Annotated in this window: 104 protein-coding genes, 6 tRNA genes and 1 pseudogene (1 of these 111 only partly in view); 73 read left to right on the top strand and 38 right to left on the bottom strand. The window is 70.6% G+C overall.

All coding sequences use genetic code 11. The annotated features are described in order from the left end of the window. The 4 genes in view from QSK32_RS24895 to QSK32_RS24880 are tightly spaced (at most 59 nt apart) and all read left to right on the top strand, a layout consistent with a single transcriptional unit that may run on beyond the window. On the top strand, window positions 1-159 hold the end of the coding sequence (locus QSK32_RS24895; protein WP_285473327.1) for a thymidylate synthase. It extends 639 nt beyond the left edge of the window; 159 of the gene's 798 nt are visible here — the last part of the coding sequence; its start codon lies beyond the left edge, outside the window; it ends in the stop codon at window positions 157-159. 8 nt (window positions 160-167) lie between these two features. After that, window positions 168-650: a dihydrofolate reductase gene (locus tag QSK32_RS24890; protein WP_245673990.1), complete on the top strand. Its 483-nt coding sequence runs from the start codon at window positions 168-170 to the stop codon at window positions 648-650. A 59-nt stretch (window positions 651-709) separates the two neighbouring features. Continuing rightward, window positions 710-1,729 carry a glycosyltransferase family 2 protein gene (locus QSK32_RS24885; protein ID WP_285473326.1) on the top strand — a complete coding sequence of 340 codons (1,020 nt, stop codon included), beginning with the start codon at window positions 710-712 and terminating at the stop codon, window positions 1,727-1,729. Continuing rightward, window positions 1,726-3,951 (top strand): hypothetical protein, encoded by a 2,226-nt coding sequence (locus QSK32_RS24880; RefSeq protein ID WP_285473325.1) that lies wholly within the window; start codon window positions 1,726-1,728, stop codon window positions 3,949-3,951. Before QSK32_RS24885 ends, QSK32_RS24880 begins: the two co-directional genes overlap by 4 nt. On the opposite strand, the gene msrB is transcribed toward QSK32_RS24880, so the two are convergent. Continuing rightward, window positions 3,932-4,336: a peptide-methionine (R)-S-oxide reductase MsrB gene (msrB, locus tag QSK32_RS24875; RefSeq protein WP_045743065.1), complete on the bottom strand. Its 405-nt coding sequence runs from the start codon at window positions 4,334-4,336 to the stop codon at window positions 3,932-3,934. The two genes, QSK32_RS24880 and msrB, sit on opposite strands and share 20 nt — an antisense overlap. 75 nt (window positions 4,337-4,411) lie before the next feature. Here msrB and QSK32_RS24870 point away from each other — a divergent pair, with 75 nt between their 5' ends. The 3 genes from QSK32_RS24870 to ligD (QSK32_RS24860) all read left to right on the top strand — a co-directional run bounded on the left by QSK32_RS24870 (window position 4,412) and on the right by ligD (QSK32_RS24860) (window position 6,632). Beyond that, window positions 4,412-4,888 (top strand): hypothetical protein, encoded by a 477-nt coding sequence (locus QSK32_RS24870; RefSeq protein ID WP_045743118.1) that lies wholly within the window; start codon window positions 4,412-4,414, stop codon window positions 4,886-4,888. 89 nt (window positions 4,889-4,977) lie between these two features. After that, window positions 4,978-5,535: a hypothetical protein gene (locus tag QSK32_RS24865; protein WP_052720523.1), complete on the top strand. Its 558-nt coding sequence runs from the start codon at window positions 4,978-4,980 to the stop codon at window positions 5,533-5,535. A gap of 68 nt (window positions 5,536-5,603) precedes the next feature. Continuing rightward, on the top strand, window positions 5,604-6,632 hold the full coding sequence (gene ligD / locus QSK32_RS24860) for a non-homologous end-joining DNA ligase (protein ID WP_045743064.1): 1,029 nt from the start codon (window positions 5,604-5,606) through the stop codon (window positions 6,630-6,632). On the opposite strand, the gene QSK32_RS24855 is transcribed toward ligD (QSK32_RS24860), so the two are convergent. The 3 genes from QSK32_RS24855 to QSK32_RS24845 form a co-directional block, all read right to left on the bottom strand. Next, window positions 6,613-7,086 (bottom strand): GNAT family N-acetyltransferase, encoded by a 474-nt coding sequence (locus QSK32_RS24855; protein WP_045743063.1) that lies wholly within the window; start codon window positions 7,084-7,086, stop codon window positions 6,613-6,615. The two genes, ligD (QSK32_RS24860) and QSK32_RS24855, sit on opposite strands and share 20 nt — an antisense overlap. Beyond that, window positions 7,083-8,648, bottom strand: a complete 1,566-nt coding sequence (locus tag QSK32_RS24850) for an alpha/beta hydrolase (RefSeq protein ID WP_045743116.1) — start codon at window positions 8,646-8,648, stop codon at window positions 7,083-7,085. The genes QSK32_RS24855 and QSK32_RS24850 overlap by 4 nt, the downstream gene beginning before the upstream one ends. Before the next feature lie 205 nt (window positions 8,649-8,853). After that, window positions 8,854-9,921, bottom strand: coding sequence for an ATP-dependent DNA ligase (locus QSK32_RS24845; protein ID WP_045743062.1), 1,068 nt, complete (start codon window positions 9,919-9,921; stop codon window positions 8,854-8,856). A gap of 110 nt (window positions 9,922-10,031) precedes the next feature. Between QSK32_RS24845 and QSK32_RS24840 the strand changes: the two genes are divergently transcribed. Further along, window positions 10,032-10,841, top strand: coding sequence for a MerR family transcriptional regulator (locus QSK32_RS24840; RefSeq protein ID WP_245673989.1), 810 nt, complete (start codon window positions 10,032-10,034; stop codon window positions 10,839-10,841). 5 nt (window positions 10,842-10,846) lie between these two features. Then, window positions 10,847-11,776, top strand: coding sequence for a transglutaminase-like domain-containing protein (locus tag QSK32_RS24835; RefSeq protein ID WP_045743060.1), 930 nt, complete (start codon window positions 10,847-10,849; stop codon window positions 11,774-11,776). A 316-nt stretch (window positions 11,777-12,092) separates the two neighbouring features. On the opposite strand, the gene QSK32_RS24830 is transcribed toward QSK32_RS24835, so the two are convergent. The 3 genes from QSK32_RS24830 to abmR all read right to left on the bottom strand — a co-directional run bounded on the left by QSK32_RS24830 (window position 12,093) and on the right by abmR (window position 13,964). Further along, window positions 12,093-12,470, bottom strand: coding sequence for a DUF3037 domain-containing protein (locus QSK32_RS24830; RefSeq protein ID WP_045743115.1), 378 nt, complete (start codon window positions 12,468-12,470; stop codon window positions 12,093-12,095). After that, window positions 12,467-13,189 carry a HipA family kinase gene (locus QSK32_RS24825; protein WP_045743059.1) on the bottom strand — a complete coding sequence of 241 codons (723 nt, stop codon included), beginning with the start codon at window positions 13,187-13,189 and terminating at the stop codon, window positions 12,467-12,469. The genes QSK32_RS24830 and QSK32_RS24825 overlap by 4 nt, the downstream gene beginning before the upstream one ends. 223 nt (window positions 13,190-13,412) lie before the next feature. Beyond that, window positions 13,413-13,964 carry an ATP-binding transcription factor AbmR gene (gene abmR / locus QSK32_RS24820; protein WP_045743058.1) on the bottom strand — a complete coding sequence of 184 codons (552 nt, stop codon included), beginning with the start codon at window positions 13,962-13,964 and terminating at the stop codon, window positions 13,413-13,415. Window positions 13,965-14,612: 648 nt separating this feature from the next. Between abmR and QSK32_RS24815 the strand changes: the two genes are divergently transcribed. Then, window positions 14,613-14,960 (top strand): histone-like nucleoid-structuring protein Lsr2, encoded by a 348-nt coding sequence (locus QSK32_RS24815; RefSeq protein ID WP_045743057.1) that lies wholly within the window; start codon window positions 14,613-14,615, stop codon window positions 14,958-14,960. Between the two features lie 595 nt (window positions 14,961-15,555). Here QSK32_RS24815 and QSK32_RS24810 read toward each other — a convergent pair. After that, window positions 15,556-18,573 carry a putative bifunctional diguanylate cyclase/phosphodiesterase gene (locus tag QSK32_RS24810; protein ID WP_045743056.1) on the bottom strand — a complete coding sequence of 1,006 codons (3,018 nt, stop codon included), beginning with the start codon at window positions 18,571-18,573 and terminating at the stop codon, window positions 15,556-15,558. 83 nt (window positions 18,574-18,656) lie between these two features. Here QSK32_RS24810 and QSK32_RS24805 point away from each other — a divergent pair, with 83 nt between their 5' ends. Beyond that, window positions 18,657-19,292: a class I SAM-dependent methyltransferase gene (locus QSK32_RS24805; RefSeq protein WP_045743114.1), complete on the top strand. Its 636-nt coding sequence runs from the start codon at window positions 18,657-18,659 to the stop codon at window positions 19,290-19,292. A gap of 115 nt (window positions 19,293-19,407) precedes the next feature. Here the strand turns inward: QSK32_RS24805 and QSK32_RS24800 are convergent, their stop codons facing one another. The 4 genes from QSK32_RS24800 to QSK32_RS24785 all read right to left on the bottom strand — a co-directional run bounded on the left by QSK32_RS24800 (window position 19,408) and on the right by QSK32_RS24785 (window position 22,976). Beyond that, window positions 19,408-20,145 (bottom strand): HAD family hydrolase, encoded by a 738-nt coding sequence (locus QSK32_RS24800; protein ID WP_285473324.1) that lies wholly within the window; start codon window positions 20,143-20,145, stop codon window positions 19,408-19,410. Next, window positions 20,145-20,897 (bottom strand): ROK family protein, encoded by a 753-nt coding sequence (locus QSK32_RS24795; protein WP_157411070.1) that lies wholly within the window; start codon window positions 20,895-20,897, stop codon window positions 20,145-20,147. The genes QSK32_RS24800 and QSK32_RS24795 overlap by 1 nt, the downstream gene beginning before the upstream one ends. 19 nt (window positions 20,898-20,916) lie before the next feature. Beyond that, window positions 20,917-21,624: a dethiobiotin synthase gene (gene bioD / locus QSK32_RS24790; protein ID WP_045743113.1), complete on the bottom strand. Its 708-nt coding sequence runs from the start codon at window positions 21,622-21,624 to the stop codon at window positions 20,917-20,919. 218 nt (window positions 21,625-21,842) lie between these two features. Beyond that, window positions 21,843-22,976, bottom strand: coding sequence for an 8-amino-7-oxononanoate synthase (locus tag QSK32_RS24785; RefSeq protein ID WP_045743053.1), 1,134 nt, complete (start codon window positions 22,974-22,976; stop codon window positions 21,843-21,845). An 84-nt stretch (window positions 22,977-23,060) separates the two neighbouring features. On the opposite strand from QSK32_RS24785, the gene bioB reads away from it, so the two are divergent. Together bioB and bsaP are read left to right on the top strand one after the other, a co-directional pair. Next, a complete protein-coding gene (gene bioB, locus QSK32_RS24780; RefSeq protein ID WP_285473323.1) occupies window positions 23,061-24,056 on the top strand; it encodes a biotin synthase BioB in 996 nt (331 codons plus the stop codon). Next, window positions 24,053-24,232 (top strand): biotin synthase auxiliary protein BsaP, encoded by a 180-nt coding sequence (bsaP, locus tag QSK32_RS24775; protein WP_502872557.1) that lies wholly within the window; start codon window positions 24,053-24,055, stop codon window positions 24,230-24,232. The genes bioB and bsaP overlap by 4 nt, the downstream gene beginning before the upstream one ends. A 21-nt stretch (window positions 24,233-24,253) precedes the next feature. Here the strand turns inward: bsaP and QSK32_RS24770 are convergent, their stop codons facing one another. Beyond that, window positions 24,254-25,291 carry a GNAT family N-acetyltransferase gene (locus QSK32_RS24770; protein WP_045743051.1) on the bottom strand — a complete coding sequence of 346 codons (1,038 nt, stop codon included), beginning with the start codon at window positions 25,289-25,291 and terminating at the stop codon, window positions 24,254-24,256. A 70-nt stretch (window positions 25,292-25,361) separates the two neighbouring features. After that, window positions 25,362-26,072 carry an ACT domain-containing protein gene (locus tag QSK32_RS24765; protein ID WP_045743050.1) on the bottom strand — a complete coding sequence of 237 codons (711 nt, stop codon included), beginning with the start codon at window positions 26,070-26,072 and terminating at the stop codon, window positions 25,362-25,364. 239 nt (window positions 26,073-26,311) lie between these two features. Between QSK32_RS24765 and QSK32_RS24760 the strand changes: the two genes are divergently transcribed. From QSK32_RS24760 to QSK32_RS24685, 16 genes are all read left to right on the top strand, one after another. Next, complete coding sequence (locus QSK32_RS24760; RefSeq protein ID WP_285473321.1) at window positions 26,312-27,115, top strand: pyrimidine reductase family protein; 804 nt, start codon at window positions 26,312-26,314, stop codon at window positions 27,113-27,115. 88 nt (window positions 27,116-27,203) lie between these two features. Further along, window positions 27,204-28,949 carry an ATP-binding protein gene (locus QSK32_RS24755; protein WP_045743049.1) on the top strand — a complete coding sequence of 582 codons (1,746 nt, stop codon included), beginning with the start codon at window positions 27,204-27,206 and terminating at the stop codon, window positions 28,947-28,949. A 21-nt stretch (window positions 28,950-28,970) separates the two neighbouring features. After that, window positions 28,971-30,122, top strand: coding sequence for an exonuclease SbcCD subunit D (locus QSK32_RS24750; RefSeq protein ID WP_045743048.1), 1,152 nt, complete (start codon window positions 28,971-28,973; stop codon window positions 30,120-30,122). Continuing rightward, on the top strand, window positions 30,119-32,620 hold the full coding sequence (locus QSK32_RS24745) for an AAA family ATPase (RefSeq protein WP_285473320.1): 2,502 nt from the start codon (window positions 30,119-30,121) through the stop codon (window positions 32,618-32,620). Before QSK32_RS24750 ends, QSK32_RS24745 begins: the two co-directional genes overlap by 4 nt. Next, window positions 32,617-33,588, top strand: a complete 972-nt coding sequence (locus QSK32_RS24740; protein ID WP_285473319.1) for a hypothetical protein — start codon at window positions 32,617-32,619, stop codon at window positions 33,586-33,588. Before QSK32_RS24745 ends, QSK32_RS24740 begins: the two co-directional genes overlap by 4 nt. A gap of 607 nt (window positions 33,589-34,195) precedes the next feature. Then, a complete protein-coding gene (locus QSK32_RS24735; RefSeq protein WP_045743045.1) occupies window positions 34,196-34,885 on the top strand; it encodes a sigma-70 family RNA polymerase sigma factor in 690 nt (229 codons plus the stop codon). Beyond that, window positions 34,882-35,670 carry a zf-HC2 domain-containing protein gene (locus QSK32_RS24730; RefSeq protein ID WP_045743044.1) on the top strand — a complete coding sequence of 263 codons (789 nt, stop codon included), beginning with the start codon at window positions 34,882-34,884 and terminating at the stop codon, window positions 35,668-35,670. Before QSK32_RS24735 ends, QSK32_RS24730 begins: the two co-directional genes overlap by 4 nt. Window positions 35,671-35,892: 222 nt before the next feature. Beyond that, a complete protein-coding gene (locus tag QSK32_RS24725) occupies window positions 35,893-36,576 on the top strand; it encodes a hypothetical protein (RefSeq protein WP_245673988.1) in 684 nt (227 codons plus the stop codon). 120 nt (window positions 36,577-36,696) lie between these two features. Further along, window positions 36,697-37,413 (top strand): DUF4142 domain-containing protein, encoded by a 717-nt coding sequence (locus QSK32_RS24720; RefSeq protein WP_285473318.1) that lies wholly within the window; start codon window positions 36,697-36,699, stop codon window positions 37,411-37,413. A 48-nt stretch (window positions 37,414-37,461) separates the two neighbouring features. Beyond that, window positions 37,462-38,700 carry a Pecanex-like protein 1 gene (locus QSK32_RS24715; RefSeq protein WP_285473317.1) on the top strand — a complete coding sequence of 413 codons (1,239 nt, stop codon included), beginning with the start codon at window positions 37,462-37,464 and terminating at the stop codon, window positions 38,698-38,700. Window positions 38,701-39,014: 314 nt separating this feature from the next. Further along, window positions 39,015-39,911 (top strand): DNA-3-methyladenine glycosylase family protein, encoded by an 897-nt coding sequence (locus QSK32_RS24710; RefSeq protein ID WP_502872556.1) that lies wholly within the window; start codon window positions 39,015-39,017, stop codon window positions 39,909-39,911. Between the two features lie 67 nt (window positions 39,912-39,978). Continuing rightward, complete coding sequence (locus tag QSK32_RS24705) at window positions 39,979-41,241, top strand: hemolysin family protein (RefSeq protein ID WP_045743039.1); 1,263 nt, start codon at window positions 39,979-39,981, stop codon at window positions 41,239-41,241. A gap of 96 nt (window positions 41,242-41,337) precedes the next feature. Further along, a complete protein-coding gene (locus QSK32_RS24700; RefSeq protein WP_045743038.1) occupies window positions 41,338-41,904 on the top strand; it encodes a GAF domain-containing protein in 567 nt (188 codons plus the stop codon). A gap of 50 nt (window positions 41,905-41,954) precedes the next feature. Then, on the top strand, window positions 41,955-42,131 hold the full coding sequence (locus QSK32_RS24695; protein ID WP_245673987.1) for a hypothetical protein: 177 nt from the start codon (window positions 41,955-41,957) through the stop codon (window positions 42,129-42,131). A 19-nt stretch (window positions 42,132-42,150) separates the two neighbouring features. Then, window positions 42,151-43,071, top strand: a complete 921-nt coding sequence (locus QSK32_RS24690; protein ID WP_045743036.1) for a diacylglycerol/lipid kinase family protein — start codon at window positions 42,151-42,153, stop codon at window positions 43,069-43,071. 107 nt (window positions 43,072-43,178) lie between these two features. Continuing rightward, window positions 43,179-43,409 carry a hypothetical protein gene (locus QSK32_RS24685; RefSeq protein WP_045743035.1) on the top strand — a complete coding sequence of 77 codons (231 nt, stop codon included), beginning with the start codon at window positions 43,179-43,181 and terminating at the stop codon, window positions 43,407-43,409. Between the two features lie 106 nt (window positions 43,410-43,515). On the opposite strand, the gene QSK32_RS24680 is transcribed toward QSK32_RS24685, so the two are convergent. After that, on the bottom strand, window positions 43,516-44,619 hold the full coding sequence (locus QSK32_RS24680; protein WP_045743034.1) for an MBL fold metallo-hydrolase: 1,104 nt from the start codon (window positions 44,617-44,619) through the stop codon (window positions 43,516-43,518). Between the two features lie 148 nt (window positions 44,620-44,767). Here QSK32_RS24680 and QSK32_RS24675 point away from each other — a divergent pair, with 148 nt between their 5' ends. Further along, the gene (locus tag QSK32_RS24675; protein WP_425394649.1) at window positions 44,768-45,286 is read left to right on the top strand and encodes an LURP-one-related family protein; all 519 of its coding nucleotides are present in this window, start codon (window positions 44,768-44,770) and stop codon (window positions 45,284-45,286) included. A gap of 10 nt (window positions 45,287-45,296) precedes the next feature. Continuing rightward, entirely contained in the window at window positions 45,297-46,763 is a 1,467-nt protein-coding gene (locus tag QSK32_RS24670; protein WP_045743032.1) for a deoxyguanosinetriphosphate triphosphohydrolase family protein, read from the top strand. Window positions 46,764-46,924: 161 nt separating this feature from the next. On the opposite strand, the gene QSK32_RS24665 is transcribed toward QSK32_RS24670, so the two are convergent. The 6 genes from QSK32_RS24665 to QSK32_RS24640 form a co-directional block, all read right to left on the bottom strand. Further along, window positions 46,925-47,665: an SDR family NAD(P)-dependent oxidoreductase gene (locus QSK32_RS24665; protein WP_285473315.1), complete on the bottom strand. Its 741-nt coding sequence runs from the start codon at window positions 47,663-47,665 to the stop codon at window positions 46,925-46,927. Window positions 47,666-47,723: 58 nt separating this feature from the next. Further along, window positions 47,724-49,361 (bottom strand): FAD-dependent oxidoreductase, encoded by a 1,638-nt coding sequence (locus tag QSK32_RS24660; protein WP_285473314.1) that lies wholly within the window; start codon window positions 49,359-49,361, stop codon window positions 47,724-47,726. Window positions 49,362-49,373: 12 nt separating this feature from the next. After that, the gene (locus QSK32_RS24655) at window positions 49,374-51,131 is read right to left on the bottom strand and encodes a phospholipid carrier-dependent glycosyltransferase (RefSeq protein WP_285473313.1); all 1,758 of its coding nucleotides are present in this window, start codon (window positions 51,129-51,131) and stop codon (window positions 49,374-49,376) included. A 34-nt stretch (window positions 51,132-51,165) separates the two neighbouring features. Further along, window positions 51,166-51,714 carry a peptidase associated/transthyretin-like domain-containing protein gene (locus QSK32_RS24650; RefSeq protein ID WP_052720522.1) on the bottom strand — a complete coding sequence of 183 codons (549 nt, stop codon included), beginning with the start codon at window positions 51,712-51,714 and terminating at the stop codon, window positions 51,166-51,168. Window positions 51,715-51,845: 131 nt separating this feature from the next. Beyond that, window positions 51,846-52,772 carry a CDP-alcohol phosphatidyltransferase family protein gene (locus QSK32_RS24645; RefSeq protein WP_063775523.1) on the bottom strand — a complete coding sequence of 309 codons (927 nt, stop codon included), beginning with the start codon at window positions 52,770-52,772 and terminating at the stop codon, window positions 51,846-51,848. Window positions 52,773-53,062: 290 nt separating this feature from the next. Next, a complete protein-coding gene (locus QSK32_RS24640; protein ID WP_157411069.1) occupies window positions 53,063-54,076 on the bottom strand; it encodes a fatty acid desaturase family protein in 1,014 nt (337 codons plus the stop codon). Between the two features lie 132 nt (window positions 54,077-54,208). Here QSK32_RS24640 and QSK32_RS24635 point away from each other — a divergent pair, with 132 nt between their 5' ends. Next, the gene (locus QSK32_RS24635; protein ID WP_285473312.1) at window positions 54,209-55,495 is read left to right on the top strand and encodes a sensor histidine kinase; all 1,287 of its coding nucleotides are present in this window, start codon (window positions 54,209-54,211) and stop codon (window positions 55,493-55,495) included. Further along, the gene (locus QSK32_RS24630) at window positions 55,447-56,085 is read left to right on the top strand and encodes a response regulator transcription factor (protein ID WP_045743027.1); all 639 of its coding nucleotides are present in this window, start codon (window positions 55,447-55,449) and stop codon (window positions 56,083-56,085) included. The genes QSK32_RS24635 and QSK32_RS24630 overlap by 49 nt, the downstream gene beginning before the upstream one ends. Before the next feature lie 262 nt (window positions 56,086-56,347). Here the strand turns inward: QSK32_RS24630 and QSK32_RS24625 are convergent, their stop codons facing one another. Beyond that, on the bottom strand, window positions 56,348-57,391 hold the full coding sequence (locus QSK32_RS24625; protein WP_285473311.1) for a WD40/YVTN/BNR-like repeat-containing protein: 1,044 nt from the start codon (window positions 57,389-57,391) through the stop codon (window positions 56,348-56,350). Window positions 57,392-57,486: 95 nt separating this feature from the next. Here QSK32_RS24625 and QSK32_RS24620 point away from each other — a divergent pair, with 95 nt between their 5' ends. Further along, window positions 57,487-58,056, top strand: a complete 570-nt coding sequence (locus QSK32_RS24620; protein WP_285473310.1) for an antibiotic biosynthesis monooxygenase — start codon at window positions 57,487-57,489, stop codon at window positions 58,054-58,056. Between the two features lie 177 nt (window positions 58,057-58,233). Here the strand turns inward: QSK32_RS24620 and QSK32_RS24615 are convergent, their stop codons facing one another. Beyond that, window positions 58,234-59,838: an alpha/beta hydrolase gene (locus QSK32_RS24615; RefSeq protein WP_045743025.1), complete on the bottom strand. Its 1,605-nt coding sequence runs from the start codon at window positions 59,836-59,838 to the stop codon at window positions 58,234-58,236. Between the two features lie 282 nt (window positions 59,839-60,120). Between QSK32_RS24615 and QSK32_RS24610 the strand changes: the two genes are divergently transcribed. Both QSK32_RS24610 and ligD (QSK32_RS24605) read left to right on the top strand, forming a co-directional pair. After that, window positions 60,121-61,842, top strand: a complete 1,722-nt coding sequence (locus QSK32_RS24610; RefSeq protein ID WP_502872555.1) for an acyl-CoA dehydrogenase — start codon at window positions 60,121-60,123, stop codon at window positions 61,840-61,842. A 10-nt stretch (window positions 61,843-61,852) separates the two neighbouring features. Further along, on the top strand, window positions 61,853-62,806 hold the full coding sequence (ligD, locus tag QSK32_RS24605) for a non-homologous end-joining DNA ligase (RefSeq protein ID WP_285473308.1): 954 nt from the start codon (window positions 61,853-61,855) through the stop codon (window positions 62,804-62,806). On the opposite strand, the gene QSK32_RS24600 is transcribed toward ligD (QSK32_RS24605), so the two are convergent. Next, on the bottom strand, window positions 62,781-63,770 hold the full coding sequence (locus QSK32_RS24600) for a LacI family DNA-binding transcriptional regulator (RefSeq protein ID WP_245673985.1): 990 nt from the start codon (window positions 63,768-63,770) through the stop codon (window positions 62,781-62,783). The genes ligD (QSK32_RS24605) and QSK32_RS24600 overlap by 26 nt on opposite strands. 303 nt (window positions 63,771-64,073) lie before the next feature. Here QSK32_RS24600 and QSK32_RS24595 point away from each other — a divergent pair, with 303 nt between their 5' ends. The 14 genes and pseudogenes from QSK32_RS24595 to QSK32_RS24535 all read left to right on the top strand — a co-directional run bounded on the left by QSK32_RS24595 (window position 64,074) and on the right by QSK32_RS24535 (window position 81,446). Continuing rightward, window positions 64,074-65,363, top strand: coding sequence for an ABC transporter substrate-binding protein (locus QSK32_RS24595; protein WP_052720520.1), 1,290 nt, complete (start codon window positions 64,074-64,076; stop codon window positions 65,361-65,363). Next, window positions 65,363-66,304 (top strand): carbohydrate ABC transporter permease, encoded by a 942-nt coding sequence (locus tag QSK32_RS24590; RefSeq protein ID WP_045743021.1) that lies wholly within the window; start codon window positions 65,363-65,365, stop codon window positions 66,302-66,304. The genes QSK32_RS24595 and QSK32_RS24590 overlap by 1 nt, the downstream gene beginning before the upstream one ends. Further along, complete coding sequence (locus QSK32_RS24585; RefSeq protein ID WP_045743020.1) at window positions 66,301-67,146, top strand: carbohydrate ABC transporter permease; 846 nt, start codon at window positions 66,301-66,303, stop codon at window positions 67,144-67,146. The genes QSK32_RS24590 and QSK32_RS24585 overlap by 4 nt, the downstream gene beginning before the upstream one ends. 17 nt (window positions 67,147-67,163) lie before the next feature. Beyond that, on the top strand, window positions 67,164-68,675 hold the full coding sequence (gene arfA, locus QSK32_RS24580) for an arabinosylfuranosidase ArfA (protein WP_045743019.1): 1,512 nt from the start codon (window positions 67,164-67,166) through the stop codon (window positions 68,673-68,675). A gap of 174 nt (window positions 68,676-68,849) precedes the next feature. Then, window positions 68,850-70,499 carry a beta-1,3-glucanase family protein gene (locus QSK32_RS24575; RefSeq protein ID WP_285473307.1) on the top strand — a complete coding sequence of 550 codons (1,650 nt, stop codon included), beginning with the start codon at window positions 68,850-68,852 and terminating at the stop codon, window positions 70,497-70,499. Window positions 70,500-70,765: 266 nt separating this feature from the next. Continuing rightward, the gene (locus QSK32_RS24570) at window positions 70,766-72,235 is read left to right on the top strand and encodes a pyridoxal phosphate-dependent decarboxylase family protein (protein WP_285473306.1); all 1,470 of its coding nucleotides are present in this window, start codon (window positions 70,766-70,768) and stop codon (window positions 72,233-72,235) included. Next, the gene (locus QSK32_RS24565) at window positions 72,235-73,521 is read left to right on the top strand and encodes a lysine N(6)-hydroxylase/L-ornithine N(5)-oxygenase family protein (protein ID WP_045743018.1); all 1,287 of its coding nucleotides are present in this window, start codon (window positions 72,235-72,237) and stop codon (window positions 73,519-73,521) included. Before QSK32_RS24570 ends, QSK32_RS24565 begins: the two co-directional genes overlap by 1 nt. Then, window positions 73,518-75,719, top strand: a complete 2,202-nt coding sequence (locus QSK32_RS24560) for a GNAT family N-acetyltransferase (RefSeq protein WP_285473305.1) — start codon at window positions 73,518-73,520, stop codon at window positions 75,717-75,719. Before QSK32_RS24565 ends, QSK32_RS24560 begins: the two co-directional genes overlap by 4 nt. Continuing rightward, a pseudogene (locus tag QSK32_RS24555) lies at window positions 75,716-77,473 on the top strand (penicillin acylase family protein); the annotation flags it as partial. The gene QSK32_RS24560 and the pseudogene QSK32_RS24555, both read left to right, overlap by 4 nt. 54 nt (window positions 77,474-77,527) lie before the next feature. Further along, window positions 77,528-78,064, top strand: a complete 537-nt coding sequence (locus tag QSK32_RS45755) for a GNAT family N-acetyltransferase (protein WP_502872554.1) — start codon at window positions 77,528-77,530, stop codon at window positions 78,062-78,064. 296 nt (window positions 78,065-78,360) lie between these two features. After that, window positions 78,361-78,918 (top strand): helix-turn-helix domain-containing protein, encoded by a 558-nt coding sequence (locus tag QSK32_RS24550; protein WP_045743015.1) that lies wholly within the window; start codon window positions 78,361-78,363, stop codon window positions 78,916-78,918. After that, complete coding sequence (locus QSK32_RS24545) at window positions 78,915-79,343, top strand: hypothetical protein (protein WP_045743014.1); 429 nt, start codon at window positions 78,915-78,917, stop codon at window positions 79,341-79,343. Before QSK32_RS24550 ends, QSK32_RS24545 begins: the two co-directional genes overlap by 4 nt. Window positions 79,344-79,486: 143 nt before the next feature. Next, window positions 79,487-80,269 carry a hypothetical protein gene (locus tag QSK32_RS24540; protein ID WP_157411068.1) on the top strand — a complete coding sequence of 261 codons (783 nt, stop codon included), beginning with the start codon at window positions 79,487-79,489 and terminating at the stop codon, window positions 80,267-80,269. A 727-nt stretch (window positions 80,270-80,996) separates the two neighbouring features. Then, window positions 80,997-81,446, top strand: a complete 450-nt coding sequence (locus QSK32_RS24535; protein WP_285473303.1) for a YdeI/OmpD-associated family protein — start codon at window positions 80,997-80,999, stop codon at window positions 81,444-81,446. A gap of 437 nt (window positions 81,447-81,883) precedes the next feature. Here QSK32_RS24535 and QSK32_RS24530 read toward each other — a convergent pair whose 3' ends face one another. Then, window positions 81,884-83,104, bottom strand: coding sequence for a hypothetical protein (locus QSK32_RS24530; protein ID WP_285473302.1), 1,221 nt, complete (start codon window positions 83,102-83,104; stop codon window positions 81,884-81,886). 201 nt (window positions 83,105-83,305) lie between these two features. Here QSK32_RS24530 and QSK32_RS24525 point away from each other — a divergent pair, with 201 nt between their 5' ends. Continuing rightward, window positions 83,306-85,069: an alpha/beta hydrolase gene (locus QSK32_RS24525; protein ID WP_045743010.1), complete on the top strand. Its 1,764-nt coding sequence runs from the start codon at window positions 83,306-83,308 to the stop codon at window positions 85,067-85,069. A gap of 141 nt (window positions 85,070-85,210) precedes the next feature. On the opposite strand, the gene QSK32_RS24520 is transcribed toward QSK32_RS24525, so the two are convergent. The 5 genes from QSK32_RS24520 to cbiE all read right to left on the bottom strand — a co-directional run bounded on the left by QSK32_RS24520 (window position 85,211) and on the right by cbiE (window position 89,145). Next, window positions 85,211-85,741 carry a hypothetical protein gene (locus QSK32_RS24520; protein WP_285473301.1) on the bottom strand — a complete coding sequence of 177 codons (531 nt, stop codon included), beginning with the start codon at window positions 85,739-85,741 and terminating at the stop codon, window positions 85,211-85,213. A 47-nt stretch (window positions 85,742-85,788) separates the two neighbouring features. Further along, entirely contained in the window at window positions 85,789-86,406 is a 618-nt protein-coding gene (locus tag QSK32_RS24515) for a hypothetical protein (protein WP_285473300.1), read from the bottom strand. A gap of 62 nt (window positions 86,407-86,468) precedes the next feature. After that, entirely contained in the window at window positions 86,469-87,200 is a 732-nt protein-coding gene (locus tag QSK32_RS24510; protein ID WP_045743007.1) for a cobalt-precorrin-6A reductase, read from the bottom strand. Continuing rightward, entirely contained in the window at window positions 87,197-87,940 is a 744-nt protein-coding gene (gene cobM / locus QSK32_RS24505; RefSeq protein ID WP_045743006.1) for a precorrin-4 C(11)-methyltransferase, read from the bottom strand. Before cobM ends, QSK32_RS24510 begins: the two co-directional genes overlap by 4 nt. Then, complete coding sequence (gene cbiE, locus QSK32_RS24500) at window positions 87,937-89,145, bottom strand: precorrin-6y C5,15-methyltransferase (decarboxylating) subunit CbiE (protein WP_285473299.1); 1,209 nt, start codon at window positions 89,143-89,145, stop codon at window positions 87,937-87,939. The genes cobM and cbiE overlap by 4 nt, the downstream gene beginning before the upstream one ends. A gap of 167 nt (window positions 89,146-89,312) precedes the next feature. Between cbiE and QSK32_RS24495 the strand changes: the two genes are divergently transcribed. From QSK32_RS24495 to QSK32_RS24485, 3 genes are read left to right on the top strand one after another with little or no spacing between them, the layout of a single operon-like run. Next, window positions 89,313-90,956, top strand: a complete 1,644-nt coding sequence (locus QSK32_RS24495; protein WP_052720518.1) for a ferredoxin reductase family protein — start codon at window positions 89,313-89,315, stop codon at window positions 90,954-90,956. Between the two features lie 39 nt (window positions 90,957-90,995). Further along, a complete protein-coding gene (locus QSK32_RS24490; RefSeq protein ID WP_045743004.1) occupies window positions 90,996-91,529 on the top strand; it encodes an FMN-binding protein in 534 nt (177 codons plus the stop codon). A 32-nt stretch (window positions 91,530-91,561) separates the two neighbouring features. Beyond that, entirely contained in the window at window positions 91,562-92,290 is a 729-nt protein-coding gene (locus tag QSK32_RS24485; protein ID WP_045743103.1) for an FAD:protein FMN transferase, read from the top strand. Between the two features lie 2 nt (window positions 92,291-92,292). Here QSK32_RS24485 and QSK32_RS24480 read toward each other — a convergent pair whose 3' ends face one another. Beyond that, complete coding sequence (locus QSK32_RS24480; RefSeq protein ID WP_045743003.1) at window positions 92,293-93,468, bottom strand: GNAT family N-acetyltransferase; 1,176 nt, start codon at window positions 93,466-93,468, stop codon at window positions 92,293-92,295. Between the two features lie 106 nt (window positions 93,469-93,574). Here QSK32_RS24480 and QSK32_RS24475 point away from each other — a divergent pair. From QSK32_RS24475 to QSK32_RS24455, 5 genes are all read left to right on the top strand, one after another. Continuing rightward, window positions 93,575-93,646, top strand: a tRNA-Gly gene (locus QSK32_RS24475). Window positions 93,647-93,684: 38 nt separating this feature from the next. Beyond that, window positions 93,685-93,755, top strand: a tRNA-Cys gene (locus QSK32_RS24470). Between the two features lie 10 nt (window positions 93,756-93,765). Further along, window positions 93,766-93,837: transfer RNA gene (locus tag QSK32_RS24465), tRNA-Val, on the top strand. Window positions 93,838-94,150: 313 nt separating this feature from the next. Further along, window positions 94,151-94,420, top strand: a complete 270-nt coding sequence (locus QSK32_RS24460; protein WP_285473298.1) for a type II toxin-antitoxin system Phd/YefM family antitoxin — start codon at window positions 94,151-94,153, stop codon at window positions 94,418-94,420. Further along, the gene (locus QSK32_RS24455; protein WP_285473297.1) at window positions 94,417-94,728 is read left to right on the top strand and encodes a Txe/YoeB family addiction module toxin; all 312 of its coding nucleotides are present in this window, start codon (window positions 94,417-94,419) and stop codon (window positions 94,726-94,728) included. Before QSK32_RS24460 ends, QSK32_RS24455 begins: the two co-directional genes overlap by 4 nt. A gap of 101 nt (window positions 94,729-94,829) precedes the next feature. On the opposite strand, the gene QSK32_RS24450 is transcribed toward QSK32_RS24455, so the two are convergent. Then, window positions 94,830-95,660, bottom strand: a complete 831-nt coding sequence (locus QSK32_RS24450; RefSeq protein WP_285473296.1) for an enoyl-CoA hydratase/isomerase family protein — start codon at window positions 95,658-95,660, stop codon at window positions 94,830-94,832. Between the two features lie 73 nt (window positions 95,661-95,733). On the opposite strand from QSK32_RS24450, the gene QSK32_RS24445 reads away from it, so the two are divergent. Together QSK32_RS24445 and QSK32_RS24440 are read left to right on the top strand one after the other, a co-directional pair. Continuing rightward, entirely contained in the window at window positions 95,734-96,093 is a 360-nt protein-coding gene (locus QSK32_RS24445) for a MerR family transcriptional regulator (protein WP_045746457.1), read from the top strand. Between the two features lie 118 nt (window positions 96,094-96,211). After that, a complete protein-coding gene (locus tag QSK32_RS24440; protein ID WP_045746456.1) occupies window positions 96,212-96,970 on the top strand; it encodes a group II truncated hemoglobin in 759 nt (252 codons plus the stop codon). On the opposite strand, the gene QSK32_RS24435 is transcribed toward QSK32_RS24440, so the two are convergent. Further along, window positions 96,958-97,635, bottom strand: coding sequence for a response regulator transcription factor (locus tag QSK32_RS24435; protein WP_045746455.1), 678 nt, complete (start codon window positions 97,633-97,635; stop codon window positions 96,958-96,960). The genes QSK32_RS24440 and QSK32_RS24435 overlap by 13 nt on opposite strands. After that, entirely contained in the window at window positions 97,632-98,747 is a 1,116-nt protein-coding gene (locus QSK32_RS24430) for a sensor histidine kinase (RefSeq protein ID WP_285473295.1), read from the bottom strand. Before QSK32_RS24430 ends, QSK32_RS24435 begins: the two co-directional genes overlap by 4 nt. A gap of 126 nt (window positions 98,748-98,873) precedes the next feature. Between QSK32_RS24430 and QSK32_RS24425 the strand changes: the two genes are divergently transcribed. Continuing rightward, the gene (locus QSK32_RS24425; protein WP_285473294.1) at window positions 98,874-99,431 is read left to right on the top strand and encodes a hypothetical protein; all 558 of its coding nucleotides are present in this window, start codon (window positions 98,874-98,876) and stop codon (window positions 99,429-99,431) included. Here QSK32_RS24425 and QSK32_RS24420 read toward each other — a convergent pair. Then, window positions 99,398-99,802, bottom strand: a complete 405-nt coding sequence (locus tag QSK32_RS24420) for a winged helix-turn-helix transcriptional regulator (RefSeq protein WP_045746453.1) — start codon at window positions 99,800-99,802, stop codon at window positions 99,398-99,400. The genes QSK32_RS24425 and QSK32_RS24420 overlap by 34 nt on opposite strands. A gap of 107 nt (window positions 99,803-99,909) precedes the next feature. On the opposite strand from QSK32_RS24420, the gene QSK32_RS24415 reads away from it, so the two are divergent. Together QSK32_RS24415 and QSK32_RS24410 are read left to right on the top strand one after the other, a co-directional pair. Then, window positions 99,910-100,749 (top strand): NAD(P)H-binding protein, encoded by an 840-nt coding sequence (locus QSK32_RS24415; protein WP_285473293.1) that lies wholly within the window; start codon window positions 99,910-99,912, stop codon window positions 100,747-100,749. Between the two features lie 225 nt (window positions 100,750-100,974). After that, window positions 100,975-101,985 carry an aminoglycoside phosphotransferase family protein gene (locus tag QSK32_RS24410; RefSeq protein WP_285473292.1) on the top strand — a complete coding sequence of 337 codons (1,011 nt, stop codon included), beginning with the start codon at window positions 100,975-100,977 and terminating at the stop codon, window positions 101,983-101,985. Between the two features lie 1,274 nt (window positions 101,986-103,259). Here QSK32_RS24410 and QSK32_RS24405 read toward each other — a convergent pair. After that, window positions 103,260-103,751 (bottom strand): MarR family winged helix-turn-helix transcriptional regulator, encoded by a 492-nt coding sequence (locus QSK32_RS24405; RefSeq protein ID WP_045746450.1) that lies wholly within the window; start codon window positions 103,749-103,751, stop codon window positions 103,260-103,262. Between the two features lie 80 nt (window positions 103,752-103,831). On the opposite strand from QSK32_RS24405, the gene QSK32_RS24400 reads away from it, so the two are divergent. Further along, window positions 103,832-104,473 carry an NAD(P)-dependent oxidoreductase gene (locus tag QSK32_RS24400; RefSeq protein ID WP_285473291.1) on the top strand — a complete coding sequence of 214 codons (642 nt, stop codon included), beginning with the start codon at window positions 103,832-103,834 and terminating at the stop codon, window positions 104,471-104,473. A gap of 146 nt (window positions 104,474-104,619) precedes the next feature. On the opposite strand, the gene QSK32_RS24395 is transcribed toward QSK32_RS24400, so the two are convergent. Then, on the bottom strand, window positions 104,620-105,876 hold the full coding sequence (locus QSK32_RS24395; RefSeq protein WP_285473290.1) for a hypothetical protein: 1,257 nt from the start codon (window positions 105,874-105,876) through the stop codon (window positions 104,620-104,622). A 205-nt stretch (window positions 105,877-106,081) separates the two neighbouring features. Between QSK32_RS24395 and QSK32_RS24390 the strand changes: the two genes are divergently transcribed. The 7 genes from QSK32_RS24390 (at window position 106,082) to QSK32_RS24360 (ending at window position 111,829) form a co-directional block, all read left to right on the top strand. After that, the gene (locus QSK32_RS24390; RefSeq protein ID WP_045746481.1) at window positions 106,082-106,267 is read left to right on the top strand and encodes a hypothetical protein; all 186 of its coding nucleotides are present in this window, start codon (window positions 106,082-106,084) and stop codon (window positions 106,265-106,267) included. A 135-nt stretch (window positions 106,268-106,402) separates the two neighbouring features. Beyond that, window positions 106,403-106,756: a hypothetical protein gene (locus tag QSK32_RS24385; protein ID WP_157411410.1), complete on the top strand. Its 354-nt coding sequence runs from the start codon at window positions 106,403-106,405 to the stop codon at window positions 106,754-106,756. A gap of 17 nt (window positions 106,757-106,773) precedes the next feature. Further along, window positions 106,774-107,559, top strand: coding sequence for a M12 family metallopeptidase (locus QSK32_RS24380; RefSeq protein ID WP_285473289.1), 786 nt, complete (start codon window positions 106,774-106,776; stop codon window positions 107,557-107,559). Between the two features lie 71 nt (window positions 107,560-107,630). After that, a tRNA-Gly gene (locus QSK32_RS24375) sits at window positions 107,631-107,702 on the top strand. Window positions 107,703-107,740: 38 nt separating this feature from the next. Next, window positions 107,741-107,811: transfer RNA gene (locus tag QSK32_RS24370), tRNA-Cys, on the top strand. Window positions 107,812-107,821: 10 nt separating this feature from the next. After that, window positions 107,822-107,896: transfer RNA gene (locus tag QSK32_RS24365), tRNA-Val, on the top strand. Window positions 107,897-108,253: 357 nt separating this feature from the next. Further along, entirely contained in the window at window positions 108,254-111,829 is a 3,576-nt protein-coding gene (locus QSK32_RS24360) for a DUF4011 domain-containing protein (protein WP_285473288.1), read from the top strand. Here the strand turns inward: QSK32_RS24360 and QSK32_RS24355 are convergent. After that, window positions 111,811-112,755, bottom strand: a complete 945-nt coding sequence (locus QSK32_RS24355) for an SDR family oxidoreductase (protein WP_285473287.1) — start codon at window positions 112,753-112,755, stop codon at window positions 111,811-111,813. The two genes, QSK32_RS24360 and QSK32_RS24355, sit on opposite strands and share 19 nt — an antisense overlap. Window positions 112,756-112,856: 101 nt before the next feature. Between QSK32_RS24355 and QSK32_RS24350 the strand changes: the two genes are divergently transcribed. After that, the gene (locus QSK32_RS24350; RefSeq protein WP_285473408.1) at window positions 112,857-113,684 is read left to right on the top strand and encodes a helix-turn-helix transcriptional regulator; all 828 of its coding nucleotides are present in this window, start codon (window positions 112,857-112,859) and stop codon (window positions 113,682-113,684) included. The last annotated feature ends 130 nt before the right edge of the window (window positions 113,685-113,814 follow it).

Below are 113,814 nucleotides of genomic sequence, written 5' to 3'. Positions count from 1 at the left end.
CACCTGGACCAGGTGAACGAGCAGCTGACTCGGGAGGCGTACCCGTTTCCGGAGCTGACGATCGCGCCCCGGGCGAGCCTGTTCGAGCACGAGTTCGCCGATTTCACCGTGGTGAATTACCAGCACCACCCGCTGCTGCGGGCACCGGTCGCGGTATGACGATTCACATGATCTGGGCACAGGCCCGGAACGGGGTGATCGGCGCGAACGGTTACATTCCGTGGCGCGTCCCCGGCGAGCAGCAGATCTTCAAGGACCGGACGATGGGCGCGGCCGTGGTGATGGGCCGCGCCACCTGGGACTCGTTGCCCGAGCGTGTGCGCCCGTTGCCGGGCCGGCGCAACATCGTGCTCACCCGAGACCCGGCGTGGACCGCGGCCGGCGCCGAGGTCGTGCACTCGCCGGACGACGTCACGCTCGACGAGTTCTGGGTGATGGGCGGTGCCGAGGTCTACCGGGCATTCCTCGGACGGGCCGACCACATCGTGCGGACCACCATAGACTTCGATTCTGAGGGCGACGCGTACGCGCCGGACCTCGGACCCGGCTGGATCGTCGCGGCGAGCACCGGTCCGGTCGTCGCTCCCGACGGCCAGAAGTACTCGGTGGACGATCTGGTGCGTTCCGCTGGACAGCCGGGAGACACCTGACGGTCGTCTTCCGCGGGGTACTTCTGCGGCCGGCTGCGGAGTCTCTGGGGGACGGAATCATGCTGATCCTGTCGGTTGTCACCCCGATGTACAACGAGCGGGAGGCGGTCGACCACTTCGTCGCCCGCCTCCGCCCGGTCCTGGACGGCCTGGACGTGACCTACGAGGTGGTGGCCGTCGACGACGGCAGCCGGGACGCCACCGTGGCGCGGCTGATGGAATTGCGTGACGGCTGGCCCGCGCTGCGGGTGGTCAAGCTGCGCCGCAACGTCGGCCACCAGCCGGCCCTCGCCGCCGGCCTGCGCGCCGCCCACGGCGAGTACGTGGTCAGCATCGACGCCGACCTGCAGGACCCGCCGGAGATGATCGGCGAGATGCTGGCCAAGGCGCGGGCCGAGGACCTCGACGTGGTGTACGGCGTCCGTGACGACCGCAGCGCCGACACCGCGTTCAAACGGGGTACCGCGGGGGCGTACTACTGGTTGATGCGCCGGCTGCTCGGTCCCTGGGTCAGTGGCCAGGCCGGTGACTTCCGCCTGATGAGCCGGGCGGTCGTGGACACCCTCAACGACCTGCCCGAGCAGCAGCCGGTGTACCGGCTGGTGGTGCCGTCGCTCGGCTTCCCGGCCGGTGAGGTCGGATACACCCGGGCGCAGCGGGTGGCCGGCACCACGAAATACCCCCTGACCAGGATGGTCAAGCTGAGCGTGGACAGTGTCACCGGCTTCTCCGCCGCGCCGCTGCGGGTCGCCACCTGGCTCGGCCTGGTCACCTTCCTGCTCTGTCTGGGCCTGATGGTCAGCGGGATGGTCGCCTGGGCGTCCGGCGTGGTGGTGCCCGGCTGGACCTCGCTCTACATCGTGATGCTGCTGCTCGGCGCGGTGCAGCTGATCTGTCTCGGTCTGCTCGGCGAGTACGTCGGCCGGATCTACGCGGCCACCCAGCGGCGTCCGCGGTTCCTGGTCGCGTTCGACACCGACACCGACACCGACACCGACACGGGCACCGGCGACCGGACGGTGCTGCCGGTGGAGCCGCACGAGAACGTCAGGCCGTCGCCGGCGTCCACCCTGCGGTGAGCGTCGCCGTCCTCGCCGCCTTCACGGCGTACTCGATTCTCTGTATCACCCTGCCCGGCACCCTGATCCGGCGTGCCCTGCGGGGCGGCGCCGGTCTTCTGCCGGTCGACGCGGCTCTCGGCACCGCTGTCGGACTCGCCGTCGAACTGCCGGTCTATCTGCTCTGCCGGGCGCTGGGCGTCCCGCTCGCCGTCCTGGCCTGGCCGGTGGCCACCGTCCTGGCGTTCGCCGCGGTGCCGCGACTGCGCCGGTTCTGGCGCGGCAGCGGCCGGCGGCTCCCGCGCGGTGTCCTCGCCACGGCCGGCGGGGCGCTGACCTTCACGATGCTCACCGCGTCGATGGGGGTGTTCCGGTGGAACGCGCTCGACGAACCGGCCGCGTCCGGGATGCACGTCGACCTCCCGTTCCAGATCGCCCTGGTCGGACTGCTCAAGCACGACGTGCCGCTGGACACCCCGTGGGTGGCCGGCACCGGGCTGGACTACCACTGGTTCGTCCACGCGCACGGCGCCGCGGCGAGCTGGATCACCGGCGCCGAGCCGCAGGTGCTGGTGATGCGGCTGCTGCCGGTGCCGCTGATCGCCGCGTTCCTGCTCGCGGTCCCGGCCCTCGTGCACCGGATCACCGGTCGGTGGTGGCCGGGGAACGTGGCGGTGACGATGACGCTGATCGGCGCGGTGACCGTGCCGACGGCGTGGACCGGTAGACCCCTGGACGCCGGGGTGATCACCGACAACCTGTGGGTGAGCCCGACGCAGACGTACGCCGCGCTGCTCTTCGTGGTCCTGATGACCGTGCTGCTGGACCTGTTCCGGGGTGCGGGCGGCCGTGGGTCCTGGGTGTTGTTCGTCGCGCTGACCGGTGCGCTGGCCGGTGCCAAGGCCACCTTCCTGCCGATGCTGCTGTGCGGCCTGGTGGTCGCGCTGCTCGTGCGCCTGGTCCGCCGGGAGCCGCCGGGGCCGGAACTGCCGGCCCTGCTGGTCACCGGAGGCTGGCTGGGGTTCGCCCAGATCGTCCTCTTCGGTACGGGCTCGCAGGGCACCGAGATCCACCCGCTGCAGACGGTCAAGTTCGCCCCGCTGGGCTGGGCGGTGCTGGGGCGGCAGGGCCCGCCGGACGACTGGCCGGCGCTGCTGGTGCTGACCGGGGTCGCGCTGCTCGCGGTGATGTTCGGCTGGGCGGGCATGGTCGGTCTGCTGCGCTGGGAGTTCCGTGCCGACCCGATCGTGCACGTGATGCTGGGGTTCGCGGCGGCGGGCGTGGGCGGAATGCATCTGCTGGCACACCCAGGGCTGAGCCAGACCTACTTCGGGCGGTCCGCTACGCCGTACCTGGCGATGCTGTCCGCGATCGGGTTGTCCGCGCTGCTTCCGGCCGGCCGCCGGCCGCCGCGCCTGTTCACCGGGCTGGTGGTGGCCGGGGTGGTGGCGGTCACGGCGGCCCTGATCGGGGTACGGGCGACGGCCGGGCACGATCCGCCGGCGAGCCGGTACTTCGCCTGGACGCTGGGGGAGGCGGTCCGGCCGTACCTGGTCCTGGCCGCCGCGGTCGGCGGGATCGCGCTGCTGGTGGTCCTGGCGGCCCGGGCCGGTGGTCTGGACCGGGACCGGATCCTGGCGGCCGGGGCGATCGTGGTGGCTGCCACCGCGCTCGCCAGTGGGGTGATCGGCACCCGGCCGGTGGTGACCGGTCTGCTGAGCGCCGACCCGATGCGGGAGCGGGTTCTGCCCGGTGGCCCGCGGGCCATGCCGCCCGGGGCGATCACGGCCGCGCGCTGGCTGCGGGACCACTCCGATCCGCACGACCGGGTCGCGACCAACAGTCACTGCCGGCTCGGCGCGGGACCGTGCGACAGCCGGGACTTCTGGCTGGCGGCGTTCGCCGAGCGGCAGGTCGTGCTGGAGGGCTGGAGTTACACCGAGCCCGCCTTCGCCAGTGGCGGGCTCTACGGTCGTACCCTCTATCGCAGTGTGTTCTGGGAACCGGAACTGCTGGCGGCCAACGACGAGGTCTTCCACGCTCCCACGGCCGAGCGGGTGGACGCCTTCACCCGGGAGCACGACGTCCGGTGGCTGGTCGCGGTCGGGAACACCACGATCCCCGATCCCGGCCGCCGGGGTCTCCGCGCCGCTGACCCCGGCCTCGGCAGGTTCGCCGATCAGCGTTTCCGGGCCGGGGACGTCACGGTCTACCAGGTGCGCCCTACTTCGGGTCCAACCTGATCGACAGGCTGTTCACGCAGTGCCGGGTGTTCTTGGCGGTGAAGCCCTCGCCCCGGAAGACGTGGCCCAGGTGCGAGTCGCAGCGCGCGCAGCGGATCTCGACGCGGACCATGCCGTGGCCGCGGTCCTCGATCTCCTTGATCGCGCCCGGGATGGCGTCGTCGAACGACGGCCAGCCGCAGTGGCTGTCGAACTTGGTGTCACTCGGGTAGAGCGGTGCGCCGCAGGCCCGGCAGTCGTAGACGCCCTCGGTCTTGGTGTTCACGTACTCCCCGCTGAACGCCGCCTCGGTGCCGGCTTGCCGGAGCACCCGGAACTCGTCGGGGTTGAGGCGGATCCGCCACTCGTCCTCGGTGGTCGGCAGGGTGGTCTCATCGGTTGCCATGCCATCAACGGTACGTCGTGACCCGTGTCGCACCCGGCGTGCGGCCACGGCGCCGGCCGGTCCGTTGAGCCGTCTATGGAAGCTGCATCCCCGGCTACGTTCCGGCCGACCTGGCAGCAGGTTCTCGGCCATGCTCTGTACCTCGGCGCGCTGAGCGCGTCGGCGAGCCTCGCTACGGGGGTGATCCTCAGCATCGTCTGGCTGGAACCGGACGAGCCGCCGGGATGGGTGTGGCCGCTGCTGCTGGTGCTTCCGGGACTCCTCGGCGCGGCGCTCGGTGCGGTGTCCGGTCGCCGGGTCGGCGTCGAGGTGGGGGTGCGCGGCATCCGGACCGCCTCCGAGGAGGCACCGTGGAGCCAGGTGGTCGATCTGCGGGCCGAGCGGCGGGGGCGGCGCAATGTCGTCTCGGTCTATCTGGACTCCGGGGAGAGTGTGCAGTTGGCGGCCCCGTACAGCGGGGGTCTGTTCGCCGCTGATCCGCTTTTCGAACTTAAAGTGTTCCGTTTGTCGCATTTGTGGCGAAGTCACCGTTTTGGTGGTGTTCCTAGTTGATGACGCGCCGAGGGATGATTTCGGATAAAACGGGCAATCATCGCTAAGCTGCCGTGCGGAACCATTCAGCCACAGAACGGATACTCCTCATGAGCATTTCGCGTCGGCTGGCCGCCGGACTTCCGGCGGTCGGCGCCACCGTCTTCGCCGCCCTGGCCCTGACCGGGGCGCCGGCCCTCGCCGCCGAGACCGCTGCTCAAGGTGCCCCGGCCGCCATGACCAGCCCCGAACCGGCGAACACCCGGGGCAACGCCGGATACGGCACGGAACAGCCGGCCGCACCCACCGGAGACGTCCGGGGCAACTCCGGATACAGCAGTGTGAGCCCGGAGACCCCGGCGCCGACCACCTCCGCGCCCGCCCCGGCGACCAGCGCGCCCGCCGTCGCGCCGGCCACCAGCTCCCCGGCGCCGAACGACCTCGGCCCCACCGGCGGCGTCGCCTCGGCCCCGGGCAGCGGCGTCGACGCGGCGACCTTCACGCCCAGCCCGGACCAGAGCGTCGGCGGCGCGGGCGTCGACTCCGGCAGCTCCGGCGGCACCCTGCCGCTCACCGGCGCCCCGCTCGGCGGGACCCTCGCCCTCGGCGGCCTGCTGGTCGCGGCCGGCGGCGCGGCGGTCTACTACACCCGGCGTCGCCGGGCCTGATCCGATCAGGAGGGAGGGGAGGCCGTCGACGGCCTCCCCTCCGGCCTTCCGGCGTCTAGGGTCGGGGCATGCCGAAAGCCGTCGCGGAAGAGATCGAGGTCGCCGGGCACACCGTGCGGCTGAGCAGCCCTGACAAGATCATGTTCCCGGAGCGCGGCTACACCAAGCGCGACGTGTTCGACTACTACCTGGCCGTCGGCGACGGCATCCTGCGCGCGCTGCGCGACCGCCCCACCACCCTGCAACGCTTCCCCGACGGACTGGCCGGCGAGACCTTCTTCCAGAAGCGGATCCCCACCCGCGGAGTCCCCGACTGGATCACCACCGCCACGATCAGCTTCCCCAGCATGCGCACGGCCGACGAACTGTGCCCGGCCGACCTGGCCCACGTGGCCTGGGCCGCGCAGATGGGCACCGTGGTGTTCCACCCCTGGCCGGTCCGCGCCGCCGCCCCCGACCACCCCGACGAACTGCGCATCGACCTAGACCCGCAACCCGGCCTCGGCTTCACCGACGTGGTGTCGACCGCCGGCGTCGTCCGCGAGGTGCTCGCCGAACTGGGCTGGACCGGCTTCCCGAAGACCTCCGGCGGCCGGGGCGTGCACGTCTACGTGCGGATCCGGCCGGACTGGTCCTTCGTCCAGGTGCGCCGGGCGGCCATCGCCCTGGCCCGCGAAGTGGAGCGGCGCAACCCGGCCGGCATCACCACCTCCTGGTGGAAGGAGGAACGCGGCGACCGGGTGTTCCTCGACTACAACCAGATGGCGCGGGACCGGACGATCGCCTGCGCGTACTCGCTGCGCGCCAACGCCCGGGCCACCGTGTCCATGCCGGTGACCTGGGACGAGCTGGACTCGGTCGCACCGGACGACTTCGACCTGCGGACCGCGCCGGCCCGGTTCGCCGCGTCGGGCGACGCCCACGCGGCGATCGACGACGTCGCGTACGACCTGACGCCGCTACTGGACTGGGTCGACCGGGACGAGAAGGCGGGCCTGGGCGACCTGCCCTACCCGCCGGACCACCCGAAGATGCCCGGCGAGCCGAAACGGGTCCAGCCGTCGAAGAACCGCGATCTCAAAGCCCTCGAAGAGTGAGCTTCATGCCCTCGTGGGACGCCTCGAACCCCAGCTTCTCGTAGAACCGGTGGGCGTCGGTGCGGCGCTTGTCCGTGGTGAGCTGCACGATCCGGCAGCCCCGCTCCCGGGCCCGGTCCACCGCCCAGCGGATCAGCTCGCCGCCCAGCCCCCGCCCGCGCAGCCGCGCATGGATCCGGACCGCCTCGATCTGCATCCGCTCGGCGCCGTCACGGCTCAGCCCGGGGATGAAGGTGAGCTGGCAGGTGCCGACCACCTCGCCGTCCTCGACCGCCACCACCAACTCGTTGCGGTCGTCCGCGTCGATCGCCTCGAACGCCGCCCACACCCCGGCGTCCACGTCCTCCCCGACGACCCCGAACCCGCGCTGCCGCGAGATGTCGTCGTCGGCGAGCAGGCCGAGGACCGCCGGGACGTCGGCGCGGGTGGCCGTGCGGAACTCCACCGACGTCACTTCGCCGGGCAGCGCAGGCCCACCTGGGGCGCACGCAGATCGATGAGGTAATCGTCCACCGCGTCGACGATGCAGGACGTCGACGGGTACGCGGTGTGCCCCTCGCCCTCCCAGGTCACCACCTGCCCCACGCCCAGCATGTCGGCCAGGTCGGCGGTGTTCTCGTACGGCGTCGCCGGGTCGCCGGTGGTGCCGACCACCAGGATCGTCGGCGCGCCCTTCGCCTCACCGGACGGGTAGGCGTCCCGCTTGCCGGGCCAGGAGACGCACGGCAGCATGCCGACCGCCAGCGGCGCACCGAACAGCGGGTACTTCGTCCGCCACTCGCTCTGCAGCCTGCGGATCTCGTCGAGACCCGGCACGTCGTCGGCGTCCGTGCAGTTCACCGCCAGGTTCGCGTCGAACATGTTGGTGTAGCTGCCGTCCCGGCCCCGCTCGGCGTAGCCGTCGGCCAACTCGATGATCCCGGCCGGGTCGTCGTCCTGCAGATCGGCGATGGCCTGAGCCAGTTCGGTCCAGCCCGACTCGGAGTACAACGAGGAGATCAGCCCGGTGAAGATCCAGCCGGCGCTGACCTCACGGCCGTCGGCCGACCGCAACGGAGACGTCTTCGCCGCGGCCAGCGCGTCGGTCACCGCACCCCGGGCGTCCGGCGCGATCGGGCAGCGGGCCGCCGCCGTCGCACACCACGCCGTGAAGTTGGTGAAAGCCCGCTCGAAGCCCTTCGCCTGCGCTTCCGACCTCTGGATGTACGTCTCCGTAGGATCGACCGCACCGTCCAGCACCAGCGCGCGGATGTTCTGCGGGAACAGTTGCGCATAGGTGGCGCCGAGCAGCGTGCCGTACGAATAGCCGAGATAGGTGGTCTTGGGGTCGCCGGTCGCCTGACGCAACGCGTCCATGTCCCGGGCGGTCTGCTCGGTGGAGAAGTACTTCAGCTGATCGCCGTACTTGGCGCCGCACGCGGCACCGATCTTCTTGTTCAGCGTGACCAGCTGATCGAACTCGGCCTGACTCGCCGGATCCGGGTTCGCCGCGAAACTCGCGTCCTGGTCGTCGTCGGGGATGCACTTGACCGGGCTGGAGCGGCTGATGCCCCGCGGGTCGAAACCGATGATGTCGAACCGGTCGGTGACCTCGGTGGGCAGACCACCGAGCGACTGGCCGAAGGAGAGGTAGACCGCGTAGTCGACACCGGAGGCGCCCGGCCCGCCCGGATTGAGCATCAGCGAACCGATCCGGTTCTTCTGCCGGTCCGAACGGATCCGGATCATCGAGATGTCGTACGTCTCGCCGCTCGCGGTGTTCTCCCAGTCGCGGGGGACGGCGACCGTGGCGCACTCGTAGGTCATCCCGGAGGCGGCACGGCCGACCAGATCGCGGGGTACGTCCGGGCAGGGCGTCCACTGGGCGAGCGCGCCCGGGGTGGAGGCGCCGCCGGAACCGGACGGGCGCACCGGGTCGTCGGCGCCGGTGGGCGCGAACGTGGGCAGGGTGCAACCCGCGGTGGCGACGATCACGGCGGTTAGGAGCCCGGTGACCAGGCGGGAGCGACGATCCACGTTCACGACCCTATCCGGTGCTTTCGTCCTTGCTCGGTGCCCGGCCTCTTCCTCGTCTCGTCTTCTCCTCGTCGACGGCTGGTCGGAACCGCCGTTGTCAACGGCTCGTTCAGGGCCGTCTCCGTGAACGGCTTGCTCAGGGCCGTATCCGTCAACGGCTCGTTCAGGGCCGTCTCCGTGAACGGCTTGCTCAGAGCCTTCTCCGTCAACGGCTTGTCAGGACCTCGGCCAGGTCGAAGCGCACCGGGCGCTCCAACTGCTCGTAGGTGCAGGTGCGGGGATCACGGTCCGGTCGCCACCGTTCGAACTGGGCGGTGTGCCGGAACCGGACACCCTCCATGTAGTCGTAGCGCACCTCGACGACCCGCTCCGGGCGCAACGGCGTGAACGACAGGTCCTTGCCGGCGTTCCAGCGGCTCACCTCGTTCTTGCGCGGGGTGCGCTCGCCCTGCTCGTGGGCGGCCCAGTTCCACGGGTGCCCCTCGAACTCGGTGACCAGCGGCTGGAGTTCCGCGAACAGCTCCTCACGGACCTTCATCGGGAACGCGCCGATCACGCCGACACTGACCAGGACACCCCGCTCGTCGTGCAGACCGAGCAGCAGCGAGCCGATCCGGTCGTCCGCGGACTTGTGAACGCGGTAACCGGCCACCACACAGTCGGCGGTCCGCTTGTGCTTGATCTTCGACATCACCCGCTTGTCGGGCTGGTAGGTCAGGTCACGGGCCTTGGCGATCAGGCCGTCCAGGCCGGCGCCCTCGAACTCGTCGAACCAGCGCCGGGCGGTGTCGAGATCATCGGTTGCCGGCGTCACGTACACCGGCGGGGGTGAATCCTGAAAAATGCTCACCAGGCGCTCACGCCGCTCACTGAACGGCCGGTCGGTGAGATTCTCGTCGCCGATCGCCAGGAGATCGAAGGCGACGAAACTCGCCGGGGTCTGCTCGGCGAGCAGCCGGACGCGGCTGGCCGCCGGGTGGATGCGCTGCTGCAGGGCCTCGAAGTCGAGAGTGTTGCGCCCGGTGTCGGCCACGATCACCTCGCCGTCGACCACCGCCCGCTCCGGGAACGCCGCCAGCACGGCGGTGACCAGCTCGGGGAAGTACCGGGTCATCGGTTTCTCGTTGCGGCTGCCGATCTCCACCTCGTCGCCGTCGCGGAAGACGATCGACCGGAACCCGTCCCATTTGGGCTCGTAGAGCTGACCCGGCGGGATGTCGGCGACCGGCTTGGCGAGCATCGGCTTGACCGGGGGGTTCAGCGGCAGCTGCATCCGCCCAGTCTGCCGGGAAATCTTTCCGCCGGTTGTCCCTTTACTCGTCCCCTGGGGCAGGGTTCACCATCGTTCGCATGGGACAGCAACGGCCTCGTCACCTCTCCTCCATGACGATCGGGGATTTCAGCAGGCGCACCGGACTCTCGGTCAAGGCGCTGCGGATCTACGAGACCACGGGGCTGCTCGTGCCGGCTTCGGTGAGCCCGGCCAGCAACTACCGGTGGTATCACCCCGACCAACTCGTGCTGGCCCACCGGATCGGCCACCTGCGGAGGCTCGGCATGCCGCTGACCGTCATCGCCGAGATCGTCAACCGGCCGGAGCCGGAGTTCGTGGGCCGGCTGGACCGCTGGTGGGCCGGCGAGCAGGAGGCGATGGCGGCCCGGCAGCACAGCTACACCTGGTTGCGGAGCCTGCTGGCACACGGGTCCGAGCCGGAGTTCCAGCACGAGGTGCACACCCGCCTTCAGCCCCAGCGCAAGGTCGCCACCATGCGGGCCGAGACGGATCAGGACGGCCTGGTGCCCGCGATCAACACGCTGGAGTGGGCGATCCGCGACACCCTCGACGAGCAGCACGCCGTCACCACCGGCGAGCACTGGGTGATCTACCACGGGATCGTCACGCCGGAGAGCACCGGATCGATCGAGGTGTGCGTGCCGTTCACCGGACCGGTCGAGCCCACCGGCCGGGTCACCATCCGGATCGAGCCGGAGCGCCTCGTGGCATACACCGAGGTGAGCCGGGACGACACCTTCCACCCGCGCATCATGCGGGCCTACCAGGCGGTCGAGGAGCACGTTGTGGGCGCCGGGATGTTCCGGTCAGCGCCGGTCCGCGAGATCTACCTCGACTTCTGGGAGCGGCTCTCCGGCACCGACCCGTTCGTGCACGTCGCACAACCTTTCGAAGGGTGATACCGATGGACTACACGCGACAGACCGCCTACTCCGACCCCGGCCGTCACCTGGGCCGCCTGTCCGCCCTGCCGGAGGACGTCGCCGGCATCGCGGCCGCGGTGCGCAACCTGGTGGTCCACTACCGCGCCTCCGGGATCGACTTCCCACCCGATCGACTGGCCGAGATCAACAACCGCTGGGTCGAGCGGATGCTCGACTCCTGCCACCTCACCGGACCACTCGACGAACCGCTGGCGGCCACCGACCGGATCGTCGGGTGCTGCCGTGACTTCACCCTGCTCGCCGTGTCGATCCTGCGAGCCAGGGGCATCCCGGCACGCAGCCGGATCGGCTTCGCCGACTACTTGGAGGCCGGGTTCCACGGCGACCACGTCATCGCCGAATACCACGACGGCAGCCGCTGGATCGCCACGGACGCGCAGCTCGACCCCGCCGCGGGGTTCCCGGTCGACGTCGCCGACGTGCCGCTCGCCCCGGGCGGATTCCGCACCGCCGCGCAGGCCTGGCGGTCGATCCGGCGCGGCGAGGAGGACCCGGCACTGTTCGGGGTCGGCCGTGGCAGTCCGATCGGCGGTGCCCGCCTGGTCCGGCAATATGTGTTGAACGAGGTGGCGCACCGGTTCGGCGACGAGCTGCTGCTCTGGGACATCTGGGGTGATCTGGCGACGGCCGCCGACGAGCTGGGCGACCGCCCGTTCGATGCGGCGTGGGAGGACCTGCCGGCCGCGGATGCCGGGGACGTCGCCGTCATCGACGAGATCGCCGGCTTGCTGCTGGCGGCCGATGGCGGTGATCAGTCCGCGGAGGGCAAGCTCGCTTCGCTGTACGCCTCGGACGCCCGGATCCGGCCCGGTGACACGGTCAGTTGCCACTCGCCCAGTGGCTCGCGGGCCCGGGTCGATCTGCGTCGTCGCGCGGTCGACGTGTTCTGAGCGGATTCGACGTGCGTCGTCGGTCCCGAGCCGGGGCCGATCTGTTCAGGGCGTGGCTGACCTGTTCCGGGCCGATCGGTTCAAGGTAGGGCTGACCTGTCCCGGGCAGGGCTCTGCCCTGTTCCGGGCAGGGCCGAGGTGTTCCAAGCGGGGTCGACTTTGCGGGGCTGATGTTTGCGAGGAGCATCCACTGGTTTCGTGACCGATTCAGCCGTGCCGCGTTTTGTGGCTCCGGCGGGGTCGGCCACACCGCAGTCCTCACGGCTATCTATCAGACCAGCAGTTCGACTATCTATCAGGCCAGCAGTTCGACTATCTATCGGACCAGCAGTTCGACGAGCCTCTCCAACTCGGCGGCAGGGTCAGCGGCCAGACCCATGTGGACCGGACCGGCCCGCAGGATGGTGCTGCGCGGAGCGACCAGCCAGCGGAAACGCTCGCCGAGGCGCATCTCGGCGGACGCTCCACCGCCGAGGCAGGTCTTCTCCCACGAGGCCAGCGCGGTGGCGACCGCCGTGACGTCGGCGGCCGGGTCCAGGGCGCGCAGGCGGGTCTCGTCCAGGTGGGTGCCGGCCGACAGGAAATCGTGCCGCTGGGAATACAGCAGCACGCCGACGTTGATGGTCTCGCCGCGTTCGATCCGGGGGACGGCCTGGATGATCGCGTACTCGTAGGGGGTCTTCGTGGAGGTCACGGCAGCCACGCCTCCGGCTGGGCGGCGCGTTCCGAGAGATGCTTCAGATAGGCATCGCCGTCGCCGTCGTCCAGCCACTCCTCGGGCACGAGAGCGACCACCTCGGCCAGCAGCTCCGGGGTGATCCGGGCGGCCAGGCGCGGCCCCTCGGTCGCGAGCGCGGTGGCATACGGCTTGAGGACGTGATCGTCCCAGCGGTACGCGCGGTGCACCACGTTCGCCGCCCGCGGCCAGTTGTGGTGGAAGTAGAGCGTGGCGCCGTGGTCGATCAGCCACAGCTCGCCGTGCCAGATCAGCAGGTTCGGGTTGCGCCAGCTGCGGTCCACGTTCTCCACGAAGGCGTCGAACGCGAGAACCCGGCTGGCCAGCCCGGCCTCCACCGGGTGGGCGTTCGGGTCATAACCGAGGGAGCCCGGGAGGAAGTCCATGCCGAGGTTGTTTCCGGCACTGGCCTTGATCAGCTCCTGGACCTCTTCGTCCGGCTCGGCCCGCGCCACCACCGGATCCAGCTCCACCCGGGTCAGCTCCGGCACCGGCAGCTCCAGCCGCCGCGCCAGCTCCCCCGAGATCACCTCGGCGACGAGGGCTTTCGGGCCCTGACCGGCGCCGCGGAACTTCACCACATATGTCCCGAGGTCGTCGGCTTCGACGACGCCGGGCAGCGAGCCGCCTTCACGGAGAGGAGTGACGTAACGGGTGGCGGTGACCTGACGAAGCACGCTGCCCAGCCTACGGTCCCCGGCAACCACTTTCCGCCGCCGACCCTGCCGCCGGGTCCGCCGCTGACCCCGTCGGCGGGCCGCCGCTGACCCCCGCTGCCGGGCCCGCTGTCTGCCGGTCAGGGACCGAAAGCCCTCGTCGCCGAGCTGAGTGGGCCGGGCAGGCCTCAGGCTGGTGCTCCGCGGCCTGCCCGGGTGGGGTCTTGTCGGGTGGCGGGCTTTGTCAGGTGGTGGGGCCCTGGCGGCGTAGTTCGTCCACCTGGGTCATGGCGTTGCGCAGGTCGGTCAGCCAGTCCTCGGTGTGGCGGCCCACCAACTTGACGCACCAGGCGAGGGCTTCGGAGCGGGACCGGGCGACACCGGCGTCGACCAAGGTGTCGAGGACCTGTCGCTCCGGCTGGCGTAGGCGGGTCATCACGGGGGCGGCCAGGTGGGTGAAGAGTTCGGCGGTGTCACCGCAGCGCAGGCCCCAGGCGACCTTGCGCTGGTAGCGGTGCTCGACCTGGCGGGCCACCCGGATCCGGGCGTCCCGGGTGTCCTCGCGGAACTGGGCGATCCGGCCGCCCTGCCCGGCGGCCCGGTCCGCCTCGGTGGCGTCGGCTCCCAGCTCCGGCGGTGCCAGCCGGCCCCAGATGATGATCTCGTCGCGGTCGATGACGACTTCGGGCGGCTCGGTGAACCACCCGTCCGGAACGGCACCGGTGATCCAGGCCGCGGCGTCGTCGGCTTCGGGTGGTTCGGTCCGCCCGCCGGGCGGAGCTACACGGATGCGCATGTCCAACCTCCCCAGAAGTTACTTGATTACATGCTTACACCGTTGCGGGCGCCTCCGTCCCGCCCGTTCACGCTGAGCGAACGCCGAGCCGGACTGAGCCGGACTGGGCTGGGCCGAGCCGGACTGGGTCGGGCCGAGCCGGACTGAGAGCCGGACTGAGTCAGGCCTTGGCTGCCGGGTCAGACCGGCTCTCAGTCGGCCCACGTCGGTCCGGAGATTGCTTCTACCTGCCGTATTCGGTGCCGGCCGGTTCGTTCCCGGTGGCGTTCTTCCGCCGAACGGCCTCGCATTCTCGGTGCGCGGCGTAGCAGGGCAGCGAAGGGCGTCCACCGAGGATTGCAGCTGGAGGGTTTTGCGGCGGTATGTCGTGGAGCGGCTCCCGAGATGCCGGGAAATCAGTATCGTCGGTGACGCTGGGAGCGCTCCCGGCGCTGATCACGTGACGCATTCACAGGTTCGAAAAGGGGCCGTGTCCGGCCGGTTCGGTAGGCCGCCGATCGCAGTGGCAATTGCGACATGCCAAGAGGGGCAATTTGCACTGGATACCGGGGGCGCGACAGAATGAATGCGACGACGACGATTCGGGGCCTAGACTCCGCGCGGGCACAGCCGTCAAACCGAATGACATCGCTGTAGGAGCGAAGACACATGGCCAAGCAGATTATTACCCTTCTGACCGACGACCTCGACGGCGGCGAGGCCGACCGCACCGTCGAATTCGGGCTCGACGGCGTCAACTACACGATCGACCTGTCCGAGAAGAACGCCGGCAAGCTGCGCAAGGCCCTCGAGCCCTACCTCACCGCGGCCACCCGTCTCGGCCGCAGCGGTGGCGTTCCCACCGCCGCCCGCCGGGTGGCGCCGGTCGCGTCGAGCCGGTCCAGCCGTGACCAGAACCAGGCCATTCGCGAGTGGGCCAACAAGAACGGGCACAACGTCTCCGAGCGGGGCCGCATCCCGAGCAACGTCGTCGAGGCCTACCACGCCAAGCGATGACCGTCGAGAAACGGCGTCGCCCGGTGGGAGCCGGTGGCGCCGTTTCTCCGGCTGACCTGCCCCTGAAATGCGGCCCGTCGCCGACGGCTCAGTGATTGCGGCCGCAGCCCGGCAACGGCCGCCGGATTGTGGCGGCAGGTCGGCGACAGCCCCTGGATTTGTGGTGGCAGGGCCGACATCGGTTGCCGGATTGGGGCCGTCGGTCGACGACGACACCGTGATTGTGGCCACCGGGCGGCGACGGCTTCCGGATTTGTGACCGGGCGATGCGGAACGGCGACGGCCCCGGATTTGTGGCGGATCACCCCAGGGGCATCCCCGGATCACCCCCGGATCACCCCGGAACGGCTGCGGATCTCGGATTTGTGGCCGGTCACCCCACAGAACGGCAACGGCTCCGTATCGTCGTTCCGGACAAGTATCGTTCCGGGGAATCCGTGCCGCGCGGAACCCGCCGTGATAGTGGGCGGCGGCCCGGACGGATTTCCGCGAGCACTTTCCCGGGCCGGCGGTCACTTTCGGCGCGCCCGGGTTGGCGGTTACTTTCGGCGCGCCTGGGAGGGTGGTCACTTTCGGCGCGCGTACCCGCGGATGTTCAGACGGCCAGCGGCTCGGCGTTGCGCAGCCACGCCAGCACCTCGGTCGGCCCCAGCGGGCTCGAGAACAGGTACCCCTGCCCCAGCGGGCACCCCATGTGCCGCAGCACGTCCCGGTGCTGCTCCGTCTCGATGCCCTCCGCCACCACCGTCAGGCCCAGCGACTGGGCCAGGCTCACGATCCCGCTGACCAGCGCCAGCGGCTGCGGGCTGGTGACCATGTCGTCGATGAACGTCTTGTCTATCTTGATGACGTTGATCGGGCGCTGGCGTAGGTAGCTCAGTGACGAATAGCCGGTGCCGAAGTCGTCGATGGCGATCCGGATGCCCATGTCGCGCAGGGTGGCCAGATCGGTCCAGATCCGCTCGTCGTCCTTGACCAGCAGCGTCTCGGTGATCTCCAGCATCAGGGCCTGCGGCGGCACCGCGTACTGGGCCAGTGCACCCCGTACCTGGTCCACGAATCCGGCTTCCCGGAACTGCCGGACCGACACGTTGACGCTGACGTACGGCGCCGTCCCGGGCGGCAGGATCCGCTGCCATCCGGCGAGGGTCCGCAGCGACTCCTCGAGTACCCAGCGCCCCATCGGGATGATCAGGCCGCTCTCCTCGGCGACCTCGATGAACTGGTCCGGCGTGATGATGCCCTCGCGGGGATGCTGCCAGCGGACCAGCGCCTCGAAGCCGACCGCCGCTCCCGAGCCGAGATCCACGATCGGCTGGTAGTGCAGCAGGAAGTGGCCCTCGTTGACGGCGTGGTCGAGTGCCGACCGCAGTTCCAGCCGGGCCACCATCTCGTTGTGCAGGTGCGCCTGGTAGCGCCGCCACTGGTTCTTCCCGGCGCCCTTGGCCACGTACAGCGCCAGGTCGGCCTGGCGCAGCAGCTCGTCGGCGTCGTTGGCCTCCGGTGTCGTGGTGATGCCGATGCTCGCGACCGCGTACAGCGGTTTCGCATCGGTGACGACCGGTTCGGCGAGGGCGGCCAGGATCCGGTTGGCGGTCTCCTCGACGGCGCCCGGGTCGTTGACGTTCTCCACCAGGGCGGCGAACTCGTCGCCGCCGAGCCGGGCCGCGGTGTCGTCGGCCCGCAGCGATCCGGCGATCCGGTGGGCGACCTCGATGAGCAGCTGGTCGCCGACGGCGTGCCCCAGGGTGTCGTTCACGATCTTGAAGTCGTCCAGGTCGATGAAGAGCACGCCGACCACCGAACCGTCGCGGGCGCTGCGGGCCAGGGCGTGCTTGAGCCGGTCGGTGAAGAGCACCCGGTTCGCCAGGCCGGTCATCGCGTCGTGGAAGGCCTGGTGGGTCAGTTCGCGTTCCAGGTTCCGCTGCTTGGTGACGTCACGCATGGTGATGACCAGGCCGGACACCGTCGGTTCGGCGCGCAGGTCGCGGCAGTGCATCTCCAGCAGGGCGTCGGCGCCGTGCGCGCGGAAGTCCAGTTCCTGCATCACCTGCTCGCCCTCGCGGACGGCGGCCAGCACCTCGGCGAGGCGCCCCCGCTCGTCCGGGTGGATCACCTCGGGCAGCCGGATACCGCTCGGGTCGTTGCCGAAGACGCCGACCGCGGACGGGCTGGCGTACTGGATCCGGTCCTCCTCGTCCAGGATCGTGATCACGTCGGCGGTGTTCTGGATCAGCGTGCGGAAGTACGTCTCACTGTTGCGCCGGGCCACCTCGTGCCCGAGGGCGATCCGTTCCAGGGCCAGCGCGACCTGGCCGGCCAGCACCTCCACCGACTGTTGCAGAGCCAGCAGCGCCCAGGTCGGCGCGCCCACGTGCAGGACGCCGACCAGCGGGTCACCGGTCGGCCGGTCCTTGAGCACCAGCGGGCAGCGCAGCGTCTTGGTGAACTGGGTCAGGCGTACCGCCACCGCCCAGTCCACGTCCCGGGTGGTGACCAGGCGGGCGGCGGTGCCGGTGGCCCGGTCCACCGCGGACTGGGCCGCGCCCTCCGGGGACGGCGGCTCCACCTGGGCGATGGCGATCGCCAGCACGACACCGTGCGGGACGTCCCCGGGGAGCAACTGGGCCACCGCGGTGCGTACCGCCAGACCCACGCCCTCGTTGTCGACGGCCGAGACCAGGGCGGCGGAGGCCCCGCGCAGGGCCCGTTCGCGGGCCAGCGCCTGCCGGTGACTCGTCATGATCCCGGCCATCCGGGCCAGCACCAGCAGCAGCATCAGCATGCTGAGCGCGGCCACGCCGGTGAGGCCGCCGGCCGCGGTGTCCCGGTACATCTTGACGACCAGCACCGCCGGGGCGGCCAGCGCGGCGAGCCCGAGCAGGGCCAGCCGGGACCGGCTGTCCTCGGCGGCCGGCTCCTGCGCGGCCCGGGTCAGTTCGGCCATCGTCGGGAGCAGCGCGGCCAGGCCGGCGGTCAGGTAGACGGCGAGGTGCCCGTACAGCGGCGAACCGGCCACGTCCGAGACCAGCAGGACCAGGGTGCCGGTGCCGAGCCAGTGCCCGGGGGCGACCAGCCGGCCGGGCATGGTGGCCAGCCGGATCAGCAGGCCCAGGCAGAGCAGGTCGGCCAGTGGCATCGCCAGGTCGGCCCAGTTGAGGCCGGCGTCGACCATCCGCGGGCCGACGACGAACGTCCAGATCATCAGGGCCACGCCGGACGTGACGGTGAGCGCGTCCAGCAGACCGGCCCGGTCCCGGGCGGCGTTGGTGCGCCGGTGCACGAAGGTGGCCAGGGCCAGCGCCAGCAGCGGGTAGGAGAGCAGCAGCGCCCCACTGCCCACCGGCACCAGCCACGTCATCCGGGTGGTCAGCCAGGGCGGGGCGTCGACGGCCGCGCCGCCGGTCGCGGAGAGGGCCATCGAGCCGGCGAGCACCCACCACGGGATGCGGTCGTCGGGCCGTCCGGCGCGCATGCCGACGATCACGGCGGCGACCGCGGCGATGCCGGCGATCAGGCGTACCGCGCTCTGCCACGCCTCCTCACGCCCGAGCGTCAGGGAGAGCGCCAGCATGCCGGCGCCGAAGAGGGCAGCGGGCCACCGTGTCGGCACTCCTGCCCCCTCCCGAAGAACCCCGATGACGGGCTGATCGGCCCGCCCGGCGTGTGACTGAGCGAAACCGGCACAATCGGGAGGTGCATTTGGAGTTCGTCCACGCCCATACCGTGCCGTCACCGGTTCCCTTCGTTCCCGAGGTCACCCTCCATCAGGCCGCGGAGCCGATCGCGCTCTGGGAGGCGACCGAGGCGGGCGGCGCGTCGCAGCCGCCCCCGTTCTGGGCGTTCGCCTGGGCGGGTGGTCAGGCGCTGGCGCGGCACGTGCTCGACGATCCGGACCTGGTGGCCGGGCGCAGCGTGCTCGATCTGGCGACCGGCTCCGGTCTGGTCGCGGTCGCCGCCGCCCTCGCCGGGGCGCGGCCGGTCACCGCCAACGACATCGACCCTCTCTCGCTGGCTGCCGCTCAGGCCAATGCGCAGATCAACGGGGTACGCGTAGAAGCCGTCGAAGAGGACCTTCTGGACACGGACGAGCAGTTCGGGGTGGTGCTCGCCGGTGACGTGTTCTACAGCCGGGAGATGGCCGGACGGGTGCTGCCGTTCCTGCGCCGGGCGGCCGGGCGTGGCTCGCTGGTGCTGGTCGGCGATCCGGGGCGGGCGTACCTGCCGGAGGGCCTGATCGAGCGTGCCGTCTACGACGTGCCGGTCAACGAGGAGCTGGAGAGCGTGGCGATCCGGCGCACCACGGTCTGGCAGGTCGTCGCCGCTCGGTGACCCGGCGGGAGTGCGGGCGGGCATGAGCCGGCGGCCTGGGACGGCCGGGAGGTGACTCCTGGCCGGTCGCGTCGGGTCACGGGACTCCCGCCCCGCTCGTACGAGACAGGGGGCGTCAGGAAGTCGCCCGGAGTGCGGTGAGCAGGGTGTGGCCGTCGGTGACCTCGAGGTCGGGGGCGGGCCAGGCGGCGGGGTCCTCGGCGTCGGTGCGGGCGGAGCGCATCAGGACGGCGTGCCCGGCGTCGGCGCGGCGGGCGCAGAGGATGTCGCGGCGGCGGCTGTCGCCGACGAACCAGCAGTTCGCGGGGGAGACGCCGAGGAAGTCCGTGGCGTTCCAGATCATCTGCGGGTTGGGTTTGCGGACGCCCGCCTCGTCGCTGTAGACCTGAATGCCGAAATATCGGGACAAGCCTGCTTTGTCGAGGAAGTCGCGGTGCGCGGCGCCGGCCAGCGTGTTACTGACCACGGCCATCGGAATGTCCGCGCCGGCCAGGAATTCCAGCACGTCCGGAATGCCCGGGCGCACCACCCAGTCCTGCCAGGCCCAGTCGTAGCTGAGACGCGCGATGGACGTCCGGATCCACGCCTGCGCCGGCGCCGGCCAGTCGTGGATCACGAACTGTTCCCAGACCTCCGCCTGCGGCATCTCGTCCGGATGATCCTCGTCACGCCACCGCGCGTAGGCCGCCGCACCCTCGGCGAACGACCGCTGGATCCGGCCCGGCGCGAGCGTGCCCTTGATCAGGTTGTAGACCCGCAGGACCAGCTCCGGCGGTGCGGACCGGCCGGTCGGCGCGGCGTCGGCCAGCACGCCGCCGAAATCCAGGAGCACCGCCCCCGGACGCGCGGACATCAGCGCTGACCGAGGGTCCAGGCACGCACCCCGCCGACGATTCCCGCAGTGTTCGGCACCACCACCACATCGTCGCCCATCCGGGCCAGCTGCGCGGGCGTGATCAGGCGGGAGTTGCCACCGCCGAGGTAGACCCGGTCCCACATGAAGACCGGCCGCAGACCCTCGATCACGTTGCGGACCCGGCGTGACCAGAGCGCGTCCCCGAGCCGCCGGCGCTCGTGCTCACCGATGTAGGTGTCGTAGGACATCCCCCAGCGGATCGGCGCCTGCGACATCTCCAGGTGCGGCGCCAGCTCGCCGCCGTCGAACAACGCGCAGCCCAGCCCGGTCCCCAGGGTCAGCACCAGCTCGCAGCCGGTGCCCGCGACCACCCCCGCGCCGTGCACCTCGGCGTCGTTGAGCACCAGGGTGGGCAGGCCGAACGCGTCGGCCAGGGCGGTCCGCGCGTCGAACCCGGTCCACGCGTCCACCAGCTCCGGGTCGACCTTGGTCCGGGGTCCGCTGCGGGTCACGTAGTGCGGGGTCGCCACCACCACACCGTGCCGGATCATGCCGGGCATCCCGACCGTCACCCGGTCCGGTTTCGGCAACTGCTCGCCGAGGCCGACGAGCGTCTTCACAAAAAGCTCAGGGGGAAGCGGGTACGGCGTCGGGACCCGGATCGGATGCGCCCGCATCGTGCCGGCCTCGTCCAGCACCGAGCCCTTGATACCGCCGCCGCCGCAATCGATCGTCAGGGTGAAAGCCACGCCGCCAGTCTGCATGACCTCATCCTGCCTCCTCCGCCCAGACGCGCCAGTTGTCGAGTACGCCATGCAGCGCGGGCGTCAGCCACCCCGGAGCGGACCGCCGGAAGACCCCCGGATCCATCGACCCGGCACCCGACGGCAGGGCTCCGACCAGGTGCGGGACCAGCTCGCCGAGGTTCGCCCAGTGCACCAGCTCGGGCTCGTGCGGCCAGGCGCCGAGGATCACCTTGGCGGTCACCCCGCGCCGGTTCAGCGCCTCCAGGGTCAGGGCGGTGTGGTTCAGGGTGCCGAGACCGGCCCGCGCGACGACGAGCATGCCGGAACCCAGCGTGGTGGCCAGGTCGGCGAACGTCCACGGCTCGCCGGACGGGCGCAGGCCCATCGGGACCAGCAGGCCGCCGGCCCCCTCGACCAGGACCAGATCGTGCTTGTCGGCCTCGGCGCGGACCGCGTCGACGACGTCGAAGAGATCGAGCGGGGGGAGATCGGCGACCTTGGCGGCGGCGAGCGGGGCGAGCGGCTCGGGGTACTCGGCGAGGGTGCGCACGGTCTCCGGCCCGGCCAGCCGGGTGATCACGTCGGCATCGGTGGGCGCGCCGGTCGCCGTCCCCGTCTGACCGGGTTTGATCACGGCGACGCGAAGCCCGGCCTGCTGGGCGGCAGCCGCCACGGCGGCGGTCGCGACGGTCTTGCCGACCTCGGTGTCGGTGCCGGTGACCAGCACGATCCCATGCCATTCGCCGAGGTCCGGCCGGGCGCCGCGAGCCTGTGGTCCCGGTGCCGGAGTCGCTTGCGGCTCCTTCGGGGGTACGGGCGGAGCCTCCGTCCCCGGACTCCCGCCGTGCGACGGCAGCGGATCGGGTTCCCGGCGCTCGGCGGTGACGGTCGGCAGGCCGTGCCCACCGCTGCGGATCAACAGGGGACGGGGATGGGGGACGTCGGCGGTCACGGTGCGCACTCCACGATCACGTTCAGGGCCCGGGCGAAGTCCGCCTCGGGGACACCGGCGTTCACCGTCAGACGCAGCCGGGAGCTGCCGTCCGGTGTCGACGGTGGACGGAAACAACCGACCGCGACGCCGCGGTCCCGGCAGTCGGCGGCCCAGGACAGGGCGGCCTCCGGACCCGGCGCGGGCACCGACAGCACCCCGGCGGCCGGATCGGTGGCGGGCAGCCCGGCGTCGCGCAGCCGGGCGGCGATCCGGGCGCCGCGCTCGAACAGCAGCGCCCGCCGGTCACCGGCGTCCCGGGCCACCTCGACGGCGGCGAGCACCCCGGCCACCACGGCCGGCGCAGGGGCGGTGTCGTAGATGAAGCTGCGACCGGTGTCGACCAGATGCCGGACCAGCGCCCGCGGGCCGGCGACCACACCACCGGCGCCGCCGAGCGCCTTGGAGAGCGTGGCGGTGACCACCACGTCCGGCATTCCGGCCAGGCCGGCGGCGGCGACACCACCGGCACCGGATTCGCCGAGCAGGCCGATCGCGTGCGCGTCGTCCACGATCAGCAGGGCGCCGCGGGCCGACGTCACCCGGTGCAGCTCGGCGAGCGGGGCCAGATCGCCGTCGACCGAGAACACCGACTCGGTGACCACCGCGGCCCGCCCCGGATGCGCGTCCAGCAGGGCGGCGACCGCCTGCGGATCGTTGTGCGGCGCGACCTTCACCGGCAGTCCGGAGATCTTGCAGCCGTCGATCAGCGACGCGTGGTTGTACGCGTCCGAGACGACCAGCTCACAGAGCGGCGCGACGGCCCGGACCACGGCCAGGTTCGCCAGGTAGCCGGAGGAGAAGACCAGCGCGTCCTCGGCGCCCAGCCAGTCCCGCAACGCCGACTCCAGGGCTATGTGGACGTCGGTGGACCCGCGGACCAGCCGGGAACCGGTCGCCCCCAGACCGAAATCGTCGAGCGCCGCACGGGCCGCGCCGAGCACCCGCGGATGCGTGGCGAGCCCCAGGTAGTCGTTGCCGGCGAGGTCGACGACGGCGTCACCGGCGGCCCGCGGGCGCAGCTGACGGGTGAGCCCCGCCTTGGCCCGCTCGTGAGCCAGACGGTCCAGCGCCTCCAACCAGTCCGCCAAGACACCCCCAGAGATCATGAGAAACGGAAACTATCACCCAGCGCCGACAGGTCCACCGACCCGGGAACTCTGTAGGGTACGGGCATGCCAGACATCCTCGACCGGGCGCGGGCCCGAGTCCTGACCGACGGCGCCGGCCTCTCCGAACCGGAGATCCTCGAAGTGCTGAGGCTCCCCGACGAGGACCTTCCCGAGCTGTTGCAGCTGGCACACGACGTCCGGATGACATGGTGCGGCCCCGAGGTCGAGGTCGAGGGCATCGTCTCCCTCAAGACCGGCGGCTGCCCGGAGGACTGCCACTTCTGCTCCCAGTCGGGCCTTTTCGCGTCACCCGTACGGGCCGTGTGGCTGGACATTCCCTCTCTGGTGAAGGCGGCGCAGCAGACCGCCGCGACCGGTGCCAGCGAGTTCTGCATCGTGGCCGCCGTCCGCGGCCCGGACAAGCGGCTGATGGACCAGATGCGCGAGGGCGTGAAGGCCATCAAGGAGGCCGTCGACATCCAGGTCGCGGCCAGCCTCGGCATGCTCACCCAGGGCCAGGTCGACGAGCTCGTCGCGATGGGCGTGCACCGTTACAACCACAACCTGGAGACCTGCCGCTCCTACTTCCCGAACGTGGTCACCACCCACTCGTTCGAGGAGCGCTGGGAGACGCTGACCATGGTCCGCGAGTCCGGTATGGAGGTCTGCTGCGGCGGCATCCTCGGCCTCGGCGAGACCATCGAGCAGCGCGCCGAGTTCGCCGCGCAGCTGGCCGAGCTGGACCCGCACGAGGTCCCGCTGAACTTCCTCAACCCGCGCCCCGGCACGCCGCTGGGCGACCGCCCGGTGGTGGAGGGCAAGGACGCGTTGCGCGCCATCGCCGCGTTCCGCCTGGCCATGCCGAAGACCATCCTGCGGTATGCGGGCGGCCGCGAGATCACCCTCGGCGACCTGGGCACCCGCGAGGGCCTGCTCGGCGGCATCAACGCCGTGATCGTCGGCAACTACCTGACGACGCTGGGCCGCCCGGCGACCGCCGACCTGGAACTCCTGCAGGACCTGAAGATGCCGGTCAAGTCCCTGTCGTCGACCTTCTGATGTTCTGCGACCGCTGCGGCCTGCCCGTGACCGACGGCGACCACACGGCGTGCGCGGCGGCCCGCGAGCTGGAGCCGCCGCGTTTCTGCCCGTCGTGCCGCCGCCGGATGAAGGTCCAGGTGATCCCGACCGGCTGGACGGCCACCTGCGTGGAGCACGGCCTTCGCGAGGGCTGACCGGCGCGGTCGCCGGCCGGATCAGCGGGTGGGGGACTCGTTCGTGGCCGGGTGGGTGGCCGTCGGCAGGGTGGCGCTGATCAGCGCGCCGTCCCGCTCGATGTGGGCCGTGCCCAAGCGGCGCACCGTGTGCAGCATCGCCGTGTTGTCGGCGGTGGTGTGGGTGACCACAGCGGACAGACCCGACCGCCCGGCCCACGCGTGCAGCCGCCGCAGCAGGGCCGTGCCCAGGCCGCGGCGCTGCCAGCCGTCCTCGACCAGCAATGCCGCCTCGCCCAGGTCGCCCTCGACGGTCAGGGTCGCCATCGCGACCACCGCGCCGCCGGGTGCCGTCGCCAGCAGGGTCACGCCGCCGGAGGGTTCCAGCAGACGGCGCATCCGGGCCTCGGTGGGCAACCCGCCCAGGTAACGGCGGCCGAGAGCGGTCGGCGAGCACTCCTCGTGCAGTTCGCGGACCGCCGGCAGGTCGTCCGGGACGGCGGGGCGCAGGGTCAGCTCGGTGCCGTCCGGCAGGAGCATGCTGACGCTCTCGCGGTGCTGGCGGTGCAGCCGGCCCGCGATCTCGACCAGCGCCTGGGCCCGTGCGTACTCCGCCGGAGTGAAGCTCGGCAGCGCGCGCAACACCTCGTAGGAACCGCCGGACTCCTCGGACAGTGTCATCCGGCAGCCCTGGAAGCCGGGCAGGTCCGCGGCGTGCTGCGGGCGCCAGCGGACGTCGGTCGCGTCGAGCAGCGCGGCCAGGGTCTCGCCGAGGGAGTCGGGTTCGTGGACCAGCCGGCCGGCCAGGGCCAGCGCCCGGGTCGGCTGGTCGGCCAGACCCTGTGCTTCTGCTCTGGTCACGAACGCGTCCCGGCCGCGGCCCTTGGCGACCGCGGCCAGCAGGTCGGACTCGGTGAGGGAGTCCGGCGCGTCGACCAGGAAGTCGTCGATCGCGCCGGCCTCGGTGGTGTGCACCTGGACAGCCAGGATGTTCACCGACCGCAGAGCCAGGCTCGCGGTGAGAACGGAGAGGTAACCGGGACGGTCGTCGACCGTGGCTCTGACTCGCCACAACGCCATGCGGGGCACTCCTTTCCTCCAACCTCAAGAGTGCACCCTCGTTGTTGCACGGCGATTGCCTGAGCAGCGGTTACGGCGTTACAGCGATCACACTGCCGGCGGAGTCCAGCCGGTCGCCGAGGATCTCGGCGGCGGCGCGGACGATCTGGGCGACCCGGTCGACCTCGGTGATGTGGAAGGCGGCGGCGGGCAGGTCGTCCTCGTCGGTGCGGGCGACGACCATGACCAGTCCGGCCCGGCCGAACGGGGCCACCGCGTACCGCGGTCCGCCCGGCTCGATCAGGGGGCGGGCCCGCAGCGGGGTCACCTCGGGCAGGTGCAGCGGGGACGGGGCGCGCCAACTCGCGTACACCACGCCGGGTTCGCTGCCGACGCCGTTGGCGCCGCTGCGCGCGGCCCAGTCGGCCGGGACGACCGCGGCGGCGGCCCAGTCGGCGGCCAGCAGGCCGGGCATGGCGTCGACGAGGGTGGCGAGGCCGTCGGCGGGGTTCGCGGCGACCTGGGCGAGGAGTTCGGCGTCGTGGCCGCCGTTGACCGGTGCCCCTATCGCCTTCCACACCCCGTCCACCTGGACGCCGGGTATCGCGGCGAGACCGGCGAGGAGCCGTTCCACGCGGGAGGCGCCGGGCCAGACGACGGTGAAGTCGTCGACGGCGCGTCCGCCGAGCCGTTCCAGCACCACGACCTGGACGATGTCGGCGCCGGCCACCCCGAGGGTGCGCGCGACCTGCCCCAGGGCGCCGGGACGGTCCGGCAGGGTGACTCTGACCCGCAGCAACATGTAACTCCTCCCGTCGCGGACGGCCGGTGGCGCCGTCCCCGGTGAACAGCCTCCCCAACTGCGGTTTCGGACCCGTTGCGCCGCCGTGTCCCGACAGTCAAGCAGCAGGAATTCGCCCGAATATCGCAACTCAGAGTAGGCGGCCGGAAGTCTATCGACAGGGATCCGAGTGGGTAGTGTCGAGGGATGATCTGCCAGGAATGCCGGAACCGCCGGCATGAGGAGTGCCGTGGCGGTTCGTGGTGCGACTGCCAGCACCGCAAGCCGGAGCCGACGCCGCCGGTCACCGGCCCACCCGGCCCGTGACGGCGACCCCGGAGTGGCCGGCCACGCGGGACGGGCTGATCGCGCTCTATCCGCGGATTCCGGAGCCCACCTTGCGGGTGAATTTCATCGCCGGTGTGGACGGCGCCCTGACCGTCGACGGGTTGTCGGCCGGCCTGCAGGGGCCCGGTGACAAGGAGATCTTCGACGGGTTGCGGACCGTCTGCGACGCGCTGATCGTCGGGGCGGGCACGATCCGGGCGGAGAACTACGACGCTCTGCGCCTGACGCCCGAGGCGCGGGCCTGGCGGACCGCCCACGGTCTGCCCGAGTTCCCGCTGATGGTGATCGTGTCCCGGTCGCTGAACCTTGATCCGGGGCAGCTGGTCTTCGCCGACGCGCCGGTCCCGCCGATCGTGGTGACCCGGCCCGGCGTGGACGCCGCGCACCTGAAGGGGGTCGCCGAGGTGGTCGACGACGTGGACCTGGCCGGGATGGTCACGATGTTGCGCGACCGGGGCGCCGCTCAGCTTCTCTGTGAGGGCGGCCCGTCGCTGTTCGGCGATCTGATCGCCGCCGATCTGGTCGACGAGCTCTGCCTGACCGTCTCGCCGTTGCTGGCCGGTGGCTCGGCGGGCCGGATCGCGCACGGGCCGGACGGTCCGGCGCGGCGGATGGCGCTGCGTCACGTACTCATCCGCGAGGACATGCTTTTTCTGCGGTACGCCCGAAAGTTCCGTACTGGTCGATTTCCTGACCCGCGCGCCTCCACCTGCTGATCAAGATCTTGTGCATAACTCTGTGGATGGACCCCACAGCTTGTGGACAACCGATGCCGCGGGCATTGTGTCGTACCTCTGAGGCACCATGATCGACGTGTCTGACGAAAATTCCCCCGTCGGCCGGGTGCTCGGTACTGCCGACGCGACCCCGCTGCAGTTCTGGACGGCCGTGAACCCCGGCAGCTACCTGCAGCTCGACGACGTCGTCGTGACCCGCCGCGACCTGCCGGACCGCGAACCGGTGACGATCGCCGGCGTGGTCACCCAGGTCCGGGCCCGCCATGAGGGCGCCCAGTTCGACTCGGACGTCTTCGCCATCGCCGACGGCACCCTCCCGGCCATGGTCCAGGAGGCAGCCGAGATCACCACCACCCGGGTCGACCCGGAGCTCTACGTGCCGCCCGCCCCCGGAGCCGTCGTGCACCGCGCGACCGGCGAGGCCCGGGACGCCGCGTTGCACTTCGACCGGATGGAACGCCGGGTCCCGATGGGCACCGGCCGCGACGGCGTGCCGGTCTTCCTCAACGCCGACTTCCTGGACGGCACCCGCGGCGCGCACGTCTCCATCTCCGGCATCTCCGGCGTGGCGACCAAGACCAGTTTCGCCACGTTCCTGCTCTACTCGGTGTTCCGCTCCGGCCAGCTGGGCGCCGACGGCACCAACGCCCGTGCGCTGATCTTCAACGTGAAGGGCGAGGACCTGCTCTTCCTCGACCACCCCAACACCAAACTGAACGCCGAGACCGAGAAGGCGTACGCGCTGCTCGGCCTGCCCGCCGCGCCGTTCCCGGACGTCCGGGTCTACGCACCGCCGCGTCCCGGCGACTCGTCCGGTTCACCGGACGTGAGCAGCAGACTGACCGGGGTCGACGCCTTCTACTGGACGCTCGCCGAGTTCTGCGAGATGAAACTCCTGCCGTACGTCTTCGCCGACGCCGACGACGAGCGCCAGCAGTACACGATGATCGTGCACTCGGTGACCGCCCACCTGAACCGGTACGCGGTCCCCGCCGAGGGTGGCATCAGCATCGACGGCAAGCGTCTCGGGTCGTACCAGGACCTGGTCGACCACGTCGTCGAGCAGCTCACCGACGACGACACCCGGTCGACCTGGGCCGGCAGCGCGGTCAACATGGGCACGGTCAACGCCTTCGCCCGCCGTCTGATCGGCAGCAAGCGGGACCTGTCCCGGCTGATCCGCGGTGACCTGGCGCAGCGCCGGCCGCACCAGATCAAGACCGCGGACAGCGCCCAGGTGACCGTGGTCGACCTGCACAACCTGCCGGACCGGGCGCAGCGGTTCGTGGTCGGTGTGACGCTCAAGAGCGAGTTCGAGGAGAAGGAGAAGTCCGGCACCGGGCGCCCGCTGCTCTTCGTCGTGCTCGACGAGCTCAACAAGTACGCCCCGCGCGAGGGCTCCTCCCCGATCAAGGAGGTGCTGCTGGACATCGCCGAGCGCGGCCGGTCGCTGGGCGTGATCCTGATCGGCGCGCAGCAGACCGCCAGCGAGGTGGAACGCCGGATCGTCACGAACTCGGCGATCCGGGTGGTCGGCCGGCTCGACCCGGCCGAGGCGTCCCGCCCGGAGTACGGCTTCCTGCCACCGGCGATGCGGCAGCGCGCGTTGCTGGCCCGTCCGGGCACCATGTTCGTCAACCAGCCGGACATCCCGGTGCCGCTCTGTGTCGAGTTCCCCTTCCCGGCCTGGGCCACCCGCAAGTCGGAGTCGGGCCCGCCCCCGGCCGACACCCTGCGGTCGATCGTTCAGGGCGCCGACCCGTTCGCGGTGATCGGTGGCCGGGGCGGGGCGGACGACGACATTCCCTTCTAGGTCTCGGACTAGGGTTCAGCGATGCGCATCCTGCACACCTCCGACTGGCATGTCGGGAAGGTTCTCAAGGGCCGAAGCCGCTTCGAGGAGCACACCCGTGTCCTCGCGCAGGTGATCGAGATAGCCCAGGCGGAACGCCCGGACCTGGTGATCGTCGCGGGCGACCTCTACGACACCGCGGCCCCGACCGCGGACGCGACGCGGCTGGTCACCCGGGCTCTGTCCGCGCTGCGCAAGACCGGTGCGCGGGTGGTGGCGATCGGCGGCAACCACGACAACGGCCAGGCCCTGGACGCGTTGCGCCCGTGGGCCGACGCGGCCGGCATCGAACTGCGCGGCGCGTTCCGGGAGAACCCGGAGGACCTGCTGATCGAGGGGACCACCGAGGGCGGGGAGCGCTGGCGGCTGGTGGCCCTGCCGTTCCTGTCCCAGCGGTACGCGATCCGGGCCGCCGAGATGTACGAGTTGACCGCCGCCGAGGCGAACCAGACGTACGCGGACCTGATCGCCCGCCTGATCGCCAAGTTGAGCGCGTCGTTCGCCGAGCCGGGCGCGGTCAACCTGCTCACCGCGCACCTGACCATCGTCGGGGCGTCCGCCGGCGGCGGCGAGCGGGAGGCGCACACCATCATGGGGTACGCGGTCCCGGCCACCGTCTTCCCGCCGAACGCCCACTACGTCGCCCTCGGGCACCTGCACCGTTCGCAGCAGGTGATCTCCCCGGCCCCAACACGCTACTCCGGCAGTCCGCTCGCCGTCGACTTCGGCGAGGAGGAGAACGTCAGCTCGGTCGCGATCATCGACGTCTCCACCGAGCAGGCCGCCCGGGTCCGTGACGTGCCGGTGACCTCGGCCCGGACCCTGCGGACCGTCCGCGGCACCCTGGAACAGCTGGCGACGGTGAACCTTCCGGATGCCTGGTTGCGTGTCCTGGTCCGGGAGACGCCGCGACCGGGTCTCCGCGAGGACGTGCAGGAGCTGCTGCCGAACGCGCTCGAGGTGCGCATCGATCCGGACATGCTGCCGGACCGGGCGGGCGAGCGGACGGCGCAGCGGGCCGGCCGGTCCCCGCGGGAGCTCTTCGGCGACTACCTGGACAGTCGCGGGAACGCCGAGGAGGGCGTCCGCGAGCTCTTCGACGCGCTGTACGACGAGGTGAGCAGCAACCAATGAGGCCTCTGAGGCTCGACATGGCCGGCTTCACGGTGTTCCGCGACCAGACCACCGTGGATTTCACCGATGCCGACTACTTCGCCCTGGTCGGTCCGACCGGTTCGGGCAAGTCGACCGTCCTGGACGCGATCTGTTTCGCCCTGTACGGCACGGTTCCGCGGTGGGGTGGCGCGCGGGGCATCGTCAACGCGTTGGCCCCGTCGGCCGCCGAGGCCCGGGTCCGGCTGGTCTTCGAGTCGGCCGGTGACCGTTATGTGGCGACCCGGGTGGTCCGCCGCGACGGCCGGGGCAACGTGAAGACCGCGGGTGCGGGCCTGCAGCTGATGCCGGCCGGGTTCGACGTGACGAAACTCGACACCGGCATGGACCTGGCCGACCTGGGTGAGGCGCTGGCGGGCACCCCGGCCGAGATGGAACAGGCCGTGCTGGACGCGGTCGGCCTGCCCTACGAGCAGTTCACCAGTTGTGTGGTGCTGCCGCAGGGCCAGTTCGCGGACTTCCTGCACGCGAAACCGGCGACCCGGCAGCAGATCCTGGTCAACCTGCTCGGCCTGCACATCTACGAGGACGTGCAGGCGAAGGCGACCGACCGCAGCCGCGCGGCGGAGGCGAAGCTGAGCGTGGTGGAGCAGCGTCTCGAGTCGCTCTCCGACGCCACCGACGAGGCGGTCGCTGAGGCGGCCGGCCGGCTGGAGCGGATGCGGGAGCTGGCCGGCGCGGTGGAGTCCGCGGTGCCGGGGCTCCGGTCGGCGCGACAGGCCGAGTCGGAGGCCGCCGGGCACCGGAACGCGGTGGACGCCGAGCTGGCGGCGCTGTCGTCGGTGCGTACCCCGTTGGGGGTGAGTGAGGCGACCGGGGCGGTGACCGCCGCTCGGGAGGCCGCCGGCGTGGCGGCGCAGCGGGTGCACGAGGCCGAGGAGGCCGAGGAGAAGGTCCGCGGTGAGCTGGCCGCGGCCGGTGATCCCGGTGCGCTGCGGCTGGCGCTGGACCGGCGCACCGAGTTGCAGCGGCTGGTCGAGCAGGAGGAGTGGTTCGCCGGCAAGGTGCAGGTCGCCGAGGTGGAGCACCACGACGCCGCGGCCGCCGCCGAGTTCGCCCACGGCCACCACCTGGGCGCCCAGCAGTTGCTCGAGCAGGCCCGCGAGCAGTACCGGGAGGCGCAGCAGCAGGACCAGGCGGCGGCGCTGCGCGAGCACCTGGTGGCCGGCCACGACTGCCCGGTCTGTGAGCAGCGGGTCGACGAGGTGCCGCCGGTGCCGCCCGGTTCGGCGGTCGAGGTGGCCAAGGTGGCCGGCCAGGTGGCCCGCGCCGAGGCCGACACCGCGGAGAAGCGCTGGAAGGAGCGCGACGCGGTGGCCCGTAACGTCGCGCACGACCTGGAACGCAAGCGCGGCCAGTACGAGCATCACCTGTCCCGGCTGGCTGAGGTGCGGGCCGCGGTGGCGGTGCTGCCGAGCGCCGAGGCGTTGCAGCAGCGGCTGGCCGAGTTCGGCGAACTGCAGCGCAAGCTGGAGAGCGCGACCGCCGGGGTGCGGGCCGCCCGGGAGGGGCACCACCAGGCGCAGGCGGTGGTCAAGGCCGCGGAGGATCAGCAGCGTACGTCGTGGCGCACGTTCGACGAGGCCCGTGACGGGCTGGCCCGTTTCGTGCCGCCGCCGGCCGACCGGGACGACCTGGCCGGGGCCTGGGCGGCCCTGGTGGCGTGGGCGCGTGACGAGCACGGCAAACGGCTGGGCGCCCGGTCCGAGGCGGAGACCGCGGTGGCCACCGCCCGGCAGGCGACGCAGCGGGCCCACGCCGCGATCACCGGGATGTTCACCGATGCCGGTCTGGCGGTGCCGCAGGCCGCTCCGGGCGCCGACGCGGAGTCCACGCTGATCCGTTCGGCCGCGGTCGCCGCCGAGCGGGCCGAGGCCTTCTGGCAGCGTCTCGTGGAGCGGCGCGGGCAGCACCGGCACGCCGCCGAGCAGCGGGACGGCCTGCAGCGCGAGGGCCGGGTGGCCAAGTCGCTGGCCGGGCACCTGCGGGCCAACAACTTCGAGCGCTGGCTTCTCGAGGAGGCGCTCGACCTGCTGGTCGACGGCGCGTCCGGGATCATGCGGGAGCTGACCGGCGGGCAGTACGAGTTGATGCACGACAAGGGCGAGTTCTTCGTCGTCGACCACCACGACGCGGGTCTGCGGCGCGGGGTGCGCACGCTCTCCGGCGGCGAGACGTTCCAGGCGTCGCTGGCGCTGGCCCTGGCGCTCTCCGAGCAGCTGGCCGGGATGAGCACCACGGCGGCCAGCCTGGAGTCGATCGTGCTGGACGAGGGTTTCGGCACCCTGGACGCGACCACGCTGGACGTGGTGGCGGCGACGCTGGAGAACCTGGCGGCCCGGGGCGACCGGATGGTCGGTCTGGTCACGCACGTACAGGGGCTGGCCGAACGGGTGCCGGTCCGGTTCGAGGTGCACAAGGACGCGCGGACCGCACACGTCGAAAGGGTCGGTTTGTGACCAGGATGTTCGTCGACGCATGGGATCCCTCGTACGGCTCGTCGTACGAGGGCGCTGACGGTGGGGACGGTCCGGCGGCGTCGAGCAGCGCCCAGGTGGACGTGAACGTGGAGGTGCCGGCCGCCGAGTGGGCGCCGGTCGACGTGTCCGCGTCGGCCCGGGTGCCGGATGTGGTGTTCCTGGTCGACGGGGTACGCCGTAACGACGCCGGGTTGTGGACCGACGAGGAGGACGGTTCGTCGTATGCCGGGCTGGCCGCCTCGTACGCCGCCGGTGTGGTCCGGTGCGACCTGGCGAACGGTGTCGCGGAGCTGGCCGGTGCCCGGGTGGCCCGGGGTCTGTTCACGGCGAGCCCGTCGGCGACCGACGTGCAGGCCGGATCGGTCCGCTACGAGGTGCACCGGATCACCGGTGCCGGGGAGGCCAGCAAGCTTCCGGCGGCCGTCCAGGGCCCGCTGACGGCGCTGGAGATCGACATCTCGTCGGCGGCGCGGGACGGCGGTTCGGACGGCGCGGACCTGCTGATCGTGGACGGGCCGTTGCGGAACCGGCGGCAGCTGCCCCGCACGATCGGCTACGTGAAGACGCATCAGAAGCACTACCTGCCGGCCGCGCAGGAGGCGGTGGTGCCGCGGTTGCGTCCGGGGCAGCGCACCCCGGTGTTCCAGATCGGCACGGTGTGGGGCGGCTGGTCGTGGTACCTGCGGCTGCCGGGTTCGTCCGGAGCGCCCTGGTCCGGTGTCGTCCGGGTGGAGTGTTCGCCGGATCTGACCCCGGATCAGGCGATCGAACTGGCCGGGGTGTCCGGGGTCACACTGCCCCGGTTCGCGTCCTCGGCCTACAAGGATCCGCGGGCGCCGCAGAACCTGATGCCGATCGCCGGTCTGGAGCGGCGGCTGCGGAGCATGTTGGGCGACGCCCGGGTGCTGCACCGGGCTCTGGCGCTGGCCACGGTCCGCACACGCTGAGTCCGGGACGGGTGTGCACGATCCCACAGCGTGGCCGCCCGTCCCAGAACTTGATCTTCACTCCCGTGTCGTGGGACACGTGCGGGACTCGTGACGAAACCTCGCATGATCATACGGAAAGTGATCAAGTGTCCGGCCGTCATCGGCGCCGGGTGCCGCACAGGAATGCACAGGTGAGCCCGTCACCTGGGTGATCAGAAATGGGAGCGCTCCCGGACAGCCGTTCCACTAAAGGATCCGAGAGTTGAGCGAGCGTCACCCGAACGGTTCGGCGACCCGGCCCTTCACCACTAAATACGCGGTGATGTCGACGCTACGGAATCGCTCGTTCACGCTGCGAGATCATGCTCTCCCGCCTCCGGGAGAATTATTCTCCCAGCCATGTCTAGGGTCGGATGTCACTGAGTATTATTCCGGCTTACCTGGCGTCCGAATCGGCGTAGATCAATACAGAGCGTGATCCGCGACCGGTACGCCTTCACGATCACGATCGCAGCGGAGGACCGTTGAGACCGAGTGTCCCGGAAAATCTCGAGCCGGCTTTGATCCCGGCGGGACCCCCCAGCCGTACTAAGGGCGACGGGGAAAGGTCCGGGCGGAGGTATCGATGCATGCGGTGGCCGAGTATCGGCTCGCGCCGGAGAGGGTGCGTGTGATGGCACGGCAACACTCCGGTGGAAGCAGGTGGCAGGCTCTCGACGGCGGGCGTGAATCCCGCGACGAGGGCACGACGATTCCGCGGCAGAACCAGCCGCGGCACGGCGCCACTCCGCCAAAGGAAGCGAGTCACGAGGACACGCTGGTCAAGCTGCTCTACGAAGAGCACGCGGGACCGCTGCTGATGTTCGTGCTGCGACTGACCGGTGGAGACCGGCAGCGTGCCGAGGACATCGTGCAGGAGACGCTCCTCCGGGCCTGGCGCAACGCGCACCGTCTGGGAGCACAGGGCCAGCAGTCGCTGCGCCCGTGGCTGGTCACCGTGGCCCGCCGCATCGCGATCGACGAGCACCGTAGTGCCAACGCGCGGCCCGCCGAGACGTACGATCGGGAGCTGGAGAGCTTCCCCACGACGTCCGACGAGACCGACAAGGTGCTGCAGTCGATGACGGTCTCCGATGCGCTCCGACAGCTGAGCCATTCGCACCGGGAGATCCTGATCGAGACCTACTTCCGCGGCCGGACCGTCCCCGAGGCGGCCGAGGCGCTCAACCTGCCGCTCGGCACGGCGAAGTCGCGGGTCTACTACGCGCTGCGCGCTCTGCGTACGGCGCTCCAGCAGCGGGGGGTGACGGGATGACGCAGGAGGACCACTACGACGTCGCGTCGTATGCCCTCGGCATCCTGGACGACCGTGACGCGGCCCGTTTCGAGGACCATCTGATCGACTGCGCCCAGTGCGCGTACGAGCTCGAGTCCTTCGTCCAGGTCGCCGACGTGCTGTCGACGGTCGACCCGGAGGCTCTGATCGAGGCCGAGCGCTCCGAGCGTGACGGCGTCGTGCTGCACAAGATGCTGCAGGAGGTCGGCACCGAGCGGAAACACGCCAACAGCCGGCGTCTCTACTCGCTGGCCGCCGCCGTGGTCATCTTCGCGATGCTGTCGATCGGCGCGCTCTTCGTCGGCCAGCAGATGGGCGGCGACGAGAAGGCCCCGGAGACCGGCGCCGCGGGTGCCAACGGCACCAGCAGCAGCACCCTCGACCCGCTTCCCGGCGGGGAGAACGGCCCTGCCATCGGTGGCACCGCGCTGCCCGGCAAGACGTTCAGCGGCACCGACGCGCGGACCAACGTGTCCCTCGCGGTGGGCCTGGAGGAGAAGGACTGGGGCACCCAGGTGTCCTTCGCCGTCTCCGGCATCGCCGGTCCGAAGGAGTGCGGCCTGTTCGTGGTCGGCACCAACGGTGTCGCCGAGCAGATCGCCACGTGGACCATCGGCGAGAAGGGCTGGGGCACCGCGGAGAACCCGGAGGCGCTCGTCCTGCAGGGTGTCACCAAGACCCCGCGGTCGGAGATCGCGCACGTCCAGCTCCAGGAGCTCGAGGACAACGGCAGCGCCGGGGAGACCCTCGTTCGCCTTCCGTGACCGTCCGCTCACAGAAAGGCCCGATCGCCATGGCGATCGGGCCTTTTCCGTGTCGTGGGTCCTCTTAATACGGACCGGGCGTCCACAGGGTTCAACCAAAAATTCTCTAATTTGATCGAGCCGAATGTTCAACCGTCCCGAACCCGTCTCCGTACTACAGCCCGGAAATGGCGGAGCCATTAAACCCGGGAGGGGCCAGCAGTGGTACCGGAGAAGCGGAAGTTGACGGTCGTCGGCGCGGGGATTGCGGCGGTGTTCGTTCTGGGCGCCTGCGCTCCGGCCGGATACGGGTCGGACACGGGTACGGCGGACTACGGCAACGCGGCCGAGCCGGCCTCCAACGACGTCGCGGCCACACCTGGCGCCGAGGCGACGGGCGAGCCGGCGGCGGAGTCCACCGAGGAGCCTGCCCCCGCCGATGAGGCGAACACGCCGGAGATCAGCGATGAGCTGGCCACCACCGAGTTGACCGCCAAGAAGGTCGCCCAGATGGGTTCGACCGTGCAGGACGAGGACGGCTGGGTCCTCTACCGGTTCGACGACGACGAGGACGACCCGGCGAAGTCGAACTGCAACGACACCTGCGCCAAGATCTGGCCGGCCGCTCTGACCAACGACGGCGAGCCGAAGCTCACGGGCGTCGACTCCAAGCTGGTCGGCACGGTGACCCGGGCGGACGGCACCAAGCAGCTGACCCTCAAGGGCTGGCCGCTCTACCGCTACATCGGCGACAAGAAGCCGGGGCAGTGGAAGGGCCAGAACGTCAGCGGCAAGTGGTTCGTGATCACGCCCACCGGTACCAAGAACCTGACCTGCCTGCCCAAGGTCTCCAAGCCCGTCGCGCCGCCGGCGGACGCCGCTGACGACGAGGCGTCGGACGACTCCGGCAGCGACTACAGCTACTGATCCCCTGACCTTTCCCATACCTGGCCCGGCACACCGAGGCAGCGGACTTTGGAGGACGACATGAAGGCCCGCCGTACCCCCCGATGGCTGGTCGGCACGGTTGCGCTCGCTCTGGCGTTCATGGTGACGCCGGCCGGCGTCGCCCACGCCGAGGACGAGGTTCCCGTTCCCCCGAACACTGGGCTGACCGATACGGGTCAGGGTCCGGTGAGCGATGCGGACAAGGACTTCGTCATCAAGGTCCGTCTCGCGGGCCTGTGGGAGATCCCGGCCGGCAACATCGTGGCCGAGGGTTCCGACAACCCGACCGTCGTCAACATCGGCAAGAGCATCGCCGCGCAGCACGTCGCGCTCGACAACCTCGACCGTGCGGTGGCGAAGAAGCTCGGCATCATGCTGCCGAACGAGCCGAACGACGACCAGAAGGGGTGGATCTCCGAAATGGAGAACGCCGCCACCCCGACCCAGCTCGACCAGATCTTCATCGACCGTCTCCGCGCCGCGCATGGCAAGATCTTCCCGGCCATCGGCACGATCCGCGCGTCGACGCGAAACGACAGCGTCCGGCTGCTTGCGCAGCAGGCCAACCAGTTCGTCATGACGCACATGACGCTCCTGGAGAGCAGCGGCATCGTCGATTACTCGGGGCTGCCCACGGCCCCGGCACCGGCCGCCCCCGCGGGGCAGGGTCCGGTCCCGATCGACAACCAGATGCTCGCTGCGGCCTCACAGGGCACCGGCCAGCCGGGGCTCAGCAACACCGTCATTCTGCTCGTCCTCGCCGCCGCCCTGGTGGTCGGGGTCATCACGACCATGCGCATCTTCCGCGCGCGGTAGGTATCACATCGCCCACGGCGACAAGAGGCGACAAGAAGGGTGTCACCCATGCGAAGGTCCAGTTACCGGCGCGCCAGCTCTCCGAAGTGGTTCAGCGGTCGTAACCGCATCATCGCGGTTGCTGCCACGCTGGTGGCGTTCGGCGGCATCGTGACTGTCACTCAGGTCTCGAACGCCAGCACCGACGCTCCACAGACGAAGGCTCTGGCGGCCTGCGACGACTTGAGTGCTCCCACCAAGAGCAAGTTGTCGACGGAAACCCGTAAGGGTACGTACACCACCAACAACGGCAAGGTCACGCAGCATGCCGACGACGGCGCCGGCGACGTGGCGACCGCCGCTGAGCTGCGCACGCGTTGCCGCAACTGGGTGATGAACAACGTCTCCAACGACGAGACCGAGGCCACCACCACCGCCCGCCGTGGCAACAACGGCCGCGGCAACGGCGGCAACAACGGTGGCGGCAACAACAACGGTGGGAACAACAACAACGGCGGCAACAACAACGGCGGTAACAACGGTGGTGGCGAGGCCAGCGCCGAGCCGTCCGTCGAGCCGTCCGAGGCGACCGGTGAGGACGGCGCCGACAACGGCGGCGACAACGCCGGCGGCGACCAGAACAACGGTGGCGACAATGCCGGTGGCGACAATGCCGGTGGCGACAATGCCGGTGGCGACAACGGTGGCGACGCGGGCGACGACGGCGACGACGGCGGAGCGGTCGTCACGCCTCCTCCGGGCGCCGGCCTGGGTGTTCTGACCAACACCTGTGACACCAGCCAGCTGCCCCCGCACGACGGTTTCCAGAACGGCAACCGGTGCGTCTCCACCGAGTTCGGTGAGGTCGGTGCGGCCGCCAACAACTCGACGCTGCTGATCACCAACGCGCCGCGTCAGGTCAACCGGAACCAGGCCTTCACCATCCAGGTCAGCACCCGGAACCTGATCCGTGACCGCTTCCTCGCGGCCGGCCAGGGTGGTTACTACGTGGAGAGCTCGGTGCTGCAGAACGGCATCGTCCGCGGCCACTTCCACACCGCCTGCCGGATCCTGGACAGCAACAACGCTGCTCCCGCCCCGGACCCGGTGCCGGCGTTCTTCGTCGCGACCGAGGACAACCAGGGTGGTGCCCAGCCGGACACCGTCAACATCCAGGTGCCGGGTCTCGCGCAGGCCGGCAACTTCCAGTGCTCCTCCTGGGCTGGTGACGGCTCGCACCGTATCCCGATGATGGAGCGCGCCAACCAGACGCCCGCCTTCGACTCGGTCCGGGTCCGCGTCCGCTGACGCTGATCCCCACCGATCGGTTGCACCTCTGATACGCGGAGCAGCTGCCGTTCGCCGGGGCTGAACCGGACCGGGTTACCGCGACCCGGTCCGGGACCCCCCTTCGATCCCGGCGACCGTCCTTCCCCCTGCCGGACGGGAACACGGCAGGCGCCCGGCCACCACCGGGCGGGCTCCGCACCGGATGACCGGACCTTTCTCGGGTGTCCGGTCACCGCCCGATGGCCCTGACCCCGGAGCACGGTCAGGGCCATCGGCTTGCCCGGACGTCGGTGCCCGGTGACGGGGATCGGTGGCATAGTGGCGCGGTGACCGTGACCCGCCGGCTGACGCCACCCGAGCGTTACCAGTTCAGCGCGTCACTGCGGCCGCTGCTGGTGCCGAAACACGACCCGTGCGGACGGTTCGCCGACGGCGAGTTCGCGCTCGCGGCGCGTACCCCCGATGGACCGGCGGCGTTGCACCTGGCCCGCGCCGCGGGGGATCTCGTCGCCACCGGCCACGGACCGGGGGCGGGGTGGATCGTCGACCGCGCCGACGCGATCGCCGGACTCCGCGACGACCCGGGTGACTTCGCCGAGCTGGCCGGGCGGCATCCCCTGATCGCACGCCTCTTCCAGACCTTCTCCGGGGTACGCCTGGCGTCGACCGGCCGTGTCTTCCCCCGGCTGCTGCGCGCGATCCTGGAGCAGAAGGTCACCGGCAAGGAGGCGCATCACGCCTACCGGGCCGTCTGCCGCCACTTCGGGGAACCCGCGCCCGGACCCGCGGGCCTGGTGCTCCCGCCTGATCCGGCCGCGGTGGCCGCCTCCGCCTACTGGGTCTTCCACCCGTTCGGTGTCGAGCAGCGCCGGGCCCAGACCCTGATGCGTGCCGCTCAGGTGGCCGGCCGGCTGGAGCGCTGTGCCGATGCGGCGGAGGCGACCGCCCGGTTGACCGCGCTGCCCGGCATCGGCCCGTGGACCGCCGCCGAGACGGTCCGGCACGCGTTCGGCGACCGGGACGCGGTCAGCGTCGGTGACTTCCACATCCCGAACACGGTGGCGTGGGCGCTGGCCGGCGAGGCCCGGGGGACCGACGAGCGGATGCTCGAGTTGCTGGAGCCGTTCCGCGGGCACCGGGGCCGGGTCTGCGACCTGCTGGCCCTGGGTGGCATAACCGCCCCGAAGTTCGGTCCACGGATGCCGGTCCGGTCGTTCGCCCGGTTTTGACGTCTAGCCGATCGCCCGAATAGTTACGGTAATCCGGCATGATGTAAATCATCCGGAGGGTGGCTTGATGGGGGATTTCGCTGGTCCGATCCTGGTCGTGCTGGTGCTGATCCTTCTCAACGCGGTGTTCACCGGCAGCGAGATGGCCGTGATCTCGTTGCGGGAGAGCCAGCTGCACCGCCTGGAACGCCGGTCCCGGGGCGGCCGGGTGCTCGCCCGCCTCGCCCACGACGCCAACCGCTTCCTGGCCACCATCCAGATCGGCATCACCCTGGCCGGTTTCCTGGCCGCGGCGATCACCGCCCGGTTCCTCTCCGAACCGCTCGAGGAACGCCTCGGCGTGGTGGCCGCGACCCTGCTGATGACCACCGCCCTGACCTTCGTCACGCTGGTCCTCGGCGAGCTCGCGCCGAAGCGGATCGCGCTGCAGCGCAACGAGGCCTGGGCGCTGGTGATGGCCCGCCCGCTGGAGCTGCTCGCCCGGCTGGCCCGGCCGGCCGTCTGGCTGCTCGGCAAGGCGACCGACGGGGCGGTCCGGCTGGTCGGCGCCGACCCGGCCGCCCGGCGCGACGAGGTGACCCCGGAGGAGATCCGCGACATGGTCGCCGCCCAGCGGGAGTTCTCCGCCGAGCAGCGGACCATCATCTCCGGCGCGTTCGCCATCGCCGACCGGATCCTGCGGGAGATCCTGGTGCCCCGCCGGGACGTGCTGACCCTGGCCAGCGGCATGCCGGCCGCGGAGGCGCTGCGGACCCTGATCGAGGGCGGGCACTCGCGGGCGCCGGTGATCGGCCCGGTGGCCGGGCTGGACGACGTGATCGGGGTGGTGCACCTGCGGGACCTCGTCGGCGCCCACGGTCCGGTCGACGACGCGGCCCGGCCCGGTCTCTACCTCCCGGAGACACTGCGGGTGTCGGACGCGCTGCGGCAGCTGCGGACCGAGCGGCAGCCGCTGGCGCTGATCGTCGACGAGCGCGGCGCGGTGGACGGCATCGTCACCCTGGAGGACCTGGTCGAGGAGATCGTCGGGGAGATCTACGACGAGACCGACGCGGACGGCGCCCCGACCGTCCGGGAGGCCGACGGGGCGCTGCTGATGCCCGGCTCGTTCCCGATCCACGACCTGCCGGACATGGGCTTCCACCGGGACGCCCCGGAGGACGGCGACTACACCACGGTGGCCGGCATGGTGCTGGCCGCGCTCGGGCACATCCCGACCGAACCGGGCGAGGTGGTGGTCCTGCCGGAGTTCACCGCCGAGGTGGTCGAGGTGACCGGCCGGGCCATCACCCAGGTACGCGTCCGCGCCCTGGAGGAGTCCCGCGACTGACAGGGTGTGCGACTTCCGGCGTCCCGGAGCCCCCGATCACCGGTTCGAGCAGCGGGAACGCTTGCGGACGCGAATGTGCGGCATAGGCTCGCGTCCATGACAACGTCGTCGAACGCCTATGAGTACCTGGACAACGTCGGCCCGCAGGAGCAGGCCCGGCTCGCGGCGGTGCGCCGTTACCGGCTGGTGGACCAGCCCGTCGAGGACGCGTACGACCGGATCGCCTTCGTGGCGGGCGCCATCTTCGACACTCCGATCGCGACGGTCTCCCTCGTCGAACGGGACCGGGTGTGGCTGGCCGCCTGTCAGGGTCTGAGCGGGGTCCGGCAGATCGGCACCGAGCCCGGCCTGTGCGCGTCGGTCATCGCCCAGGACGACGTCTATGTGATCAACGACGCGGCCGTCGACCCGCGCACCCTGGAGCACCCGCTGGTCCGGGGCGAACTCGGTCTGCGGTTCTACGCCGCCGCGCCGATCCGCACCCACGACGGCTACCGCCTGGGCACGGTCAACGTGATCGACAACCGGCCGCGGGAGGCGTCCCCGCGTCAGCTGCGGGCCCTGGAGAACCTGGCCTCGATCGTCTCCGACGAGCTGGAGCTGCGCCTCATGGTCATCCGCAGTGCGGCCGCCGAGCAGCGGATGCGCGAGACGGTTAACTGATCTGTCACGGTGGGTATCCGTACCGCATGATCTGGAATCTTCTTCGCCGTATGGTCCTGACCGCCGTCCTCGTCCCGTTGGGTGTGGCCGGTGCCCGCAAGCTCAGTGACGCCGTCGAGCGTCGCCGCGGCCCGCAGAACCGGGCCTCCCGGTGGCTGCGGCAGGGTGCCGACACCGCCCAGACGCTGTTCGGGCGTAAGAAGCGCCGGCGATTCAGTTTCCGCTGACCTGGGTAACGGCGGCGACATGCAGACCCCCCGCACGATCGCCGTCGTTGCCCATCAGCGTAAGACCCTCGGTGGCGGACTCGACGAACTGCGCCGCAGGATCACCGGCCAGGGCGTCGACAAGCTGCTCTGGTTCGAGGTGCCGAAGAGCCGCAAAGCCCCCAAGCAGGTCCGCAAGGCCGTCAAGGCCGGCGTCGACCTGCTGGTGGTGTGGGGCGGTGACGGCATGGTCCAGCGCACCCTGGACGTGCTCGCCCAGGAGGGAAAGGCCGGCCGGAAGATCCCGGTGGCGATCATGCCGGCCGGCGCGGGCAACCTGCTCGCCGGCAACCTCGGCATCCCCACCGACCTGGAGAAGGCCGTGGAGATCGCGTTCACCGGCGAGCGCCGCCGGTTCGACCTCGGCAAGCTGGCCGGCGAGCACTTCGCGGTGATGGCCGGCGTCGGCTTCGACGGCGCGATGATCAAGGATGCCGACGGGGACCTCAAGGACCGGCTGGGCAAGCTGGCGTACGTCTGGACCGGCATCCGGCACGTCAACGGTGAGGCGCCCCGGGCCACCATCGCCGTGGACGGCGTCCCGTGGTTCGACGACGAGGCCAGCTGCGTGCTGATCGGCAACGTCGGCAAGATCACCGGTGGGATCCGCGCGTTCGACGACGCGGCCCCGGACGACGGCTGGCTCGACGTCGGCGTGGCCACCGCCCAGGGCGCGACGCAGTGGGCCCGCGCGCTGGGGACGATGGCGGTCGGAAGATCCGATAAGTCGCCTTTCGTCCGGACTACCCGCGCTCGTCGGGTTGACGTCACCCTGGAATCGAAGCTCGAATATGAGCTGGACGGCGGCGCCCGGGCGAAGACCAGGAAGTTCACCGCCGAGGTGGTCCCCTCAGCGGTCACCCTCTGCGTGCCGCGGCCTGACCTTTCGACTGACCGATAGCCGACAGCGCTTCCGGAGCGGTTTCTGGTGAATTGTGCTGCCGCTGGAAGTGCTGTGCCGTCGCGCCCAGACTGGCTGCTCATCACCGGAACACCAGGGGGTCGACCATGACGCAGTACCTCGCGGCGTACCTGGGTGCGCTGCTCACCGCGGGCGGATCACTCGCGTTCGCGTACCGGATGGGCCGGGCCAACACGGCCTGGCACGACGTCAGATCCGCCAAACTCGCGGTCCGTGCCACCCGGCGGATCGCCTGGGCGCACACGGTCCGATTAACCGCCGGCGCGATGGTCCTGCTCGCCGGACTGTTCGCCGCCGCTTTCGATCTCGCCCGCTGACGACGTGTGGCGATTTCGGGCGCGCTACGCGCCCGAAATCGCCACGCTGGGCGTCGGGTGTGGTGAGTGGGGGCGCGTGGCGCGCCCGAACCCACCACGGCGACCGTCAGGCGATCTGCTGCCACCAACCGTCGACCGCCGGCGGGTTGTCCACGTCGACCCGCTCGCCCGGCCGCGGCACCGCCAGTTTCACCCCCTGGGCCTTCGCCTCGCTCCAGGTGCGGTCGGCCGGCTCCGACCAGTCGTGCAGCGCCAGGTTGAACGTCGCCCAGTGCACCGGGATCATCAGGCCACCGCGTACGTCGCGGTGGGTGGCCACGCCGTCCTCCGGCGTCATGTGGATGTCCGGCCAGGCGTCGCCGTACGCCCCGATCTGCACCAGCGTCGCGTCGAACGGCCCGTGCTCCGCGCCGATCTCCGCGAACCCCGGGAAGTAGCCGGTGTCGCCGGAGTAGAACACCTTCCGCGTCGGGCCGATGATCACCCAGCTGGACCAGAGGGTGTCGTCCCGGGTGAAACCACGGCCGGAGAAGTGCCGGGCCGGCGTCGCGACCAGGTCGATCCCGGCCACCTTCGCCTTCTCGTTCCAGTCCAGCTCGATGATCCGGCTCTCCGGCACGCCCCACCGTTCCAGGTGCGCCCCGACGCCCAGCGGCACCAGGAACGGCGCCGACTGCAGGTCCACCAGGTTCTGGATGGTGACCATGTCCAGGTGGTCGTAGTGGTCGTGGGAGATCAGCACCGCGTCGATCGGCGGGAGTTCCCGCAGCGGCATCGGCGGCTCGTGCAGACGCCGCGGGCCGGCCAGCCGGGACGGGGAACACCGGTCGCTCCAGACCGGGTCGAGCAGCACCCGGCGGCCCTCGATCTCCACCAGCGCGGAGGAGTGGCCGTACCAGGTGACGTGCAGGCCGTCCGCCGGTGTGCCCGGTGTCGGGACGACCACCGGCACCGGTTGATGCGGTCTGCGCATCTCCCGGCCGGTGAGCGTGGCCGCGGCGGCCTTCGGCATCGAGGTGCCGGTCAGCATCTCGGCCGGCAGTGAGTTGCGGAACTTCCCGTCCGCGAACTGTGGGGACGCGTCCATCCGGGCGCGCCGGGCGCCACGCGCCCGCGCGCCGAGTTGTGCGGGAATGTCGCGGGCGGCCCAGACCGCCGCGGCGCCGAGGGCCAGAGCCATCACGGTACGGGTACGAGCTCGCTTCGCCATGCGTCAAGTCTGGCCTGTTCGAGGGCCGCTCTGCCACCGACCTCCTCAGCCTGCCCTCAGCAACCTGCCGGTATGACACACTGCGGCCGTGACCCTCGACGTCCTTCAGGCACAGCACCGCCTCATAGTGCGGCAACGCATACGTTTCATGGTCAATCAGTACGAGGTACACGGGGTGACCCCGGACGGCCAGGAGGCCGGTGTCCTCGCCTTCGCCCAGCAGAAGCGCTTGGCGTTCAAGGAACAGGTGACCCTCTACACCGACGACACCAAGCAGTACCCGCTGCTCGGGTTCAAAGCCCGCCAGGTGATCGACCTCGGCGCCACGTACGACGTGACCGACCCGGCCGGCCAGCCGATCGGCCTGTTCCGCAAGAATTTCGCGGCGTCGCTGCTCCGGTCCACCTGGATCGTCGAACAGCCCGGCTACGGCGAGATCACCGGGCAGGAACGCAACATGTGGGTGGCCGTCCTGCGCCGCTTCGTCGACTACCTCTCCTGGTTGCCGTACCATTTCGACTTCACCATCGCCGGCCGCCCGGCGTTCTCGGTGGTCCGCAAGTGGGGTTTGCGGGACCGCTACGAGGTCAGCATCCACGACCAGTACCTCGACCGTCGCCTGGTGGTGGCGATGGCCGTCGCGTTGGACGCCCTGCAGTCCAGGTAGATTTCCGGGGATGGACGATCCCCGTGCCCAGCGCCTGTTCGGCGACACCCTGGTCGCCCCCGGCGACCTGGCCGCCAGCCCGTTCCGCGTCGACCGGGACCGGATCGTCAGTTCACCGTTCCTGGCCCGGCTGGCCGGCGTCACCCAGGTGATCAGCCCGGGCGGCGCCGGCCTGCTGGTGCACAACCGGCTCACCCACAGCCTCAAGGTGGCGCAGGTGGGCCGGGCCATCGCCGAACGCGTCCGGGCCGCTGAGCCCGACCTGGCCGAGAAGTTGGGCGGCTGCGACCCGGACGTGGTGGAGGCGGCGGCCCTCGCCCACGATCTGGGCCACCCGCCCTTCGGCCACCTGGGCGAACGCGTGCTGGACCGGCTGGCCCGGCACCGCCTCAACCTGCGTGACGGGTTCGAGGGCAACGCCCAGTCGTACCGGATCGTCACCAGCACCGAGATCGGCGGCCAGGCGACCGCCGGTCTCAACCTGACGAACGCGGTCCGCGCCGCGATCCTGAAATACCCGTGGACCCGGCGCACCCACCCGGACCCGCACCCGCGATTCATGGATCCGGCGCCCCGGGGTGCGGCGGTGGTCCCCGACGACCCGGACGGCGGTTCGCTGAAGTTCGGGGCCTATTCCACCGAGGTCGGCGACATGCGTGCCGCGCGGGCCCCGTTCACCGGCCGGGTCGCCGACTGGCAGCAGACCGTCGAGGCCTCGGTGATGGACACCGCCGACGACATCGCCTACGCCATCCACGACCTCGAGGACGTGCACCGCGTCGGCGTCCTGCAGCAGGGTGCGGTCGCCACCGAGCTGATGGCCTGGCAGCGCTGGGGCGCCGAGACCGACCTGACCCGGTCCGGTGGCGCGATCGAGTCGCTGCGCCGCCAGCTGCACCGCAAGGACGCCTGGATCGCCGACGACGACGCTTTCGCGGACGCCGTCGAGCTGGTCCGTGCCGAGTTGGTCGACGGTCTGCTGGCCCGGCCGTTCGACGGTTCCATCGAGGCCGAGGCCCGGGTCGCCGCCTTCTCCGCCACGTGGACCCGCCGTCTGGTCGACTCGATCGAGGCAACCGGTCAGCCTGCGATCAGAAGCGGTCACGTGCAGCTGTCCCGGGCGCAGTGGCACGAGGTGCAGATCCTCAAGTTCGTACAGAATCGCTTCGTCCTGGAACGTCCCGATCTGGCGCTGCATCAGCGCGGGCAGGCCCGTCTGCTGGCCTCGCTGGTGGAGGCGCTGCTGGCCTGGCTCACCGACCCCGACGAGGAGCAGCGACTGCCCCGCCGTCTGCGTGACCTGGTCGAACTCGCCGAGGCCGAGCTTTCCGCCGAGATCCCGGACCGGCTGGAGCGCGCGCGTGGCCGGGCCGTCATCGACTTCGTCGCCGGCCTCACCGACAGCCAGGCGATCGGCCTGATGGAGGCGCTGTCCGGGCGGTCACGGCAGCTCTGGACGGACGCCTTCGTCCTGTAGGGCACGGAGGATCAAAATCGGAAGATCGATGTCGTAGCGGGGTGGTGGGTACCGACCGTCGCTCCCGCCGAGGGCCCGGCGACTCCCGCTGGCCGCTACGCGTCCAACCCGCGAGAGCCACCGGGCGACCTGCGTGCGCGGTTGCGCTCCTCAAAAGCCGGTCACATGAAGAGGCCGCCGGTGGCCCGGAGGTTCTGGCCGGTCAGCCAGGCCCCGTCGGGGGAGCAGAGGAACGCGACGACGGCGGCGATGTCAGCCGGGGTGCCGAGACGGCCCAGCGCGGTGACGGACGAGGTGACCGCCAGCAGCTCGGGTGGGTTGGTGGCGCGCAGCATGTCGGTGTCGGTCGCCCCGGAGGACACCGTGTTGACGGTGATCCCGCGCGGCCCGAGCTCGCGGGAGGCCACCCTGGTGAACTGCTCCAGGGCGCCCTTGCTCCCGCAGTAGAGCGCCAGCCCCGGAGCGGCCACCACGGTGTTGAGGCTGGAGACGGTGACGATGCGTCCGCCGTCACGGAGCAGCGGGATCGCCTCCCGGATGGCGAACAGCGGGAACGTCGCGTTGATCGTCATCACCCGCTCGTAGTGGTCCGTGGTCAGCTCACCGATCGGTGTCCGGTCCGCGACGGCGGCGTTGAGGACCAGGATGTCCAGGCCGCTGTCGCGTACCGGATCGAACATCGCCGGCAGAGTGCCGAGGTCGGCCTGGTCGCAGCGCACCGCCACCCCGTCGCCGATCTCGGCGGCCAGCTCGGCGGCCGCCTGCGAACTCTCCCGGTAGGTGAACACCACCCGGGCCCCGTCGGCCGCCAGACGCCGGACGATCGCCGTGCCGATGCCCCGCGAACCGCCGGTGACCAGTGCGACCCGTCCGGCGAGAGGGGCGGAATCGTGGAGTGTCATGACTGGGGACGCTAGGGCGTGCCGAAGGCGATGTCGACCGATCGAGGCATGTGGATCTTCAAAAGGGGAACCGCAAGGCCGCCGGTGCGTGCGCCGGCACGACCGGCGATCGGGGCGGGACCGGCGCGACCCGGCGGTACGCCGCCCCGAGCGGCGGCCGCGGATCCGGGTCACCGTGCACGGGCCAGAGGGAGATCGCCCGCTCGGCCAGCGCGGTGATCGTCAGCGACGGGTTGACACCCAGGTTCGCCGGAACCGCCGAACCGTCCACCACATGCAGGCCCGGATGACCGAAGACCCGGTGGTAGGCGTCCACCACCCCGGACTCCGCCGACTCCCCGATCGTGGCGCCGCCCAGGATGTGCGCGGTCATCGGGATGTCGAAGACGTCGCCGACCGTGCCACCGGGGTAGCCGCCGATCCGGTCGGCGAGCCGCCGCACCGCCTCGTGGCCGACGGGGATCCAGCGCGGGTTCGGGTCACCGTGTCCGGGGCCGGTGGTGAGCCGTCCGCGCCGGGTCCGCCGTACCGTCAGGGAATTGTCCGCGGTCTGCATGACCAGGGCGATGATGGTCCGTTCGCTCCAGCGGCGCACCGACAGCGAGTGCGCCAGGACCACCGGGTGGCGCAGGGCCTGGCCGAGGAAGCGCAGCGGTCGCGGGACACGCCCGCCGCCGTCCACCAGGATCGTCGACAGCAGGCCCATGGCGTTGCTGCCGGGGCCGTAGCGGACCGGTTCGATGTGGGTCCGTTCGTCCGGGTGGAACGACGAGGTGATCGCGACGCCGCGGGAGAACGGTTCGGCGGGCACGTCCCTGGTGGCCGCGCCGAGCAGTGCCTCGGAGTTGGTCCGGGTCAGCATGCCCAGGCGGGGGGAGAGGGCGGGCAGCACCCCGGTGTCGCGCATCGCGTGCAGCAGGCGCTGGGTGCCGAGCGCCCCGGCGGCCAGGACGACCTGCCCGGCGGTGTGGACCTGCCCGGTCCGGGTCTCCACCCGCCAGCCGTCGCCGTCCGGCCGCAGGGCGGTGACCTCGGTGTCCGGGTGGACGACCGCCCCGGCCCGCTCGGCCAGGTGCAGGTAGTTGACGTCGAGCCGGTTCTTCGCGCCGACCCGGCAGCCGATCATGCAGTCGCCGCACTGGGTGCACCCGGTCCGGTCCGGGCCGGCGCCCCCGAAGTACGGGTCGGGCACGGTCCGTCCCGGTTCGCCGAAGAAGACGCCGACCGGCGTGTGCCGGAACGTGTGCCCGACGCCCATGTCCTGCGCGACCTGCCGGATCGCGCGGTCGGCGGGCGTGGTGGCGGGCTGGTCGGTGACGCCGAGCATCCGGGACGCCTGGTCGTAGTGCCGGTCCAGTTCACCGGCCCAGTCGGTGATCCCGGACCAGCGCGGATCGTCGAAGAACGCGGCCGGCGGACGGTAGAGGGTGTTCGCGTACACCAGGGAGCCGCCGCCGACCCCGGCGGCGGAGAGCACCACGATGTCCTTGAGCAGGGTGATCCGCTGGATGCCGCGCAGGCCCAGCCGCGGCGCCCACAGGAAGTTCCGCAGGTCCCAGGAGCTGCGCGGCAGCGTCGCCGGGGTGAACCGGCGACCGGCCTCGAGCACGCCGACCCGGTAGCCCTTCTCGGCCAGCCGTAGAGCGCTGACACTGCCGCCGAATCCGCTGCCCACGATCACGACGTCGTAGTGCACCCCTGCAAAGTATCAGCGCCGGTAGATGGTTATCGAGTATCCGACCTGGTCGATCGGGGTGGCGCCGTCGAGCATCAGCTTCAGCCGGGGGGTGACGGTGGCGACCCGGGAGTCGGAGACGACGAGCAGACCGTGGATCTCCTCGGGCCGTACGGTGTACGGATCCCGGTAGTCGATCCCGTAGTAGCGGGGCACGCCACTGCCCTTGTAGACCAGCCACACCTGTTCGTCGGGGTAGTCGGCCTTCAGCTTCTGGGCGAGCCGGGCAAGGTCCTGACCCCAGTCGACGTTGGCGTCGTGCAGGTTGTTGTGGGTGTTCGCGGTGCCGCCGAACGCCTCGTTGGAGTAGGGCAGGTAGTAGGGGAAGGTGAGCATCGAGCTGACCGCCACCGCGAGGGCGAGCAGGCCGGCCACGATCTTCGCCCAGCGCCACCGGATCAGCACGACGGTGCCGGCCGCGACGGTCAGGAACATCGGCAGGAAGATGACGTACCGGGTGCCGAAGTTGCGGGAGCCGGTCATCGTGACGAGCAGCAGCACGGCGGAGACCGGCACCAGGTAGAGCAGGGCGGCGCGCAGCCGGGGGATCACCAGCATCGTGATCATGCCGGCCGCCCAGAGCGCCAGCATCCCCAGCGGCGTCTTGATCAGGATCGCGACCGGCATGTAGTACCAGGGGGAGCCCTTGTAGGACTCGCCGAGCAGGAAGCCGGTGTACGTCTTGTCCTCGAACTTGAACTGGGTGAGCATCCCGTCCTTGTAGGCCTGCGGGAACGGCAGCCACTCCACGGCGAGCCCGCGCAGCCCCAGGTCGTCCGGGTTCGGCAGGCCGACCGGGCTGGCCCAGTACATCCGGCGGTCGACGAGCAGGTAGGAGATCCACACGACCGCGATGGCGATCAGCCCGAGGGCGGTCGTCGCGGCGACGCTGACGCCGATCCGCCACCCCAGCGGGATGACGCCCTTCGGTTTCGGCTCGGGCTCCGCCTCAGGTTCGGGCTTCGCGTCGGGCTCGGGCTCCGCGTCCGGCTCGGGCTCCGCCTCAGGTTCGGGCTCGGGCTCCGAGGCGGGTTCCGGTTCGGGCTCCGGGGTGGGCTGCGCCATGAGCGGACGTTGCGCATGCCAGGCGGACCAGGCCGCGAGAACAACCAGCAGGGGTACGGCCGGAAGCACGCTCATCCGGGTCGCCAGCGCCGCGCCCAGTGCCGCCCCGGCCAGAGGTAGGTAGGGCATCATCGTCGTCCGGGCGCGCCACGTCAGCCAGAAGGCGGTGAGCAGCATCCCGGCGGCCGGAACGTCGAGCGTCGCCAGCGACCCGTGGGCGATCACATCGGGCGAGAAGGAGTACAGCGCCAGCGCCAGCAGCCCGCCGGCCGGCCCGGCCAGGTCCCGGGCGAACGCCAGCACCACCAGCCCGAACACCAGGGTCAGCAGGATGATCGGCAGCCGGGCGTAGAGCAGCAGCTGGAACGGGTTGTTGCCGCTCTCGTACAGCAGATGACGGCCGAGCCGGGTCTGGTTGCCGGTGTACCCGGAGTCGAGCTTCGGGTCCGCGAACGCCGTCCCGGCCGCGATGATCAGCTTGCCGAGCGGCGGGTGCTCCGGGTTGTAACGCAGGCTGTGCTGCTGCCGGTACACCTCGGCGGTCGCCACGTAGACCGGTTCGTCGATGGTCGGCGTCTGCTGCATGGCGGTGGTGACCATGGCGAACGCCATCTGTCCCAGCATGGCCACAACGGCGAGCAGATAGAGGAGGCGGCGGCGCGGCATCGCGCAAATCTAGTCGGTGCCGGTGGAGTGGATCTCACCCGCCGGGTCGGAGGCCCACGGTACGGGTGGCGACCAGTCCACGGACCGGGTCGCCGGTCACCGACGCGATCTCCAGGGGCCAGCCGCTGGTGAAGCAGGTGTCGGTGGCCAGGCTGACGTCGTCGAGGCGCCCGTGGGCCCACCCGTACGCCTGGGTGCAGGCGTCACCCGGAAGTGCGAGTTCGGCGGTGTGCTCCGGCGCGGAGCCGGGCGCCGGGCGGATCTCGACGTGCAGGTGCGGCCAGTGTCCCGGGTACGCCTCCGGGAAGACGCCGGCGAACCGTACCCAGCCGGCCTCGTCGGTGGTCCGCTGTTCCGGGGCCGGCCGCGTCGTGGCGGGGGAGCAGTCCCACATGCTCACCGCGTACCCCACGAGAACCCGCCCGGACCAGGCACTCAGCAGGCGCAGGCGCACGGTGAGGGGGATGAGGGCCGCCCGCGAGGCGAGGGCGAAGGCGGAGTCCGGGGCCGGTGCCCGGGCGGGGAGCCGGACCCGGCCGGCGAGCGGTGTGCGGTGGTGGTCCTGCGGCTGGCGGACGGTCATGGCGCCTCCCAGGGTCGACGACCGTCTGTTCGGCACCGGGCGCCCGGGATCGGAAGGAACCGGGGGCACAAACAGTGGCACCCCGGAGCGTTCGCCCCGGGGTGCCACTGGTCGCGTGGTGGAAGGAAGGGTCAGACCGTTGTCGGAACGCGACCGGCCGAGTCGGTGTGGCCGGCCTGGTCGTCCTGCTCGGCCTGGTAGGCCGCCCACTTCTCCTCGGCGGCGGCGAGCTTCGCCGGGTAGGCGCGGCAGGCCTTGAGGAGCTTGTAGATCAGGAACAGCTCGAAGGCGAGCAGACCGGCGCCGGCCAGGATGGTGACCGGGATGATGAATCCGGTGACCGGCGCGATGATGAAGACGGTCATCTCGTATTCGATGCCACTGATCAGGTGGGTGCGGATCCGGCGGGCCCGCAGGAAGCTGCCGATCCGGCGCTTGAGCGACGGCTTGCCGGTGGTCGGCCGGGGCTGCGACGCGGTGTCCTCCTCGGGCATCTCGTCGGCCGGCTCGCCCATCTCGGCGGCGGGTGTCGGCTGGGTGGTCACCGGCGGCTTCAGCGCGTCCAGCTGGTCGCGCATGACCTTGCGGACCTTCTGCATCTGGGCGCTGTTCAGGTAACGGAACAGGTCCAGGAAGATGGCGATCGCCATCACCCAGAGGTAGGTGTCGTTACCGGTCTTCGCATACTGCCCGCCGAAGAGCGCCAGGGCGATGAAGAAGACCCGGACCCGGTCGAGGACGAAGTCGAGCCATTGGCCGAAGATCGTCCCGGTGCCGTTCAGCCGGGCGATCTTGCCGTCCATGCAGTCGACGACGAAGCTGAGGTGGAACAGAATGCCGCCGGCGACCAGCCACCAACGGTCACCGATGGCGAAACTGACCGCCGCTCCGGTGCCGAGAATGGTCGCGATCAGAGTCAGAACATTGGGCGTTATCCATCGGTACGGCGCCACCTGACGCACCAGTCGAGACGCCAACGGGTCGACCAGAAGCACGGTCCACCACGCGTCGACCGGCTTGTAGGTCCGCTCCCGGATCTCCTGCAAGGTCACCTTCACGCGCGGCACTTTAGACCTTCATCCTATGAAAATGCTAAGTACCCCGCCGGTTCACCTAAGCCCGCTACCTGCAGTGACGTCCGTTTCGCGTCGTGGTGACGAAACCGTTGCGTCCTGTGAGTGCGAGACATCGATCCGTGATGATCCACCGGGGGTGGGCCGTTCCCTGTGAGGACTCTATCCCGAGGCGTACGGGACGGCCCAGGTGCGCTCGGCGGCCGTGGCTGGACCGATATCTTCGCCCGGGTGGCCCGACCGCCGGAACTTCCGGCCATCGGGCCCATTCCGGTCTACGCCCGCTTCGCCTGCCGCAACTCCGCACCGACGTCGTGCAGGTGCCGCAGCGCCTGCCGGTACGAATCGATCAGACCGGTCAACTCGTACGAGACACCGATCTCCTCGCAGTAACGCTGCACCAGCGGCTGGGCCTTGCGCAGGTTCGGCGTCGGCATCGCCGGGAACAGGTGATGCTCGATCTGGTAGTTCAGCCCGCCCAGCGCCGTGTCGACCAGCCAGCCGCCGCGGACGTTGCGCGAGGTCAGGACCTGCTTGCGGAGGAAGTCCTCGGAGCCGTCCGGGTGCGGCATGCCCTTGTGGTTCGGCGCGAACGTCATCCCCAGGTACACCCCGAAGAGACCCTGGTGCACCACGAAGAACACCAGCGCCTGCAGCGGGGACAGGACCAGCACCAGAGCGGCGAGATACCCCAGGATGTGCGCCGACACCAGCACCGACTCCAGGCCGCGCCGCTTGCCGCGCTCCCGGATCAGCCAGTTGATGCTGTCCTTGCGCAGTGACAGGCCCAGCAGGGAGAGCAGCGGGAAGAAGAACCAGGCCTGATGGCGGACCACGAAACCCCGGCCCCGGGCGTCCTCGGCGTTCCAGACCAGCACCTCCGGGCTGACATCCGGATCCAGATCGTCGTGGTTGGGATTGGCGTGGTGCTTGGTGTGCTTCTCCATCCAGTACCCGTAGGACATCCCGATCGCCACGTTGCCGAAGATCAGGCCGGCCCGGGCGCTCGGCTTGTTGGTCCGGAACACCTGCCGGTGCGCCAGGTCGTGGGCGACCAGCCCGACCTGCGCGAAGAGCACCCCGAGGAACACGGCCACGGCGATCGTCCACCAGGAGTCGCCGATCAGGAAGAAGGCGGCCCACCCGCCGGCCAGGGCGAGGGTCACCAGGCTCAGGCGTACGGCGTAGTAGGCCGGCCGCCGTCGTAGCAGGCCGGCCGCGTTGATGCGTCGGTTGAGTTCGGCGAAGTCACTTCCGCCGCCGGTCCTGGTCTCGGCTGTCATCGTCATACGCACAGCTAACCGGCGCGATGGCATTTGGTCAGGAGTATCCACTCCCTCGTGCATAGGAGGCTGACACCCCGGTGGGGAGTAGGGCTGGCACTACCGACACCGGTGGTGCCCGGGGCCCAGGATGAGGACATGGACTCGCGTGACTGGATCCGCGACGGCGTCCGGGCCCTGGCCGGGGGTGCACTCGCCATCCCGCTGGCGGTGCTCAACCTCCCGCTCCTCGTGCTCTCCGTCGTCTCCCTCGCCCTGGTGCTCGTGCCCGGTCTCGGGATGCTGCTCTTCCCCCTGGTCACCCGTTTGGTGCGGGCCCGCACCGGACTGGCGCGCCGGCTCAGCGCACGGTACGGCGTGCCGATCGCCACGCCGTACCGTGCGCTGCCCGCCCCGGCCCGGATCGGCGGTCCCCGCCGCCTGCGCTGGCTGCTCACCGACCCGGCGACCTGGCGCGACCTGGCCTGGCTCCTGCCCGGCGCGGTGGCCGGGTTCACCCTCGGCGTACTCTCCCTGGCCGTCCCGATCTACGGGGTGGAGGGCATCCTGCTGATCCCACTATGGACGTGGCTGGGCGGCGTCTGGAGCGGCTACGGCGCCATCTGGCCGATCCAGACCGTCGGCGACGGCTTCCTCTCCCTGCCGCAGGGCACCCTGATCCTGATCATCGGCATCGCCGCGGCACCCCACCTGATGCAGGCCGGCGCCCACGCCGACCGGCTGCTGCTCGCCCCGACCCGCAACGCCGAGCTGCGCCTGCGGGTCAGCCGGCTCACCGAGACCCGGGCCGACACGGTCGATGCGCAGGCCGCCGAACTGCGCCGGATCGAACGCGACCTGCACGACGGCGCCCAGGCCAGGCTGGTCTCCCTCGGCATGACCATCGGGATGGCCGAGGACATGGTCGAGGACGATCCGGCCGGCGCCCGCAAACTGCTCGCCGAAGCCCGCGAGGCCAGCACCGCGGCCCTGGTCGAGCTGCGCCACCTGGTCCGCGGCATCCACCCGCCGGTGCTCGCCGAACGCGGGCTGGAAGGCGCGGTCCGGGCGCTCGCCCTGGCCCTGCCGGTGCCGACCGAGGTGACCGCGGCGCTGCCCGCCCGGCTGGAGACCCCCGTCGAGTCGGCCGGCTACTTCGCGGTCGCCGAGGCGCTGGCCAACCTGACCCGGCACAGCTTCGCCCGGCACGCCTGGGTGGAGCTGTGGCACACCGGGGAGTCGCTGGTGATGCGGGTCGGCGACGACGGCCTCGGCGGAGCCGACCCGGCCGGCGGCACCGGGCTGCGAGGCATCGAACGCCGTCTCGCCGCCTTCGATGGCACGATGAGCCTGTCCAGCCCGCCGGGCGGACCGACCGTCGTGACCATGGAGCTGCCGTGCGCGTTGTCATCGCCGAGGACCTCGCCCTCCTCCGGGACGGCCTGATCCGACTGCTCGAGGCGTACGGGTTCGAGGTGGTGGCTGCGGTCGACAACGGACCGTCCCTGCTGCCGGCACTGGTGGAGCACCGGCCGGACGTGGCGGTGGTGGACGTACGCCTGCCGCCCACCTTCACCGACGAGGGCCTGCAGGCGGCGATCGCGGCCCGCGTCGAGGTGCCCGGCCTCCCGGTGCTCGTCCTCTCCCAGCACGTCGAACCGCTGTACGCCCGCGAACTGCTGACCGACCGCAACGGCGGCGTCGGCTACCTCCTCAAGGACCGCATCGCGAACGTGACCCAGTTCGTCGACGCGGTCCGCCGGGTCGCCTCAGGTGGCACGGCGATGGACCCCGAGGTGGTGTCCCAGCTGCTCGCCCGCCGTCAGCCGCCGCTGGCCGCGCTGACCGTCCGCGAACGCGAGGTGCTGGGCCTGATGGCGGAGGGACGCTCGAACGGTGCGATCGCCCAGAAACTCTTCATCGGCGACAAAGCGGTCAGCAAGCACATCAACGGCATCTTCACCAAGTTGGCGCTGCCCCCGTCCGACGACGACCACCGGCGCGTCCTGGCCGTCCTCGCCTACCTCAACGCCTGACCGCTCGTGACTGTTGCTCACGGCTGTCCCTGCCGCGACAGCCGTGAGCAACAGCCGGACCCGTGTCGTTGCTTTCCGGATCGCCGTGCGACGCCTCCGCCGGACCCGCAACAGCGTGTTGCGCGTTCGTCGACGGCCTCGCTCACTGGACCTGGCCGCTCCGCCGGTGCCCGAAGGCGGCAGCGGGTCCACCGGCCGCCCCGCCGGAGAGCGCGGACGCGGCCCAGGGACCCGCTGCCGGCGGGGTGAGGGTGGGAGTGCTTCAGTGCGTACCCCGTAGAAGGGCGACGCGGCCGTCCTGGCCGGAGGCCCAGCAGGCGCCGGACGCGCAAGCGACCGCGTCGAAACTGCCCGTGTCGAAGCGGCGCCACGTGACGCCGCCGTCGTGGGTGATGTCGCTGCCGGTGGGGCCGACCGCGAGGGCGGTCCGGCCGCGTCCGGTCCAGGCCACGCCGGAACGGTAGGCGCCAGGAACCGTGCGGGAGACCGTCCAGGTGCGCCCGCCGTCGCGGCTGACCGCCGAGCCGTCCGGGGCCGAGTCCGGGACGGCGTAGTCGCCGCCGACCGCCAGGCCGGTGCGCTCGTCACGGAAGGCCAGGGCGTAGATGCCGGCGCTGGGTCCGCTCGGGATCGGTGAGTCGGTGACCGACCAGGTTCGCCCGAAGTCGTGCGAGGCGAAGACCCGGGCGGTGGCGTCACCGCCGGTCGCGAACCAGGCGTGCCGGCCGGAGGCGACCAGGCAGGTGCCGCCGGCCGCGAAGGCGAACTCGCCGGGCAGCGCGTCCGGCATCCCGGTGGAGGGCAGGACCGTCCAGGAGCGGCCGCCGTCGCCGGTGGCGAGGATCCGGAAGCGCCCGTCGACCGGGTCGGACAGCGCCAGACCGTGCCGCTTGTCGCCGAACGCGACACAGTCGTAGAAAGCGGCCGGATCGTCGTTGCGGAACACCTCGGTCCAGGCGCGCCCGCCGTCGGCGGTGCGGTAGAGCCGCGAGTCGGCGCCGTTGCCGATGGTCAGCGCCACCGCGGTCCGCGCGTCGAAGGCCTCGATGTCACGGAATTGGAGGGCCGCCGCGTCGGCCGGCCCGGTGGAGGTCCAGTGCCGGCCGGCGTCGGTCGTGCGCAGGATCGTTCCGGCGCTGCCGGCCACCCAGGCGACCCGGCCGTCGACGGCGGCGAGCCCCCGGAACCGGGCGGTCGAGCCGGTGTCGGTGAGCTGCCAGGACGGTTCCGGCCCGCCGGTGAAGCCGAGGCCGCCGACCAGGGCGAGCGCGAGCGCGGTTATCGACAACTTTCGCTGCATTGTCATGCTGGCCGAACTTACCCGCCTCGGCAGGTGTGTGACACGGCACGGATTCGCCGACCGCAATACAGCGGCAACGTGGCGATACCACAATGTGGGACATGGAGTCCCCGCCGCAGCTCGCCGTCACCGTAGCCATCACTCGGCGCGCCGACCCCGGACGTACCGCGGAGATGGCCGCCTGGGTCCGCGCCGGCACCTCCCTGGCCGAGACCTTCCCCGGCTTCCTCGGCACCGGCTGGGTCCGCCCCGAGGTCGGCTCGGCCGAATGGCACATGCTCTACCGGTTCGCCGACGCCGAGGCGCTGCGCAACTGGGAGGAGTCCAGCCAGCGCCAGTGGTGGCTGTCGTCGGCCGAGGGCTTCGTCGAACACACCCGGGTCGAGCGGCGCACCGGCATCGAGGGCTGGTTCGACCCGCCCCGCGAACGCGAGGTGGACGAGCCGGGCGCACCGGTGCCGGCCGCGCCACCGCGCTGGAAGCAGGCGGTCACCATCTGGCTCGGCTTCTTCCCGGTCAGCCTGCTCTCCGCGTTCCTGCTGATGCCGCACCTGACCAGCCTGAACACCGTGCTCCGCACCGTGATCAGCACCCTGATCCTGACCCCGATCATGACGTACCTGGTGTTGCCGAGAGTGACCCGCCTGCTGCAGCCGTGGCTCAGGCGCTGATCGGGGTACGCGCTGAAGCACTCCCGCCCTCACCCGCCGGCAGCGGGTCCCCGGGCGGTGTCCGCGCTCTCCGGCAAGGCGGCCGGTGGACCCGTCGCCGCCTCGGGCACCGGCGGAGCGGCCAACAGCCGGCGGGCGGTGTCGGCTTGTCTAATTGTCGTCGTCGTGAGAATGACGTCAGGAGTCGAGGAGGGCTCGTAGGCGGAGGGTGTCGACGACGGTCCAGCCTGGAGGCGGGGCCAGCGCGGCCCAGGCGTCGACCGTCTCGGACTTGTAGACGTGGCCGTGGCCGGTCGGCACCTTGTTGGCGAATATCAGGTCGCAGGTGGTCTGCCAGAAGGTGACGACCGGGTACCAGTGCATGTCCGGGGTGACGTCCGGCCCGCGTTCGCCGGTCAGCCACTGCGGCTTCTTCCACAGCAGGTCCCAGCTCCACCAGACCACCGGGTCGGTGGCGTTCTGCAGGTAGACCAGCTTGGGGCGTTCGCCGGTGAGTTCGCGCAGGCTGGCGGCGTTCTCGGCGAACGCGACGGGCAGGTCCGGCAGCACCGGGTTCCACACCGGGCTGCCCTCGGCGCGGCTCTCGGTCAGCGAGCGGTGGATCGGGTTCGCGAACGTCGGGCCTTCGAGCAGCACGCCGTCGGCGCCGGCGATCAGGCGGTCCGCGGTGCGGTAGGTCTTCTCCAGCCCGTACGTCCCCAGGCTCTCCCCGAAGAGCAGCAGCGTGGGCCGGGTGTCCTCGGACAGCGCGTCCCAGCGTCGCTGCACCGCCGTGATCAGGGCGGAGGCCGCGGTCACCACCTCGGAACGGTCCGCGCCGAGGAACGCCGCCCAGCTCGGCAGGTACGAGTACTGCATGGACACCAGCGCGGTGTCCCCGGCGTACATGTACTCCAGGGAACTGGTGACCTTGCCGTCCACCCAGCCGGTGCCGGTGGGGGTGAAGACCGCGACGACGGCCCGGTCGAACGCGCCGGTCCGGTCCATCTCGCGGACCACCAGGTCGGCGCGGTCCTCGACGGTGTCGGCGGAGGTGAGGCCGGCGTAGAGGCGGATCGGCTCGGTCGCCGGGCGCCCGGCGAACTCGCCGAGTTGTTCCGGGGTGGGGGCGCCGGCGACGAACGCCCGGCCCTGCCGTCCCAGGCTGTCCCACGGGACCAGGGAGGGTGCGCTGCCCGAGCGCAGGGCGGAGGCCGGCATCAGTACGCCGGTGCCGGTGCCGTTGTTGGTGATCGCGGCGGACCGGTCGGCCATCGAGAACAGGTTCGCGACCAGCACGTTGTCGAGGGTGCCGTAGCTGAGCAGGGCGACCACGAGGGTGCCCGCGCAGTAGGCCGCGGCGTTCGGGACGATCCGCCGGAAGAGCCGCGCGCAGCCGTGGGTGGCGAGACGCAGGGCGCGGGCGATCAGCAGCAGCAGCCCGAAGGTGAGCAGGCTGATCCCGACGGTGCGGACCAGGTCGTACTCCTCGGTGGGTGGCATGCCGAGCCGTAGCCGCAGCGCGCTCTGCCAGCGGGTGCCGAGGGCGAGGAAGACCACGACCAGCAGCGGGGTGGCCGCGGCGAGGACGCGCCAGGCGATCCGGACGGTCCGCGCGCCGAAGGGGCGGCGCAGCCGGATCAGCGCGCCGACGCCGGTGCCGAGGGCGTAGCCCATCGCGGCGGTGACCCCGGCGACGACGCCTTGCAGGAACCAGACCCGGGGCAGCAGGGAGGGGGTGAAGGAGAGGCAGTAGAAGACGACGGCGAGGCCGACGCCGGTGATGCTGGGTCTGCTCGACATGATGGGAGGGCGGCGGGGTGCCGGGGCCTGCGTGGTGACGGGGGTGCGGGGCCGGGGGATCCGGGCGTGGAGTGGTGCGAGCCATCCTTCGGGTGGCGCCATCACCTGTCTGCGCATGCGGTGCTCCGTTCGCGCGTACCCGGGGTGACGACGTCGCCCCGCTACGTGTCCCCTCCATCATCCGGGTTCGGTGCCAGTGGACGCCGCCCCGTTTCCCCCTGGTTTCCCTCGGTCACTGCCCCTAGTGGAGGGCGAAAGTTAGTGCACACTGGGTGCATGGTGATGGCCGAGGTGTCCAAGGTTCTCTCCCGGCGCGATCTCGAGTTCCTCCTCTACGAATGGCTCGACGTGGAGGCGCTGACCTCGCACGAGCGGTTCGCCGACCATTCCCGGGAGACGTTCGATGCATTCCTCGACGTGTCGCAACGCATCGCCGAACGGGACTTCGCACCCCATAACCGGACCGCCGACCTGCGCGAGCCGACCTTCGACGGTGACAAGGTGGAGACCATCCCGGAGGTGGCCCGGGCGTTGCGGGTGTTCGCCGAGTCCGGCCTGATCGCCGCCACCATGGACGCCGAGCACGGTGGACTGCAGCTGCCGCACGTGGTGCAGCGGGCCTGTTTCCTCTGGTTCCAGGCGGCCAACACCGCCACCTCGGCGTACCCGATGCTGACCTCGGCGAACGCCCACCTGCTGGTGAAGTACGGCAGCGCGGAGCAGATCCGCCGGTTCGTCCAGCCGATGATCGAGGGCCGCTACACCGGGACGATGTGCCTGTCCGAGCCGCAGGCGGGTTCCTCGCTCAGTGACGTCACCACGAGGGCGACGCCGGCCGGCGACGGGACCCACCGGATCACCGGCGGCAAGATGTGGATCTCCGCGGGGGACCACGAGCTGAGCGAGAACATCGTGCACCTGGTCCTGGCCCGGGTGGCCGGAGCGCCGGCCGGGGTCAAGGGGCTCTCGCTGTTCATCGTCCCCAAGCTGATCCCGGAGACCGGTGAGCGCAACGGTGTCACGCTGGCCGGGCTCAACCACAAGATGGGGTTCCGCGGCACCACCAACGCGGTGCTGGCGTTCGACGACGCCACCGGTCACCTGGTGGGGGAGGCGGGCCGGGGCCTGCAGTACATGTTCCACATGATGAACGAGGCCCGGATCGGTGTCGGTGCCGGCGCGGTGGCCCTCGGCTACACCGGTTACCTGCACGCGCTCGCCTACGCCAAGGAGCGGGAGCAGGGCCGCCCGGTCACCGGCAAGGACCCGGCCGCCCCACCGGTGCCGATCATCAGGCACCCGGACGTCCGCCGGATGCTCGTCGCCTCCAAGTCCTACGTCGAGGGCGGGCTGGCCCTGGTCCTGTACGCCGCCCGGCTCCTCGACCAGCCGTCGGAGGAGAACGACCTGCTCCTCGACGTGCTGACCCCGATCGTCAAGGCGTGGCCGTCACAGTGGTGCCGGCTGGCCGACGACCACGCCATCCAGATCCACGGCGGGTACGGCTACACCCGCGAGTACCCGGTCGAGCAGTTCTACCGGGACAACCGCCTCAACTCGATCCACGAGGGCACCGACGGCATCCAGGCGCTGGACCTGCTCGGCCGCAAGGTGACGATGCGCGGCGGCGCCGGGCTGGAGCTGCTGCTCGACCGGATCCGGGCGACCGCCGACCGGGCGCCGAAGGACCTGGCCGACCCGGTGCACCGGGCCTGCGACCGGCTGGCGCGGACCACGGCGATGCTGTGGGCGGCCGGCGACGCGGGGCCGGCGCTGGCGAACGCTTCGGCGTACCTCGATGCCGCCGGACATCTGGTGATCGCCTGGATGTGGCTGGAGCAGCTGGTCGCCAGCGGTGACCGGGAGGGTGACTTCTACCAGGGCAAGCGCCTGACCGCGCACTACTTCGTCGCGCACGAGCTGCCCCGGATCGGCCCGCTGCTGGACCTGCTGGATTCCGGGGACACCCTGTTTCTCGACCTGAACGAGGCCTGGCTGGGCTAGTTTCAGACACATGGCCGGTAAAGCCACCGTCATCGAAGTCGGCGACCTCGAGGTCCGGGTCTCGAACCCGGACCGGGTCTACTTCCCGGAGCTCGGGGCGACCAAGCTCGACCTGGTGCGCTACTACCTCGCGGTGGGCGACGGCATCGTCCGGGCGCTGCGCGAGCGTCCCTGCATGCTGCACCGCTTCCCGGACGGACTGGCCGGGGAGAAGGTGCATCAGAAGCGGGTGCCGAACGGCGCCCCGCCCTGGCTGGAGACGGTCCGGGTGACGTTCCCCCGGTACAACAGGCACGCCGACGAGGTGTGCGTGACCAAGCCGGCCGACGTGATCTGGGCGGTGCAGATGTCCACCGTGGAGTTCCATCCGTGGAACTCGCGGCGGGCCGACGTCGAGCGGCCGGACGAGTGGCGCATCGACCTCGACCCGATGCCGGACTGCCCGTTCGGCACCGTGCGGCGGGTGGCCGGGGTGGTCCACGAGGTGCTCGACGAACTGGGCATCACCGGCTACCCGAAGACCTCCGGTGGGCGGGGCCTGCACGTCTACGTGCGCATCGCGCCACGGTGGGGCTTCGCCGAGGTACGCCGCGCCGCCCTCGCCTTCGCCCGTGAGGTGGAGCGCCGTGCCCCGGACGACGTGACGACCACCTGGTGGCGCAAGGACCGGGACCCGGGTTCGCTGTTCGTGGACTACAACCAGAACGCCCGTGATCACACGATCGCCAGCGCGTACTCGGTGCGGGGTGTCCCGGCCGCGACGGTCTCCACGCCGGTGCGCTGGGACGAGATCGCGGACGTGGAGCCGATGGAGCTGACCATCCGGACCGTTCCGGCGCGGTACGCCGAGCTGGGTGACCTGCACGCCGATATCGACGATCAGGAATTCTCGCTGGAAACTCTGCTGGAGTGGGCGGACCGGGACGAGCGGGCCGGGCTCAGCGGGCCGAACTCTCCCGAATGATCAGCCGGTGCGGGGCCCTCAGTTCCAGGCCGGGTGGCGGGGTGGGACTGGTGATCCGCAGCAGCAGGCGTTCCACCGCGGTGGCCGCGATCCACTCCTTGTCCGGCGAGACGGTGCTGACCGTCGGATTGGAGAACGCGCCCTCCTCGATGTCGTCGTAGCCGATCACCGCGATGTCCTCGGGGACGCGCAGGCCCCGCGAGACGATCGTGTGGATGGCGCCGAGGGCCACCAGGTCGCTGTAGCAGAACACCGCGTCCGGGGGCTCCTCGAGATCCAGGAGGCGGGCCATGGCGTGGGCGCCGTCGGGACGGTTGAAGCGTGGCGTACCGATGACGAGGTCTTCGTGGACGGCCTGGCCGCGCGCCTCGTGGGCCTCGCGGAATCCGCGCGTGCGCAGTTGGGCGGCCTCGCCGGTGGCGTACGGCTGGTCGCCTATGGCGGCGACGCGCCGGCGGCCGAGGCCGAGCAGGTGGTCGGTGGCCTGGCGGGAGGCGGCGACGTCGTCGATGCCGACGTGGTCGAAAGTTCCGTCGCTGCTGCGCTCACCGAGGATGACCAGGGGTAACGACGGGTCACGGTCGGCCAGGGCCATCTGGTCGAGGCCGAGTGGGCTGAAGATGACGCCGTCGAAGAGCAGCCGGCGGGAGCCGTGCGCGATGAACGCGCGCTCGTGTTCGGGGTCGCCGTCGGTCTGGTCGATCAGGACGGTGTATCCGGCGGCCCGTGCGGCGCGCAGCACGCTCTGCAGCAGCTCGGAGAAGTAGGGAGTGTCCAGATAGGGCACTACCAGGGCGATCTGGCCGGACTTGCCCTGGGCCAGGTTGCGGGCCAGGACGTTGGGCCGGTACCCGAGTTCCTCGACCGCCCGCTGGACCCGTTCCCGGGTCCGGTCGGTCACTTTCGCGTAGCCGTTGACCACGTTGGAGACGGTGCGACTGGACACCCCAGCCAGCTCCGCCACGTCACGAAGAGTCACCTCGCGGCGCAATGTGCCCCCCTTTGCGGCATCCCGCCTACGCCAAGTTTCCGGCAGGTTACCCCTTGCCGACGTACTCACGTCCGTGCATGCTGTCTTTGCAGCGCTGCAAAATCGTAGCAACAACCGCCAACGCTGTGAATAAGACCTGGTGAAGGGGCTTGTCCGCCGACCTGAAGTGTGCCAGCACCGCAGGCCGGCTCCCCGACACGCATGACCCGGACACTCAGATTCGCGAAACCCCGGTGAGGACCCATGAATGTCAGGAACTTCAGTCTAGGACGAGCGGTGGTCGCGGCGGTCAGTGCGCTCGCACTCGCCGCCTGCAGCGGCGGTTCGTCCGACGCGGGGGCCGAGGACGGCCCCGTCACGATCAAGGTCTGGGCGTGGTACCCGGCGTTCCAGGGCGTCGTCGACGACTTCAACAAGACGCACACCGACATCAAGATCGAGTGGACCAACGCCGGTGCCGGCCAGGACCAGTACACCAAGCTGCAGACCGCGCTGAAGGCCGGCAAGGGCGCGCCCGACGTGGCGATGCTCGAGTTCCAGGAGATTCCCACCTTCCAGCTCACCAAGCACCTGGTCGACCTGGGCAAGTACGGCGCCAACGACGTGAAGAGCAGCTACGTCGACTGGGCGTGGAAGCAGGTCAGCACCGGCGACTCGGTCTACGCCATCCCGGTCGACGCGGGCCCGATGGCGATGCTCTACCGCGAGGACCTCTTCAAGCAGTACGGCCTGACCGTGCCGAAGACCTGGGCGGACTACAGAGCGCAGGCGGAGAAGCTGAAGACCGCCTCGGGCGGCAAGAGCTACATCACCGACTTCGGCGCCAACGACGGCGGGTTCATGACCGGCCTGCTGTGGCAGGCGGGGGCGAAGCCGTACACGTACGACATCGCCGACCCGTCGAGCATCGGGATCGCGGCCAACTCGGCCGAGGCCAAGAACGTCTTCGGGTACTGGGACGACCTGGTCAAGAACGGCCTGAGCGACACCGTCGCCTACGGCACCACCGACTTCTACAACGGCCTGGCCACCGGTAAGTACGTGACCTACCTGGCCGCCGGCTGGGGCCCGGGCTACCTGCAGAGCGTCGCCAAGACCACCTCCGGCAAGTGGCGGGCCGCGCCGCTGCCGCAGTGGACCGAGGGCGCCGACGCGCAGGGCGACTGGGGCGGCTCGTCGTTCGCGGTGACCGACCAGACGAAGCACCCGGAACAGGCCGCCAAGGTCGCCATGGAGATCTTCGGGGCGACGAACACCGACGCCTGGAAGATCGGCATCGACGAGGCGTACCTCTTCCCGACCGCCACGCCGATCCTGGAGTCGGACGCCTTCGTCAAGAAGGAGTACGAGTTCTTCGGCGGCCAGAAGGTCAACGAGGTGTTCGTGCCGGCCTACAACGGGATCACCGAGTTCGCCTGGAGCCCGTTCAACAGCTACAACTTCAACCAGCTGACCACCACGGTCGGCCAGGCGATCGAACAGAAGACGGCGTGGACTCAGGCGCTGGACACGGTCCAGACCAACGTCTCCACGTACGCCACCCAGCAGGGCTTCACGGTCAAGTAATGACCGAGGTCCGCTCCGCGCCCGCGACCGCCGTCCCGGCGGTCGCGGGTCCCCCATCCGGCCCGGCCGGCGGCTCCCGCCGGCGGGAACGGGCCAAGCAGGGTGCCGTCGGATGGCTGTTCGTGCTGCCGTTCGCGGTGCTGCTGGTCGCGTTCCTGCTGTTGCCGATGGCGTACGCGCTGAAGCTCAGCCTCTACCGTTCCACCCTGATCGAGGGCGAGGTCTTCGCCTTCCTGGACAACTACAAGCAGGCCTTCGAGGACCCGCTGGTCCGCCAGGGCGTCGTCCGGGTGCTGCTGTTCGGCCTGGTGCAGACCCCGGTGATGATCGGCATCGCGCTGCTGGCGGCGCTGCTCATCGACGGGGCGACCTCCCGGTTCTCCCGGTTCTTCCGGCTCGCCGCCTTCGTGCCGTACGCCGTGCCGGTGGTGATCGGCACGCTGATGTGGGGCTTCCTCTACAGCGGCAGCACCGGCCCGTTCCGGGGCCTGGGGATCGACTTCCTCTCCAGCGGTGTGGTGCTGGCCTCGCTCGGCAACATCGTCACCTGGCAGTGGGCCGGCTACAACATGATCGTCCTGTACGCGGCGTTGCAGGGCCTGCCGAAGGAGGTCTACGAGTCGGCCAGGCTCGACGGCGCCACCGGCACGCAGATCGCGCTCCGGATCAAGACGCCGATGATCTCGTCCGCGCTGGTGCTGGCCACCCTGTTCACCATCATGGGGACGCTGCAGTTCTTCACCGAGCCGCTGATCCTGCGGCCGCTCAACCCGGGCGCGATCACCGAGCACTACACCCCGAACCTGTACGCGTTCCACCAGGCGTTCTCGTTCCAGCAGTACAACTACTCGGCCGCGATCTCGTTCCTGCTCGGTGCGGTGGTGTTCGTCGGGTCGTACATCTTCCTGTTCGCCACGAGGAAGCGGAGCGCCCTGCGATGACCGAGAAGAAGGGCTCCATCGCGAGTCATCTGCTGATGGGCGTGATGGCGATCTACTTCCTGCTGCCGTTCTGGTGGCTGCTGGTGGCCGCGACCAAGGACAACGACGGCCTGTTCGGTTCGGCGCCGCTCTGGTTCTCCGACGTGCACCTGGTGGAGAACCTGCGACTGCTGTTCAGCCAGGAGAACGGCATCTACCTGACCTGGCTGCGCAATTCGGCGTTCTACGCGGTGGTCAGCGGTCTCGGCGCGACCGTGGTGTCGGCCCTGGCCGGGTACGCCTTCGCCAAGCTGCGGTTCCCCGGCCGGAACGCCCTGTTCGCCCTGCTCCTCGGGCTGATCATGGTGCCGGCCACCGCCCTGGTACTGCCCACGTACCTGCTGATGTCGCAGGCCGGGATGGTCGACACGATCTGGGCGGTGATCCTGCCGTCGCTGCTCAACCCGTTCGGCGTCTACCTGTTGCGGGTGTACGTCCACGACTCGGTGCCGGACGAGATGCTCGAGGCGGCCCGGATCGACGGGGCCGGCGAGTTCCGGGTGTTCCGCAGCGTGGCCCTGCCGGCGATGCGCCCGGCCCTGGTGACGGTCCTGCTGTTCACCATGGTCGCGTCCTGGAACAACTTCTTCCTGCCGCTGGTGATGCTCAGTGACAGCAGCCTGTACCCGCTCACCGTGGGTCTGCGGACCTGGTTCATGACGGCGACCCTCGGCGGTGGTGGGCCCGCTCTGTTCAACGTGATCGTCGCCGGATCGCTGGTGGCGATCGTGCCCCTGATCGCCGCGTTCCTGCTGCTTCAGCGCCACTGGCGCAGTGGCCTGACCGTCGGCGCCGTCAAGTGAGAGAACAAAGGACGAACATGCTCCAAGCACGTGTCTCGCTGCATCCCTCCTCGGTGGTGGCGCCGGTCAGCCGGCGTACCTTCGGCTCGTTCGTCGAGCACATGGGACGGTGCGTCTACACCGGGATCTACGAGCCGGGCCACCCTCTCGCCGACGAGGACGGCTTCCGGACCGACGTGCTGGCGCTCGCCCGCGAGCTGGGCGTCACCGTGGTCCGCTACCCGGGCGGCAACTTCGTCTCCGGCTACCGCTGGGAGGACGGCGTCGGCCCCCGCGAGGACCGTCCGCGGCGGCGTGACCTGGCCTGGCACAGCATCGAGACGAACGAGGTCGGCATCGACGAGTTCGCCACCTGGGCCGCCAAGGCGGACGTCGAGATCATGTACGCGGTCAACCTCGGCACCCGTGGTGTGCAGGAGGCGCTCGACGTGCACGAGTACGTCAACCACCCGGAGGGCACCCACCTCTCCGAGCAGCGCCGGGCCAACGGCGCGGAGAAGCCGCACGGCATCAAGATGTGGTGTCTCGGCAACGAGCTGGACGGTCCGTGGCAGACCGGGCACAAGACCCCCGAGGAGTACGGCCTGCTGGCCGCCGCGACCGCGCGGGCGTTGCGGTCGGCGGAGCAGGATCTGGAACTGGTCGCGTGCGGCAGCTCCAACTCCGCGATGCCGCTCTTCGGCGCCTGGGAGTCCACGGTTCTGGAGCACGCGTACGAGGTGGTCGACTACGTGTCGCTGCACGCGTACTACCAGGAGTTCGACGGCGACCTGGGCTCGTTCCTTGCCAGCGCGGTCGACATGGACTACTTCGTGAACAGCATCGTGGCCACCGCGGACGCGGTCGGCGCGAAGTTGAAGAGCAAGAAGAAGATCAACCTGTCGTTCGACGAGTGGAACGTCTGGTACCAGTCCCGGTTCAACGACGCGCCGGTCCCGGAGAGCTGGGACGTCGCCCCGCGGGTGATCGAGGACCAGTACAACGTCGCGGACGCGGTGGTGGTCGGCAACCTGCTGATCTCGCTGCTGCGGCACAGCGACCGGGTCACCGCGGCCTGCCAGGCGCAGCTCGTCAACGTGATCGCCCCGATCATGACCGAGCCCGGCGGCCCGGCCTGGCGGCAGACCATCTTCTTCCCGTTCGCCCGGACCGCGGCCCTGGCCAAGGGCGACGTGCTGCAGACCCGGGTGCAGACGCCGACGTACGCCACCAAGCGCTTCGGTGAGGCGGACGTGGTGGACGCGGTGGCCACCCATGACGCGGCGACCGGGGACGTCGTGCTCTTCGTGGTCAACCGGGACCAGGGGCAGCCGGCCGAGCTGACCGTCGACCTGAGCGCCTTCGGCGGCGGTCTGTCGGTGGCCGGGTCCTGGCTGATGACCGACGACGACGTCTACGCGGGCAACACGAGGGACGACCCGGAGCGGGTGGGACTGCGGGAGCTCACCGGCGCTACGATCACCGACGGCATCGCCACGGTGACCCTTCCGCGGGTCTCCTGGAGCGCGATCCGCTTCAGCCGGAGTTGAGACTCGACCGGGCCGTGACTCAGGTCACGGCCCGGAAAAGTGTTATCCACGCGGCCGGAAAATCGTCGGCCTGCGACTTCCTTAAAGCAACGTTAAACAGCGCGCGAAAACGCGTCGCGGCATTTCATGATGGTCGGCGTCCCGGACCGATCCCATCGGAAAGGCCGCACCCCCATGCGCCGTAAAAGAAGTCTGATTCTCGCTGCGACGGCCACCGCCGCCGCGGTCGCCACCGCCTGGATCGCCCTTCCCGCTTCGGCGGCCGCCCCGACGGCCAGCCTGAAGACCGTCTCGAACTGGGGCACCGGCTGGCAGGACGAGGTCACGATCAGCAACACCGGAGCGTCGTCGCTCGACTCCTGGAAGGTCGAGTTCGACCTGCCCGCCGGTGCGAAGATCGGTAGCTTCTGGGAAGCCGACATGGCATTGTCCGGTTCCCACCTGACTTTCACGAACCGGTCCTGGAACGGTTCTCTCCCGGTGGGTTCAGCGGTCACTTTCGGGTTCGTCGGCTCGGGCGGGCAACCGATCAACTGCAAGTTGAACGGCGCCCCGTGCGGCGGTGAGGCGATCGTCCCGACCTCCGCGCCGGCCTCCGTCGCCGCGACCACCCGGCCGGCCACCACCGCGCCGACCGTCGAGGCCACCACGGCGGCTCCGGCCACCTCCGCGCCGAAGCCGAGCGCCACGAGCACGAAGACCACCGAGGCGGACACCGATGTGCCGCCGGCCGCGAACACGCTGCCGGTGACCTTCACCAACAGGTCCGGTCGCAGCGGGCAGGTCTTCGTCTACGTGCTGGGCACGAACCTGACCACCGGCAAGCTCGGCTACGTCGACGCCGCCGGCGGGTTCACCGCCTGGAGCGGCGGCGCCTCCACCCCGGTGCCCGCGCCGGACGTGGCGATCAGCGGCCCGGCGAACGGCGAGGCCAAGACGATCAACGTGCCGAAGAACCTGTCCGGCCGCGTCTACTTCTCGTTCGGTGAGAAGCTCGACTTCCGGCTCACCACCGACGGTCTGGTGCAGCCCGCGCCGTGGAACTCCTCGGACCCGAACCACGACATCCTGTTCGACTGGAGCGAGTTCACCCTCAACGACTCCGGCCTGTGGCTGAACAGCTCGCAGGTCGACCAGTTCGCGGTCCCGCACGTCGTCAGCGTCACCGGCGGCTCCGGCACCACCAGCAAGACCGGTGAGCTCGTCGACGGCGGCCGCCAGAAGGTGATCAACGCGGTCAAGGGCGACGCCGACTTCGCCAAGAGCGTGGTCACCGCGGCCGACGGCACGGTGCTGCGGGTGCTCGCCCCGGGCAAGGCCGCGGACGCCGGCCTGATGAGCCCGACCTACCTGGACGGGTACATCACCAGCGCCTGGAACGCGTACACCTCGAAGAGCCTGACCGTGGTCCCCTTCACCGACCAGCCGAACCTCAGGTACACCGGGAAGACCGCCGGGGACGTCATGAGCTTCACCGACTCCACCGGCAAGACGGTCGCCTCCTTCACCAAGCCGTCCACCGCCAACGTGTGGGGCTGCGACGGCGCGCTCGGCGCCCCGAACGACCAGGTGGTCGGCCCGATCGCCCGGACCCTGTGCGCCGCCCTGTGGCGGACCACGCTGGGCGAGCTGGACACCCAGCCGAGTGGCACCGCGGCGGACTTCTACACCGGCTCGCCGGCCAACACCTACGCGAAGTCGATCCACGACAACATGGTCGACGGCAAGGCATACGCCTTCGCCTTCGACGACGTGCAGAACCAGGAGTCGCTGGTCCACGACGGTGACCCGCGCAAGGCCGGGATCACCTTGACCCCGTTCTGACCGGTAGGTCGTTTCCCGCTTCAAAATCGATGAAGCCCGCTGTCTCAGACGGCGGGCTTCATTGCAATGTGTGACTAATCACCTGCACTACGCGGGTTTACCGGCTGGTAGGACCTGCCCTGGTGGGGACCCCTGTGGAGTGGATCAAGGCCGCACGACTCCATGCCCGGCACGCCCCGCGATGCCGTAGCCAAGTTTCCTTCTCGTGTCCTGCCGGTTAGCCTCCCCTCAAGTTAGGTAATGCTTACCTTATTTAGGAGGCTGCGTTGGAGGGGTCCGTTTCCCCGCATCTCTTCTCCGGGTCCACGCTGGACGGTTACACGTCCGGCGTCTGGCACGCGTCAGCGCTGCTGGCCGACCGGGTGAAGGCAGTGCGGCAGCCGTACTCCGGCGCTACCGTCGCAGAGCTCCAGGACCAGGTCGACGCCGTCGATCTGGACCGGCCGCTCGGCGACACGGGGGCGGCGCTGCACGAGGTCGCTCGGCTCTACCTGGACAACGCCGTCTGGTTCCACGAGCCGACCTACGTGGCACATCTGAACTGTCCGGTCGCCATCCCGGCGCTCAGCGCCGAGGTGCTGATCTCGGCGGTGAACTCGTCGGTCGACACCTGGGACCAGAGCGCCACCGGCACCCTGATCGAACGCCGTCTGATCGACTGGACGGCCGGGCGGATCGGCTTCGGGCCGGACGCCGACGGCGTGTTCACCAGTGGCGGCACCCAGTCGAACCTGCAGGGCCTGCTGCTGGCCCGGGAGGAGACGCTGGCGCACATCGAGGAGGACCGGGCCACCGCGATCCCGAAGCTGCGCATCCTGGCCACCGCGGAGAGCCACTTCAGCGTGGGCAAGTCGGCCGGCATCCTCGGACTGGCCGCCGACGCCGTCGTCGGTGTGCCCACCGACGACTCCGGCCGGATGGATCCGGGCGCCTTGGCGGCGGCTCTCGCGGGGGTACGCCGTGACGGCGCCGTTCCGATGGCCGTCGTGGCCACCGCCGGCACCACCGACCTGGGCCGCATCGATCCGGTCGACACGATCGCCGTGATCTGTGCCGAGCAGGGCATCTGGTTCCACGTCGACGCCGCGTACGGCTGTGGGCTGCTGGTCTCCACCCGGCGCCGGCACCTGCTGGACGGCATCGAGCGGGCCGACTCGGTGACCGTCGACTTCCACAAGAGCTTCTTCCAGCCGGTCAGCTGCAGCGCCCTGGTGGTCCGCCGCGGCGAGACCATGCGCCGGATCGCGGTGCACGCCGACTACCTGAACCCGCGGACCGCCACGGTCCCCAACCAGGTGGACAAGAGCCTGCAGACGACCCGCCGGTTCGACGCGCTGAAGCTCTGGATGACCCTGCGCACCATCGGATCCGAGCAGATCGGCGACATGTTCGACGTCGTGGTCGACCGGACCCGCGACGCGCACCGGCTCGTCGAGGCCGACCCGGACTTCGAGGCGCTCACCGCACCGACGCTCAGCACGCTGCTGTTCCGGTTCCGTCCCGCGGACCTGGACGTGGCCGACTGCGACACGTTGATGCCGGCGCTGCGGCAGCGGCTGTTCCACGGCGGCCAGGCGATCGTCGCGGGCACCACCGTCGGCGGCCACTACTGGCTGAAGTTCACCATCCTCAACCCGAACACCACGAACGAGAACCTGACCGACGTGCTCAACCTGATCCGGGAGATCGGCCGCGAGATGCTGGGCCGGAACGAGATCGCGGCGGTGATGGCGTGATGCGGACCCACGACTTCGTCGCGATCGGTGTCGGACCGTTCAACCTGGGACTGGCCGCTCTCACCGAGGACCTGCCCGACGTGGACGGCGTCTTCCTCGAACAGCGCGACTCGTTCGACTGGCACCCCGGGCTGATGATCGAGGGGGTGACCATCCAGGTGCCGTTCATGGCGGACCTGGTCACCATGGCCGATCCGACGTCACGGTTCAGCTTCCTCAATTACCTCAAGCAGGTCGGGCGGCTCTACCCGTTCTACATCCGGGAGAACTTCTTCCCGCTGCGGGCCGAGTACAACGCGTACTGCAAGTGGGTGGCCGGCCAGCTGTCGTCGATCCACTGGAACACCCGGGTGGACAGCGTCACGCACGACGGTGAGGCCTACCTGGTGCACACCGGCGGCGAGACCTACCGGGCGTCGAAGCTGGTAGTGGGCATCGGCACCGAGCCGCGGGTGCCGGCCGTCGCGGACCAGGGCCCGTACGTGCACAGCGCCGACTACCTGCAGAACAGGGAGCGGCTGCGGGAGCTCGACTCGATCACGGTGATCGGCAGCGGGCAGAGCGCGGCCGAGATCTACCACGATCTGCTCGCCGAGATCGACACCCGCGGGTACCACCTGAGCTGGATCACCCGCTCGCCCCGGTACTTCCCGATGGAGTACACCAAACTCACCCTCGAGATGACCTCGCCGGAGTACATCCGGTACCACCACGGACTGCCGATGGAGGTGCGCGACCGGCTCGGCCGTGAACAGCGCAACCTCTACAAGGGCATCAGCGGTGACCTGGTCGACGCCATCTACGAGACGCTCTACGCGAAGAGCCTGGCCGGCCCGGTGCCGACCACGCTGCTCACCGGCACGTCACTTGCGGGCGTGATCTGGGACGAGGCCGAACAGCGGTACACCCTCGCCCTGAACCACGCCGAACAGGGACGCTCGTTCACGGCCAGCACGCAGGGCCTGATCCTGGCCACCGGGTACACCCCCCGCGTCCCGTCCTTCCTCGATCCGATCAGCGACCGGATCAAGCGGGACGCCCGCGGCCGCCTCGACGTGGCGGTCGACTACGCCGTCGACGTCGACGGCAGCGAGGTGTTCGTGCAGAACGCCGAGGAGCACACGCACAGTGTCACCGCCCCGGACCTGGGCATGGGGCCGTACCGCAACTCCGTGATCCTCAAGGCGATCACCGGCCGGGAGATCTACAAGATCGAGGAGTCGATCGCCTTCCAGCAGTTCGGCGTCGGAAGCGCCGACATCCCCCGAGCGTTGGTGAACCGATGAGGCTCGTACCCCTGAATCTCGACCGCGACCTGGACCTGCTGCACGCGTGGGTGACCCATCCGCGCTCGCACTACTGGGGCCTGCAGGGCGCCTCCCCGGACCGGGTCCGCGCGGAGTACCAGAAGATCGCCGACAACCCGCACCACCACGCGTGGATCGGGCTCGACGACGACGACGTCCCGGTGTTCCTCGCCGAGACCTACGACCCGGCGCACAGCGAACTGGCCGAGCACTACGACGTCGCGCCCGGCGACGTGGGCATGCACGTGCTGGTCGCGCCGCCGACCCGGAAACGGTCCGGCCTCACCTCCGCGGTGATGCGCGCGGTGATGGACTTCTGCTTCGCCGACCCGCGGATCGCGCGCGTGGTGGTCGAGCCGGACGTGCGCAACGAGGCGATCGAACGCAAGAACGCCGAGGTCGGCTTCGTCGAGGAGCGGCACGTCACGCTGCACGACAAGGTCGCGCGGCTCAGTTTCTGCACGCGGGCGGCGTACGCGATGAGCGTCCCGCACCTGAACCCGGCGACGATCGCTCTCGCCCACCGCCGGTTGATCGCGAAAGCGATCGCCGAGTTCAGCCATGAGCGTCTCATCAGCCCGGTCGTCACGAAGGACGGACACTTCCGATTCGGCGAGATCGAGTTCGCGGCGAAACGGTTCGCCCTGGAGCACTGGGTGGTCGACCCGGCCTCGATCCGGGGCTGTGACAACGCCCTCGACTTCATCTCGGGACTGCGCGAGACGCTGGGCATTCCGGAGAAGCTGCTGGGCACGTACCTCGAGGAGATCTCCGCGACGCTGGGCGGCACCGCCTGGAAGATCACCCACCGGCGGGAGACCGCCGAGGAACTGGTGCACGCCGGCTTCCAGACGATCGAGGCGGCGATGACCGAGGGACACCCCGGTTTCGTGGCCAACAACGGCCGGATCGGTTTCGGTCTGCGCGATCACGAGAGCTTCGCTCCCGAGACCGGCAGCCCGGTCCGCCTGCGCTGGGTGGCGGTCCTCAGGGCCGAGAGCGGTTTCGAGTACGGGGGAGCGGAGCGCGACTTCTACGCGGCGGAACTCGGGGCCGATGTCCTGGACCGCTTCGAGCGGCAGCTCCGTTCCAAGGGCCTGGACCCGGCCGACTACCGGTTCCTGCCGGTGCACCCGTGGCAGTGGGAGCACAAGGTCACCGTCACGTTCGCCCCCGACGTGGCCCGCCGGGCAATCGTGCCGCTCGACGAAAGCCCCGATCGTTATCGGGCACAGCAGTCGATCCGCACGTTCTTCAACACGGACCGGCCGGACCGGCACTACGTGAAGACCGCGATCGCCGTGCAGAACATGGGGTTCCTGCGGGGACTCTCGCCGAAGTACATGAGGGCCACGCCCGCGATCAACCAGTGGGTCGCCGACCTGGTCGCCGGCGACGAGGAGTTCCGGGCCAACGGATTCGGGGTGCTGCGGGAACTGGCGTCGATCGGGTACACCGGGGACGCCTACCACCGGGTGGGCGTGCCTTCGGCGTACACGAAGATGCTCGCCGCTCTGTGGCGGGAGAGCCCGGTGCCGCAGCTGAGGGACGGCGAGCGGCTCGCCACCATGGCCAGTCTGCTGCACCGCGACCGGGACGGGAACTCCCTGGTCAGCGCCCTGATCGCGGCGTCCGGCGAGACACCGGCCGCCTGGGTCGCGTCCTATCTGCGCGCCTACCTGCGTCCGGTGGTGCACTGCCTGCTCCGGCACGACCTGGTGTTCATGCCGCACGGCGAGAACCTGATCCTGGTGCTGGAGAACCACGTGCCGCGCCGGGTGTACATGAAGGACATCGGCGAGGAGGTGGCGGTGATGAACGACCAGCCGCTGCCGCCCGAGGTGGAACGCATCCGGGTCGACGTCACCGACGAGCTCAAGGAACTGGCGATCTTCACGGACGTCTTCGACGGCTTCCTGCGGCACCTCGGCGGGATCCTGGACGGCGACGGCGTGCTGCCCGAACGCGAGTTCTGGACCCTGGTCGGCGACTGCGTGCGCGAACACGCCAAGGACCACCCGACGCTGGCCGGGCGCCTCGACCTGTTCCGGCCGACCTTCGCGCACTCCTGCCTGAACCGGCTGCAACTGCGCAACACGCTGCAGATGGTGGACCTCACCGACCAGGCGAGCTCCCTCATCTTCGCCGGGACGTTAGACAACCCGATAGCTTCATGAGGCTCCGACGCGACGACTACGGGATCCCGCACCTGCGGGCCGGCTCGGTCCTCGAGCTGGCCTATCTTCAGGGGCGGGTGACCGCAACCGACCGTGGACGGCAACTCACGGTCGAGCGGCGACGCTCGGAGGGCACCCTCGCCGAGATCGCCGGAGCCGAGGAGGCGGGCTGGGACGTCTTCGCCCGCCGGGCCCGGCTCGACGACACCGCCCGGCGCTCGTTCGCCAACCTGTCCGGGGAGAGCCGCGCCTTCCTGGAGGCGTATGCGAACGGCGTCCGGGCGGCCGGTGTCGGCTGGCACCCCTGGTCCTCGATCGGGGTGTTCCTGGTGCAGAACATCCTGTTCGGCACGTTCCCCAGCAAGATGTGGCGGGCGCACGTCGCCCGTACGCTCGGGCCGGAGGCGGTGAAATGGTTCGCCGTCGAGGGCCCGGACGGTTCCGGGAGCAACGCCTGGGCGGTGCCCGGCCTGATCGCCGGAGACCCGCACCGGGTCCTCGAACTCCCCGGGATCTACCAGCAGGTCCGCCTCTCCTGCCCGGAGTTCGACGTGGCCGGGCTGACCTTCCCGGGCGTGCCCGGCGTGCAGCACTTCGGGCACACCGGGACGGTGGCCTGGGCGGTCACCAACGCGATGGCCGACTATCAGGACCTTTTCACCGAGGAGGTGCGGCAGGGCCCGGCGGGGACCGAGGTCCGGGGCCCGGGCGGCTGGGAGGCGGCGCTCGTCCTTCAGGAGACCGTTTTCGTACGCGACGCCGACCCGATCACCATCGACGTGGTGGAGACGCCACGTGGCCCGGTCGTCGACGGTCCACTGAGCCTGCGGACCCCGGCACGAGCCGCCCTCGAGACCGGCTTCGACACCCTGCTGCCGTTGCTGCGGGCGAGAACCGCGGACGACGTCGCCGACGCGTTCGCGCACTGGGTCGAACCGGTCAACAGCGTCCTGACCGCCGACACGACCGGCCGGATCCTGCAGCTCACCGCCGGCCGGGTGCCGGTCCGCGACGACCGCAACCGGTGGTACCCGGTCCCCGCCTGGGACTCCCGGTACGAGTGGAAGACCGGCTGGGCCGACCTGGCCCGCGAGCAGGTCCCGGACGCCGTCAACGCCAACGACCGCCGGCCGGACACCGCGATGCACGGCATCGACTTCGCCCCGCCCCTGCGGGCCGAACGGATCCGTGCCCTGCTCGACGCCGGCGCCGGCCCGCGCACGATCCACATGGACACGGCGTACCCGGTGGACTCGCTGGAGGCCGGCCGGCAGGCGGCGTGGCGGGCCGCGGTGGCCCGGGCCCTGCACGAGCATCCGGCCCTCGCGCCGCTGTTCGAACCGTCCGGCCACGACCCGCTGTTCGCCCCGTGGACCGACCCGCGGGCCCGGATCGGGTACGCCCTCGACGGCGTCCTGGCGGGCCTCGGCCTGGACCCGGCCACGCTCGCCGACCCGGCGGCGGTGGACTCGTCCGCGTCGTGGGGCGACCGGCACCTGCTGCACGCGGTCCAGCTGCCCGGGCTGTCGGTGTCCCTTCCGACGATCAGGCTGGGCGGTTCCGGGGACTGCGTACTCAACACCGCGAGCATCCCCGGGGTCACCGACGTGTGCTGGCGGGGACCGGTCGCCCGGTACGTCTGGGACCTGACCGACCGTTCCCGCAGCGGCTGGATCGTCCCGTTCGGCGCGTCCGGCGATCCGTCCTCGCCGCACTTCCTGGACCAGTTGCCGCTCTGGTCCCGCGGCGAGCTGATCCCTGTGTTCGACGACCGGGCTTCACCCGTCTCGCCGCCGGAGGACCTGACCATGCATCTGCTGTCGTCGTCGTTGCCCGGGCTCGGGGAACTCAGCATGATCCCGCTCGACCCGGCAGCCCACGGTGCGGTCGTGCACGCGTGGGTCACCAAGCCGCGGAACCGGTTCTGGGGGATGGGGTCGAACACTCTCGACGAGGTCCGCGACATCTACGAGTTCCTGGCGGGGCTGGACACGCATCACGCGTACCTGCTGCAACTGGACGACGAGCCGATCGGGATCTTCCAGACGTACGAGCCGGCCGAGGACCCGGTGGGCGCGTTCTACGAGGTACGGCCCGGCGACTTCGGCATGCACCTGCTGCTGGACGCGGGTGACCGGGTGCTGCCGCACGTGACCAGTGCGGTCTTCCCGGTCCTGATGGACTGGCTGTTCGCCGAACCGTCCCGCCTGCGGATCGTCGCCGAGCCTGACGTCCGCAACGAGCGCATGATCGGCCGTCTGCGGCGGGAGGGTTTCACCCTGGGGCCGGAGATCGACCTGGACCACAAACGGGCCCGGCTGACCTTCCTGGACCGTCCCTCCTGACCATCGCATTTTCGGTCAGCTTCGGCCCGGCCGATCGATCAGTGTGCACGTCGACTCGCACACCTTGTCCGTTTGACCGTGCTGGCGCCGCGACACGCTCGGCGCCAGCACGTTCTTTCTGTGTTCTGACGACACGCCTTCGGCGTTCTGGCGACACGCTTCTGTGTTCTGACGACACGCACGGTGCCTTGTCCGATTTTTGCGGACAAAAAGGGCAAGAATGATTGTTGCCGGCCGGTCGGGGCAGGCAAGCGGTGGCCGGGGTGCGACGGAGGTGGCCGACGGAGGTGGGATCTGTGGCGGAGAATGAGATCGCGCTGAGAAGCCCGGCGACGGAGAACGCACTGGTCGAACCCCGGGGTGGCCTGCTCGACCGATGGCGCTTCCCGCCGTCCGCCCGCGACTGCCGGGCCCGCGACGGACTGATCCAGGCCCTCGTCCGGGTGCGCCGGCGCCGCAAGATGACCCAGGACCGGGCCGCCGCCGCCCTCGCCCTCTCCCAGTCGGCAGTGTCCGAACTGGAGAACGGCGTGACCGACGCCCGGCTGTCCACCCTGCAGACCTACGCCCGGGTTCTCGGCTGCAGCCTCGAACTGATCCTCCGCGAAGGCTCCACCCAGCACTTCACCTCCTGGGAACACCGGACCCTGCCGTACAAGGCGAACTCCCGCACCGAGGTCCGCCGAGGCGACGCCGCAGCCTGGGGATTCCGCGTCGGCCCGGAGATCGTCACCCGGGCCGGGGTGCCCGTCCTGCTCCGCGCCGACCGCACCCGAGTCGACGACGTGCAGGTCGGCGTCGCCACCGACGACCGTTTCGTCCGCATGATGAGCGAGGCGGTAACCGCCGGGTGAGAGCGCGGCCCGACCTCCGCGAAGCCTCCGACCAGGTCCTCCGTCGAGCGTCCCTGGTCGACCTGCGACTCCGCAAACTCGACGCCGAACTCGTGCTCCCGATGGTCAGGCCGCCCCTCACGGTGCTGCTGGTCGACCTGCAGCGCGAGATGTCCCCGATCGCCGGGCACATGGTGTACGCCTGCTCGTACGAGCTGGAAGGCCAGGACGGCACCGGCCAGAAGTTCTTCAGCGTGAAGATCCGCCTGAACGCTGTGGTCGGCGTCCCCGACGATCCGCCGCTGACCCAGGGCCAGCTGAAAGCCTTCGGGGCGGTGGGACTGATCGAGATCGCCCACCCGTACATCCGCGAACTGGTCCATTCCCTGTCCGGCCGGATGGGTCTGCCCGCCCTGGTCGTCGAACTCGCTCCGCCCATCGCATGAGCACTTCCGGGGAATAGTCGGACGCCCACACTTCTGGTTTCCTTTGTAGGCCCGGAGACGGGGCCGGGCATCAACCGGCAGCCTTCATAGGGGAATCGATGTTCATCGAGTTTCGCGACCGAGCCAGGAGCGTCGGGGCGTGGGTGGGAATCGCCAGGAATCTGGGCTGGCTCGCCGTGGTGGTGGCCGGTGCGGTCTACGCGTCGGTCAATTACGCCATCTCCGACGGTCCGATACCCACATTGGTCTCGTACGCGTCGACCGGCCTGCTCACCTTCGGCGGCGGTCTTCTGGCCGGAACGCTGGCCATGCGAGCCTGGATAGGAAAGCCCGCCGAGTATTCCTGGGAGAGTGCCGAGTACGTCTACGAGTTCGACCCGCACGACGTCCTCAAACAGCAGCAGACCGTGAAGGTGACGATCCGGGCCAACAAGAACAAGGTCGAGAGGTTCCGGAACCGTTATATCTGGAGTGGGACGGGAGAGAATCCGCCGCCCAGGGTGCTGGGCGGTCACACGCTGGTCCCGGAGATCTCCCGTCCGGGACTCAGCGCATGGGATCTTCCGTGGCGCTACTACTACATCGTTCTCGACCGCCCGCTGAACAAGGGCGCGACGGCGGATCTGGAGATCCTGCAGGATCTGCACGACGTCGACCGGACCTTCCGGCCCACGCTGGCGAAGACCGTCACGGATCCGCTCGGCACCCTGAAGCTGCGGGTGATCTTCCCGCCGGGCATCCGGCCGGCCGAGGTGCGGGCCGTCGAATGGTCCTGGTCGAAGAGCAGCGACGGCGCATGGGACATCTCGGCGGAGAAGGCGATCCGGGTCGACTCGGTGACCGGTGAGGCGGTCTACGCCATTGAGAAGCCGCGGGTGGGCGCGCGATACGAACTCATCTGGAACGACGAGAAGTACCCGAGGTGACGCGACGGCAGGTACCCAAGGTGACGAAGTGGTCGCTCAGGGAAGCGGCCTCTCCCCCGAATTAATGTAAATGGTGGCGTCTCGCTGCATTTTCCTGCCGGTTCAACTAGGCTCGCCCAGTGAATTCCTCAGGGAGAAGTGCGCCCGGCGAGAGGTTGGAAATGGATAACTGAGCGAATGTTCTTCGGTGTGCTTCGTCCGGCCGAGAGGTGGTTCGATCATGCGATGCGAAGACGAATCCAGGAAGCGCCGCGATGCCGGATTCCGGGCCGTCCGCCCGGGCCGCCGGATGAAAAAGGCGGTGGATTCTCGGCCTGCACCGAGAGCCCACCGCCTTTTGCCTGCGCCAGTTCTGATGATCCATCTGCTAGTTCTCCACCACTTACTCCCTAGTAGCCGAGACGCTGGGGGATGCGTTACCGGAACCACGGGTCGACTCCGGCCCCGACAGTATCGCGCGGTGACAATTTTCACCAACCCTTATTCCCTCATCGGCTGAGCCGGTATCCGCCCCGGAAGTTGTTTGAACGTGGTAACATAGCGCTCGCTTGACCTGCCTCTTCGGTGATCATTCAGGTCGGTCGGCGGTGGGCCGGCAGTATCGTGTGCATTTATTTTTCTCCACGATATGCAGTGGTGGCAATGGTGTCGCCCGTCCCGTTCCTCCGGTCGGCCATTCCGGTTGCGAGCACCCTCCGTGCAGTGGTCGGTACTCTAGGGTGGCGGCATGGAGTTTCGGGGAGAGCTGGAACGGACCGGGGGCTCCACGACCGGGTTCCGGGTGGCCGATGATCTGGTGACCGGGCTGGGCGGCGGCGGCCGTCCCAAAGTGGTCGTGACAGTCAACGGGTTCGAGTTCCGGTCGTCGATCGCGAAGATGGGCGGGGAGTACTGGCTGGGCGTCAGCGCCGACCGTCGGAAAGCCGCCGGCATCGAGGGCGGCCAGATCTACGACGTGACCGTCGCGCTGGACGAGGCCCCGCGGACTGTCGAAGTGCCGGACGACCTGAAAGCGGCGCTTGACGCGGAACCTGAGGTGCGCGCCTTCTGGGACACCGTCTCGTTCAGCAACCAGCGCTGGCACGCCGACCAGTTGACGTCGGCGAAGACCGCCGAGACCCGGGCCCGCCGCCTGGCGAAATCCTTGGACCTCCTGCGCGCCGGCAAACCCCGCTGACAGACCGGTTCCTCAACGTTGTCGGGATCGTCAATGGCGTCAGGTTCTTCAGCGTGAGGTCAGGCACGGTGACCCGCACTCAGCGGCGCCCGACCGCGAAGTCCGGGACGTCACCGTAAGGGCACTCCCTCGTCTTGGGGCTCATCCAAGAAGCACCCAGCGCGCCTCCCTTACGACCCGCGCCGCCCGCCGCGTCATCCAGCACCGATCTTGGTGCGCTGACCACCGCCGACGGTGGTCAGCGCACCAAGATCGGCGTGTCCGGGGGGCTATCGGTGAATGGGGCGTCGGGGGAGGGAAACCAGTGGGGAAGCGCCTCGGTAGGTGGCTGTCGCGCCACGATCGGTACAGCGCGGGGCGAAGGGGTGGCTGGGCGGGCGGGTGCGGGAGTGCTTTGAGGCGTACACCAGGGAAGGCGGGAGAAAGGCGCCCGCGCCTCACGACGTGGGTTTGTAGGCGACCTCGGGATCCAGCAGCGGTGCCCAGTCGGGGCGCCACGACAGGTGGCGGGCGTCCATCTCGTCCTGCAGGTTGGTGCGCCACGGGCCGGAGACGCCGTCGTCGTGCCACCACGGGGGCCAGGAGTCGTAGCGGCGTTCCACCTGGACGCCGGTGGGGCCGGTTTCGACGCGGAGGAAGAGCCAGCGGCCGTAGCGCGGGTCGGATTCGGCGCGGCGCAGGTTCCGGACCAGTTCGGTCATGCGGCGGAACGCGGTGAACCGTTCTTCGCCGGGGTGGTCGGCGGGTGGGGCGTCGCCGGGTTGCGTGCTGAAACTGGTGGCGTCGGCGTAGGCGAGCAGGGTGTACCGGCCGTCCTTGCCGGGGGAGCGCTCTCGGAGCCAGGCGAGCAGGGCGTCCAGTTCGGCGGTGGTGGGTGGGGACGGACGGCGGAGTTCGGTGGCGTCGTGCATGGCGGACCAGACGAGACGGTCGTGTTCGCCGTTGCTGAGCCGGCGGACGCGGCGCATCGGGGGCCGGCTGCCGGGTGCGATGCGGGGTGCCCGGCTGCCGGGGGTGAGGCCGCCGGAGGCCGCCACCTGCAAGGCGCCCGAGATGTTCAGTTTCAAGGAGTACGCGTCATCGGACGACGTGAGCGTCAGATGGTCGAGCAGATCCTGCAGGTGTACGGCGGCGATCTCGGTCCGGACCGCGGCGTGCAGCAGACGCTCGCCCGCCGCCCGCACCTCGTCGCGCCGGTCCGCTTCGAGCAGGTCACGGCGGTCGGTCACCACCCCGGCCAGGGCGGCCGCCGTCGCGTCCCCGGTGAGCAGCGTGCCGAGCAGCGCCGTCATCCCGTCCTGCAGGCCGTCGCGGTAGCGGACCCGGGACCACCGGCCGCTCTCGTGCCAGATCATGAAGCCCAGGTGGAGCGGGGTCAGCTCGTCCCAGGGCAGCCAGTCCGGTGCGCCGGTGAGCAGGTCGAGCGGCGGATCGGTCCGGGCGGTGGCGCTGTGCTCACGATGATGGCCGTAGAGCACGGCCCGCCGCCCGTCGAGCAGGGCGAACCGGGCCCAGCCTCCGGACGGGTCGTCGAGGCGGGCGCCGCGGTCGTCGATCGACCACACGCCGGTGTGGCCGATCGCGGTCAGCGTGGCGCTCAGCGTCGCCCAGCGGGTCCAGAGCAGTCCGGGCGCGGGCAGGTCCACGTCGGTCAGCATCCGTCCACTGTGCCAAAGAACGCGAGGAACTTGTCACCCCCCTGGTGTGTCTCCCGCAACCCTTCGGGGGACCCGTTCGGGTGATCCTGACGCGGGGAAAGGGCCGTGACCTGCGGAGGGGTGTCGCGTCGCACATCGGCAGTCCGGGTGGGGTGCATCGGCCTCCTACGATGCGGGCGTCTCGAGAAAAGGGGGAACTGCATGCCACTCCCACGCCCGCGCTTATTGATCGCCGGGGTTGCCGGTGTCGCCCTCGCGGTGAGCGCGTCCGTCCCGGCATCCGCGTTCGGTCCGGCCGCTGCTGAGGCGAAGGCCACCGCCGCGGCGAAACCCGCCACCACGAGCAAGGCCGAGAAGAAGCGCCTGGACACGCTGCCCACGCCGAAGCTGGGCTGGTACAAGTGCTACGAGATCGCCGAGTGCGCCACCGTGAAGGTGCCGCTCGACTACGACAAACCCAAGGGCGCCAAGACCGAGATCGCGGTGCTGCGGGTCAAGGCGAAGAACCAGAAGACGAAGATCGGCAGTCTGTTCCTCAACCCGGGCGGCCCGGGTGGTTCGGCCACCGACTTCGCCCTGTACGCGCCGTACTTCCTGAGCGACTCGGTGCTGGAGCGTTTCGACATCGTCGGTGTCGACCCCCGTGGCATCGGGGCGAGCGCCAACATCAAGTGCTTCAGGTCGGTCAAGGACCAGACCGCGGTCCTCAGCGGCATGAACGTGGCCTTCCCTCTCGGCAAGACCGAGGAGGCGAAGTACGTCAAGTCGGCGAAGGCGTTCGGCAAGGCGTGCTCGACCACCGGCAAGACCCTCGCCGGTGCCATGTCGACGGCCGAGGTGGCCCGGGACATGGAGCTGATGCGCCGCGCGGTCGGCGACAAGAAGCTGTCCTACCTGGGCTTCAGCTACGGCACCGCGCTGGGGCAGTACTACGCGAACATGTTCCCGGACCGGTTCCGCGCGATCGCGGTGGACGGCAACATCGACCCGCGGCAGTGGACCGGGGCCGGCGGCACCGGCAGCAAGATCCTGGACGCCCGGATGCGGTCCGCGGACGGGGCGTGGGCGGCGCTGAAGGAGATCTTCAAGCGGTGTGACGCGGCCGGCGAGGAGTACTGCGCGTTCGCCGCGGGCGACCCGGCGAAGAACTTCGAGGCGATCGCGAAGAGCCTGCGGGCCAAGCCCCTGGTGATCACCGACGAGACGGGCACCGCGAAGATCACCTATGCCGACTTCATCGGCGCCTCACTGAGCTACCTCTATTCGCCGTACGCGGGTGAGAACGTCATGCAACTCGCGGCGGACCTGAAGGCGCTCATCGACGGCGGTGCGACCGCGGCCGTGGCGAAGAAGTCGGTGCTGCAGCGGGTTCAGACCGCCAAGTCGATCGGGTACGACTTCCCGTACGACAACAGTTTCGAGGCGCAGGCCTCGGTGATCTGCACGGACGGCACGCACCCGAAGAACGCGTCGAGCTGGCCGGCCGCCACGGCGACCCGTGACCTGACCGCCAAGTACTTCGGCCGCCCGTGGGGCTGGTTGAGTGCCCAGTGCGCGAGCTCCACGTGGACCGTCCGGGACGAGGACGCGTACAAGGGGCCGTTCAACAAGCAGACCGCCGCACCGGTGCTGCTCATCGGCAACTACTGGGACCCGGCGACGAACTACGCCGCGTCCGTGTCGTCGAGCAGGCTGGTGCCGAACTCGCGGCTGTTGTCCAGCGACAACTGGGGGCACACCGCGTACGGGACGGGCGTCTGCGCGACGAGCGCGATCGACCAGTACCTGCTGGGCGGGAAGCTGCCGGCGAAGGGCACCGTCTGCAAGGCGGAGCACCAGCCGTTCACCGAGAAGCTGACGGTTCCGGAGGACCCGTCGGTGCTGTCGTCGTCCGCGGTGGGTGGCAAGAAGCTGCCGCCGGTCGTGGCGCCGAAGCCGGTCTCGGTTCTCACCGGTGGCCGTTAGGAACCGGTGACACACAGGGTTGCCGGGCCGGTGTTCGTGGGCGGTCCGGCAACCCGCGGCGTCACACAGTGCCTGCTCGGTAAGGGATGGCTGGGCCACGCCGCAACCCAGCCATCCCTTACCGAGCAGGCACTGACCGAGTCACGGATGCGGGACCTGCTGGGCGGCGGCGAGCCAGTCCAGTGCGTACTCCAGATCGGCCGCCGCGGAACGACGGCGATAGACGTCGTCGTTGCGGGCGCTCCCCGCGCAGGCGTCGAGCCGTTCCCGCAGCACCGGATGGAACGTCGCCTCGTCGACCAGAGCCGCACCGGGGTACGCCTGCCGAGCCCGCCGCCGGCGTACCAGGTGCAGGATCGCCAGGCAGGCGGCCCCGGCCCACAGTCCGGCCACCGCCACCACACCCGTCGTCACTGGACGCAGCGGCACGCCGGCCACCCCGGCTAGCACCGTGACCAGTATGAACCCGCCCGCCCCGGCCGCGACCGCCCACGGGTCGACGGGAATCGGGGTGGCCCGGTAACGCCGGGCGGCGGTGGACGTCTCGGCCCGGGCCTGCCCGAGCCGTGCGAACGTGACCCGGTCCGGCCGGTCCGCCGTCCAGTCCCGGACCTGCGCGTCGACCACCGCGGCGTCGAGCTCACGGATGATTCCGCGCAGTCGTCTCCGCACGGACACCCCGTCGTCCGGAGTCCGTGCCGGATCGGCAGATCGTCTTGTCACGGCCACCCGTTCGCGAGGTCGTCGAGATGGCGTTCCAGGCAGTCGATCGCCTGGCAGAGCAGCAGGTCGGCGTGGGCCAGCCGGCGGATCACCGGGTCCGCGCGGGCGGCGTGCCGCAACTCCGCGACACTCCAGTGCCCGGAGCCCGCCTGCCGTAGTGTCGCCGACACCAGCCGTCCCCGGGCCCGGATCAGGCTCTCCGGCACGTCGTGGAGCAGGACGGCCGGTGACTTGTCCGGCAGCCCGCCCAGCCGCCGCCGGCCCAGCGCGCGGACGGCCCGGCGCCACACCCAGGGCGTCGCCGCCGCGAGCACGAGCAGCGCCACGCCCGCGGCCAGCAGCGTCCCGGCGATCCCCAGACCCGCCAGCCCGGCCAGGGCGACGGCCGTGGCCACCGTCGCGAAGCAGGCCACCGTCGCGACCGGCAGCCGGATCCACGCCTGCGGCACGCCGGCCGCCTCCACCAGGACCTCGTCGAGCAGGGCCAGCCGCGCGCACGCCGACCGGATCCAGAACCGCCCAGGGTCGCTGGTCGCACCGGTGACCTCGGCGAGTCCGTCCGCGACCAGGGCACGGACCGCACTCAGCTCGGCATGCAGCGCCCGGACCGCCATGGAACGAGCCTGCCATCGATCAGCCCCGGCGGAACTGTCGGTTTTCCGCACCCCCGGTGGGGTCAGGCGACCGATCGTTGTCTGATCGCCGCGACGGCCTCCTCCGGCGTGGCAAGCACCGGCACGTCCGGGAGCCGGGGGCGGTCCACCACGATCACCGGCAGACCCAGGTCGCGGGCCGCGACCAGTTTGGCGTCCGAGCCGCCGCTGTCCTTGGTGATCAGCACGTCGATGCGGTGGCCGCGCATCAGCTCCCGTTCGCCGGCGGCGGTGAACGGTCCCCGGTCCAGCAGCACCGTCATCCGACGCGGCGCCGGCGGGTCCGGCGGCTCCACCGAACGGGCCAGGAACCAGCAGTCGTCCACCGCGGCGAAGGCGGCCAGGCCCTGTCGGCCGGTGGTCAGGAAGACGCGCCGGCCGAGCCGGGGGAGCGCGGCGGCGGCTGCGGTGAGCGACGCGACGCGGTGCCACTCGTCGCCCGGCGCGGCGCTCCAGCCCTCCCTGCGCACGATCATGAGGGGTACGCCGGAAGCACCCGTCGCCGCCACCGCGTTCGCCGTGATCCGTTCCGCGAACGGATGGGTCACGTCCACGACCAGGGCGATCCGCTCGTCGTGCAGGTAGCCGGCCAGCCCGTCCGCCCCGCCGAACCCGCCGATCCGCACCGCGCCCGCGGGTAGCAGCGGATCCCGGGTCCGGCCGGCCAGCGAGCTGATCACCGTGTGCCCGTCCGCGACCAGCAGACCGGCCAGCCGCCGTGCCTCGGTGGTCCCGCCGAGCAGCAGGATCCTCACGGCCGGCAGCGGTCGGTGGAGTACAGGTGGCTGTCCGGGAACTGTCCCGCGGTCAGTGCCGCGCCGACCACGATCACCGCGGTCCGCTTGATCCCGGCCTCTTTCACCCGGGCGGCGATGTCGGCCAGGGTGCCGCGCACGATCAGCTCGTCCGGACGGCTGGCCCGGGCCACCACCGCGACCGGGCAGTCCGTGCCGTAGTTGCCGACCAGGTCGGCGACCACCGCGTCGATCCGCTGCACGGCCAGGTGCAGCACCATGGTGGCCCGGCTCGCCCCGAGGGTGGCCAGGTCCTCGCCGGGCGGCATCGCGGTGGCGCGCTCCGCGGTCCGGGTCAGGATCACCGTCTGCGCCACCTCGGGCACGGTGAACTCACGGTTCAGCGCGGCGGCCGCGGCGGCGAACGCCGGAACCCCGGGGGTCACGTCGTACGGCACGCCGGCCGTGTCGAGCCGGCGCATCTGCTCGGCGACCGCGCTGAACACCGACGGGTCACCGGAGTGCAGACGGGCGACGTCGTGGCCGGCCCGGTGTGCGGCGACCATCTCGGCGACGATCTCGTCCAGGTTCAGGTTCGCGGTGTCGACCTTGCGGGCGCCGGGCGGGCAGGCGTCGAGGAGCTCGGCCGGGACCAGGCTGCCGGCGTACAGGCAGACCGGCGCGGCGGCGATCAGCCGGTGGCCGCGCAGGGTGATGAGATCGGCGGCGCCGGGACCGGCGCCGATGAAGTGAACGGTCATCGTGGCACCACCGACCAGATCGTGACGGGCATGAACGAACGCCAGCCGGTGAAGCCGCCGACCGGCGAGCCGCGCTGCACGGTGAGCCGGGTCAGCTCACCGCCGAGCCGGGCGTAACCGGCGGCGACCGCGGCCTCGGACTCGACCGTCACCGCGTTGACCACCAGCCGGCCGCCCGGGCGCAACGCCGCCAGGCAGCTGTCCAGGACGCCGTCGCGGGTCAGTCCGCCACCGATGAAGATCGTGTCGGGGGTGGGCAGGCCGTCCAGCGCGTCCGGGGCGCGGCCGTGCACCACGCGCAGGCCGGGCACCCCGAGCGCGGCGGCGTTCGCGGTGATCGTGGCGGCCCGGTCGGCCGACGACTCCACGGCGACCGCGCGGCAGGACGGGTGCGCCCGCATCCACTCGATGCCGATGCTTCCCGAACCGGCGCCGACGTCCCAGAGCAGCGCACCGGGGGAGGGGGTGAGGGCGGCCAGCGTGACCGCCCGGACCTCCCGCTTGGTGAGTTGGCCGTCTCCGGCGTACGCGTCATCGGGAAGACCGGCCACCCACGAGGCCGGCGGCCCGTCGCCGCACTCCACCGCGATCACGTTGAGCGGATCGCCGGGTGGGAGCACCCACGTGCCGGCCGTGCCGGTGACGACCCGTTCGGCCGGACCGCCCAGCTGTTCCAGAACGGTCATCGCCGACGAGCCGAAACCCCGGTCGGCGAGCAGCCCGGCGACCGCCTCCGGGGTGTGCGCGCCGGCCGAGAGCACCAGGATCCGGCGGCCCGGACTGAGGACCCGGCCGAGGGCGGCGACCGGTGCGGTGACCAAGCTCACCACGTCGGCGGTGGCAAGATCCCAGCCCAGACGGGCTGCCGCCAGCGACACCGACGAGGGGTGCGGCAGTACGCGCAGACGGTCCGGGCCGATCAGCCGGGAGAGAGTGGCGCCGATCCCGTGGAACATCGGGTCACCGCTGGCGAGCACGCAGATCCGCTGCCCGCGTTCCGCCTCCAGGAGTCCGGGCAGTGCCGGGACCAGCGGAGACGGCCAGGCGACGCGGCGCGCGCTCACCTGCTGCGGCACGAGATCCAATTGACGGGGGCCACCGAACAGCACCTCGGCGCCGGTGAGGGCGCTTCGAGCCGTACCCGAGAGATCCGGCCACCCGCCGGCACCGATGCCGATCACCGTGACCACATCTTCCACACGCACCCGGTGAACCTATCCCCCTCCCACACTCGGAGATTTTCCGGTCGGCATTGAGCCAACCCGGCGTGAGGCGCGTACCCATCCCTGACGGCCCACCGCTGACCGGGTGCTGTCACGTCGGCCGCAGGGGTGGCAGACGCCGTGAGACGACTGCCGAGCGGGTGAGGACGATGGCGATACCGACGTACCAGGATCGGCGCGGGCTGCCCGACGACGACGACGGTTACTTCTCCGACCTGCGGGCGCCCGCCGCCGACTTCCGGCCGGAGAACAACCGCCCGCCCGCCTCCTGGGACGACTACCGGGACCGGGACGACTACCGGGACCGGGACTACGGGCAGCAGCAGTACGCCCCCGCGCCGCAGTACGGGAACCAGCCGGAGTACGTCGGCGACCCCTACCGGCGCGGCGACATCGTCCTCGAGTCGGAGACCTCGGCGACCGGCTGGAAGGTCGGCACCGGCGTCCCGATCCCGGAGGAGCAACGGCCGCCGGGCGAGGCCAGCAGCGGCAACCGGCTCTTCACCGTGTTGCTGTTCCTCTCCGGTCTCGGGACCAGCATCGCGCTCTGGCTGTTCAACACCCAGGCCGGCGCGGTCAAGGACACGTACACGACGATGCTCGCGGCCGGCCGGATCACCGGTCTGGTCGCCGGCTACGTGCTCTTCATCCAGGTGCTGATGATGAGCCGGGTCTCCTGGCTCGAGGAGTGGGTCGGCTCCCGCGACCTGCTGCGCTGGCATCGCTGGCTGGGCACCTCACTGGTGCTCGCGCTCGTCGGTCACATCGTCTTCATCGTGTACGCGTACTCGATCCCGGCCGGCACCGGCGTGGTCGAGCAGGGCTGGACCGTGATCACCACGTTCCCGGACATGATGAGCGCGACCGTCGCGACCGGCCTGATCGGGCTGATCGCCCTGATCTCGATCCGTTTCGTGCGCAACATCCTGCCGTACGAGCTGTGGCACCTGATCCACCTGACCAGCTACGGCGCGCTGCTCCTCGGGTACGCCCACCAGATCACCCTGGGCGCCGACATGAGCGGCCGGTTCGCCTCGGTGTTCTGGCCCGCGCTCGGCTGCCTCACCATCTCCGCATTCGTCTGGGGCCGGGTCGTCGAGCCGTTCTGGCTCAACACGCGGCACCGGTTCAGCGTCGCCGAGGTGGTCGGTGAGGGCGCCAACACGTTCTCCATCTACATCGAGGGCAAGCGCCTCGAGAAGCTGCCCGCCCAGGCCGGCCAGTTCATGCGCTGGCGGTTCCTGACCGCCAACGGCTGGTGGCAGTCGCACCCGTTCTCGCTGTCCGCGGCGCCGAACGCCAAGTGGCTGCGGCTCACCGTCACGGTGGCCGGCGGGCACACCCGCAAGCTCGCCTCGATGCGCCCCGGCACCCCGGTCTGGGCCGAGGGACCGTTCGGCACGTTCACCGCCGACCGGCGTACCCGGCGGCGGGCCCTGCTCATCGCCGGCGGCAGCGGCATCGCCCCGATCCGGGCGCTGCTCGAGGACATGCCGGCCGACACGATCGTCATCTACCGCGCCCGCCGCCCCGAGGAACTGGTCTTCCGCACCGAGCTGGAGGACCTGGCCGAGGAGCGGGACGCCTGGGTGCGGTACATCGTCGGCGGCCGCAACGATCCCGGCCCGCGCCGGCTGTTCACCCCGGAAGGCCTGCGCGGCCTGGTGCCGGACGTGAACCGCCGCGACGTGTATCTCTGCGGCCCGCCCGGACTGGTCAACGCCGCGGTCGACACGATCAAGCAGCTCAAGGTGCCGGACAGCCAGATCCACCTCGACCCGTTCGAGTTCTGAGCCCGTTTTCTCGTTCCCTAGGACTTGGGAGTTCTCGCGATGCGACGTAGTACCGCAGCAGCCGTCGGCACCCTCACCGGCGCGGCCCTGATCCTCGGGGTCCGCCTGAGCGTGACCCCGCCGGACGCGCCGGTGGCGACAGCGCCGGTCGCGCAGGAGCAGGAAGAGGTCGCCGAGGAGCCGGAGGCCGGCGGCACCGCCGAACCCACCGAGGGCGCCTCGAAGGGAGCCTCGAAGGGCGCCGACAAGGACGACGACAAGAAGGACGACGAGAAGGCCGAGGAAGAGGAGACCGGGCTCAAGGCCGGCACCTACAAGGGCAAGGCCGTACAGAACCAGTACGGCACGGTCCAGGTGACGATCAAGGTCAGCGGCGGCAAGATCACGGCGGCGAACGCGACAGCGCCCACCGACGGCTTCAGCGGCACGATCAACCCGAACGCGGTCAAGACCCTCGCCGCGGCGACCCTGAAATCGCAGAGCGCCGAGGTCGACGCGGTCTCCGGCGCCACCTTCACCAGCCAGTCGTACGTCGCATCCCTGCAGGCCGCACTGGACAAGGCCGGGGCGTAGGGTCTCGGTTCGTGCGCCACGTCGAACAGGTGATGGGAACGGTCGTCAGCATCGAACTCGCCGACGACCTGCCGGCCCCGCGACAGCAGGAGCTCATCGACGCCACCTGCACCTGGCTCCACGAGGTCGACGCGCGGTTCAGCACGTACAAGGACGACAGCGAGGTGTGCCGGTTCCGCGACGGCACCCTGCGACTCGAGGACGCCTCGGCGGACCTGCGGCTCGTCCTGGACCGGTGCGCAGACCTGTGGCGAGACACGGACGGCTACTTCGACGCGTACGCGGGCGGCCGGCTCGACCCGTCCGGCTACGTCAAAGGCTGGTCCGTCGAAGTGGCCTCGCAACGTCTCACCGCCGCCGGATCCACCCGGCACTACATCGGTGCCGGCGGCGACATCCGGATGCGCGGCACGGGCCCCACCGGCGGCCCCTGGCGGGTCGGCGTCCGCCACCCGTGGGAGGCCGACAAACTGAGCTGGGTCCTCGGCGTGACCGACGGGGCGGTGGCGACGTCGGGCACCTACGAGCGCGGCGCCCACGTGTTCGACCCGCGTACCGGCAAGGCCGCGAGCGGCCTGCGGTCGGTCACCGTCGTCGGACCGGATCTGGCACTCGCCGACGCGTACGCGACAGCGGCGCTCGCAATGGGCGAAGCCGGCCTGACCTGGCTCGCCAAGAAGACCGACGAGGGGTACGAATCGGCGGCCGTGACCGACGACGGCCGGGCGTTCACCTCCGCCGGTCTCCCGATCCTCTCCTAGCACTAGAAGTTCGCGCACACCCACGGCAACTGCCGGGGGAACAACGTGCGCAACGCGTCGAAGGCGTCCACCGGGACGGAGCCCAGCCCGCGGGTCACCACGTCCACCGGGTCCAGGACGCCGTAGACGAGACCACTGAGGCCGGCGGCGGTGAGCGTGGCCGACGGCTCCGCGGTGCCCTTGGCGACCGTGAGAGCCCCACCCGCGCCGCTCAACGACCAGACGCCGCCGATCAGCTCGTCGTCCACCACCTCGACCGTCACGTCCGCCTCGCCGGCGGGCAACCCGGCCAGCGCGGGCAGACTCGACACCCGGGCCATCGGCGCCCGGTGCAGCGGACTGGACACCCGGGACTCGATCGTCGCCGTCAGGTCGGTGGCCCACAACTCCGGCGCCTCCGCCGGATCGACCCGCAGCGTGATCCGCTCGACCTGGTCGACGTGCCGGGCCAGGAATCCGAGCAGCAGCGCCCGGCCCAGCGGACCGGTGGTCAACAGGTCCTCACCGGTGAGTTCCCCGCCGAAACCGTCGATCCGGTACCGCAGCACGCCGACGACCTCCCCGCCGGAACGGGCCACCGCCACCCACACCGGGTCCCCGCGCCACTCCTCGAAACGGGTCTCGTCGTAGACGGCGAAACCGTGCCGCCGGGAGGCCACGAGGGCGGTCGTCTGCGCGTACACATCAAAGGCCTCGCGGTTGGGCAGGAGCTGGACCGACGCCCCCGGCACCTCGACACGGCCCAGGCCCGCCGGGTCGAGCGAGACCAGCCGGCGCTGCGGCAACCCGACGAACCCGAACCGGGCGTAGAAACTCGGCCGGAACGGGTAGAGGCAGCTCACCGTCCTGCCCTCGTCGTTCCCCTGACGCAGCAGCCGGTTCACCAGATCCCGCGCGAACCCCCGCCGGCGCGCCTCCGGATGCACCGCCACCGACGCGATCGCCTGCATGTCGTGCAGCACGCCCCGCACGTTCTGCCGCATCGGCATGCCCGCCGCGCAGGCCAGCGCCCGCCCGTCCTCCTCGGCCACCAGACTCGTCGTCGTCGTGAAGTACCTGACCCTCGCCTGCTGGGCGACGACGTCGGCAGGACTGCCCGGCGAACCTTCGAAGGCGTATCCCTGCAGCGGAAACATGGTCGACGGGCGCTCGTCGGCGCTGATCTGCCGGATCTCCATCCGCCCATCCTGCCTGTCGCCGACACGCCAGGGGACCCCGGTTTGATGTGGGTGGACGGGACAGGCTAATGTTTTGTCCGTCGCCGGGGAACACGCCGGATGGCATGCGGACGTGGCGCAGTGGTAGCGCATCACCTTGCCAAGGTGAGGGTCGCGGGTTCGAATCCCGTCGTCCGCTCGGAGAGGCTGTTGCTTGCGATTTGCATCGGCCTGCTCGGTGGAGTGGCCGAGAGGCGAGGCAACGGCCTGCAAAGCCGTGTACACGGGTTCAAATCCCGTCTCCACCTCGCAGTTTGAGGGCGATTGGCGCAGCGGGAGCGCGCTTCCTTGACACGGAAGAGGTCACTGGTTCGATCCCAGTATCGCCCACGAGTATTTGCATCCGAACCGCCTGTCAGATCTGACGGGCGGTTCTTCTGTTACTCGGGTCGACGAGTCCTCTGATCCTGGCCGGCCGGCTGACCTGCCCCACTCGCCTCTGGCCGGCCTACCTGGGCAAACTTGAATCGATTGTCGGCAGTTCAAGAACCGTCTCGGTCAACGGCGCGTTGAGCTGCGAGTGTGCGGTGAGGCACGTAGGCCGTCATCGTGGCTGTTGTCGCCGGCGTTGCCTGTGATCGTCGCCTTCTAGGGTTTGATCTCCAGGGCGTTGTGCGATATGACGTACAACGCTGGAGGGGTCATGAAGGTCATCACTGCTTCGGACTTGCGGGCGAACCTCGCGAACGAGTTCGACGCCATCGAGAACGACGCCGAAGATCTTGTAGTTACCCGCAGTGGGCACGAGCCGCTGGTCATCATGCTGAAGAGCGACTATGACGCGTGGCGCGAAACTGAGTACCTGTCCCGGGGCGCCAACGGCCGCGAGTTGCGCCGTCGGCGGGCGGAGATGGAAGCCGGTGGGCTGGTCCAGCATGAGCTGATCGAACAGGACGCGGAGGGCTCTGCTTGAAGCTCGTCTGGCACCCGGATGCGTGGGACGAGTACGTGGGCCGGCAGTCGGGTGATCGCAAGACCCTTAAGCGGATCAATGCTTTCATCAAGGACATTCAGCGAGGTGAAGACGGCGGCATCGGCAAGCCGGAACTCCTCAAGGGCGACCTCTCAGGCTGGGCATCGCGGCGCATCACCGAAGAGCACCGGTTCGTGTACCGCGTACTGGACGCCCGGGACCAGTTGGGGCGACAAGCCGAGCCGGCCTTCGACTCCACCATCCTCGGACCGCCGGAGGCCGTCGAATGGTTCTTGAAGCTCATGTGACCGGACCTGTGACGAGGCTGCCCCGGCCACATGGCACGACGCCCCGGAGCTCCCATCGATCGATGGGAGCTCTTTCGCTGTCCGGCTCCGCGACGGGGCGGTCAGCCGTGGAGGATCTGCTCGAGCCGCTTCTCGCCCTCACGGGTCTGGTAGCCGACCTTGAGCAGGTCCACCGTCCGCTGGGCGGCCTCGGCGGTGAACAACTCGCCGAGCTTCTGGTTCTCCACCACCAGGCCGTCCTCGTAGGATCCGGTGAGGGCGGCGTCGACCGCGGTGCGTACCGCCTGGATGACCGCGGCGGGCAGGCCGGCGATGTGGTGGGCGAGGACGTCGACGAAGTCGTCCAGTTCGTCGGCGGGCAGGGCCCGGTTGACCAGCCCGTAACGTTCGGCCAGTTCGGCGTCGACCAGCGGGGCGCCGAGCAGCAGTTCCAGTGCGCGGGCGCGGCCGGTGAGCCGGGTCAGATACTGCGTGCCCCCGCCGCCGGGCAGAATGCCGAGCAGCACCTCGGGCTGGGCCACCCGGGCGCGGCCGATCGCGGCGAAGCGCAGGTCGAGTGCCATCAACAGTTCGTGACCGCCGCCGCGGGCGAAACCGGCGATCTTGCCGATGGTGATCTGCGGCAGGGCGCGCAGCTTCTCGTGCAGGGCCTGCATCGGGTTCAACGGGCCCTCGAGACCCTCGGCGAGAGCGGCGAAGCTCTCCGGGCGGTCGACGAAGTGGGCGTCGCCGTGCGCGATGAAGAACTCCGGGTCGGCGCTCTCGAACACGATCACCTTGACGGTCCCGTCGTCGCGTACACCGTCGGCGAACGCATTCAGATCCGTGATCAGTGCGGTGTCGAGCAGGTTGAGGGGCGGGTTGTCGATGGTGACGGTGGCGACGCCGGCGTCGACGGCGACGTGCAGGGCTGTGAACTGCGGGTTTGTCATGCGGGCTACGCTAGATCTTGACATCCATGTCAGATTCAAGGGTCTGTGGCGCAGCCCACCGGAGGAGGTTCCCGTGCGGATCGGCGAGCTCAGCGAACGTACCGGGGTCAGCACGAGGTCGCTGCGCTACTACGAGCAGCAGGGACTGCTGTCCAGTGAGCGCAGCTCCGGTGGGCACCGCAACTACACCGAGCGCGAGGTCGACCGGGTCAACTACCTGCAGGGGCTCTACACGGCCGGGCTGAACAGCCAGGTCATCCTCGAGGTGCTGCCCTGCCTGGAGACCCCCAGCGACGAGACGAGCGATGCCGCCTTCGAGCGCCTGGTCGAGGTACGCGACAAGCTCCGCACCGACATCGCGGGACTGACCCGGACGCTGCAGTCGCTCGACGAGCTGATCACTTTCAACCGGGCGCGCCGGGCCGGGGAGTGAACGGCGTTGCGGCCACGGGCGTCGTGGCCGCCCCGGTTCAAGGCGCTCGTCGCGAGAGCCACCCCGTCGGGAATCAGCCTGCTCCTCATCACGAGCGGCACGCACCTAGTGTTGAGGCATGACGGTCGAGTACATCCGGTATGAGATCCCCGGCGACACGACGGCCTTCGAGGACGCCTACCGGCGAGCGGCCCGGTTCCTCGCGCAGGCGCCGCAGTGTGTCGACTTCGAGTTGAGCCGCTGCACCGAGGAACCGTCCGCCTACCTGCTGCGCATCGTGTGGACCTCGCCGGAGGACCACCTCAAGGGATTCCGGACCGGTGATCTGTTCCCCGGTTTCCTCGCCGAGATCGGGCCCCACGTCGGGGCGATCAAGGAGATGCGCCACTACGAGCCGACCGTGGTCCGCGGCTCCGGCGGGGCCGTCCCGACCCTCTACGACTGGGCCGGCGGCGCCGACGCGTTCGAGCGACTGACCAGCCGCTTCTACGAGAAGGTCGGCGCCGACGACGTGATCGGCCCACTGTTCGCGCACATGGATCCGGGCCATCCGCGCTACGTGGCGATGTGGTTGTCCGAAGTGTTCGGTGGCCCGTCGCGGTACACCGACGAGCGCGGCGGATACGCCCACATGCTCGGCCAGCACCTGGGCCGGGCCATCACCGAGCCGCAACGGCGCCGCTGGGTGAGCCTGCTGATGGACGCGGCCGACGAGGTCGGCTTGCCGGACGACCCGGAGTTCCGGGCCGCGTTCGCCGGCTACATCGAGTGGGGGACCCGGCTGGCCCGGGCCAACTCCCAGCCGGGCGCGACGCCACCCGGTCAAGCGCCGGTCCCGCACTGGGGCTGGGGTGTCGCGCCGCCCTACCAGGGCTGATCCGACGGCGGGCCGAGGCCGGCCCGGAAGGCGTACGAGACCAGCTGGGCCCGGTCCCGAGCACCGATCTTGGTCATCGCCCGCACCACGTGGGTCTTGACGGTGAACGGCGACACGACCATCCGCCCGGCGATCTCCTCGTTGCTCAGGCCCCGGGCCACCAGGACGACCATCTCCCGTTCCCGGGGCGTCAGGACGTCGAAGCGGCGCAGCAGAACCTTGTCGATCACCGGTGGAGGGTTGTCCGCCATGTGGCCGATCAGTGCGGCTGTCGCGTTCGCCGACAGGGTGCCACCGCCGCCCGCCACCTCGGTGATCCCGGCGACGAGTTCGGCCGGGCTGACGGTCTTGCCCAGGAAACCGTTGGCGCCGGCACGGAGGGCGGCCAGCACGACGTCGTCCTGGTCGAAGGTGGTGAGCACGATGATCCGAACCTTCTCGGCCGGGTGTTCGGCCCGGATCCGGCGGGTCGCCTCCACACCGTCGATGCCGGGCATCCGGATGTCCATCAGGACCAGGTCGACCGGGTGTTCCCGGAGGAAGGGGGCGACCTGCAGTCCGTCGGACAGTTCACCCACCACGGTCAGGGCCGGGTCGGCCCGGAGCATCGACCGGATACCGGCCCGGATGTCGTCCTGGTCGTCGACGATCACGATCCGCGTCATCCGAGGGCCTCGCCCACCGGGCCGAACTCCGCGTCGACCCGGAAGCGTCCCTGACCGTCGTCGATGGTCAGGCGCCCGTGGGAGGATTCGACCCGTTCCCGCATCCCCACCAGTCCGAGTCCGCCGCCCGTACCGGGTGCACGGCTCGCGCGGGCGGTGCGGTTCTCGACGGTCACGCGGAGTCTCCGGTCCTGTTCGCGTACCCGCACGGTGGCCTCTCCCTCGCCGTGCCGGTACGCGTTCGTCAGCGCCTCCTGCACCACCCGGAAGACGGTCACGCCGAGGCTGGGTTCGACAGCCCCGGCCGGGACCGCGATGTCCGGCCGCACCTCCAGGCCGATGCTCGCGAACGAGGCGAACAGCCCTTCCAGGCCGTCGATCGACGGCGGGGGCCGGAGATCCGGGGTGTCGTCGCCCCGTCGCAGCAGCGCCAGGATCCGCTGCGTCTCGGCGATCACCGTACGGGCGTTGGACCGGGCCGCGACGAGGGCGTTGCGGGACGCCTCGGCGTCGTCCGGCAGCCCGATCTCGGCGATCCCGAGGTTCATGCTCAGCATCGCCACCTGGTGACCGATCACGTCGTGCAGATCGCGGGCGATGCGCAGGCGTTCCTCGACCACCCCGCGGGCGGCCCGTTCCTCGAGCATCCACCACCGGTCCCGGTGGATGCGCAGCGCGGCTCCGCTGGCCCCTCCGGCGATCGCCGAGAAGAGGGCGGCGACCCCGACGACCGGCCCGCCCCGGAAACCTCCCACCGTCATGAACGCCCCGAGGAGGAAGGCCGCCACCAGCGTCGTCGCGACCGGCGCCGGCAGTCCGCGGAAGGTGACCGAGAACAGGACGAACACCGCCGTCATCCACACCGCCAGCGGGTCGTTGCCGACCGCGGTGACGGCGAAGGACGCCGCGCTCGTGACGGCCAGACCGGTCCACGGCAGTCGCCAGGACACGGCGGTCCCGGCGCCGGCCAGCAGCACCGCCAGGACGACGCGTCCGTCCGACCCGCGCAGCACGGTGGCCGCGATCTGCCCGGTGAAGGAGAGCCCGGCCGCCGTGTAGGCGAACAGGTGCACCAGTTCCGGGCGGCGGATCCACAGCGGGGTGGCGATCATGCCCTGATTCTCGGGCACCGGAACTCGGCCCGAGTACTTCGTTCGAAGTACGTGGCCGGGTCCGGCCGATCGCAGACTCCTTCCTCGTACCGTCCGCATCGCCGTTGTTCGAGAAAGGACCCCGCCGTGCTCTACCTGGTCCGTGCCGTCCTGGCCCTGCTCTGGGCCGGGTCGCTGGCCGTCGCCCTGTCGCCGGCCGGCGATCTCACCGCCGCATCCGACCTGCCGGGGCCCGCCGTGGTCCTGCTGGTCCTCTATCCGCTCCTCGACGTCGCCGCCTCGCTGCTGGACGCCCGTACCCAGAGGGCCCTCGGGAATCCGGGGAACGTCCGGGCGCAGCTGGTCAACGCGGTGATCAGCACTGGCACAGCGGTCGCGGTGGCGCTGGGCGCCGGCGGCGGACCCGCCCCGGTGCTGCGGATCTTCGGCGTCTGGGCCGTCCTCACCGGGGCGATCCAGTCGGCCCTCGCGATCAACCGGCTGCGGCGGGGAATGCGCGGACAGTGGCCGATGATCATCAGCGGTGGCCTGTCCAGCGTCATCGGTCTCACCTTCGTCAAGCAGGCGGCCGCGAGCGAGCTGTCCCTCACCGGCCTGGCCGGGTACGCCGTCGGCGGTGCCATCCTCTACCTGCTCTCCGCCGCCCGGTCCTACCGCGCGCGACCGGTGTCGGTCGACGCCTGACGGGCGGGTGCCGGCCGCGCGTCGTAGCTTTCGCGGGCCCGCTCCACCTCGGGAAGGTTGGCGTCGGCCCAGGTGGCCAGCTGGGCGAAGAGCGGACCGAGGCCGGCGCCCAGCGCGGTGATCTCGTACTCGACGCGGGGCGGCACCTCGGCGTGGTAGGTGCGCGCCACCAGCCCGTCGCGTTCCAGCTGGCGGAGCCGCTGGGTGAGCACCTTGGGCGTGATGCTGGTCAGGCGGCGCTCCAACTCGACGAAACGCTGCCGGCCATGGTGGTGCAGCGACCAGAGGATCGGCGTCGTCCAGCGGCTGAAGACCATGTCGACGACCGGTGTGACCGGGCACGCGGTCTGCGGATCCGCCGTCTGCTCCATGTGTCCTCCGTCACGAACCCATTACTATCCTCTAGGTACCTACTATCCCGACGTTACTAGCGTCTCCTCGAACCGCGCGAACGCCGCGGTCGAAACGGAGGCACGACATGATCGTCGTGACAGGCGCCACCGGAAACGTCGGACAGGCACTCCTGCCGCTCCTCGCCACGCCGGGCGCCACGGTGACGGCGGTGTCCCGGGGGCAGCGCCCCATCTCCACACCCGATGGGGTACGCCACGAGCACGCCGACCTCGAACAGCCGGAGACCCTGCGCCCGGCGCTCGACGGCGCGGAGGCGTTGTTCCTGCTCGTGGCGGGGGCCGGGGCACACCTCGACATGCCGGAGATCCTGCGGGTCGCCGTGGACTCCGGCGTGAAGAGGATCGTGCTGCAGTCCTCCCAGGCCGTCGCGACACGACCGGAGGCGCCGTCGCACGCGCCCCTGCACACCATCGAGGAGAACGTCCGCCGGTCCGGTCTCGGCTGGACGATCCTGCGCCCGGGCGGCTTCGCCTCCAACACCTTCGCCTGGGCCGAACCGATCAGGGCCGGCCGTTCGGTGAGCGCGCCGTTCGGTGACGTCGGGCTGCCGGTGATCGATCCGGCGGACATCGCCGAGGTGGCCGCCGTCGTCCTCCGGGACCGCGGGCACGACGGTCACACGTACGAGCTGACCGGCCCGGCCCTGAGCACGCCCCGCGACCGGGCCGCCGACCTCGCCGCGGCGCTCGGCGAACCGATCGGCTTCACCGAGCAGACACCCGGCGAAGCCCGCGAGCAGATGCTCCGCTTCATGCCGCCGCCGGTGGTCGACGGCACGCTGGCGATCCTCGGCACGCCGACCCCACGTGAACAGCGGATCAGCCCCGACGTGGCGACGGTCCTGGGCCGGCCGCCGCGGCCGTTCGCCGCCTGGGCCGCGCGTCACGTGGACGCCTTCCGCTGATCCGCGAGACACGTCTCGTCGTCGGGGCCCGCGTGGTGACATCAGGCGCGTGGCGCGTTTGTTTTCAACACGCTCCACATCGGGCGTGGTGACTTTGGGTGCGTGGCGCGCCCGTATTCACCACGCCCACCACGGGTGTGGTGAATACGGGCGGCCAGCGCGCCTGAAGTCACCATGCGGATGGGCTTCTCACCCTGATTGCGGAACGTGTCTAGTGTGGCTGGTGTGTCCGGACCCGCAGCCTCCGCTGGGGAGATCGACGCAGCCCTGGTCCAGGCATTGATTCAAGAGCAGTTTCCGGAGTACGCGGAAATGCCCGTCACGTGGGGCGCCAGCGGCTGGGACAACCAACTGTGGCGACTCGGGGACGAGCTCGCGGTGCGGCTGCCGTTCGCAACCGCGGCGGCGGACGCGCTGCTGCGCAAGGAACACCGGTGGGTGCCGCAGTTGGCCGGGCGGCTGCCGTTGCCGGTGCCCGTGCCACAACGTCTCGGCGAGCCGACCGCGGCGTTTCCCCGAACCTGGCTGGTCACCACCTGGGTTCCCGGCGCGCCGGCCGACCGGGAACCGGTCACCGGCGCGCGAGCCGCGGAGTCCGCCGCGTCGTTGGGCGCCTTCCTGACCGCTCTTCATCAGCCGGCGCCCGCTGCGGCGCCGGTGGCGCAGGGCCGGGGCGGGGTGCTCGCCGACGGGGCCGAGGGGTTCACCCGGATGCTCGCGTCAGCGGTCGAACTCGGTCTGGTCGACGACCCGGACGCGGTCGACGCGATCTGGCGGGACGCGGCCGCCGCGCCGGTCTGGGACGGCCCGCCCACCTGGATCCATGTCGACCTGCATCCGGCCAACGTCCTGACCTGCGAGGGTACGCTCTGCGGCGTCATCGACTTCGGTGATCTCTGCGCCGGCGATCCGGCGTGCGACCTCGCGGCGGCGTGGATCCTGTTGCCGGAGGAGGCGTTCGACCTGTTCCACGCGGCGTACCGGCCGGCCCTGCCCGCGGCGAACCGGACTGGTCGGCCCGGCTCGGACGTGGCGGGTCGGCCCGGTCCGGACGTGGCGGGTCGGCCCGGTCCGGACGCGGCGATGTTGCGGAGGGCCCGGGGCTGGGCCGTCGGCAAGGCATTGGCCGGCATGATGATCGGCGACGCGGGTGTGCATGGACGGCCCGGTGGCAAGCCGACCTGGGGTCCACCCGGTCACGCCGCTCTTCGGCGCCTCATCACCACCGCCCACTGATCGCCGCCAGCCGCCAGCCGCCAGCCGACGGCGGTGGCGGTGGCGGTCGCATCAGGGCAGCTCAGCCGTTTGTCGCAGGGTTGGGTCACATCCAAGGTCAACTTGAGCTGGGTGGCATGGTGCGACTGTCGGCCGTCGACCACGGTTGTTTTCGGCTCGCGAACGGACCGTGGCCGACGGCCGAGGCGGTCGAGCCGTCGGCGGCGGCTGTTCGGGAGGGTGGGAATCAGCCGTCGGCGACGGCTCGGGGTCACTCGGCCGTCGCCCGCGGTTGTTTTCGGCTCGCGGATGGACCGTGGGCGACGGCCCAGGTGGGCGACGGCCGGGAGTGGGCGACGGCCGGGGGTGGCCGGAACGCCAATCGGCCTCTTTCGATCTTGGCGACGGCCCCGGGGTCGTCGCGAGCGGCCGCCCCGGGAAGGCCGCGAGCGGCTGAACAGCGCCGACGCACGAGGCGCCTGGACATGTTTCGTCATCAGGGTCCGCGTGGTGAGTTCAGCCGCCCATCCCGCCCGTATTCACCACACCGCCACGGGTGTGGTGATTACGGGCGTCCAGCGCGCCCGTATTCACCACACGACCACGGGTGTGGTGATTTCAGGCGTCCAGCGCGCCCGTATTCACCACACGACCACGGGTGTGGTGATTTCAGGCGTCCAGCGCGCCCGTATTCACCACACGACCACGGGTGTGGTGACTTCGGGCGTCCAGCGCGCCCGAAGTCACCACGCGGATGGGCTTCGCACCCTGACCACGAAACGTGTCTAGAGGCGGCGCTCGGGGGTGGTGTCTGGAGGCGGCGACCGGCGGACGTGATCGCAGCCGCAGAGTCGACGGTCACATTCATGATCAACTTAAAGTACGTGGCATTGCGAGGGCGCCGGATCGTGCGGAACAGCCGATCTCCAGCCTGGTAGTGCTCGAAAGGCGGACCGCTCCGCGAACGATCCGTACATTCCAGTCGCCCGGTCGTCGGCATGGCCGAGTGGAAGCTTGACGTGAGCCGACTCGTCGATCGGCCGGCTGGTCACCGTGCGTTGTCCATGATCGTGGGTCTGACAGGTCGCCGAAGGCCTCGGCGGATCGCTGCCGATCCTGATCGGTTACCTGCTGCGCAGCGGGGGAGTGGGACGTTCCTCGGGCTTTCGGCGCAGGTATTCGTTTCGGGAAAGGCCCAGATGAGCGGCCTCCGCATCGAGGCGATCGACGGCTTACCGGCTCGGGTCACGAATGAGGATGTTCGCCATGAGACACCTCCGGAACCATGCGTGATATCACTCAGGCTTCGCGGAGTGTCCGCGGTGAGTGGTGAGTCCGGGATGGACACCTGAGGTCACGCCCTGCTGAGTGGCCATCTTCAGCAGCAGGGTGCGTAGTTGATCCTGTTCCTGTTCGGTCAGGCCCGCCAGCACCGACGCCTCCTGGGCCTCGGCGGCCTCGGTGGCGGCGGGGAGCAGGTCGCGGGCGGCCGGGGTGAGGTGGATGGCGTACGCGCGGCGGTCCTCGGGGTGTCGGCGGCGTTCCACCAGGCCCTGGGATTCCAGGTCGTCGACCAGGGTGACCATCGTGTTGCGGTGCAGGCCCAGCAGTTCGGCCAGCTGTTGCTGGGTCTGGCCCTCGGCTCGGGCCACGTGTGTGAGCAGGCCGAACCGGTTGGGTGTCAGGCCCAGGGGCGCCAGCCGGGTAGTGAAGGACTGTGCGCTCTGGAAGCCGAGCTGGGACAGCAGGAAGGCCACCCGAGAGCCCAGTGCGGGCGGATCGATCATGACGTGACCGTACCAGGCAGTGATTGCACGATCCTGTGACTATCACCTAGCATGACGAAATCCGAGCTGGGGGAGAAGTCATGCGACTCACGATCTTCGGAGCTACCGGAAAGACCGGCCTTCACCTGGTCGAACAGGCGGTCGGGCGAGGGGACACGGTCACGGCCGTGGTGCGTGATCCGGGGCGGTTCGGGCTGCGGCACGCCGGACTCACCGTCGTCCGGGTGGGGGACCCGGACCGGGACGCCGACGAGGTCGGCAAGGCGATGGACGGCGCCGACGCGGTTCTGTCCGCGGTCGGGCCCCGGGGCCGCAACGTCGGGCCGGTCGCCGCACCCGTCACCCGGGCGCTGCTGCGCGGACTGGACCGGGTTCCCAGCCGGCGCATCGTGGTGATCAGCGCCGCGCCGGTGGGGCCGACGCCGGACGGGGACAGCCTGCTCAGCCGGGCCGTGCTGCGCCCGGTGATCTCCGCGGTGCTGCGGCCGGTCTACGACGATCTGCGGGCCATGGAGGAGGCGCTCGCGGCGTCGGGGGCGGCGTGGACGTCGGTACGGCCGCCGCAGTTGACCGACGGGCCGTTGCGCGGCGGCTACCGCATGACGGTCGGTGGTGTGGTGCCGCGGGGATACCGGGTGTCCCGCGCGGATCTCGCGCACGCGATGCTGGCCTGCCTCGATCGTCCGGAAACGATCGGTCAACCGGTCGGCGTGGCGGACTGAGGCCGGTTCAGCCACGGCCATCACACAGAACGCCGGCCGGAGAGGACCGGCCGCGGCATCAGGGTGCTGACAGTCCGGCCGGCCTTAGCGGTGAACGCCGGCCGGGGACGACCCGGTCGGCGTTCACCGCGATGCCGATGTAGGGATCAGGTACCGGTGCCGGGCGCGGTGACCGTGCCCGAGTCGGTGCCGGTGCCTGAGTCGGGCGCGGTGCCGGTGCCGGGTGCGGTGCCGGTGCCCGAGCCGGAGTCGGTGCCCGAGCCCGAGTCGGGGAGGGTGCCGCTCTGGCTGTCCTGGCCGCCGCCGAACATGCCACCGCCACCCTGCATGCCGCCGCCGGGGCCTCCGCCGCCCTGCATCCCTCCGCCGCCCTGCATGCCGCCGCCACCCTGGAAGCCGCCGGGACCGCCGCCCTGCTGCTGGGTGCTGACCGTGGGGGAGGACGAGCCACCCACCGCGGACATGACCGCGGCGGTGACCCCGGAGCTGGCGATGGCGGTGACCAGGATCGCGGCCACCAGGACCAGCTTGGGGCTCTTACGGAACCCGGCGAACCGCGCACCCTTGCCGGCGGAGCCCTTCGGCGCCGGCGCCCACGGAGCCGGACCACCGTTGGGCGGGAACGGCCCGCCCGGCCCACCGGCATGTGGAACACCGCCGGCGACACTGCCCGGACCCGCGCCGGGGCCGGCTGCCGAGGGTGCCGCGTTGATCTCGGTGAGGGGGCCGGTCTTGACCCATTCCGGTGGGGTGGCCACCACCTCGGGAGTGAGCACCGGTGTTCCGGAGCCCGGGGAGGCGGCCACCGGCAGCGAGGTTGCCGGAACGGTCGGCATGGCAGCGGTCGGTGCGGGCGTGGGCGGCGTCGGGAAGGCGGCGGTGGGCGTCGGATCGGCGGTGGGTGTGACCGGAATGGCGGCGGTGGGCGTCGGATCGGCGGTGGGCGTGACCGGTTTGGCGGTGGTGGGGTCCGCGTCCGTCCGGGGAGATGTCGGGAAGGGAGCGGCCGGCGCGGGTTCGGCGCTGGTGGCCGGGTCTGAGGTGAACGGGTCGGAGGCGGGCGGCAGGGCCGGCGTGCCGACGGTGTCCGAGATCGCGAAGAGGTCCACCGAGGTCTTCTCGTCGTCGGTGCTCGTCACGGAGCTGGAGCCGGAGCTGGAGCCGGAGCCGGAGCCGGAGCCGGAGCTGAAGCTGGAGCCGGGCTCGGCAGATCCGGATCCCGGCTCCGTCGTGGCGGATCCGGACGTCGGATCCGTCTTCGGGGTTGCTGTCGCCGGGGTGGTGACGGCGGCGGCGGTCGTGTCGGTGGCCGGTCCGTCGTGGCCGGGTGCGGGCCGGGCGCCGATCAGCTCGGTCACCGGCTCATCGGTCGCGGCGGATGTGGACTGGTTGTTCGTGGTCATTGGTGACTCCTCGGCTGATCCCGAACGAAAGCATGCGGAGCCACGTTGTGGAGATTCTGTGTACCGAGTCTGATCTGTCTGTACGTCGTGTCCGGCAGTCGGGCCGCGGCGGCGTAACCCGATGGTCCTGACCGGACCGGTGGTCGCTGCTCGGACGGACGGCCGGTGGGCCGCATGGCCTCTGACGTGCGAGATTGTCGCCGTGATGGACGATTCTTTGCAGGCGTATACCGATGGGCGCGTCGATGGGACGGCGGGACGGTGCGACCTCGACCGGGCCGGCGACCCGGACACCGGGCCGGACTACCGGGTCGGCGTCTCCGACGGCAGTGTGGCGGCCTTCCAGGCGGAGTTGACCGCCCAGGTGCGCCGTCTGCTGGGCGAACCCTGAACCTGATCCGAGTGTGCGACGAAGCCGTGTGGTGGTGGCCACGCGGCTTTTTTTTTTACGCGTACCCCCGAGGTCTGTGTCGGATCTCGGACCGACCCTCGCGGAGCGTGCGGGGAGGGACAAGGCTGGGGTGGCATGGGTGATGGGCTCGGTGGATGTGTGGTGCGGGGGCGGATCCTGTTCCCGGCCGGGGCGAGGCCTGCCCGCGTGGCGCGGGTGACCGCCCGGGTGGAGGAGGTGTCCCGCGCCGACGCGCCGGCCGTGGTGATCGCGGAGACCGTCCGGGAGGGTCTCGCGCTTGACGACGAGGCGGAGATCGAGTTCGAGATCCGGCTGCCGCAGGGGGTCGGGGGGCGGCAGACGGTTCGTGTGCATGTCGATGTCTCCGGCAGCGGGGGAGTGACCGTCGGTGACTACGTGTCGACGGCCTCCCATCCGATCCCGTCGGCGGACCGGCTCGACGTCCCGGTCCGGCGTGTCGGGCTGTAACGGCGGGAGCAGGCGGGATGACGATCGGCCAGGGTGAGTTCCGCGGTGGGGAACGCGGCACCGCGCGGATCTCCGGAGTCACGTTCGGTGTGCGGACGGCGATCTACAGCCGTGTCGGCGGCATGGCGATCTTCGAGGGGGACATCGCCCTCGGGCTGGTCGACGAGTTCGAGCAGCAGCTCGCCGAGGCGCGTGAACAGGCGGTGGCCGGCGACGTCGCCTCGGCCGTCGGCATCAGCGGCAGTCGATTCCGCTGGCCGGGCGGGCTGGTTCCGTTCACGGTCGACCCGGCATTGCCCAACCCTGAGCGGGTACGCGACGCGATCGCCCACTGGGAGCAGAACACCCGGATCCGGTTCACCGAACGTGATCCCGCCGAGCATGTGAACTTCGTGCGGTTCATGGACGCGGGCGGCTGCTGGAGCTTCGTCGGCTTGCAGGACGGCGGTGCGCAGACCCTCAGCCTCGGGCCGGGCTGCAGCGTCGGCAACGCCATCCACGAGATCGGGCACGCGGTCGGCCTCTGGCACGAGCAGAGCCGGGAGGACCGGGACATGTTCGTCCGGATCGACTTCGCGAACATCCAGACCGGCCAGGAACACAACTTCGACCAGCACATCACCGACGGCGACGACCTGGGCGGGTACGACTACGGGTCGATCATGCATTACCCGCGGACCGCGTTCAGTGCCAACGGCCGGCCCACGATCGTCCCGGTGGACCCGGCCGCGACGATCGGTCAGCGCGCGGCGCTCTCGGCGGGTGACATCGACGGTGTTCACCGGATGTACGGGCTGGGGTGACCCCGCTTTGGCATTCGGGTGGTGGCTCGGCTAATGTTTCATCCGTTGCCGGGGAACGTGCCGGACGACATGCGGACGTGGCGCAGTGGTAGCGCATCACCTTGCCAAGGTGAGGGTCGCGGGTTCGAATCCCGTCGTCCGCTCGGAGAGGCTGCTGCTTGCGATTTGCATCGGCCTGCTCGGTGGAGTGGCCGAGAGGCGAGGCAACGGCCTGCAAAGCCGTGTACACGGGTTCAAATCCCGTCTCCACCTCGCAGTTTGAGGGCGATTGGCGCAGCGGGAGCGCGCTTCCTTGACACGGAAGAGGTCACTGGTTCGATCCCAGTATCGCCCACCATCAGCAACACCTGAACCGCCTGTCAGATCTGACAGGCGGTTCTTCTCTCTTCGGCTCGTCGCGGCCGCCGGTGACTGAACGTGCGGATCGTTCCCGTAGCGGACTTGACATCCACAGCCGCGGAAGAGGGCTGCCTGCCATCGCCGCCCAGAAGGTGTGCGAAGCCGGGCATCGGTCGGTGGCCCACCTCTACGACCGCGAAGGGGATAAGCGATGACGGTTCATCACGCCGAGAGGCCGACGCTACTGTCTTGGGGTTCGAGCCGGACTTTCTGATCTCGGACATCGGTCTGCTTCGTTGCGGTGAGTGACGAGGCGGATCCGTTGCGGGACTTGAAGTGCGGATGGAGCAATGGCATGCGCGGCGACGCCGAACCGAACCCTCCCGTGCTGGAGACTGTTCGTCGCTGGCGGGACGGGCTTGTCGACCTGTCGGAGCGGAACCCGCTTCTTCGGTTCCGGATGAGCAGGGCCGGCGCGGTCCGGATTCTGTCGCCGGGGGCCGCCCCGCTTCTGGACGGGATGCGGGCCGGCACCGCCGTCCGGATCTCGCCGTCGGATGTGGCTCGGGGGTTGCGGACCGACCGGACCGCTGAGGAACTCGTGCCGCTTCTGCGGGACCTGCAGCGCCGGTCGCACCGGGAGTTCCTGGAACGCGGGCGCCGGACGCTGCACCTCGCCGTCGGATCGTTGAGTTGGGCGGACGACGACGACATCAGGTACTCCAGTCCGCTGGTGCTCGTCCCGTTGCGCCCGGGGCCCGCCGGTGACCGGCTCGTGGCGGAGGAACCCGTCGTCAACCCGGTGCTGGCGGTGCGGCTGCGGCAGGTGGGGATCGTGCTGCCGGCGTCCGGTGATCTGGCCGCTATACGGGCCGCGGTGTCCGGGCGGGCCGGCTGGCGGGTGACCGAGCCGGTGATGCTCTCCTGTTTCTCGTACGGGGCGGAGGCGATGTATCAGGACCTGCTCGACAACGAGGCGGTCGTCGTCGCCCACCCGATCGTCCGGGCCCTTGCCGGAGAAGAGAGCGGAAGAGAGGACGAGCCCGGGACCGCGGACGACGTCGAGACCCGTGTCGAGGTCGACCCCGATCAGCGGGCGGCCGTCGCCGCCGCGCTGGCCGGGCGATCGTTCGTGCTGGACGGCCCGCCGGGCACCGGCAAGTCGCAGACCGTCGCCGCCATGATCGGGGCGCTGCGGCAGGCCGGCAGACGGGTGCTCTTCGTCGCGGAGAAGGCCGCCGCGCTGGACATGGTCCGGCGGCGGCTCGGTGTCGAACCGCATTCGCACCTGATGCCGGAGGCCACCCGGGAGGCGGTCGCGAAACTGGCCGGGGCGTGGCGTCCGGCCGCCGAAGGGCCGGACTACCTCTGGCGTGATGTCACCTTCCGCGGTTCGCTGGACGCGCGTCTCGCCGAGAGCGCGTCGGCGCTGCACACCCTGACCGGTATCGCCGCCGCCCACGCGCCGCTGGCCGCGGCGTTCGGCGTCGACCGGCTGTGCCGTGCACCCGATCTGGCGCGCCTGGTGGACCTCGGTGCGCGGCGCCCGTCCGGTGTGCCGGTGCAGTGGCTGACGGCGGAGCGGCTGGACCCGTTCCGGGAGGCGGCCGGCCGTCTCGCCGTGGAGTTGCGGGAGTTGGCCGGTCGCCGGGACGCGGCCGACCGTGCCGCCGGGGTCCCCTGGTTCCAGATTCCGGTGCCGGACAGCCTGCCGGGCGTCGACACCACCGACGGCGGGGACCTGACGGCGGAGCAGGCCACGGCCCTCGCCGGGACGTTCGGTCGGGACGCCGCGACGCTACGGGAGGCCGGCGGTCGCCTGGCGGAACTGGCCGACACGTTGGGACTGCCGCCGGTCGTGTCGTTCGGCGACGCCGAGGCGACCCTGGTCGTGGCCGAACTGGGCCGCAGCGCCGACCGGCCGGAGCGCGTCTGGCTGTCGGCTGCCGGGCGGGCCGACGCGGATCGGGCGGTGCGGGAACTACGGCAGGCCGGCGAGGCCCTGGCGGCGGCGGAACGGGCGGCCACGCCGTACTTCACGGAGGATCTCCTCGGAACCGATGTGGACGGACTGGCGCGTCGGTTCGCGTACCCCCAACAGGTTCTGAAGAAGCTCGGCGGGACCTATCGGGCGGACAAGCGCGCCCTGGCGATCGTCACCCGCCCGGACGTGACCTGGCAGGACGCGCGTGACCACCTGTCGCTCGGGGTGGCCTGGAATCAGGCCGTGACCGATTTCGCCCAGGCGGAGAGTCGGCATGGTGTGGCGTTGGGCGCCTACTACACCGGGCGCGGCACCGACTATGCGCCGATCGCCCGCGCGCTGGCCACGGCGGACGTCGCGATCCGCCGGGCACGCACCTCTGAACTGGGGAAACTCGCCGACCACATCGCCCGGGACGCCATCGCCGATCCCGGGGTGCTGGCCGCCGCCGAGGAGATCCGGCGGATGCTGCCCGGCCGCGACGATCGGGCCGCGATGCCGATCACCGAGGCGGCCGGGCGGCTGGACGGCCACCAGGCGCCCCTGCTGGCGGCCGCCGAGGTGGCCCGGTCGGTCAGCCGGGCCGTGCACCGGGAGGTGACCGTCAGGGGGGCCGTTCAGCTGCTCGAATTCCGGTCCGCGGTCGACGCCGGCTACGCCAGGATCGCGGCGAGCGGTGACGGGGAGGTCCTCGGGACGTTGTACGCCGGCGACCGCACCGACATGCGCGCCGTGACCTCCGCGCTGGACTGGGCGAAACGGATGCGCGCCTGCCTGACCGGCGACGACACCCCCCTGTCCGGCGCGCAGGCGGCGGCGCTCGACGGTGTCGTCCCGGCGCCGCGTCTGAGCGACGTCGTCCAGCGGTGGACCCGGGCCCGCGCCGACCTGCTGGCGGCGTTCACCCCTGCCCGGCAGACCGGTCTGGCCGCCGAACTGGACGACTACGCCGGGGCGGAGGCGCTGGTCGCGGCCTTGCGGGCGGATCCGACCGGACCGCAGGAGTGGTTCGCCCACCAGGACGCCCGTGCCGAACTCGACGGTCTGGGCGACGACATCGACCCGAGTTGGCCGCCCGGCCGGGTCCGCGACACCCTGTCGATCAAGCCGTTCGTGATGACGTCACCGTCGGCGGTCAGCCGGAACATTCCCGCGGGTACGCGTTTCGACGTCGTCATCGTCGACGAGGCCGGCCGGCTCACCCCGGCCGACCTGCTCGGTTGCGTCTATCGGGGGGATGCCCTGATCGTCGCCGGCGATCCGGCGCAGTTGCCGCCGCCGGACGCCTCCGCGTCGGTCCTGGACCTGATGGCGGGCGGTTTCCGCTCGTTCCGTCTGCGCCGGCACTACCGGTCCCGGCACGCCTCGCTTGCCGCGTTCCCGAATGAGGCGTTCTACCGGGGTGAACTCGTTCCGGTGGGCACCGACGCCGACGCCGAGGAGGCGGGCCTCGAGGTGTTCCCGGTGGACGGCGTCTTCCGGCGTGGCGCGGTGCGCGACAACCCGGTCGAGGCGGCTGCGGTCGCCGAGCGGGTCCGCCACCATTTCACCGTCCGGCCGCACCTCACGCTCGGCGTCGTCGCCCTCTCCGAGGCGCAGGCCGCCGCCATCGAGCGGGCAGTGGACGACGCTCACCTGGACGAGTTCTTCACCGACGACCGGCTGGACGGTTTCTTCGTCAAGAGCGTCGAGGCGGCGCAGGGCGACGAACGCGACGTGGTGATCCTCTCGGTCGGTTACGGCCCGGACGAGACCGGCCGGACCACGCCGAACTTCGTGCCACTGACCAGGGAGGGCGGCTGGCGTCGGCTGAACGTGGCGGTCACCCGGGCCCGCCGGCGTCTCGAGGTCGTGACCAGCCTGCGGCCCGCGGACATCAGCGCCACGACCGGCAGCGAGGGGTTGCGGTATCTGCGGCGTTTCCTGGACTACGCCGCGGCCGGGTGACCGGCCAGCATCTCCTCGGTCAGCTGCCAGACCCGCTGCGCCTCGGACTCGTCACACAGCCGGCTGTAGAGCGGCTGCTCGGCCGGGATGCCGGAGAGATGCTGGAAGCCGCTCGGCCCGTAGAAGCGGCCGCCGTGCGTGTCCGGGGCGGTCGCGGCGTACAGGGCCGCCTGGGCGGCCGACTCGGACGTACCGATGATCAGACCGAGACGGCCCATGGCACGGATCGCCAGTCCACCGGCGGTCGGCCGGGGGCGGCCCACCTCGGGCCGCGCCTGGAGCAGGTTGGTGGCGGCCACCCCGGGATGGGCCACGTTGCTGGTGATCCGCCAGCCGGCCGCCCGGCTTCGCCGGTCGAGTTCAAGAGCGAAGAGACCGATCAAGATCTTGGATTGCGAGTACGCGCGAAAGCCGTCATAAGACCGCTCCCAGTTCGGATCCGACCAGTTGATGCCGTGCTGGTCAGCGGCGACGCTGAGTTGCGTGGTGACCCGGGCCTGTCCCGCCCGCAGCAGCGGCAGCAGCCGGCTGATCAGGGCGGCATGACCCAGATGGTTGGTGCCGAGCTGGAGCTCGAAGCCGTCGGCGGTGGTCTGCCGGTCCGGTGGCGTCATCACCCCGGCGTTGTTGATCAGGAGGTGGATCGGCCGGTCCTCGGCGAGCAGGGTGTCACCGAGTGCGGCGACCGAGGCCAGCGAGGAGAGGTCGAGGGTTCGCAGCGAGACTGCGGCGTCCGGCTGCCGGTGCCGGATCCGGGCGACGGCGGCCTCGCCTTTGGCCGGGTTGCGGACCGGCATGACGACCTCGGCGCCGGCCGCCGCCAGCCGGGTGGCGATGGTCAGGCCCATGCCGTCGCTGGCGCCGGTCACCACGGCCAGCTTGCCGCTCAGGTCCGGGATGGTGATGTCGGGGCGGGTACGTGTCATGGACATCAGATTCGCGCCGATCCGGGACGACATCCACGGCCTGACGATCCCCCCTTACGACGGGGACGGGTATCGGCTGCGGTGATAGAACGGACGACATGATTGATCGGGCGGGGATGGCCGACTTCCTGCGCCGCCGTCGCGAGTCGCTGCAACCGGAGGACGTCGGTCTGCCGCGTGGGCGGCGCCGCCGGACGGCCGGGCTGCGCCGCGAGGAGGTGGCGACGATCTGCCACCTCTCGGCCGACTACTACAGCCGGCTCGAACGCGAGCGCGGCCCGCACCCGTCCGAGCAGATGGTCGCGTCGATCGCCCAGGGCCTGCGGCTCTCCCTCGACGAACGTGACCACCTGTTCCGTCTGGCCGGCCACCGCCCGCCGCCGCGGGGCGGGACGGGCGAACACCTCAGCCCGGGTCTGTTGCGCATCCTGGACCGGCTGACCGACACCCCGGCCGAGGTGGTGACCGAGCTCGGCGAGACGCTGCGCCAGACGCCGACGGCGGTGGCGCTCACCGGCGACCTCACCCGGTTCACCGGGCCGGCCCGCAGCATCGGCTACCGCTGGTTCACCGACCCGGCTTGCCGGGCGCTCTACCACCCGGACGACCATCATCTGCATTCCCGGGTGTTCGCGGCGGGTCTGCGCCGGGCGGTCGCCCTGCGCGGCCCGGGTTCCCGGGCCGCGCACCTCCAGCGCCTGCTGCTGGAGTCCAACGAGGAGTTCCGGGCGGTCTGGGACGAGCACGAGGTCGGCGTGGAGTTCGACGACGGGAAACGGTTCCTCCACCCGGAGCTGGGTCTTCTCGAGCTGTCCTGCCAGCGGCTTCTGGACCCGGACCAGTCCCACGTGCTGTTGGTCTACACGGCCGCGCCGGGCAGCCCGGCGCAGGAGAAGTTGCGACGACTGGGCGATCGGCAGAACATCTAGTCCCAACGCCGTTCAGTTAGGCGGATGGCTCATGCGTCAAGGCTCGTCGGTGACGACGTTGATGCTGGTGGTGGCCTTGTAGGTGTGGCGGTCGATGTTCGGTCCGCGGGCCTGGTATTTGGAGTTCGAG

The organism is Actinoplanes sp. NBRC 101535, assembly GCF_030269225.1.
Lineage (GTDB): Bacteria > Actinomycetota > Actinomycetes > Mycobacteriales > Micromonosporaceae > Actinoplanes > Actinoplanes rectilineatus.
This window is presented reverse-complemented; position numbering and strand designations above follow the sequence as displayed.

Bases quoted from the DNA above. Each gene is read 5' to 3' on its own strand.
- QSK32_RS24890 (WP_245673990.1), top strand. From the start codon at position 168: ATGATCTGGGCACAGGCCCGGAACGGGGTGATCGGCGCGAACGGTTAC.
- QSK32_RS24885 (WP_285473326.1), top strand. From the start codon at position 710: ATGCTGATCCTGTCGGTTGTCACCCCGATGTACAACGAGCGGGAGGCG.
- msrB (WP_045743065.1), bottom strand. From the start codon at position 4,336: ATGGCAACCGATGAGACCACCCTGCCGACCACCGAGGACGAGTGGCGG.
- QSK32_RS24870 (WP_045743118.1), top strand. From the start codon at position 4,412: ATGGAAGCTGCATCCCCGGCTACGTTCCGGCCGACCTGGCAGCAGGTT.
- QSK32_RS24865 (WP_052720523.1), top strand. From the start codon at position 4,978: ATGAGCATTTCGCGTCGGCTGGCCGCCGGACTTCCGGCGGTCGGCGCC.
- ligD (WP_045743064.1), top strand. From the start codon at position 5,604: ATGCCGAAAGCCGTCGCGGAAGAGATCGAGGTCGCCGGGCACACCGTG.
- QSK32_RS24845 (WP_045743062.1), bottom strand. From the start codon at position 9,921: ATGCAGCTGCCGCTGAACCCCCCGGTCAAGCCGATGCTCGCCAAGCCG.
- QSK32_RS24840 (WP_245673989.1), top strand. From the start codon at position 10,032: ATGACGATCGGGGATTTCAGCAGGCGCACCGGACTCTCGGTCAAGGCG.
- QSK32_RS24835 (WP_045743060.1), top strand. From the start codon at position 10,847: ATGGACTACACGCGACAGACCGCCTACTCCGACCCCGGCCGTCACCTG.
- abmR (WP_045743058.1), bottom strand. From the start codon at position 13,964: ATGCGCATCCGTGTAGCTCCGCCCGGCGGGCGGACCGAACCACCCGAA.
- QSK32_RS24815 (WP_045743057.1), top strand. From the start codon at position 14,613: ATGGCCAAGCAGATTATTACCCTTCTGACCGACGACCTCGACGGCGGC.
- QSK32_RS24800 (WP_285473324.1), bottom strand. From the start codon at position 20,145: ATGTCCGCGCGTCCGGGGGCGGTGCTCCTGGATTTCGGCGGCGTGCTG.
- bioB (WP_285473323.1), top strand. From the start codon at position 23,061: ATGCCAGACATCCTCGACCGGGCGCGGGCCCGAGTCCTGACCGACGGC.
- QSK32_RS24770 (WP_045743051.1), bottom strand. From the start codon at position 25,291: ATGGCGTTGTGGCGAGTCAGAGCCACGGTCGACGACCGTCCCGGTTAC.
- QSK32_RS24765 (WP_045743050.1), bottom strand. From the start codon at position 26,072: ATGTTGCTGCGGGTCAGAGTCACCCTGCCGGACCGTCCCGGCGCCCTG.
- QSK32_RS24755 (WP_045743049.1), top strand. From the start codon at position 27,204: ATGATCGACGTGTCTGACGAAAATTCCCCCGTCGGCCGGGTGCTCGGT.
- QSK32_RS24750 (WP_045743048.1), top strand. From the start codon at position 28,971: ATGCGCATCCTGCACACCTCCGACTGGCATGTCGGGAAGGTTCTCAAG.
- QSK32_RS24745 (WP_285473320.1), top strand. From the start codon at position 30,119: ATGAGGCCTCTGAGGCTCGACATGGCCGGCTTCACGGTGTTCCGCGAC.
- QSK32_RS24735 (WP_045743045.1), top strand. From the start codon at position 34,196: ATGCATGCGGTGGCCGAGTATCGGCTCGCGCCGGAGAGGGTGCGTGTG.
- QSK32_RS24730 (WP_045743044.1), top strand. From the start codon at position 34,882: ATGACGCAGGAGGACCACTACGACGTCGCGTCGTATGCCCTCGGCATC.
- QSK32_RS24720 (WP_285473318.1), top strand. From the start codon at position 36,697: ATGGTGACGCCGGCCGGCGTCGCCCACGCCGAGGACGAGGTTCCCGTT.
- QSK32_RS24715 (WP_285473317.1), top strand. From the start codon at position 37,462: ATGCGAAGGTCCAGTTACCGGCGCGCCAGCTCTCCGAAGTGGTTCAGC.
- QSK32_RS24705 (WP_045743039.1), top strand. From the start codon at position 39,979: ATGGGGGATTTCGCTGGTCCGATCCTGGTCGTGCTGGTGCTGATCCTT.
- QSK32_RS24700 (WP_045743038.1), top strand. From the start codon at position 41,338: ATGACAACGTCGTCGAACGCCTATGAGTACCTGGACAACGTCGGCCCG.
- QSK32_RS24695 (WP_245673987.1), top strand. From the start codon at position 41,955: ATGGTCCTGACCGCCGTCCTCGTCCCGTTGGGTGTGGCCGGTGCCCGC.
- QSK32_RS24690 (WP_045743036.1), top strand. From the start codon at position 42,151: ATGCAGACCCCCCGCACGATCGCCGTCGTTGCCCATCAGCGTAAGACC.
- QSK32_RS24685 (WP_045743035.1), top strand. From the start codon at position 43,179: ATGACGCAGTACCTCGCGGCGTACCTGGGTGCGCTGCTCACCGCGGGC.
- QSK32_RS24680 (WP_045743034.1), bottom strand. From the start codon at position 44,619: ATGGCGAAGCGAGCTCGTACCCGTACCGTGATGGCTCTGGCCCTCGGC.
- QSK32_RS24675 (WP_425394649.1), top strand. From the start codon at position 44,768: ATGGTCAATCAGTACGAGGTACACGGGGTGACCCCGGACGGCCAGGAG.
- QSK32_RS24670 (WP_045743032.1), top strand. From the start codon at position 45,297: ATGGACGATCCCCGTGCCCAGCGCCTGTTCGGCGACACCCTGGTCGCC.
- QSK32_RS24665 (WP_285473315.1), bottom strand. From the start codon at position 47,665: ATGACACTCCACGATTCCGCCCCTCTCGCCGGACGGGTCGCACTGGTC.
- QSK32_RS24655 (WP_285473313.1), bottom strand. From the start codon at position 51,131: ATGCCGCGCCGCCGCCTCCTCTATCTGCTCGCCGTTGTGGCCATGCTG.
- QSK32_RS24650 (WP_052720522.1), bottom strand. From the start codon at position 51,714: ATGACCGTCCGCCAGCCGCAGGACCACCACCGCACACCGCTCGCCGGC.
- QSK32_RS24640 (WP_157411069.1), bottom strand. From the start codon at position 54,076: ATGACGATGACAGCCGAGACCAGGACCGGCGGCGGAAGTGACTTCGCC.
- QSK32_RS24635 (WP_285473312.1), top strand. From the start codon at position 54,209: ATGGACTCGCGTGACTGGATCCGCGACGGCGTCCGGGCCCTGGCCGGG.
- QSK32_RS24625 (WP_285473311.1), bottom strand. From the start codon at position 57,391: ATGACAATGCAGCGAAAGTTGTCGATAACCGCGCTCGCGCTCGCCCTG.
- QSK32_RS24620 (WP_285473310.1), top strand. From the start codon at position 57,487: ATGGAGTCCCCGCCGCAGCTCGCCGTCACCGTAGCCATCACTCGGCGC.
- QSK32_RS24615 (WP_045743025.1), bottom strand. From the start codon at position 59,838: ATGTCGAGCAGACCCAGCATCACCGGCGTCGGCCTCGCCGTCGTCTTC.
- QSK32_RS24610 (WP_502872555.1), top strand. From the start codon at position 60,121: ATGGCCGAGGTGTCCAAGGTTCTCTCCCGGCGCGATCTCGAGTTCCTC.
- ligD (WP_285473308.1), top strand. From the start codon at position 61,853: ATGGCCGGTAAAGCCACCGTCATCGAAGTCGGCGACCTCGAGGTCCGG.
- QSK32_RS24590 (WP_045743021.1), top strand. From the start codon at position 65,363: ATGACCGAGGTCCGCTCCGCGCCCGCGACCGCCGTCCCGGCGGTCGCG.
- QSK32_RS24585 (WP_045743020.1), top strand. From the start codon at position 66,301: ATGACCGAGAAGAAGGGCTCCATCGCGAGTCATCTGCTGATGGGCGTG.
- arfA (WP_045743019.1), top strand. From the start codon at position 67,164: ATGCTCCAAGCACGTGTCTCGCTGCATCCCTCCTCGGTGGTGGCGCCG.
- QSK32_RS24575 (WP_285473307.1), top strand. From the start codon at position 68,850: ATGCGCCGTAAAAGAAGTCTGATTCTCGCTGCGACGGCCACCGCCGCC.
- QSK32_RS24565 (WP_045743018.1), top strand. From the start codon at position 72,235: ATGCGGACCCACGACTTCGTCGCGATCGGTGTCGGACCGTTCAACCTG.
- QSK32_RS24560 (WP_285473305.1), top strand. From the start codon at position 73,518: ATGAGGCTCGTACCCCTGAATCTCGACCGCGACCTGGACCTGCTGCAC.
- QSK32_RS45755 (WP_502872554.1), top strand. From the start codon at position 77,528: ATGCATCTGCTGTCGTCGTCGTTGCCCGGGCTCGGGGAACTCAGCATG.
- QSK32_RS24535 (WP_285473303.1), top strand. From the start codon at position 80,997: ATGGAGTTTCGGGGAGAGCTGGAACGGACCGGGGGCTCCACGACCGGG.
- QSK32_RS24530 (WP_285473302.1), bottom strand. From the start codon at position 83,104: ATGCTGACCGACGTGGACCTGCCCGCGCCCGGACTGCTCTGGACCCGC.
- QSK32_RS24525 (WP_045743010.1), top strand. From the start codon at position 83,306: ATGCCACTCCCACGCCCGCGCTTATTGATCGCCGGGGTTGCCGGTGTC.
- QSK32_RS24515 (WP_285473300.1), bottom strand. From the start codon at position 86,406: ATGGCGGTCCGGGCGCTGCATGCCGAGCTGAGTGCGGTCCGTGCCCTG.
- cobM (WP_045743006.1), bottom strand. From the start codon at position 87,940: ATGACCGTTCACTTCATCGGCGCCGGTCCCGGCGCCGCCGATCTCATC.
- QSK32_RS24495 (WP_052720518.1), top strand. From the start codon at position 89,313: ATGGCGATACCGACGTACCAGGATCGGCGCGGGCTGCCCGACGACGAC.
- QSK32_RS24490 (WP_045743004.1), top strand. From the start codon at position 90,996: ATGCGACGTAGTACCGCAGCAGCCGTCGGCACCCTCACCGGCGCGGCC.
- QSK32_RS24485 (WP_045743103.1), top strand. From the start codon at position 91,562: ATGGGAACGGTCGTCAGCATCGAACTCGCCGACGACCTGCCGGCCCCG.
- QSK32_RS24480 (WP_045743003.1), bottom strand. From the start codon at position 93,468: ATGGAGATCCGGCAGATCAGCGCCGACGAGCGCCCGTCGACCATGTTT.
- QSK32_RS24460 (WP_285473298.1), top strand. From the start codon at position 94,151: ATGAAGGTCATCACTGCTTCGGACTTGCGGGCGAACCTCGCGAACGAG.
- QSK32_RS24450 (WP_285473296.1), bottom strand. From the start codon at position 95,660: ATGACAAACCCGCAGTTCACAGCCCTGCACGTCGCCGTCGACGCCGGC.
- QSK32_RS24440 (WP_045746456.1), top strand. From the start codon at position 96,212: ATGACGGTCGAGTACATCCGGTATGAGATCCCCGGCGACACGACGGCC.
- QSK32_RS24435 (WP_045746455.1), bottom strand. From the start codon at position 97,635: ATGACGCGGATCGTGATCGTCGACGACCAGGACGACATCCGGGCCGGT.
- QSK32_RS24430 (WP_285473295.1), bottom strand. From the start codon at position 98,747: ATGATCGCCACCCCGCTGTGGATCCGCCGCCCGGAACTGGTGCACCTG.
- QSK32_RS24420 (WP_045746453.1), bottom strand. From the start codon at position 99,802: ATGGAGCAGACGGCGGATCCGCAGACCGCGTGCCCGGTCACACCGGTC.
- QSK32_RS24415 (WP_285473293.1), top strand. From the start codon at position 99,910: ATGATCGTCGTGACAGGCGCCACCGGAAACGTCGGACAGGCACTCCTG.
- QSK32_RS24405 (WP_045746450.1), bottom strand. From the start codon at position 103,751: ATGATCGATCCGCCCGCACTGGGCTCTCGGGTGGCCTTCCTGCTGTCC.
- QSK32_RS24400 (WP_285473291.1), top strand. From the start codon at position 103,832: ATGCGACTCACGATCTTCGGAGCTACCGGAAAGACCGGCCTTCACCTG.
- QSK32_RS24395 (WP_285473290.1), bottom strand. From the start codon at position 105,876: ATGACCACGAACAACCAGTCCACATCCGCCGCGACCGATGAGCCGGTG.
- QSK32_RS24390 (WP_045746481.1), top strand. From the start codon at position 106,082: ATGGACGATTCTTTGCAGGCGTATACCGATGGGCGCGTCGATGGGACG.
- QSK32_RS24385 (WP_157411410.1), top strand. From the start codon at position 106,403: ATGGGTGATGGGCTCGGTGGATGTGTGGTGCGGGGGCGGATCCTGTTC.
- QSK32_RS24380 (WP_285473289.1), top strand. From the start codon at position 106,774: ATGACGATCGGCCAGGGTGAGTTCCGCGGTGGGGAACGCGGCACCGCG.
- QSK32_RS24360 (WP_285473288.1), top strand. From the start codon at position 108,254: ATGCGCGGCGACGCCGAACCGAACCCTCCCGTGCTGGAGACTGTTCGT.
- QSK32_RS24355 (WP_285473287.1), bottom strand. From the start codon at position 112,755: ATGACACGTACCCGCCCCGACATCACCATCCCGGACCTGAGCGGCAAG.